This window comes from uncultured Chitinophaga sp. (assembly GCF_902168175.1).
Lineage (GTDB): Bacteria > Bacteroidota > Bacteroidia > Chitinophagales > Chitinophagaceae > Chitinophaga.
Genome location: NZ_CABHOU010000076.1, coordinates 1 through 115,343 on the forward strand (window position 1 = coordinate 1; position 115,343 = coordinate 115,343).

Genomic DNA, 115,343 nt, shown 5'->3' on the forward strand with positions numbered 1-115,343 from the left:
GGTGGTATTTACAAAACCGGTAGCGGTATGTTATTCCTTTCGGGGAACAATATTTACACTGGTAACACGGTGATTGGTGGCCAGGCGGGCAACTGGCCGGTAACCAATGCGATTGGTATTACAGGCAGCGGTACGGGAACGCCGGGTTTGCCAGTTACCGGTCCGTTAGGAAAAAGCAAAGTCGTAATGAAGGGAGGTGCGTTATATTCTTCCCATGGCGATGCTACCATCTATAACGAGATTGATGTGGCGGCGGGCGATATTGGTTACCTGTTTACCACATCATATGCACTGCACCTGCGGGGCAGATTAACAGGTAGCGGTACCTTACGGGCAGATGGTAATACCTATGCAGGTTTACACCTCTGGGCCGATAACAGCAGTTTTAAAGGTACCTTCATCAATGTTTTACGCAGCGGCAATAACCGCCTCCGTTTCGAAGTGCCGGAATCGGGCAGCGCCAACGCTACCTGGCTGCTGGATGCCAATGGGGTAGATTGCCAGGGATTGCAATTTGCGAACGGCACCATTCATTTCGGTGCGCTTACAGGTCGCGGTTATTTCCGTAACAACGCAGGTGGCGCGCCTTTAATGAGCATCGGTGCATTGAATACTCACTTTAAGTTTGATGGCACTATTAACGGTGGCATCGCTGTTGATAAAGTAGGTACTGGTACGATGACGTTCTCGGGGAACCATACTTACAGTAATGCCACTACGGTTAGAGAGGGTAAGTTTCATTTAACAAATAACAGCAGTACAGGCACATTCAATAGTGCGGTAACGGTGATAAAAGGTGCCTTTGGCGGTACCGGGCGAACTGCTAAGGCGGTAACCATCGGTTCTGGTATGCCAGGCGGTGTGGCGGTGTTAGAACCTGGCGCGAACGGTATAGGTACACTTACCACCACGGGACCGCTGGCCTTACTGGCCGATGCTACCTATAGCCTGGAATGTAACTTCAGTAATAATACCGCCGACAGAGTGGTGGCCGCCGCCGTAAATATTCAGCAGGCAGCACTTTCTGTTACTTTACTGGCAAACGGTACGTTGGCAGCCGGTTCTTCTTTTATGATCATCGATAATACCGGCACTGCCGCGGTGTCGGGTACCTTCAACGGGTTGCCGGAGCTGGGCGTTGTTACAATTGGCAGCTATCAGTTCCGCATCACCTACAGAGGCGGCAATGGCAATGATGTTGTGCTGCTGGACGATCGCATCGTTCCTGTAACTATTATCAGTGCTTTATCTGATACTGCGCTGGTGGGCAGGGCGCATCGTTACGAAATTAACGCCATCAAATCGCCTGCACATTTCACCGCCACGGACCTTCCTGCGGGTATGCAGCTCGACAGTGTTACCGGTATTATTACTGGTACGCCTGCCGAAGCTGGTGTGTTTAATATCATACTCACTGCCGCCAATGAAACGACCATTGATACGGCAACGCTCACATTAGTGGTGAAAAGTAATATTGTAAATGGCGTGCTGGCCGCGGCGGGCGACCGTAAGAATATAATAGAATGGGAGCCGGTGATGGATTACACTTACAGCGTTAAACGCGCCGAAACACCTGGTGGTCCCTACCAGCTACTGGCCCGGGTTAATGGTATTCGCTTTGTTGATACTACGGTGTTGAATGGTGCGGTTTATTACTACGTAGTATCAGGGACAGATGGAGATATAGAACAGGGTAACAGTGCAGAAGTGCGGGCAAGGCCCGGGGCAGGACAGTTTGGGTACTGGGATTTTAATGAACAGGAGGGTACACGGGGAATAGATAGTTGGGGTGCTAATCATGCATCGCTGGCCGGTGTTACAGGACGTGGAAATGGTTTTGAAGGGCAGGCACTGAAGCTCGACGGTACCGCTAATTCCTATGCAACTTTACCTGCGGGATTTATAAGTACGCTTAATGATTTTACAATAGGTGCATGGGTAAAAATGGATGCGCTGGGAAGTTGGATGCGTGTATTCGACTTTGGCAGGGGAACGAACAATTACCAGTTCTTAACAGTACAGGCAGGCGCCACCGCTGCTATCCGTTACGCGATCAAAAACGGCGGAGCAGAACAAGGCATCACTTATAACTATGCCATGCCGCTTAATACCTGGACGCATCTGGCGGTTACGCAAGCTGGTAAAACAACCAGTCTTTATATCAACGGTACGTTGGTAGCCACCAACACCAATACTACGATTGCACCCGCTGCTCTTGGCATTACGAATTTAAACTACCTGGGTAAATCGCAGTTCGCCGGCGATGCGATGTTCCGCGGTGCTATTGATGAATTCAGCATTTACAACCGCGCTTTAAATGCCACGGAAATCAATAACTTCATGAAGGTGAGGCAAATATTGACTATGCCCGCGCTGGCAAACAGGCGCGTAGGTGATAGTACCTTTAACCTGTTGGCCGCCACATCCTCAGGTTTGCCTCTTCAGTATATAAGCACCGACACCACAGTGGCTACCGTTAGCAACACCGGACAGGTAAGTATAAAGTCTGCAGGCATGACGGAATTTGTAGCCGTACAACCGGGCAATGCGGTATACCGCGCCGACACAATAAAACTTTCCCTGCTCGTAAATGGCTTTCAGTTACAGGTGCAGCATATGGATGGAGATAACGGGCAACAAACTAACAACAGCATCAGGCCTTACCTGCGACTCATAAATGCCGATTCTTTAAAACTGGCTTATAGGGAACTGACGATGCGGTATTGGTTAACAGCGGAGAACTATGCGGGTCTGCAGGCTTTCATCGACTATGCGGCCATGGGAAGTAAAGTGAAGGCGGCTTATGTACCGCTTGATCAGCCCGGGGCAGGCGCTTTCGGTTACGTGGAGTATCGCTTTGATTCCAGTGCCGGTTACCTGGATGCTGCGGCGAACAGCGGCGTCATACAATCACGCCTCGCCAATCTTAACTGGGCCAATTTCTCGGAAGCGGACGATTATTCTTATGCCGCCGCCAATGTGTATACATCCAATGAAAAAATTACGGTGTACCGAAACGGCCAGCTGGTATATGGGCGGGAGCCGGTAACGGTTGCCCGGTTTACTTCTGTTAAGGCTTATACGCTCGCGAATAACAGCGGTACTTCTACAATTAACAGCTGGCTGAAATTGCATAATGAGGGCAATACGCCACTGGCTTACGAGGACCTGACCGTCCGCTACTGGTTCAGCTCCGGCGATAGTGTTGCGCTTAATTACTGGATGGATTATGCTCAATTAGGAAGCGCACAGATTAACGGCACTTTCTACCGGTTAAATCCTGTCTTCAGTGGCGCTGATCATTATATTGAATTTGGCTTTAAACCCACGGCAGGTCACTTTTACCCGCTTAGTAATTCAGGTAATATGCAGTTCCGTATAGCGAAGGCAAACTGGAGCGAACTATTGCCCGGTAACGATTATTCTGCGCCGGCCACCAATGTATTTGCTGCGAACGAACACGTAACTGTTTATCACAAAGGCCAGTTAATATGGGGCGTAGAGCCTTACTCCGGTGCTGCTAATGCGAGAATGCAGGCGGCAGTTGGGGTAACACAGCCGGTAGGTGTAAATATCATTGTGTATCCGAACCCCACGCCTGGCAATGTTTTCATAAACATCCCCGATCTCGCGGCCGGGGCCACAGCAGAAGTGTCAGGCATCAGCGGCCAGTTATACCGTACGCAGTTCCTGTTGCAAACAACGCAGGAGTTATCGCTGAACGGCTTACCCAGGGGCACTTATTTTATCAGGATAAAAAATGGAAAACAAACTATTACAAAGATGATTCTTAAACAATAACCCTCAGGGCTGCTCCGCAACGGGCAGCCCTTTTTAAACCCAACGTTATGAAAAAGCAAATTACCCACTTCTGTAGCGGCGTACTGCTGCTGCTAACGATTTCGTATTCCGGGCAACTACAGGCACAGGCTTTTGTGCATCCGGGACTCTTACATACCGAAGCCGACTTCGCACGTATGCGCGCTAAGGTTAATGCCAATGCACAACCCTGGAAAGGCAGTTGGGATATACTGGTGGCCAATGGCCGCTCCCAGCTTACCTACAATCCCAATCCGGCCGACACGGTGCGACGTGGTGGTAGCGGTGAAAATTACACACGGCTGTATAACGATATTGCAGCCGCTTATCAAACTGCCATCCGCTGGAAAATTACCGGCGATGTAGCATATGCCAACAAGTCGATCGCTATTATGAATGGCTGGTCTTTGGCGCTCAAACACATTACGGGTAATGCCGACCGTTTTTTGGCGGCTGGTATTTACGGTTACCAGTTTGCCAATGCTGCAGAAATTATGCGCAGCTACAGCGGATGGGCACCGGCCGATTTTCAACGTTTTAAGGATATGATGCTAAACGAGTTTTATCCGCTCAACGACAACTTCCTGTTAAACCACAACGACGCCTGCATTACCAACTACTGGGCAAACTGGGATTTGTGTAACATGGCGTCTATACTGGCAATCGGGGTGCTGTGCGATCGCCGCGACCTCTATAACCGGGCCATCGACTATTTTAAGAATGGAGCAGGCAATGGTTCTATCACCCACGCCGTCTGGTACCTGCACTCGGCCACTTTGGGCCAGTGGCAGGAGAGTGGGCGCGATCAGGGACACGGTACATTAGGCATTGGGTTGATGGGCGCTTTCTGCGAAATGGCCTGGAACCAGGGCGATGATATGTACGGCTACGATAACAATCGCTTCATGAAAGGCGCAGAATATGTGGCGCAATACAATATTGGCAATACAGTGCCTTACACCACTTACACCTGGGGCACAGGACAAAACTGTGCGCAAATGTCGCAAACCGTTATTTCGTCGGCTGGCAGGGGAAATATACGGCCTGTATGGGAAATGGTGTACAATCACTACGCTAACCGGATGGGTTTAGCCGTTCCCGGTATGGCGTCTTTTGCTGCTACGCACCGTCCCGAAGGCGGCGGTGGCAATTACGGTGGTAACAGCGGCGGGTTTGATCAGTTGGGATTTGGTTCGCTCACCTTTACCCGCGATCCGCTGCCCGCCGGCGGTCCTGCCAACGGGGTATATAAAATATTTGCCCGGCACAGCGGCCAGGCAATGGAGGTAGTGAACAATGGCACTGCGAACGGTACCAATGTACGCCAATGGCCGGCGAACGATTGTGCCTGCCAGCAATGGACGCTCACTAACACCGGGAGCGGGCAGTACACCATGGTAGGGCAGGGCAGCAATAAGAACCTTGACGTAGCCAGCGGCAATACGGCCAACGGCGCCAACGTGCAAATGTGGCAATCTACCGGCGGCAATAATCAGAAATTTACTTTCAGCAGTGCCGGCGGTGGCTTTTACCGCATTACGCCGGTACACAGCGGCAAAGCTATAGATGTGGATGGTGCTGCGCTAACGAATGGCGTCAATATTCACCAATGGACTTACAACAATGCAAAGAATCAGCACTGGCAACTTGTACAGGTGGGTACTTCCTCGGCCCGTATGGCGGCAACGCCGGAGTTACAGGCTGCCCTGCCCGAAAGCCAGGTGCAGTTATATCCTAACCCGGCTAACGAGCAGGTAACTTTAACCCTGCCTGGCAACAAACAGGCAACCAGGATCACCTTAACCGATGGGCTGGGTAAGATAATACAAAACGTAACAGTGGTAACCGATAAACACGTGTTTAACCTGGGTGGTTTGCCTGCAGGTATTTACTGGGTACGTATTCAGAACGATAAGGGTGTGATGACGAAGAAGCTGGTAAAACAATAGCGGCCTGGCTGGGAGAGGGATAGGCCACTGGTCATTTTGTCCCCCTTTTTAGGCCGTTTCCTCTCCCTTGCTTTCTGTTTGCCCCGCTTAATTTGCAGGGGCAATTATTGCCGGACGGGCCGTATTTTTAATGGTAATCCACGTGTGAGCGGCAAACGTCAGGCACTTTAATAAATGAAATCGATCATGATAAATCTCAGAAGAAGCATCCTGTTAATGTCAGTAACGTTGCTAATGGCCTGCACCCGGGCAACAAAGTTTTCAGCGGACAAAGAACTTGACTATTGTATTACACAATTATCTAAATCTACCAGCAGCTTAACCGATGTTAACCGCATTCCAAGGAGTATTGACGCTGGCAAAAAGGATTGGCGGTTTGTGAGTTACCGCGACTGGACCAGTGGTTTCTGGCCTGGTATGTTATGGTACGCATACGAGTATACGCAGGATAAGAAATGGGAAGAGCAGGCAAAGCGTTATTCTGCAGTACTGTTTCCCCTCGCCGACACCGCAGCTATCGATCACGACCTGGGCTTCCAGGTATTTTGCAGCATTGGTAACGGGTATCGGTTAACGCAGGATACATTATATAAAAGAGTGCTGCTGCGCGCGGCAGACAGTCTGGCGGTACTTTTTAATCCGAAGGTGGGTACTATTCTCAGTTGGCCCCGTGCAGTGCCGGGGGTAGACTGGCCACTGCGGCACAACACGATCATGGACAATATGATCAATCTCGAATTATTGTTCTGGGCGGCTAAAAACGGCGGGAGTCAAAGCTTGTACGACATAGCGGAAAAGCACGCAACCACTACCATGCAAAATCATTTCAGACCTGATTATACCTCTTATCATGTAGTGGTATACGATACCGCCACCGGCAAAAAAATCAAAGGGATCACCCACCAGGGATATGCCGACAGCAGTATGTGGGCGAGGGGACAGGCATGGGCCATTTATGGGTATACGATGGTGTACCGCGAAACAAAGGATGCACGTTTCCTCGATTTTGCACAAAAAGTGACCGACGTTTTCCTGGAGCGCCTGCCCGAAGATCTGGTACCTTATTGGGATTTCAGCGCCCCGGGTATTCCCGGTGCGCCTAAAGATGCCTCGGCTGCGGCTATTACGGCCTCGGCGCTGGTAGAGCTGAGTACATTGGTAGCGGATAAACAAAAAGCGGCGTACTATCGCGATAAAGCGGAGGCTATGCTTACCTCTTTATCATCTCCCCAATACCAGAGCCGTAAAGTAAATGATGCACTGCTGCTGCATGCCACCGGTCACAAACCCAACGGTGGCGAAATTGATGCCTCTATTATTTACGGAGATTATTATTATATGGAAGCACTGCTGCGCCTGAAAAAATTGAAGGAAAGCAAATAAAATAATAACTGTTTTAAATCTTTTGATGAGAGGTGATGGTTATTTCGGATATTACTGTTAATTTGACACTTAACACTGAGTGATCCGATTTCAATTGACCAGGGATTTGATGAATGTGAAATGTACCGTTTAGAAGCAGTTATGAAGAAATTTATTTTAGCATGTTGCCTGGCAGCACCATCGCTCGCCATGGGCCAGAAGCCAACGACCGCTTACCTGTTCGCCTATTTTACAGGCAATGATAACGCCGGCGAAGCCATCCGTTTCGCGTTGAGTACGGACGGTTATAAATACAAGGCATTAAACCATAATAACCCGGTAATAAGTTCTGCCAAAATCAGTTCCACCGGTGGTGTTCGTGATCCGCACATCCTGCGCGGTGCCGATGGGAAAACTTTTTATATGGTGGTTACCGATATGGTATCTGCCAAAGGATGGAGTTCTAACCGGGCCATGATACTGATGAAATCTACCGATCTTATTAACTGGACCTCTAAGGTTGTGCATATTCCCACACGGTTCCCCGGTAACGAAAACCTGCTGAGGGTGTGGGCGCCGCAAACTATTTACGATGCCAAAGCAGGTAAATACATGATCTACTGGTCAATGAAACACGGCAGCGATCCGGATAAGATTTATTACGCTTACGCTGATATGGATTTTACCAACCTGGAAACGGAGCCGAAACAGCTGTTCTTCAATCCTGCCAACCAGGCCTGTATCGATGGTGATATCATTGAGAAAGAAGGTAAGTTCTACCTCTTCTTCAAAACTGAAAGCAGCACACCGGGTATCAAGATCGCAGTGTCTGATAACCTGACGGAAGGTTATGTTATGCAGGAGCCTTACATCCAGCAAACCACCCACCCGGTAGAGGGCTCGGGCGTTTTTAAACTGAATAAAAGCAATGACTATATCCTGATGTACGACCTATACACCAAGGGTCGTTACCAGTTCGTAAAAACCAACGATTTTCAACGCTTCACGGTGATGGATTCGCTGGTGAGTATGGACTTTCACCCCCGGCACGGCACGGTGATGCCGATCACAAAGGCAGAGCAGAAGCGGTTGCTGAAGCAATGGGGTAAATAACCAAGTAACACAGAAGGGCCGGATGTAATTCCGGCCCTCTTTTTTTGGCGCGAAATGATAAAGATCTGGCGCGTGATGATACCGGCCTGGCGCGACGTGGTGGTAACTTTGAGGTATTAAATCATTAAAACCTTCATCATATGTTACCACTTAAAACCACCTTGTTCGTAAACGGTATCAGTTCAGGCATCACGGGGCTTGGGCTCGTTATTTTCGCTCCACAGGCAGCTACGCTTCTCGGCGTCGCCGGTGCCACACCCATCGTCCGCGAAACGGGCATCTTCCTCGTACTTTTTTCAATACTGGTGATCTTCGCTGCACTTAATCGCAGGGCAGGCATTGTAAAACTCATTACCACACTCGATATCACCTGGGTGTTAGGCAGTGTGTTATTGATCGCCCTCGCCGGTTCATCGCTGTCGGCGATTGGTATTGCTGCTATTGCTATGGTAGCTTGTTGGGTAGGACTTATGGCCTTTCTGCAACGCCAAGGCCTTAAGGCGGTTTTAAACTAAAATGCTTATTTTTCTACAGGAAGTCCCGGTTAAACCCGGGCTTCCCTAAAATGGGATTATGGAAGACTTTCGAAAGAAATTTATACTGGCCCTGCTGGCTTATGCTGCGCAAAGAGATGTGCCGGTGGCGGAATTATGCGAGCGGTCGGGCATAAAGGACATCACCAAAGATATTGCGCCCCCGCTCACTAATGCGCAGGTAGAAAAGCTCTGGAACAACGCGGCTCATGCCGCTAAAGATCCATTGTTCGGCTTACACTTCGGTGAGGCCATGCAGTTGGCCGCGCTTGGCATGGTGGGGCAAATCATCCAAACCAGTAACACAATAGGAGAAGCGGTTACACATGCCGGCGGCTTAATTCATTTATTGACGGATATGTTCACCCTCCGGCTGGAACACGGCAAAGGCAATGTTACGCTGGTACTGATAGAGGATAGCGCTTCTGCCAAAACATATCCTGCTACCTTCAGGCACATGGCCGATTTCCTGATGGTGTTCACCGTGCATGAACTGGACGGCCTCCTGTTGCAAAAACTGCAACCGCTTCGAGCCCGCTTCGCCCGCGAGATCAACGTGGCCGAATACAACAGGACATTCCGTTGCCAGGTACACGGTAACTCCGACGAGTATAGTATTACGTTTGATAACAAGGCGCTGGACTTACCGATATTATCTGCCAATTATGACCTCCATCATCATCTGCTGCAAAAAGTAGAACAACTCAGAAGGGGGCAGGAGGGCAGTGTGTTCAGAACGCGCATCTACAATTACCTGCTTACTAACTCCTTCTTAAACTCTCCTTCGCTGGACGATGTAGCCGCCAACTTTAATATGAGCAGCCGTAGTTTACAGCGTAGGCTAAAAGATGAAGGCAGTACTTACCTCGAAGTACTGGATGATGTAAGAAAGGCGCTGGCCCTAAGCTATTTGCAGTCCGCAAGCTTCCAGGCAAAAGACGTAGCGTTCATTCTCGGATACAAGGAGCAACGGGCGTTTTTCCGGGCATTTAAACGCTGGACAGGTAAAACGCCTTCCGGATACAGGGAAAGCCTGTAGCGCAGTATTTTTGCCCTTCCCGCAAAAAGTGCTATATTTTGATGAGATGTAGTGCCAAAATCAGCGGGATGTTTGCCAAATCTATTATTACTGCCACGTTATTTCTATTTGCTTCGCTGCCTGCTATGGCAGACGGACTGCCTGTTCGTTACCTCGGCATAGGGCAGGGTTTATCGAACAATGCCGTTACAACCATCTACCAGGACCATCACGGTTTTATGTGGATAGGCACCTACGACGGCCTTAACCGCTATGATGGTTACAGCTTCCGGGTATTCCGGAATGTGATCGGCGACAGCACTTCTTTATCTACCAATAATGTATACAGCCTCGAAGGCGATAGCCTGCATAATATATGGGTAGGTACTCAAAACGGTTTAAACCTTTACGATCCGCGGGTGGCAGCATTTTCTCTTCCCCGCTACCGTTCTGTTAAGGGGGCTGTGTTGCCTGTCACCGGTGAGGTATCGGCCATCAAAACAATTGCGGGTAACAAGGTATTGATCGGATCTCAGCGTAATGGTCTGGTGGTGTTTGACAATGCCACCACACCGGGCAAACAGGTAGCCCTGCAAACGGCCGCCGGGGCAACAGGCAATTACCATGTACACGCCATCGAATATGATCCGGTACGTAACCGCACCTGGGTATGTGTCGAAAGCCAGGGGCTATACCTTTACGATGCCACCGCCAACAAACTGCACCTGGTAACGGCTGCCATTAAACATGCCAATACCATGAAGGGCGATGCAGAGGGCAACCTCTGGATTGGTACCGATACGGACCTTGTGTTTTATAATGCAGCAGATCGAAGTTTCAGGCATAACTATATGCCGGTAAAAAGTTCGGTCATCAGCCTTTGTTTTGATAAACAACAGGTACTGTGGATCGGTTGCGATGGCGCGGTGTTGTACCAGCTGTTTAAAGGAGCGCTGGTGGCAAGGCCCTTCTCAGAAAATCCACAGTCGCCGCAAATTAACAGTAACGCGGTGTACGCGGTATATGTCGATCGCGATGAGCGTAAATGGATTGGTACGTTGCGTGGTGGCCTCAATATTATTGAATCGCGGCCGTTGCCTTTCCGTAACGTGGTATATAGTGGTAAGGGTAAAAACACCATCGCGGATAATTTTATTCTTTCTTTTTGTGAAGATGAGCAGCATAAACTGTTTATTGGTACCGACGGCGCGGGCCTGCGTTACTGGGATATGCAACGGAACACGTACGAGGAATACCGCCACGATCCGCGTAATCCGGCTTCTATCAGCAGTAACTTTATTACGAATCTCGCCAGGGATTCGCAACAGGATATATGGATATCTACCTGGTTCGGTGGTATTAACCGGCTGAAACATAACAGCCGGCAGTTCGAACACTTTACACTGTTCAATCCTTCCACCAGCCGCGAAGAGGCAAATGCCTGGACGGTGTACGAAGACCGCCGCAAAGATGTATGGGCAAGTGCTACTAACGACGGCAGTATTTATCGCTTTAACCGCTCCTTAAATAAGTTTGAGATTTTCGATACGGCAATCCTGAACCTGCAATGTATTGCCGAAGACCGTGCAGGAGAGCTGTGGGCAGGGAACTATACTTCGCTGGTACGGATAGACCGGGAGCGGAAAAAACACCAGTTCTTCCCGATCGGTCACCCCGTACGCTGCATTCACGAAACGCGTAAAGGCCAGTTCTTTCTGGGTACGCAGGGCGCAGGGTTGTTATTGTTCGATAAGGTGACCGGGAAATACAGGCAATTTACTACTGCCGATGGCCTGCCCAGCAACACTATATTAAGAATGCTGGAAGATAGTAAGGGCAACATCTGGCTGAGTACCTATAACGGCATCGTCAAGTTTAACCCGGCTACGGCATCGGTCGACTTATTCACCGAGTCGGATGGGTTGCAGAGCAATCAGTTCAGCTTTAATGCGGCCCTGGCCCTCTCGTCCGGCCAGTTCGTTTTCGGCGGCATAAACGGCTTCAACCTCTTTAACCCCGATAGTGTTTTTACCGCTAAACGCAGCCCTTCGATATTCCTCAATGCCCTGCGCATCAATAACGAACCGATAGAAAAGAGGCCTGGCTACATAACCGGCCGCAACGTGGAAATGATCAGTCGCATTACGGTGCCGTTCAACCAGGCGGTATTATCGCTCGACTTCGTGGCGCTGGATTACTCGGGTACCGATAAAATCAGGTATGCCTACTTTATGGAAGGGTGGGATAAGAGCTGGAACTTCATCGATGATAGTCGCACGGCCAACTACTCCCGGTTGCAGGAGGGCGATTACCTGTTTAAAGTAAAAGCCTCGCAGCCAGGTTTTGGCTGGAGCCCGGAAACAACATTGGTCCGGGTAACGGTGCTGCCACCGTGGTACCGCACGGTATGGGCGTACATCGCTTACCTGTTGTTTATTTTCGGTAGCATTTTTTCCTACGTACGTTACACGCGTAAGCAGGAAAGACTGAAATTCGAAATCAAACTGGCGCACCTGGAGAATTTGAAAGACAAGGAGTTAGCGGAAAAGAAACTGTCGTTTTTTACGAATGTATCCCACGAGTTCCGCACCCCGCTTTCGCTGATCATTAACCCGCTTAAAGATCGCCTGCAGCAATCGGCCGACCTGGAACTGACGGTCGCCTACAGGAACGCACGCCGCCTGCTCAGCCTTGTTGATCAGTTGCTGCTGTTCCGCCAGGCCGACTCGGGTGCCGATGAACTTAAGCTTTCTGGTTTTAATATTATAGGTCTCTGTGAAGAGGTGTTCCAGTGTTTTAGCCAGCAGGCCGCCTCCCGGCATATTCATTACCAGTTCCGTCCGCCCGCCAGCGAAGTATGGGTGAGGGCCGATTATGAAAAGATAGAGATCGCCCTGTTCAACTTGTTGTCGAATGCTTTTAAGTTTACACCTGCCAGCGGCACTATCTTATTATTGCTGGAAGATGGGGAGGAAGATGTACACATCAGTGTAAGTGACAGTGGTTGTGGTATTGCGGAGGAAGACAGGGAGCATATATTCGGGAAGTTCCACCGTACCACCGCTGCAAGAGGACAGAAAGGTGGCTTTGGTATCGGATTGTACCTGGTAAAACACTTCGTGGATAGCCATAAGGGCACGGTGAGCGTAGATAGTAAACTAAACGAAGGCACGGTATTCTCCATCTCTCTGCCAAAAGGCCTGGAAGGCGCGCAGCCTGTTTTTATCAACCAGCCTTCGGATGGTGCCCGTCAGTTGCTGGAGGAACTGGTAGAGGAAACCCCGGTGCCGCTTACAAATACAGATGGCCCCGAGGAGGGAAGGTCGGTCCGGGAGTTTGTTACCGAACGTAAGTCCATATTAATAATAGACGACGACCAGGAGGTAAGGCAATACCTGCTCCACCTGTTCAAGGATAAATATTATGTGTTTGCCGCCGCCGACGGTGTAGAAGGTTTCGAACTGGCAAACAGCAACCTGCCCGACCTTATCCTTAGTGATGTAAATATGGAAGGGATGGATGGATTGCAGTTATGCCGCCAGGTGAAAGCCTCCGCAGTATTAGGCCATATCCCCGTTATACTATTAACAGCTGCCTCTTCGCCGGGCAGTCGGCTGGAGGGCGTGGAAGGCGGTGCCGACGACTATATTACCAAACCCTTCGACAGCCAACTGCTGATGGCCCGGGTAGAAACGGTGCTAAAAAACCGGAACCTGGTGCAGCAGTTCTTTTTCGATAGCATTACGCTTCAGCAAACCTCGGCCAAGGTACCCGCCGCCTATAAGGAGTTCATGGAGCAGTGCATCCAGGTGGTGGAAGCTAACCTCGATACGGAAGATTTTACTGTGCAGAAATTTTGTAAGTCGCTGGGAATGAGTCGCTCCACCGTGTATGCTAAAATTAAACACGTATCCGGTCAGTCGCCCAATGCCTTTATCCGGTCCATCAGGATACGGAGGGCGGCGGTACTCATGATCAGGGAGAATATGAACGTTAACCAGGCCGCTTTCCAGGTAGGTATTGGCGACAGCCGGTACTTCCGTGAACAGTTCGTAAAACTGTTCGGCATCACGCCATCTGTATACATTAAAAAGTACAGGCAGTCCTTCAACCTTGATCTCAATCTTATCCGTCCGGAAGGGGGTAAATAGATTAACTCGCTCATTTTCAATTAGATCATACGGATATTAAAATAGGGGGTAAAGCAATTTACCCCCCTTATTTTAATAGCTGGCCCACCATTCGTCCCCCCTGTATGGTGTTACCTTAGCTTTCGGACAAACACTGCTATTCGCCCAAAAAGGACCGGCAGGTTTGTACCACCACGTAACCAAAATTAAATTCCGCGTAACAATGAAGAAACGATTACAACCAGATCGTAGTCCTTCGGCTATACAGATATGCCGCCAGGGATTTCGCCAGTTCATTTTCCTCTCCTTACTATTATTGTCCGGCCTTACCACGTTTGCACAGTCGCCTGTGAGCGGTACGGTTAAATCTGCCGACGGACCATTGCCCGGGGTAACAGTGGCGGTAAAAGGTAGCAATACCGGCACCACTACCAACAGCCAGGGTAAGTACACATTAAATGCCCCGGCAAATGCTACGTTAGTATTTACCTTCATCGGTTTCCTGGGCCAGGAAGTTGCGGTGCCGGCCTCCGGGCAGGTAGACGTTACCCTGGAAGCAGAAGATGCCAAACTGGGTGAGGTGATAGTGGTGGGATACAACTCCCAGCGCAAAGCCACCCTCACCGGTTCCATTTCCCAGGTGAAAGGCGCCGATATCATAAAAAGCCCGCAACCGAACGTGTCTAACTCACTGGCCGGTCGTTTTTCGGGTATCGTGATCAATAACCGTGGCGGTGAGCCGGGTTATGACGGTTCTTCTTTCACCATTCGTGGTTTGGCCACTACCGGTAACAACGATGTACTGATCGTGGTAGATGGGGTGCCGGGTCAGGTAGGCGGCCTTGAAAGGCTGAACCCTAACGATATCGAAAGCATCTCCGTACTGAAAGACGCTTCGGCCGCTATTTACGGAAGCCGTGCGGCGAACGGTGTTATCCTTATTACTACTAAACGTGGTAAAACAGGTAAGCCAGTGATCAATGCCAGTTTTAACCAGGGCTTTTCTTCTCCCACCCGTTTGCCCAAAATGGCCGATGCCGCCACTTACGCTGCTATTGCGAACGAAATTGCCTACTACAACAATAAGGCAGGTGGTATGAACCAGCAGTACACTGCCGAAGAGATCACTAAGTTCGGCAACGGCAGCGATCCTTTAAATTATCCTAACACCGACTGGACAGATGCGACGCTGAAGAAAACAGCCTTGCAGAACCAGGCGAACGTTTCCATTGCAGGTGGTACCGATAACGTACGTTACTTCCTGTCGGCCGGTACGCTTTATCAGGATGGTTTGTATGAGGACGGGGCAACGAAGTATAAGCAATATAATTTCCGTTCTAACATAGATGCCAATGTGACCAAAGACTTCAAAGTAAGCCTTTACCTCTCTGGCCGCCAGGAAGACCGCCGTTTCCCTACAACAGGTGCGGGCGATATTTTCCGTTCTATTTACAGGGCCTACCCTACGCTGGCTGCCCGTTATCCAAACGGCCTGCCTTCTACCGGTATAGAGGGTAACAACCCCATTATGATGGCTACCGATGCAGGTGGTCTCAGCAAAAATCCAACACAGGTATTTAACGGTATCCTGAAAGGCAGTTACAACATTGCTGCCGTACCTGGTTTGTCGATCGACGGGTTTGCCGCATTCGATAAATCATGGTCATTCACCAAAGCCTTCGCTACGCCTTACCTGTTATACAGCTATAACAAGAATACGGGCATATACGAGTCGCGTATCGTAGGCGGCTCTAACAACAAAGCTACCTTAACCGAAAGCCAGCAGAATCTTACCCAGGCTACTTATAACATCAAACTGAATTATCAGCGTGCTTTCGGTGTGCATCACCTCAGCACTTTTGTTGGGTACGAACAGAGTAAGATTGCCCGCGAAAACTTTGGTGCCACACGCATCAACTATCTCAGTACACTCACGCCGGAGCTGTCCCAGGGCGGTACAGCCGCAACCGACAGGGATAACAGCGGCAGCAGCTACAGCTTTACCCGTAAAAGTTATTTCGGTAAAGTAGCGTACGATTATGATGAAAAATACCTGGCCGAAGTACAGATGCGTATCGATGGGTCTTCCACTTTCCCTAAAGGCAACCAGTATGGTTACTTCCCGTCCGTGTCTGCGGGCTGGAGAATTTCTAAGGAAACCTGGTTCAGCGGTGTAAGTTTTGTGAACGATCTGAAATTACGCGGTTCTTATGGTGCGCTGGGTAACGATAACGTAGGTTTGTTCCAGTACTTTACCAACTACTCTCTAAAGAACCAGTTCGTGGTAAATACAGGCGATGGCCCGGTAATCGTGCCTGGACTTGATTTAACAAAACTGGCCAATAATAATATCCATTGGGAAGATGCGCGTAAAACGGACGTAGGTATCGAAGGCCGGGTGTTTAACAACTTTAACTTCGAGTTCATCTACTTTAACCAGAAACGTTCTAACATCCTGGCAGTGCGCAATGCCTCTATTCCATTTGTATCCGGTATCGTAAATCCGTTTAACGCCGATCCGCTGGTTCCTTCCGAAAACATCGGTAAAGTAAGCAGCAAAGGTGTGGAAGCTACACTGGGTTACAGCAACCGTAACGGTAAATGGAACTACGGTGTGTCCGGTAACTTCACTTATGCAAAAAGCAATATCGAATTTATAGATGAAGCCCCTGGTGTACTGTCGTACCAGCGCCAGACAGGCCATCCTTTAAATACTTACCTGCTGTACAGGGCCATTGGCATCTACCGCACACAGGAAGAAATTGATAAAACAGTTCACCTTAGCGGCGCACAGCCCGGTGACCTCATTTATGAAGACTATAATAAAGACGGTAAAATCAGCGCGGATGACCAGGTTCGCAGCGAATATGGTAACATCCCGCTGATCACTTACGGTGCCGTACTATCACTCGGTTACGGCGATTTCGATCTCTCGATGGTGCTGGCAGGTCAGGCGAAAGTGAGCCAGTACGTACTGCCGGAATCTGGTACAGTAGGTAACTTCTACAGCTCCTGGGCCGATAACCGCTGGAGCCCTACCAATACCAATGGCAGTTATCCGAGGGTAGATACCCGTGCTTCTGCATCCGTGAACGGGGGCCAGTATAACAATACTTTCTGGCTGGATAATGCCGCTTTCCTGCGTATGAAAAACATAGAGCTGGGTTACAACCTGCCCGTGCAGAAACTGAGCAGGCTGCGTATGCAATCGGCCCGCCTGTACGTGAACGCGTTTAACCTGTTCACCATTACCAAAGTGGAAGATTACGATCCGGAAGGTAATAGCGGCAGCGGACAGTTTTATCCGCAGCAGAAGATTATTAACGTGGGTGTAAATGTGAGCTTCTAAATTTTAAAAAGACGAACAATGCAGATCAAATCCTTAGTATATACAGCATGCGCGGCTTCCATGTTCCTGTTCTCCTGTAAGAACGACTTTTTGGAGATACAGCCGACAGATAAGATTGCCGAAAACACCGTACTTACCGACACCGCCGTGTTCGAATCGTATGTAATGAACCGTTACATTGGCGCACGTTTGCAGGATAAGGAAGGCGACGGTACCGATCCTGGTTTCGGAAGGGGCTTCGAATACAGCATGTGGAGTTCCATCACCGACGAATCTATTTACAATAACGACGATAATACCTGGCTGATCCAGAAAGGCTTGCTTGCCCCCGAAAACGTAGGGATGGCGGGCACCATATGGCCACGCAGTTACCGCAGCATACGCGAATGCAACTTCGCCCTTAACGGCCTGCCCGATCTTAAAATGAGCGAAACGCATAAAGCCTGGCTCAAGGCTGAACTCCAGTTCATCCGCGCTTTCCGCTACCACGACCTGATCCGCAATTACGGTGGTGTGGTGTTGATGGGTGATAAAGTGTTACAGTTGTCTGACAACCTGCAGGACCCTGCGCTGTTCACAAGGGCTACGCTGAAAGAAAGCATAGATTACACAGTAGCGCAGCTTGACGAAGCAGCCGCTTTCCTGCCGGAAAATAACAGCGGTGTATGGGCGCAGGGGCGTGCAACCAAAGGCGCCGCGCTGGCCTTAAAGGCCCGTTTGCTCCTGTATGCGGCCAGTCCGTTGTACAATGCTGGTACCTGGGCCAACGCAGCTACTGCGGCTCAGGCAGTCATCTCTTTAAACAAATACAGCATTTACCAGGGCGGCTACGATAAATTGTTTTTATCGGCCGATAACAATAATGAGATCATCTTTGCCCGCCTGTACACCAGGAACGCAGGGCACTGCCATCTTGAAATTGCCAATGGCCCTAACAGCTACGGTGGCTGGGGTGGTAACCTGCCTTTACAGAACCTGGTAGATGATTATGAAATGGCGGCTACCGGTAAACCGATTACCGATGGTACTTCCGGTTACGTAGCGGCCACGCCTTATGTTGGCAGAGATCCGCGCTTTTACTATACCATTTCCTATAACGGCGGTACTTACCGCGGCGCTACGATCGAAACATTTACGCCCGGAGGGAAAGACAGTAAAGATGGTCCGGATAACTGGAACACTTCCAAAACTGGTTATTACCTGAAAAAGTTCATGAACGATGCTTATCCTTTGCAAAACCCATGGGGTAATGCAGGCTTCCAGCCATGGATATACATGCGTTATGCAGAAGTGCTGCTCAACTTTGCTGAAGCAGCCAATGAGGCTTATGGTCCGGATGTGGTGCCTGCCGGTAGTACACTATCTGCAAGAGCCGCGCTGAACCTCGTACGTACCCGCACCGGCGTTAACATGCCTGCCGTAGCAGCAGGCGCCACTCAGGCTTCGCTGCGTGATGAGATCCGTTACGAAAGAAGGGTGGAACTGGCCTTTGAAGAACATCGTTATTACGATGTAAGGCGCTGGCAGATCGCCATGGTAACAGAGAACAAACCAGCCCTGGGTATCACGATCACTAAAACCGGTAATACTTATACTTACGCTACCAAAGTAGCGCTGGACGGACGTAAGTTCGAAAAGCAACACTACTGGCTGCCTATACCACGCGCAGAGATATTGGCATCATCTAACAAACTGCCACAAAATGCAGATTACTGACCATTGTAAGCCTTTATCAAATTCCCATTGTTATGAAACATCTATTATGTTATGTGATTCCCATTTTTGCGCTTTTCGCATGCTCTAAAAATGTAACGGACAACGGCGACGCCGTTGTTCCTGAAACATCTGCCGCCGTACTGGCCTTACCGGCCAATACGCTCGGGTTTAAAGGACTGAACTGGGCCGATCCGGCCGATAATTTTAAAGACGGATGGGTGATTCCCAGCGGCCTGGCATCGGCCGATAACTATGCCACTACGAAATCGAAAGCAGGTAATATCATTTCTGCTTTCGCTACACGGGGTGCTAATACCGTCAGGCTCCCCATCAACCCGCCCACTGTTTTAGAAACCTGGTGGCCGGCTTATACCGCGGCTATTGACACCGCTTTAGGCAGAGGATTTAAGGTGATCCTTGCTTATTGGGAAGGCAGTAGCTCCCGGAATGGGCTCATCGACAACACCACGCAGTTCTGGAACATGTGGCAGGCAGTAGTAACAAAGTATGGCGGTAACAACAATGTGTACTTCGAGATCTTTAACGAGCCGCATGGGTACAGTCTTACAGACCTGAATAACCTGTATGCAAGCTGGCTTAACACGTATACCTCGGTGCCCGATGAGCGCGTATTGCTCGATGGGGCGGGGTATGCACAGGATGTGAACGGGGTAGGGGCCGACAGCCGTTTAACGGGCTGCCTGTTATCGTACCACAATTATACCTGGTTCGATAATAATAAAACAACGGTGGGCGACTGGGAAGCTGCAGTGCAGTCTATCAACTACCCAACCCGCACGATCATCACCGAGTTCGGTATTCCTATGACGAATGGGAAAAACTACCTCGGCGCTTCGGGCACCGACCGTGAAATTGCTTACTACCAGGGTATTACCAATCGCGCACTGGCGCGTTCTATTGGCACAGTGTACTGGCCTGGCCTGCGCGACGGCGATTCTTACAGCCTGTTAACGCTGAGCGGCACTACGCTTACCACGAACAACGCATCGGGTTTAACGAGGTTACAGTATGCCTGGGGTAACACTACGCTCACTCAACCGTACGGCAGCTTTAACAGTTCTTCCTGGTATCGCATTACCTGCAGGAACAGTGGTAAGTCGCTGGACGTAAACGGACAGTCTACCGCCAACGGTGGCACCATTGTTCAGTGGGATTACTGGGGTGGTAATAACCAGCAATGGAAAATTACCAGTTTGGGTAACGGTTACTTCAGCATTATTAACCGTAACAGTAACAAGGCCCTCGACGTGAACGGCAGTTCTACCACCGCAGGTACGGGCATTGTGCAATGGGATTATTCGGGCGGTAACAACCAGCAATGGCGCATTATCGACATGGGCTTTGGTTATTACCAGGTTGTTAACCGCAACAGCGGTCAGTCGCTGGATGTGAACGGCGCTTCTACCGCTAACGGGGGAACGGTTATTCAGTGGCCTTATGGCGGCGGACGTAACCAGCAATGGCAGATCACGGTATTGTGAGTTATTTAAAAACCTTGCCGTTTCTTAACGGCAAGGTTTTATCTTAATCAAAAAAGGAGCATGATGACAGGCAATACCCTTCTACGATTTTTATACACGGCAGTACTGTTACCCGGTGCCCTGTACGCACAACAGCCACTTAAACTGAACATCAACGGCAATAAAACTTACCAGACGATAGAGAACTTCGGCGCATCGGACGCCTGGGCCGGCCAGTTTGCCGGTAACTGGCCCGAGGCCAAAAGGGCGCAAATGGCCGACTGGTTATTTAGCATGGATACCCTCGCCAATGGCCAGCCTAAAGGGATCGGGCTTACGATGTGGCGTTTCAACCTGGGTGCAGGCAGCGCTCAACAGGGCAGTGAAAGTGGGATAAGGGATGAATGGCGGCGTGCAGAATCGTTCCTGGAAAAAGACGGAAGTTATAACTGGGACAGGCAGGCCGCACAGCAATGGTTCTTAAAAGCCGCCAAGCAAAGGGGCGTGCCGTATTTCCTGGCATTTTACAATAGTCCGCCGGTGGAGTTCACTAAGAATAAAAAAGCATTTTCTGATAAAGGACAATGCAATATCGATAGCACACAATTTAACGCCCTGGCTGTGTATACTGCCAACGTACTCAAAGGCATTCAGCGTAAAACGGGCGTCCTGTTCGATTATATCAGCCCGGTAAACGAACCCCAGTGGGACTGGATGGATGGCGGACAGGAAGGGAACCCTTACTGGAACAAGGATGTCAGTGGCTTGGTAAAAGCATTGTCCGCCACGCTGAAGAAAGAGCGTATCAGCACAAAAATTATTATCCCGGAATCCGGGCACATTAAATACCTGTTGGAAGATGGCGATAAACCGGGGCGTGGTAACCAGGTGAACGAGCTGTTAAAGCCAGGTGGCGCGCATTACGTAGGAAACCTGGTGGAGAAGGTGGCTGCCGCACATAGTTATTTCTCCACTTCTCCCCAGTCTGCATCTGAAAAATTACGTACACAGGTAGCCGAACGTATTGCTTCCGTTAAGGGCCTGCGTTTCTGGCAGTCGGAATACTGTATACTCGGCGATAACGAAGGCGAGATCAGCGGCAACCGTAAAGATACCGGCATGAAAGCCGCGTTGTACGTTGCCCGCGTAATACATACCGACCTGGCTGTGGCGAATGCAACCGCCTGGCAGTGGTGGCTGGCCATCTCCGCTTACAATTATAAAGATGGATTGATCTATATCGAAAAGAACAAAACCGATGGCCATTTGGAAGATAGTAAAATGATGTGGGCCCTCGGTAATTACAGCCGTTTCGTGCGCCCGGGCATGCAGCGTATCGAAGCCTCCATTGCCGGTGCCGGACAACATTTGTTCGTATCCGCTTATAAGAGCAAAAAGAACACGGTGGTAGTGATCGTAAACACCGGCGCTCATGCGGAAAGTATACAGCTCGGTGGTAAACACGCCGTTACTTATACCACTGCTACAGGCGAAGAATTAGTAAAAGGTTATGCGGACGGAAATGCCGTTATTAAAGCAGAAAGTATCGTCACCCTGGTGATGTAAACCCATAATTGAAGATGAAAGGACTATTGATAATTCTGGCCCTGTTACTGCAACAGGCAGCGAGCGCACAGCAACAGCATACGTTTGGCTATGGCGACGAGCATTTTTTGCTGGATGGTAAACCCTTCCAGATGATATCCGGCGAAATACACTACCCGCGCGTGCCGCAGGAAGCGTGGCGGCAACGGATGAAGATGGCAAAGGCGATGGGGCTGAATACAATCGGTACTTACGTTTTCTGGAATGTACACGAACCGCAGAAAGGCACCTACGATTTTAAAGCGAATCACGATATCGCGGCCTTTGTAAAAATTGCGCAGGAAGAAGGGTTGTGGGTGATATTAAGGCCCAGTCCCTATGTATGCGCCGAATGGGAGTTTGGCGGTTATCCTTACTGGCTGCAGAACGAAAAAGGTTTAAAGGTAAGAAGCACCGAAGCGAAGTACCTCGCCGCCTACCGCTCTTACATTAACCAGGTGGGCAAACAGTTAGCGCCTTATCTCGTTACGCGGGGCGGCAATATCCTGATGGTGCAGATTGAAAATGAATATGGCTCGTACGGTGCCGATAAAGAATACCTGCGCATCAACGAAGAAATGTTCCGCCAGGCAGGTTTCGACTGCCTGCTGTACACCTGCGACCCCGCAAAGGATGTTGCCAAAGGTTACCTGCCCGGCTTTTTGCCTGCCGTAAATGGCCTCGATAATCCGGAAAAGGTGAAGTCGATGGTGCGGCAATACCATGATGGTAAAGGCCCTTTTTATGTAGCAGAATGGTACCCTGCCTGGTTCGACTGGTGGGGTGAAAAACACCATACGGTATCCGCCTCTTACTACGCTAATAAGCTCGATACGTTACTGGGTGGCGGTATCTCGATCAATATGTACATGTTTCATGGCGGTAGTACCCGCGGATTTATGAACGGCGCCAACTGTTACGATACCAGCTTCTACGAACCGCAAACCAGCAGCTACGACTATGATGCCCCGCTGGACGAAGCCGGTAACGCTACGCCTAAGTTCAACCTGTTCCGCGAAGCCATCGCCAAACATCTGCCCGCAGGGCATACCCTGCCAGCAGTGCCGGCAGCTAAACCAACGATCGTGATACCGGATATACAGTTAACGCGGTCATCGTCGCTGTTTTCCATATTACCCGCCCCTAAATCGTCGCCTGACCCGCTTACGTTCGAGGCCTTACGCCAGCCTTATGGTTTTGTGCTGTACCGTACAAAAGTGCAGGGTGGTAAACAGGGCGTGTTAAGTATAAAGGAACTGCGCGATTATGGCATCGTGTTCATTAATGGCGAACGGGCAGGCGTATTAGACAGGAGGTTTAAACAAGATAGCCTGGAAGTAACACTGCCAAAAGGTTTGGTAACGATCGATATCCTCGTGGAGAACCTCGGTCGCATCAACTTTGGCCCTAATTTATTGAAGAACGAAAAAGGAATTACTTCGCAGGTAACCTTCGCTGGTACGAAGTTAAGTGGCTGGCAAATGTTCCCGCTTCCTTTTGATGATGTGAACAAACTGCCCAAAGGCACCACGGCAAAAGGAGAGGCCCCGGCCGTGAAACGTGCCGTGTTTAACATTACAACGCCTGGCGATACTTATTTGGATATGTCGGCCTGGGGTAAAGGCTGCGTATGGATCAACGGTCATCATTTGGGCCGCTATTGGTCGGTGGGGCCGCAGCAAAGCCTGTATGTGCCGGTAGAATGGCTGAAGAAAGGCGCTAATGAAGTCGTAGTACTTGAGCTGCTGAAGCCGGATCAGCAGGTGCTGAAAAGCCGCAGTACGCCCATATTGGATGTGCTGAACCCTCAATAACAAAGTCTTTTATACGTTTAGATAAAAATCTATTGCATTTGTAATGGGGGCGGGTATTTACCTGCCCCTTTTATTTTCCTGTTTTTCGCCCTATCTTTTCGGAATGCATTATTTCCGTTTCACGTTATTATTGCTGCTGGCCGTAAGCGCCAACGCACAGGAAAAACCCTTGACTGTTGGCTATAAATCCGCCGCAGGTACCTTTTCTTTAGTGGTGCCCGGTAAAACCACCAGCATCATTTACGACTCGTTGGACGCGGAAGTGACCGGTATTGCTGCTACCGCGCTTAAAGCCGACCTGGAGCTACTTACAGGTACGGAAGCTATTATCATGCATCACCCTCACCCTAACCATATTCCCATTATCATAGGCACACTGGGGCAGTCGGAATTGATAACCGGCCTGGCGAAGGCCGGCAAGATCAATACTGCGGAGGTAGCTGGTAAATGGGAAACCTTCAGTTTGAGCATCGTGAATCAACCCGTAAAAGGCGTCAGTAAAGCATTGGTGATATTCGGAAGCGATCCGAGGGGGACGGCATTCGGCGTGTTCGAATTATCGCGCTTAATAGGCGTATCACCTTTAAACTGGTGGGCCGATGTGATACCGGGAAAGCGGGACGCTATTTACCTTTCAGGTACTAAAAGCCTGGTTGGTCCGCCCAGTGTACAATATCGCGGTATATTCATTAACGACGAAGACTGGGGCCTGCAACCCTGGGCCGCCAAACATATGGATACGGATGTTAAAGATATTGGCCCGCGTACGTATGAAAAGGTGTTTGAGCTGATGTTACGCCTGAAAGCGAATTACATATGGCCAGCTATGCATCCCTGCACCAAGGCCTTTTGGTATTACCCGGAAAACCCGGTGCTGGCAAGGAAATACCAGATCGTATTAGGTGCTACGCATTGTGAACCGTTATTGCGTAACAATGTAGATGAGTGGGACCACAACTTCGAAAAGGAATACGGCAAAAAACCGGGAGAGTGGCGGTATGATAAAAACAAAGAGGAGATAGATCGTTACTGGAACGATCGCGTGTTGCAATCAGTTAACAATCCCGCGGTATACACCGTAGGCATGCGCGGTATACACGATGGCAGTATGCCCGGTCCGCCGGATAAAGAAGCAAAAAAGACGTTGCTGGAGCAGGTGATCGTAAACCAACGCAGCATGCTCAGTAAAGGATTGAACAAACCCGCACCTGAAGTGCCGCAGATCTTTTGCCCTTACAAAGAAGTACTCGACCTCTACCGCTTAGGTATGCAGTTACCGGAAGATATTACGATTGCCTGGGCTGACGATAACTACGGTTATGTACGCCAGTTATCCAATCCGCAGGAACAAACACGAAGCGGCGGCAGCGGTGTATACTACCACTTTTCTTACTGGGGCAAACCAGAAGATTATCTCTGGCTATCTACCATATCGCCCATGCTTACCAGTTACGAGCTAACGAAAGCCTACGAACAAAACGCCCGCAGGTTATGGGTATTCAATGTGGGTGATATCAAGCCACTTGAAGCGGAGCTGCAATTCGCCATGGACTTTGCCTGGGACGTAAAGGCCTGGTCGCCCGAAAAGGCGCACAAGTACTCAGAACACTGGGCCGCAGAAACCTTCGGTACCGCATTCGCTAAAAGTATTGGCGATATTAAACGCGAATACTATCGCCTGGCTGCTGCCGGCAAACCTGAACACATGGGCCGCCTTTATTTTAATTTACCCGATACCAACGAACGTATTGCTGCTTACGTGGCGTTAACAGCCAAAGCGAAAGCCGTAGGCAAAACCATCCCTGCCCGTTTGCAGGATGCCTATTTTCAGCTTATACAATACCCTGTGGAAGCGAGTATGGCCATGAATCAAAAAATATTATGGGCCAGGCAAAGCCTGCACATGGCTGAAGGAGGCGATAGCGCCGCCTTATCTTACGCAGCAAAGGCGCAGCAGGCATATGCGCATATCCGGCAACTCACGCATCAGTATAACAAAGAGACAGCCAATGGCAAATGGGATGGAATAATGGATGACGCCCCGCGCAAACTAAAAGTATTCGATATGCCACCCGTGGCGACAGCAATCAGGGCCAAAGGCGTGGCAGATAGCGCCATGGTTGTGGCAACGATCACTGCTGCCGCCAAGTTTACCGCTAAAGCCCAAAACGTAAAGGTTATCGAGGGCTTGGGTATTGGTAAATCGGCCTTAACAGTTTGGCCTATGCTAATTAAAACATTTACAGCGGCCGATATACACACAGCACCATACGTGGATTATAAGATCAATGTAAAAATAGGAGAGCGTAAGATCAGGGTGCGCTGTTTGCCCGATTTTCCATTGTATACGGGCATGAAGCTGCGTTATGCTATTTCCATCGATGGTGGTATGCCGGAATTCGTAAACATCGCCACGCAGGCCGAAACAGGGCCCTGGAGCGAGAATGTGATGAAGGGGTATGTGCAGGGCGAAACTGTGATCAATAACAAGGTGGCGGGAGAGAAGAAGGTGCGGGTGTACTTTGCTGATCCGGGAGTAGTGGTGAATGAGATCGTGGTGGAATAGGAGATTACAATACTTGAAAAAAGGGGCAGCCGTATCCGTGTCTGCCCCTTTTTATTGCCGTAAAGGCCGTTCCGGACGTATTCTGTTTAAGCTATAATGCAATCTTAGTCAATATAACCCCACCAACCAACCGGCAACCAGCCGGCAACCAAAGGGCAACGGAAGGGCGAACGGCCTCAGTAAGCCTGGGAAACCGGTTAATATGCTATCAGTACTGTTAATCGCATTTCAGAATGTTTAATGTGTCGTAAATCGCGCATATAAAAACACAGTTAATGCTAATTCCAACGGCGAAAGAATCCCGAATTTTGTACTTCACCAAAACAGAAAAACCATGCTCCTGAAACATTACAATGTTATCTCCTCCGGCGCTACAGGCAAGTTTGCCGGGCAGGTAGTGGTCCGTAAACGGTACGGGCAAATAGAGATTACGAAAGTGCCCTGCAAGCGCCCCGGCAAAGGCACCGAAGCCCAGGAAGCCGAAAGGCAGCGATGGAAAACGGCAAACGACTATTACCGTAAACAGGTAAAGTTCGATAAGCAACGATCGGCGCTGTACAAGAGCGGTATCCCGCTTGGATGGAACGTACAGAACCGCTCCGTAAGCGACTTCTATCATGCCCCTCAAATTACCCATGTCGATACCACGGCTTATAAAGGTTACCGTGGCGATGTAATACGCATTACCGCTACCGATGATTTTATGGTGGAACGGGTGCGTGTGAACGTTTACAACACAAATGACGAACTGGTGGAAGATGGTTATGCCTTAAAAGGGGAAGGAGATGAATGGCTGTACCGGGCCAGGTGTAATAGCAAAGGCGGTGGGCGTATCGAGATAGTGGCCAATGATATGCCGGGTAATGAAGATAAGGTGTTGCTGGAGGTAAAAGCAGAAATGGAACTGGTGATGACCGTGCCGCCGGTGACACGCCCTAAAAAGGCATTCCTGGCTAACTACAGGCCAGTGAACATGATGAATACAAATACGGTAGTCTCGCAGCAACAGTGCTGGCGGGAATGATATATACAGTTGCAGTTGGCCGTGCATAAATGGTGGTTGCACGGCGTCGTGAGGAGAGATTAGTTCTTTGACATATTGGATTAAAAAAAGCCCGGGTCCAAACCAGATGGGTGTCGCCTGCCCGCCGGTTAATGGCGGTAAGGGAAAGGTGTGCCTGTACTACTGCGCATCATCCCCCGCGCTCCGTTTATTACGGTAGTCCTGCGGCGATACGCCCATCGTTTTTTTAAATATGCGGGAAAAATAGTGCTGGTCGGCAAGGCCTACGGCCAGTGCTATTTCTTTTATCCGCCGGTCGGTAAACAACAAATACTGGCAGGCGCGCTGCATCTTTAAATGGTTGTAATACTCAATGGGAGAGAAGCCGGTTTTTTTACGGAACAGTAACGAAAAGTGGGAAGGCGAAAAGTTCACCTGCTGCGCTATGTTTTCCAGGCTCAGGTTCTGGTCTACGTGGCGCTGCATGTAGTCGATAGCAGCGTCCGTTGCATCGTTATTTCCTGCGGGTTTCGTTTTGTCTTCGTACAGAAACGACGCCAGGTAATGCCAGGCGCACATATTACAGTGCATCAGGTGGTCCATGCTGTAACCGCGCTCCAACTGGGCGTACATTTCGGAAAACAGCGAAGTGGTTTTACCACTGTCGGGCACAAATCCTTTGTAACCTTTCAGGTGTGTTACCAGTTGGTGTACCCATTCGGCCGACGATTCACCTTTGAAGTGCATCCAGTAGATCGTCCAGGGGTTATCGGCATTGGCGTGATATTGATGGCGGGTTTTAGCCGGGATAATGAAGAAATCGCCCGCCGATATGGAGAACGACTGTTTCTGTAAGGTCATTGTTCCTTCGCCTTCGTGGCAGTAGATCAGTATATGCTGATCGGCCCCTGCGGTACGCTCCCGGTAATGGTGGCGTGCTTTGGGGTAATAACCAATGTCGGTTACGTATAGTTTATTAATGAGCGGATGGGCGCTGCATTTGTTGTTTAATACGCTCCGCGGCATAATAATGGCCTTCTGGCCCTGAAACCCGTCTTTCTTTCTTTCGGCTTTAACCATAGTACGTATTTGATCGCGATAATAAGATAGTCCACAAGAATAATCATATAGTCGCAGCTTCTTAAAGGTAAAAAAAGTTTTTTTGTAGCAGCATATTTAATCAGCCAGTACATGAACATTCCCGTTAAAGTTTGGGTAGAAGAAGTAATAATTCCAACATACCCGGCAGGTAAGCCGGACAAGAACCCGATGTTCCTTGAAAAGCGGGTATACCAGGGCAGTAGCGGGGTTGTGTACCCGCATCCTGTGGTAGATAAGATTTCCGATGAAAAAACAGATCAAAGTTATACCGCAGTATATCTCGAGAACGAATATGTAAAGATCATGGTGCTGCCCCAGCTGGGCGGCCGTATACAGATGGCGTACGATAAAGTGAAGCAGCGGCATTTCGTATATTATAACCAGGTGATCAAGCCTGCGCTGGTAGGATTAACCGGCCCCTGGATATCCGGTGGTATTGAGTTTAACTGGCCACAACACCATCGCCCCAGTACTTTTGAAGCGGTGGATTTTACGATTAAAGAACATGCGGACGGCAGTGCTACCTGCTGGGTGAACGAAGTGGAACTGATGTTCCGTACCAAGGGGATGGCTGCATTTACGTTACATCCCGGTAAAGCTTTCCTGGAGATAAAAGGTATGTTGTACAACCGTACGCCGTTCCCGCAAACTTTCCTCTGGTGGGCTAACCCGGCCGTGAAGGTGAACGATGGTTACCAGTCTGTTTTTCCTCCCGATGTATACGCCGTATTCGACCATGGTCGCCGCGATGTATCATCGTTCCCGATTGCGAAAGGCACCTATTACAAGGTGGACTATTCGCCCGGTACCGACATTTCGCGTTACAAGAATATACCAGTGCCTACCTCCTACATGGCGGTGGCTTCCAAATATAATTTTATAGGGGGATACGAGCATGATACCGGCGGTGGATTGCTGCATGTGGCCAATCACCACATCTCGCCCGGTAAAAAACAATGGACCTGGGGCCACGGCGATTTCGGCCAGGCCTGGGACCGCAATCTTACCGATGAGGACGGGCCTTACATCGAACTGATGACGGGCGTGTTTACCGATAACCAGCCCGACTTCTCCTGGATTAAACCTTTTGGCGAAAAACAGTTCGTACAATACTTCATGCCATACCGCGAAGTAGGTATGGTAAAGAACGCCACCAAAGAGGCAGCAGTAGGATTAGAGAAAGAAGAGAACGGGATAACCGTGAAAGTTCATTTCACCGCCAGCTACCCTGCGGCCACTATCATTATCAGCAAAGAAGGCATCACGTTGTTCAGTGAAACAGTTGTAGGCTCACCCGCGTTGCCTTACGAAAGGCAGATCGGTGTAACCTTTGAAACGGGCATCCGCGTAGAAGTAAAACACAAAGGGCAATTGCTGGTGGCTTACGAAGAAGAGGCTTTACAGGAACGTGAACTGCCGCCCGCAGCGGTGGCCGCGCTGAAGCCAGCCGATATACAACATAACGAACAGTTGTTCCTTACCGGGCAGCATATCGAGCAATACCGTCATGCTACTTATAGCGCAACGGATTATTATGAAGAGGCCTTACGCCGCGATGCTGGCGATATCCGTTGTAATAACGCGATGGGATTATGGTACCTGCGCCGCGCCAAACCTTCCATCGCAGGACCTTACCTGCATAAAGCCATTGCCACAGCAACGTACCGCAATCCTAATCCCTACGATGGAGAAATGCACTACAATCTGGGCTGGTGCCTGTTATTACAGGGTAAAAAGGACGCGGCTACGGACGCCTTTTATAAAGCCGCCTGGGACGATGCCTGGCAACACACCGCTTACCTGCAACTGGCCCGCCTGGCCTGTGGCCGTGGCGACTGGGAAGAGGCTGCCGAACTGGCCGAACAGTCGTTGTACCGTAACTGGAACAGTCACACCGTACGCCACCTGAAAGCTGTTATCCTCAGAAAACAGGGAAAGGATGCCAACGCCTGGATCGGATCTTCGCTGGAAGTGGACCCTTTTAACTATGGTTGCCATTTTGAGTTGTACCTGTCGGGCGCGCAGGAGAGCCGGGAAACACTGCTCACTTTATCCCGCAACAACTTTCATAATATACTTGAATACGCACTGGATTATGCACATGCGGGATTGAATGCAGAGGCGGAACATTTGTTATTGCTGCATACAGAACATACCGCTACCGTATCGCCATTATGCTTTTACTACCTCGCCTGGCTGGCATCTGATAAAGAACAGGCAATGGCATACGCCGCAAAAGGACATGCCTGTTCACACGAGTACTGCTTCCCGCATCGTATAGAAGATGCGCTGGTGCTGGAATATGTACTGTCTATATCACCCAATGCGAAAGCCTGGTATTACCTGGGTAACCTGTGGTACGATAAAAAGCAGTTCGCCGATGCTATACATTGCTGGCGCAGTGCCATCGAAGCCGGGGCTGGTTTTGCTACCGTATACCGTAACCTCTCGCTGGCCATGTACAACAAGGAACATCAACCGCAAGAGGCCGTAAAACTGATGGAAAAGGCCTTTAGTCTTGATCCGCAGGATGCCCGCGTATTGATGGAAATAGACCTGTTGTATAAAAAACGTAACGATCCGCCGGCACAACGCCGCCAGCACATGGAAGCGCACCTTCCGCTGGTACAGTGGCGCGATGATCTGTACCTTGAATATGTAACGCTGCACAACCAGCAGGGTCAATACGAAGCTGCAGCCGCACTGCTGGCCGCTAAAAAGTTCCATCCCTGGGAAGGGGGAGAAGGTAAGGTAACCGGGCAATACCTGGTAAGTCATACCAGCCTGGCACGCCAGTACCTGCAAGCCAGGCAGCCGTTGAAAGCACTTCAGAGCCTGGATAAAGCGGCTTACTATCCCGAAAATCTCGGCGAGGGTAAATTGTATGGCGCGCAGGAGAACGATATCTTTTACCTTCGCGGCCTGGCGTACGAACAGTTGCAGGAAGAACAACACGCCATACAAAACTGGCAGCAGGCTACAAAAGGTATCAGCGAACCAGTGCAGGCTATCTTCTACAACGATCCGCAGCCGGACAAGATCTTTTACCAGGGATTAGCCTGGCTCAAACTGGGTCGTACCGATACCGCTTCGGCTATCTTCGAAAAGTTAATGACGTTCGGTGCCAAACATGCCGCCGACCATATAGAGATCGATTACTTCGCCGTATCGCTCCCAGAACTGCTGGTGTTCGACGCCGACCTCGACCAGAAGAACCGTGTACACTGTATGTACATGCAGGCGTTGGGTTTACTGGGACATGCCTTTGCAGGCAAACCAGGTTATGCAGCACAGGCCGAAAAGATGCTGGCAGCAGTCGTAAAAGAAGATGTAAATCACCTGGGCGCTTTAGTACATTGGGAGATGTGGAAGCAATTGGGCGCAGTCTAATAATAACATACCACGTTTATAAACATGATACAACAACAAAAGTATAACACCGCCTACATCATCGGCATATCGTTCATCTCCGCCCTGGGCGGTTACCTGTTCGGGTTCGATTTCGCGGTGATATCGGGTGCGCTGCCGTTCTTAAAAACGGAGTTCGCGCTCAATCCATGGTGGGAAGGTTTTTTAACCGGATCGCTGGCATTGGGTTGTGTGGCAGGCTGCTTAATTGCAGGCAAAATTGCCGATGCGAGAGGCCGCAGGCCCGGACTGATGTTAGCTGCATTGATATTCGCCGTGTCGTCGCTGGGCATGGCTTTTTCGCACAGCCTTGCCGTTTTTATTTCCATGCGCTTTATGGCAGGTATGGGAGTGGGCATGGCATCGATGTTAAGTCCGCTGTACATCGCAGAAGTATCGCCCGCCGCCGTGCGTGGCCGCAATGTGGCCATTAACCAGCTTACCATCGTTATCGGTATATTGGTAACCAACCTCGTGAACTATATGCTGGCCGATAAAGGCGCCGATGCCTGGCGCTGGATGTTCGGTTTGGGCGCTGTGCCCTCGCTGCTGTTCTTTGCAGGCGTGTGCTGGTTGCCCGAAAGTCCGCGCTGGCTCATTACAGTAGGTAAAACGAAAGAAGCTGGCATAACGCTTCAGAAGATAGGCGGCGTACAGTTTGCCGCGCAAACAACTTCCGATATCCAGCTTTCCCTGCAGGGCCGGGAAAAAGCTTCTTTTAAGGCGGTGTTCGACAAAGCGGTACGACCTGCGGTGATCGTCGGTATTACGCTGGCGGTGTTTCAGCAGTTATGTGGTATCAACGTAGTGTTTAACTACACGTCCACCATATTTGAATCGGTGGGGGCTAGTCTGGACAGGCAGTTGCTGGAAACGGTAGCTATTGGTGTTGTGAACCTGGTATTTACGATCGTAGCTATGTGGCAGGTGGATAAACTGGGCAGAAGGCCGCTGATGCTGGCCGGTTCGCTGGGGTTGACGATCATTTACCTGGTACTCTCGCTCTTATTGCAAAACCAGGCATCAGCAGGACTCCTGTCCATATTCGTACTGGCGGCTATTGCTTTGTATGCCACATCGCTGGCGCCGGTTACCTGGGTGCTGATCTCTGAAATATTCCCTAACCATATTCGTGGGCAGGCCTCGGCAGTAGCCATCGTGGCACTTTGGCTGGCTTACTTCGTACTGGTATTTACGTTCCCGATCTTATCGCAGGTACTGGGTACATATGGGCCATTTTATATGTACAGCGGCATCTGTTTGCTGGGCTTCCTGTTTGTACGGGCAAGGGTAAAGGAAACGAAAGGACAAACACTGGAAGAGGTAGTAATGCATTAACGTGATTTTTTAAAAATAAGTAAGATGACTAAATACATTAAACTGGTTGTGCTGTTATGCCTGAGCCTTAACGTGGTTGCGCAAAGCCGTATATCGCTGGCAGGCCAGTGGCAGTTCCGCATCGACCGGCAGGACGAAGGGCTGGATAAACAGTGGTACAAACAAAAGTTCAATCAAACGGTGAAGTTGCCCGGGGCTATGCAGGCGCAGGGTTATGGAGATGAACCCTCTGTAAAAACACCCTGGATAGGCGAAAAGGCCGAAAGGTTTTTGGAGCAGGAGAAATACGCGCCATATAGGGTGGCAGGCAACTACAAGTTCCCTTTCTGGCTCACCCCCGTAAAGTACTACACCGGTGCCGCCTGGTACCAGAAGGAAGTTAATATTCCAGCCGGCTGGAAAAACAAACGCATCACCCTTACACTGGAACGTTGCCACTGGGGCAGCACCTTATTTGCGGATGATCGTTACATCGGCGCAGATAGCAGCCTGGGCACCGCACATGTGTATGACCTCAGCCATTTAACGCCCGGCAAACATATCCTCAGTATTCGTATCGATAACCGCTATCTCTCTGAAGTTGGCGTAAATGCACATAGCGCCAGTGATCAAACCCAGGGCACCTGGAATGGTATTGTGGGCGACATAACGCTGGAAGCTGGCAATCCTGTTTACATTAAAAACATACAGGTTTACCCCGATATCGACGCAAAGCAGGTGAAAGTAACCGTGAAGCTCGGCAATACTACATCAGGCAAGCTGACCGTATCTGCCAAACAAGTGGGTAAAAGCGCTGCGCTGCCAGCCATCGAACAGGCGTATAATGACAGCGTAGTGGCGTTCACGCATAACATGGGTAATAACCCTGTGTTATGGGATGAGTTCAACCAGGGTTTATACGACCTTACCGTAAAACTGACCGGCAATAACAGCGATGTGAAAACAGCGCGTTTTGGGATGCGCAGCGTAGGTAAAGCAGGCAGTAAGATCACCATCAACGGAAAGCCCGTGTTCCTGCGTGGAACGCTGGAATGCGCCATCTTCCCGCTCACCGGTCATCCGCCTACCGATACTGCTTCTTGGGCGCGTATTTACAGGATTATGAGAGCGCATGGCCTTAATCACCTGCGTTTCCATTCTTATTGTCCGCCGGAAGCTGCGTTTGTAGCGGCCGACAATGCAGGTATTTATTTATCAGTAGAAGTAGATGCATGGGCCACTTTTGGTGAGGGCCTTTCTGTAGATCGCTATATTTATGAGCAGAGCAACCGTTTTATGGAATCGTACGGTAACCATCCGTCTTTCTGCATGCTGATACCGTCTAACGAACCGGCAGGCGACCAACGCCGCGATCCTTTCCTGGGTAAGTTTGTACAGTATTGGAAAGAAAAGGATAACCGCCGTATATATGCCGCCGGCTCTGGCTGGCCTGCTATTGCAGAAAACGATTTTCATTCCAGTCCCGACCCGCGCATACAGGTATGGGGTGCCGGTATCAACAGTATTATTAATGCGGAAGCGCCGAATTCGAAGTATGAATTTTCTTCTGTTGTAAACCGTATCAACACCAATGCAAAAACCAATATACCGGTGGTGGCGCATGAAATAGGGCAGTGGTGTGTATACCCCGACTTTAACGAAATAAAGAAATACAAAGGTTTACTGCAGGCACGCAACTTCGAGATTTTCCGCGACTTTATGAAGCGTGAAAACCTGCAGGGGCAGTCGCACGACTTCCTGATGGCTTCGGGCAAACTGCAGGCGCTTTGTTATAAAGCCGATATAGAAGCAGGTATGCGCACCGGTTATGCTGGTTATCAACTGCTCGATCTGCACGATTTCCCGGGGCAGGGTACGGCATTGGTAGGTATTCTCGATCCTTTCTGGAATAGCAAACCTTATTATACACCGGCGGCGTTCCACCGTTTTGCGTCCGCTACCGTTCCGCTGGCACTGATGAACAAGTTCACCTTTACCAATGCCGAAACATTTAAGGCAGATGTGCAGGTGTCGCATTTTGGAAAAGAGCAGCTGAAACAGGCAGCTTTGAGCTGGCGCATTACCAATGCACAAAAACAGGTATTGGCCCAGGGCAATCTTAAAGCCGATCTGGATTTGCGTAATGATAATCCGGCCGGTGCTATTTCCTTCCCGCTTGCTGGTATTAAAAGGGCGGAGAAGCTGAACCTGGAAATTACCGTAAAGGGTTTAGGCATTAACGACTGGGATTTTTGGGTATACCCTGCAACCGTAAATACCACATCTCCTCAAAATATATTAACAGCTACCTCGCTTACCCCCGAAGCCCTGGCTAAACTGGATGCTGGCGGTACGGTGTTGTTGCTGTTAAATGGCAGGATCGCCCAGGATAAAGGGGCTAAGATCATCACCGGCATGTCCACCGTGTTCTGGAATACCGAATGGACCACCGGCCAGGCACCGCATACGCTTGGTATTCTTTGTAACCCGAAGTCGCCGTTGTTTGCCGGCTTTCCCACAGAATACCACAGCAACTGGCAGTGGTGGGATATTTTACACACCGCCCAAACGATGCACCTGAAAGACTTCCCGGCTGGCCTAACACCATCCGTACAGTTGATAGACACCTGGTTCGAAGCGCGTAAACTCGGCCTGCTGTTCGAAGGTAAAGTAGGGAAAGGGAAGATCGTGGTCACCTCCATCGACTTCAGTAAAGATCTGGATAAGCGGCTGGGGGCAAGGCAACTGTACCATAGCTTACTGGGATATATGAACGGCAAAACGTTTAATCCCCAGGTGGCGCTGGAGGCATCGGCCATAAAAGCATTATATCAATAACGATCTATAGTTCCAGGGAAGGGGGCTGCTTTCGTTAAGGAAGCGGCCCTTTTACATAGTCATATACCGGCCGGGACAATTTGCTTGCTTCCGGCCAGTTTGTTCGCTTTTAGGCAGTTATTTTAATTTCCTGCCGGATTTTTTTACATTCGTTGCTGCATACGTACACAGCAATGTCCAAATATAACGGCTACAGCGATCCTGAACTAGTGCTAATGGTGCAGCAGGGCAACCGGGCTGCCTTCGAGCAGCTTTACCACCGCCATGCGGAGGTATTGTACCGTTATGCCTTTAATATTCTGCAGGACGAAGCCGAATGTACCGATGCCATACAGGAGATATTTGTATGGTTTTGGGCCAACCGCGAGCAATTAAAGGTGACAGAACCCGGCGCTTACCTGAAAGCGGCCGTAAAGTACCGGCTTATCCGTTATATACAGGGCAGCCGCCGTCGTGCCGAAATACTGGCGAAGCGGCCGGAGGTACAGGAAGACTTTACCGACAACAGCCTGGAAATAAAAGAATTAAAGCAGGTGATCTCCCTGTTCCTTTCCACATTACCCGAACGTTCGGCCCGCATATTCCACCTGAGCCGCAACGAATACCTCACCAACCGCGAAATAGCCCGCGAGATGGGTATTAGTGAAAAGACGGTCGAAAACCAGATGACGATCGTACTCCGTAAACTCAGGATGGCCCTGGGTAAACTCCATTTCTGGTCCACCTTCCTCTAATTTTTATTTTTTTTTTTACCACGATTAGGGGGTAGGCATTTTTCGTGTCCCTTAATATGTACAAACCAGAATTATTCCCGTGGAAGAACAAGCATTACTGGCATTAATAGCGCGTGTGGAAAATGGAACAGCAACGGAATACGAGCTGGCCAGGTACAACGAATGGTGTAACGAGCAGCAGGCCAACAACCTGCCGGTAGAGGATTTTGGTAGAAAGCGTGTACAGATGCTGAGAGGCATCAATAAAAAGATAGGCCGTAAACCGCTTAGTGTTACCATATCCAGGGTGGCAGCGGCAGCGGTGCTGCTGGTACTGGTAAGTGCGGGTTTGTACAGGTTCCTGGCACCAACGCCCGCCCGGATGTCGAACAAAGAAGGTTTACCTGGTATTGAGAGGGCCATGCTTACCCTCGCCGATGGCAGCCGTATAGAACTGGACGACGCGGAGGAAGGTGAACTGGCCAACCAGCACGGTGTAAAAGTGGTGAAGCTGCCCGACAACCAGCTGGCTTACGAAGGAGAAGGAAATGCGATGGCCTATAATACACTCGAAACGCCACGCGGCGCCAAATACAGGATCACATTGCCCGATGGCTCCACCGTTTGGCTCAATGCTTCTTCCTCCCTGCGTTTCCCTACCAGTTTTAAAGGGGAAGACAGGCAGGTAGAATTACAGGGCGAGGCGTACTTCGATGTGGCAAAAAACGCGTCGAAGCCATTTAAAGTGAAGCTGCATCAGATGGATGTACAGGTGTTAGGTACGCAGTTCAATGTGATGGCCTACAACGACGAACCCAACGTGAGGTCGACCCTGCTGGACGGCTCGGTACGCCTGCATGATGAAACAGGGGAAGTATTATTAACACCGGGGCAGCAGGGTACACGCCAGAACGGAACTGACGGTTTCGTGGTAACGAAGGTAAACGCAGCAGATGCAGTGGCCTGGAAAAATGGCTTCCTGGTGTTCGAGAATGAAGAAATTGAAACCGTTATGCGCAAAATAGCCCGCTGGTACAATGTAGAAGTAGAGATATCAGAGAAAGTAGCGGGCAAACGATTTGGAGGAACTATTTCACAACAGAAAGACGTACAATCTGTACTCACCGCCCTTGAGATAACAGGCTCAGTACATTTTAAGATGCAGGGTAACAAGATTTATGTAATGCCTTAATACCAAATTCAATAATCGTACACGTTCATGTGAACGCCGGTGCAGTTGCTGTACCCGGTTGCTCAACTATTGCCACGTTGCTAAACCATCATTAATAACCTTTCACCCAATGACGAAGAAAAATTCCACATTTCTAAAATGCTTGCTAAGGCTAAAGCTTGTGCTGGCCCTGATGCTGGTGTCGCTATTGCAGGTTAGCGCTACCGCATTCTCCCAACCTATTACGCTCCATGTTAAAAATGCCACGCTGGAGGAGGTATTTCGTAAGCTGCACGACCAGTACGGACTGGAGTTTGTGTATGATGCCAAAATGATGGGTCGCGCCAAAAAAGTAAGTGTTACTGTTACTGGCGAACCCGTAAAAGCTGTGCTGGACAAATGCTTCGACAACCAGCCTTTCACTTACCAGATGTTTGAGAACACGGTAGTGGTAAAAGCCCTTGCGCCGCCGCCTGTGCCGCTGCAAAGCCAGCCTTTCACCATTAAGGGTAAAGTAGCCGATGCCAAAGGTCTTGAGCTGCCAGGTGTGAGTATCCAGTTAAAGGGTACCAGCACGGCGGCTATTACCGACGCCAACGGTGCATATACCCTTAAGTTGCCCGCCGATACCGGTACGCTGATATTCAGCTTCATGGGTTATGTTACCCAGGAAGTGCCGGTATTAAAAAGAACACAGATCAATGTTACCCTGCAGGACAAATCCACCGACCTTACGGATGTAGTGGTAGTAGGGTATGGTCAGCAGAAAAAGATAAGTACGATCGGTGCGCAAAGCAGCATCCGGGCCGAAGACCTGAAGCAGCCGGTGGCTAACCTCAGCAACGTAATTGCCGGCCGTATTGCAGGTATCATCGGTGTGCAGCGTAGCGGCGAACCTGGCTACGATAACGCAGAAATCTACATCCGCGGTATATCCACTTTCACGAACAGCTCTCCGCTGGTACTCGTGGACGGTATTGAAAGAAGTTTTGCTAACGTAGACCCGGAAGACATTGCCAGCTTCAGCATCCTGAAAGATGCTTCTGCTACGGCAGTTTATGGTGTACGTGGTGCAAATGGTGTTATCCTTATCACCACTAAAACCGGTAAAATAGGTAAGGTGTTGATCAATGTGCAGTACGACCAGGGTGTTACTGCCTTTACAAAGGTACCGGAGTTTGCAGATGGCGTTACTTATATGCAGATGGCTAATGAAGCCTACAAAAGCAGCAACCCTAATGAAACGCTGCCTAAGTACTCTGACGAACGTATTAAAGCAACCATGGAAGGTTCCGATCCGGACCTGTACCCTAACGTAGACTGGTTTTCTGAACTGTTCAATAAAACTGGTCAGAACCGCCGTGCCCGCGTTAATGCAAGCGGAGGTTCGGAAAAGGCCAGGTACTACCTGTCTGTTGGTTACTACGATGAAAATGGTATGTACAAAACAGATGAACTGGCTGATTACAGCTCGGACATTAAATTCACCCGTTATAACTTTACCGCTAACCTCGGCCTCGATGTGACCAAAACAACAAAAGTAGATTTTGGTGCTTCAGGCTGGATCAGTGATGCTAACTTTCCGGGTAACTCGGCCAGCAACATCTGGACCTCAGCGTACCTGCTGCCTCCCATCCTGATCCCGAAAATATATTCCAATGGCCTGCATTCGCAGATCCGTACGGGCGATATATCGAACCCTTACAACCAGTTAACACAAAGCGGTTATGCCACCGAGTTTAAAAGCCAGTTATGGAGCAACATCCGCCTCACACAGGACTTAAGCTTCTGGGTAAAAGGCCTCTCCGCCACTGGTATGTTCTCGTTCGATAACTATAACGAACATAATATCAGGCGTACCAAAACGGTAGATGGCTACCAGGCTACAGGCCGGGATGTGGACGGTAATCTGATATTGGACAAAACGGCTGTGGGTACCAGTTACCTCGGTTACAGCAGGTCTAACGGTGGCTCCCGCCAGTTTTATACCGAAGCGTCTATCAACTACGCTAACTCATTCGGCAAACATGATGTGTCGGGCATGGTATTGTTTAACCAGTCAGACAGGGAAGATGCTTTTGCTGGCGACTTCATCAATTCCATCCCTTTCCGTTATATGGGTTTAGCAGGCCGTGCCACGTACGGTTACGATAACCGTTACCTCGCAGAATTGAACTTCGGCTACAATGGTTCTGAAACTTTTGATGAGAACAAACGTTTTGGTTTCTTCCCTTCATACGGCCTCGGCTGGGTATTATCCGAAGAGAAATTTTTTGAGCCCGCTAAAAATGTGTTCCAGTTCCTGAAGTTCCGCTTCTCTTACGGAGAAGTGGGTAACAGTAACATTGGTGGCCGCAGGTTCGCTTACATTTCTACCGTTGGTGGCGGTAATGGTGGTTACTCTTATGGCCAGAATGGCGTGAATAACGACATCGGTGGCCTGGATATTGGTGACTATGCCGTACAGGTAACCTGGGAGAAGGCGAAGAAGTCGAACCTGGGTGTGGAAATGAAAATGTGGCAGAATAATATCTCTCTTACGGTTGACTGGTTCAACGAAAACCGTAGCGGCATCTTCCGCCAGCGTGGCGATGTACCTAACTATGCAGGTATACGCACACTGCCCTGGGCTAACCTTGGCGAAATCCATAACAAAGGTTTAGATGCAACGCTTGAAATAAACAAACGTATCACAAAAGACCTTTCGCTGGGCCTCCGTGGTAATTTTACCTGGAACAGGGCGAAGGTAATAAACGATGCCAATGCTCCGTGGCCTTATCCATGGCAGCAGCGCATAGGCCGCAAACTGGGCCAGCGCTTTGGGTATACCGCACTTGGATTATTTACCAGCGAAGAGGAAATTGCTAACAGTGCTTACCAGACAGGTACTAACCGTCCCGGTGATATCCGTTACAAGGACCTGAACGGCGATGGTAAAATTGACAGCTACGATATGGGCCCTATTGGTTACGGCAGCATTCCTGAGATCGTGTACGGTTTCGGCCCTACCATTAACTGGAAAGGCTGGTCGCTGGCAGGATGGTTCAAAGGTATCAGCAATGTAGATATCGGGCTGAATGGCGATGGCTTACAGCCATTTAGCCAGGGCGGCGAACGTGGTAACCTGATGAAACAGATCACCAACCGCTGGACACCTGAAAATCCTGTAGCAAATCCGCTGTACCCAAGGCTTACTTACGGTAATGATAATATGAACTACGAAAGCAGCAACTGGTGGACTAAAAACGGCTCCTTTATGCGCCTGCAAACTGCGCAGCTTACCTATACGCTTACCGAAGATTGGTTAAAGCACATAGGCGCATCCAACGTTAGCCTGTACTTTATTGGCTATAATCTCTGGACTGCCAGCCAATTCGATATGTGGGATGTGGAACTGGGCGATGGTCGTGGTGCGCAATACCCGCTTACCAAAACCTACAACTTCGGCATCAAATGTACATTCAAGTAAATCCACGAATTATGAAATTATCCATCATCATATCTGCACTTACTGCTACTGTGTTTTTTAGCGGGTGTAAAGACTACCTCGACCAGGTACCTAACGACCGTATCACTATCGAAGAGGTGTTCCGTAAAAAGGCCTCTTCTGAACAATACCTGGCTAACGTATACAGCTACGTACCCGATCTGTCTAACCAATGGTCCGACAATCCCTGGCTGGGTAACAGCGACGAGCTGGACGTAACCTGGACTAAGTACAGCAACTACGCCCTTAACCTGGGCAACATCAGTGCGGGTACGGTATTGTTCGATAAATGGGGCAACCTGTACGCGGGCATCCGTTCGGCTACTTACTTTATTAATCATATCGACGAGAATGTCGAAATACTTGCGCTTAACGGCCAGGCCCAGATCGATCGTTATAAGGCAGAAGCCCGTTTCCTGCGTGCTTACTTCTATTTCCTGGTGATGCAGCAGTTTGGCCCGGCAGTACTTGTTGGTGATAAAGAACTGCCCGCAGGCGCTACAGCAGCCGATATGCAAATTCCGCGCAGCCACTACGATACTTGTGTGAACTACATAGCCGCAGAACTGGATGCCGCAGCAGCGGTACTGCCCCTGCGCCCGATGAACAACGACCAGGTGAGTGATGCCGAATATGGCCGCGCCACGAAGGGTATTGCCCTGGCCGTGAAAAGCAGGCTGTTACTCTACGCAGCCAGCCCGCAATACAATGGTAACACCGATGTTGCCACCTTTAAAGATAAAGATGGCAAACCGCTGATCTCTCAAACCTACGATGCCACCAAATGGGCACGTGCGGCAGCAGCGGCAAAAGATGTGATCGACCTGGGTATTTACAGCCTCTACGAAGATGTTTCCGGCGATCCGGTTAAATCATTGCAGGGCGTTTTCTTACAGGCATGGAACAATGAACAGATATTTGTACGTAAAAGCAATGGTCTGTCTAACTGGGATGTACACTGTATGCCCCGCAGCGCCGGCGGCTGGTGCGGTATGGCCCCAACGCAGGAGCAGGTGGACGCCTACTTCATGAACGATGGTTTGAGCATCAATGAGTCTTCTAATTACTCAGAAACCGGGTTTACAGATGTTGCCGGCCTCTCCGTTTATAACATGTACATCAACCGCGAGCCCCGCTTCTATGCGCATATAACGTATAACAACAGCCGCTTCCAGGGTGGCAATATGCAGGCTATGGGTACTATCACTTTTTTTGTGTCCAGCCCTAATGGTAAAAATGGTCATCCTACCGACTTTTCTAAAACCGGCTACCTCGTACGTAAAAACGTAGGTACGCAAACGAATGATGGTTCAGGTGGTAATGGCGCTAAACAGAACCGCCCGTATGTATTATTTCGACTGGCAGAAATGTACCTGAACTACGCCGAAGCATTGAATGAATCGGATCCGGGCAATACCGATATTACTAAGTACCTGAACCTGGTGCGTAAAAGAGCGGGTATCCCGCAGTATGGAGAAGGTGCCAGCCCTTTACCTGTACCCGGCGGACAACCGGAAATGCGTGCTAAGATACGCGCAGAACGGCGTGTGGAACTGGCCTTTGAATGCCACCGCTGGTTCGATATGCGCCGCTGGAAAATAGTTGCGCAGCATATGGGCGATATGCACGGTATGAATGTGAACAGGGATGGTAACGACTTTTATCAAAGGTCTGTTGCAGCTACGCACCTGTTCCGCCCTGCCATGTACTGGTTCCCCATCAGCCAGTATGAAATGGACCGTGGTAAACAGATCATTCAAAACCCGGGCTGGTAATCTTTTCCTAACTCTAAGACATGTAAATCATGAACATCAGAAAAATATATCTGTTACTCTGCGCCAGTCTGGGCTTATTTAGCTGTAAAAGTGAGGTGGAACTGCCCGACCAGCCGCTGGAGAACTACATTAAAGTATACATGCCACTGGCGGTTAACAACCCTGTTGGCAAAACACTGGGTGTTGCGGATACACTACAGACTATTGTGTTTGGCGCCTGTTTCGGCGGGCAGGATTATCCTACCAAAGACATTGCACTGAAGTTTAAAGTGAATCCCGATGTGATAGACAGCTTCAACACCGCCAACGGTACCAGCTACGAACTGTTGCCCTCAAGCGGTTACACGCTTAGCGCCACAGAAGCTACTATCCCTAAAGGAAAACTGAATACGGCGCCTTTATACATCAGCGTGAAAACAAAGGGAGCCGGCGCTATCAATGCCCTGCAAAACTATATTTTACCGATCTCTATCGAATCGTCTACGATCAATGTAAACGAGAACCTGCGTACTACGTTCTACGTGGTGAAATCGCAGCCCGACCTGGCAGACTATACTGATTACGACCGCGCGCTGTGGTCTGTTGCAGGTTTTTCTTCCCAGGAAGCAAACGGTGAAGGCGCTAATAACGGCCGCGCTATCCATTCGATCGATGGCGATAAAACGACCTTCTGGCATTCGCAATGGCAGGGCGGATCGCCCGGGCCTCCGCATCATATTATTTATGATATGGGAGAGGAAAAAGAAGTGCATGGCCTTTCGTTTTTGTCGCGCCAGAGTGGTGACAATGGCAAACCAAACCTGGTGACCATTGAAACCAGCACAGATAATGTTACCTGGACAAGCGGCGGCAACGTTGAGTTACAGAACAACAATAACCTGCAACGCCGCTTCCTTTCCGGTTTCCGCCAGGCACGTTACGTGAAAATCATTATTACCAGCTCTTTCAGCGCCAGTCACAGCCACCTGGCAGAACTCTACGCTTTCTAATTTGGTTGCATATAAATAGGATAGGGGCCGCAAGTAATTTGCGGTCCTTTTATTTGTAAAAAGGTGGCCGGGCATTGTTTGCGGGATGAACTGTTGTCCAATAAAAAAAGAAGAGTTAGACCAACACAGGAACAAACATGCAGCCGCCGTTGCGACGCTCCGTTCAACATTAGTAACACTATTCATCAGGCACAAAAAAAGCGGGCGATTCGTCATCGCCCGCTTTCGTTATGAATCAAATAGCCTTCACGTTTACTTAGTCTTAATACGGATAACCGTGAACGAATATGGCGCTAAAGCAGTATCGAACTTACCCGATACCGTCATCGAGCTTTCTGCCGGGGTGGCGGTCTTATCGTCCGGCGCGCCCTGTAATACGATCTTTTTTGCTTCGCCTGCTGCAGGTTCTACACCTGCGAGGTCTACGTTGGTAGTTACGGTTACAGGCAGCATGTTTACCAGTTTCACGATCAGGTCTTTGCTTTTGCTGTCGCGCACTATGGAATATGCAATGCGCTTTTTCACTGCGTCCTGGTTGTTGTTGATGCTGATGGAGCCCGGCAGGTATTGGTCGCCTGCATGCTGACCATACAACATCTGTACATGGTAACCCACTGTTGGCTTTACCGTGCTGTTGTTAAAGTAGATCAGGTCGGGGTTCCATTGGGTGTGCCCTTCTTTGGCCAAAAGAGGCGCATAGGAGGCCATGCTTACCACGTCGCCGTTCCTTTCTACAGACGTGAGGTATAAGGCCTCAGAAAGGGCTGTTTCGATGTTGCTCGGCCTGCCTGGCAGGTGTGAGGCATACTCGCCAAGGTAAACTTTCGATTTGTTACGGTCGTAACGGTCGTAGAAGTCCTGGTTGTTGATGAACCATCCCGGAGGATTATAGTAGTGTTCATCTACCATCGGCAGCTTCAGTTTATCGGCAATATTCCAGCCTTCGGTATAATCAGTGCCTTTGTAAAAGGGGCCTACAGTGCCGATGATCACGATCTCGGGATGTGCTTTTCTTACGGCAGCAATGATCATCGCGTATCGCTCTTCAAATACGCCGGAAATAAGGTCTTCGTTACCAATGCCAATGTATTTTAAATTGAATGGCTGCGGGTGCCCGGCTTCGGCGCGCAGCTTACCCCATTTGGTTTGCACGCTGCCATTGGCATATTCCACCAGGTCGATAATGTCTTGTATGTAAGCGTCCATTTCATCCATGGGTATACCGCCCTGCTGGCCGCCCTGTATGCCATTGGAAGCTGAGTTCTGGCACGGTACGGCAGCGGCAACAACGGGTAAAGGCACGGCACCTATGTCTTCACAAAAGCGAAAATACTCGAAGTAACCCAGTCCCGCGGATTGATGATACCCCCAGAGATTACGCTGTGGTTTACGTGCCTCCAGCGGACCAATAGTGTTTTTCCATTGGTAGATGTTATCCAGTCCATCGCCATGCGCCACGCAACCACCGGGGAAACGTACGAAACGGGGATGTATGTCGGCAATGGTTTGTGCGAGGTCGGCACGTAACCCGTTTTTCCTGCCCTTAAAAGTTTGCTGGGGAAACAGGGACACCATATCCAGCTGTAAGCGACCGGCTGATTGTGGCTGTAGTTCGAGCCTGGCATCTGTGGCATCGGCAGTGGCGGTAAGCACGGCGGTTGCTGTTTTCCAGTTATTAGCAGCGGTGTTGATGGATGTTTGAGCCACCACATCGCCCTGCCCGTTCACCAGTTTTACCAGCAGTTTACCAGCCTTCGCTGCTTTTGTGAATACGGAGAAATTATACTTTTCACCTTTCTTCACCACAATGCCATCAAAGCCACTGTTCACCAGGGCGGCGCCGGGTTTGGTAACGTCCAGTACGGCGTAGTGCGGGTTGTTCGCATGAATGGGCGCGAAACTGTCGATGGTAAACGTGCCATCGCCGCTCAGCGACCATGAATGCCTGGCATTCCAGTTAGCATCTTGGAATTCTTTATCGCTCAGCGCGTACTCAAAACCGCGGTTCTGCACCAGTTCTGCATACAGGCCGCCATCTGCAGCATAGTTAAGGTCTTCGAAAAATACGCCCATCAGTAAATCGCTGATCGGTTTGGCGTTGGCGGGTTGCAATACGATGTTGGCCGTTACGGGTTTTAATCCCGCAAAACGTTCGGCATCCTGTTTAGTGGTTTCGCCGTTCTTTGCGCCTTCGTATTGTTCCAGTTGCCAGGCTTTGATCAGTTTGTCTACTACGGACCAGGCTACTTTATATGATTGTCCCGTGGCTTTACCGGCCGGCAGGTCGATCGTTATGTTTTTATCGGCATAGGCGCTGGAGGGTACTTCTGTAGCCGGGCCAAATGTTTTAAAGTCTTTTGTTTGCAGGCGATAATACTTGCCGTTTTTGCTCGCATAAGTAACCAGGTAAGCGCCGGAAGCTTTGTCGAACTCTATAACAGGGCGTTCTACGTTTTCGCCGGCCTGTACCTGCGGGTAAACCTGGCTTTCCCAGTAAATGAGGTCGGGGGAGTTAGCCGCGGCGAACAGTTTTTGCTTTTCGTTCAAACTCCATACACAATGCCAGGTACCGTTAGCACCAGGCACCAGGTAAGGGGTGAGCATGCGTTTTTCCGAGCCCCACCGCCCGTAATCTGACTTTACGTAAGCATATTCATTGCCGATAGCTGACCACTGTTTACCATCGCGGCTCCAGGCAAAATGAAGGCCGTTGTGGTGATTGTTCTTAGCGGTGGCATAAGAAAATATATATACCGAATCGGGTTCGTTATGCAGGGCTGCTGCCATCAGCGGTAGCGGAGCGGAAAGCCCAAGTAGCATAAAAAGTTTCTTCATAACCTGTACTTTAAAATTTCATTTGTAAGCCCCAGCGTGTAGCAAGCCGCTGTGCCTCTTTTTGAGTCAGATGAATTACGGCAGCATGTTTAGGCGATGAGAAGTTAGTGGCTTTCATCACGCCCTCGTTAAAATGTCCCAGGTCTTTGAAATGCACAAAGTCCGTAGTTTCACTAAAGCCGAAATTATGAGGCTGTACGCCATAAATATCATACATCAATACATACTTATCGGTGCCGGTCCGCTGCCATACATTTGGTGCTTCGCAGGCTTTTGGCTCGGGATCATACCAGGCCGGATCATATACATATCCGCTGTTAATGGAGTCGGATACAGCTTGTTTAATGCCGGGTCCCCCATCGTGCGCCACGTAAAACAAGTGGTACTTACCATTAGCATAGGTAATGTCACCGTCGATCGTGGTTTTACCTGCTACCGGGTATTTAAACAGTAATTGCGGTGCGGTTTCCAGTTTGGTAAACGCATCATCAACATAACTATAGTACATACTGTTTATGCCATTTTTAAAACGCATAGTGAAGTAGAGCATCAGCTTTTTCTTCACAGGGTCCCAGGTAGTTTCCGGTGCCCAGGCACAGCCTATGCTGTCGAGTTCCGGAAAGGCTTTATCTACCCTTAAATTGGTGCGCGACCAGTGAATCAGGTCGTCCGATTTCATGAGTACGATGGCATTATTGTTTCCCCAGCCATATGTTTTACCATCACGTTCCCATTCGGTACTGCGGTAGCCTGCTTTTTGCGCAAATATGTGCAGGTCGGTAAGGGCCAGGTAGAACATACCGTTGGGCGCGTGGAAGATGTGCGGGTCGCGGATGCCTTTTTGTAGGGCAATCGTATCGCCGGCTATCACTGGTTTTGCATGATTGACGTCGGTGAATGTGTAGCCATCGTTGCTCAGCGCCATGTATAAACCATGGGTGTCATCTTTAAAATACACCATCAGGTAAGCGCTTTTGTCTTGCCCTTTCTTTTTCTGCTGTGCGCAGGCCCCTGTTGTTACAGCCAGAACGGTGAGTAATAAAAAGAACGATCGTTTCATACGCTTAATTTATTTGCGTAAAGGCGATATACCTTTATGTGTGGGGACGGTGGTTTTAATGCGGCCATCGGCCTCAAATTCCAGCCTGTCAATACATACTTCGCGGTTATATCCTGCCGCACGGCCCATGTGAATGCCTTTAGGGTAATTAAAACGGTGGTAAACGATATACCATTCGTCTTTACCCGGCCGCTGTAATACGGAGTGATGACCGGTACCGTATATACTGTCGGTCTCGTTTTTCGTGATCATGAAATTGTTATCCGGCACCTTTATTTTGCTCAATGGCCCGTCGGCGGTACCGTAACGTACGCGGTAGTTTGGGTCGCGGGTATCGTTTTCTGACCAGGAGAAGTAATACTGGCCGTTACGGAAAAACACATAGGTGCCTTCGTTATAGGTTTTATCCGGGGTAAGGATTTTAGTAGTACCTGGCACCAGCGAAACCATATCCTCTGCCAGTTCTGCACCGGCCATATAACCGTTGCCCCAGTACAGGTAGGTTTTGCCTGATTTTGGATCTGTAAATACGTCCGGATCTATCTGCTGACCACGATTTACGCCTTCCGGGAATTTGTCGATCAGCGGTTTGCCCGAATCTATGAACGGTCCGGTCGGATTATCGGCTACGGCCACGCCTATTTTCTGCTTGGCGGTGAAGTAGTAGAAGTATTTATATTTACCGTTGATCTTTTTCTCTATAATGCAGGGCGCCCATGCATTTCCGTCCGCCCAGGTTACATCTTTTCCCAGTTGTATAATGATACCCTCATCTTTCCAGTCCACCAGGTTTTTAGAGGAGAATACTTTGAAATAGTTGCCCGCCCAGTTGGTAAATCCATCACTGGTAGGGTAGAGGTAGTATTTGCCGGTTTTTTCGGCGTACAGGATGTCCGGATCGGCATAAAGGCCCTTCAATACCGGGTTGTGGTTCGCGCTTTTTTTAGCTGCTTTTTGCGCCGTGGCGGCAACAGCAATACTCAGACAGAGCGGCAGGAATATCCAGCTTTTTATCATAACGGAAATATCTTTTAATTTGGTTAAAGGGAACGACAAAATAGCAATAAAAAGTGTGAAACTGACAATTAAAAATGAGGAGCGGCATTACCGCCCATAAAAATGCCTCCCGGTACGAGTTTTTAATTTAACTCATATTGATTAAATTTATCTTTTAAATTATGGTTAATCAATACCCACATTCCCTATTTAGTTATGAAGTTGTTCCTGTTCATTTTATGTTTGGTCCCGGTTGTGCTGCAGGCGCAGGAAGCTACCATTAAAATTAAATCGTACGCTCAACACAGGCCGATAGCGGTATTGAAGCCGGTAGAAGGGAATTATTTCGTGACCAGTACCAACTGGATCTCGCGTAACGAACAGGGCGAATACCTGATAGAAAACGACCTCACCACGGCGGGCGCAGTGGAAATTGTATTAGACAGACGTATTTACCTGCTGTATGTACAACCCGGGAAAAGCTACGAGATAATGGATAGCCGCTTCCAATTCCTCAAAATAGTAGCCGACGATGCGGAGGGACAACTGGAACTACAAATGTCCGTAAGGCCGGAAGCCTACCAGGATAAGGCCCGGCAGATGCTTTCCCGCGACCGGGGATTTAAATATTGCTATTGGAAATTGCAGTCGGAATGTGAAACGCAGTTGCTGGTGTTTAAACGATTGTTACGTAAAAACAAGATAACCCCCGGGTTTTATGATTATACCCAACGCCTCATCACACTTTATTACGCCTGTGTAATGGCGGATATCATGCGGGTAGAAACACGTGAGCTCGTATATGATCCTAAGGAGAAGGGTTATAGTGCGGAGAAGCTGGAAAAGGCCGCCAGGCGCTGGAAGGAAATTTTACAGTTCTGTAATGTGTCGTTCCCCAAAAACCGGGTGGCGCGTAATTACAATATTTACTTTAGTCTCATAAACGGGTTGTATTATGGCGGATTTCTTCCCTCTGTAGCGCAGCAACGGCTTATAATACCCACTACCCAGCATGCTTACATCAAAAATACATTCGCCACTATCGAAAAACACTATCCGGAGGAGCCGCTGAAGGAATACCTGCTGGCCTCTATGATAGCAGGGATGATTCAAAACGGAGAATCAGGTACGCTGATACTGGAAGCGGAACAATACTTCGAAAAACTGTACCCCGCCAGTATTTATCTTCCTTACATTTTACCTGGCGCCGAAAGGGTAAAAAAGTTCCAGGAGGGGGTAAAAGCGCGCGTATCCGACAAGCAGTTGCTAATACCGCAGTCCGACACGATTTCCTCACTGGAGTCGCTGGGCGAAAGGTTCCGCGGCAAAACGGTGTACCTGAGCCTGTGGTCGCCCAACAGTAACGGCAGCAAACAGGCTTTCGCCTACAACGATTCCCTTAAAAACTTTTTGCAGGACAGAGGGGTGGAGATGGTATACATTGCCATGGACGAAGCTTTGCAGGAAATCAGCTGGAAAGACATGATCGCCTACCTGCAGCTCGATGGCTGGCATATGCAGGCTAATCATGCGTTGATGGTATCGCTGGCGGAACACTTTGGCGATGGCAAGCAGCTTCATATACCCGCTCACGGCCTTATGAAAGACGGCAAACTGGTAGAAACGAAGGCGGCCTGGCACGACGAGCTCGACAAACTGGCCGAGCAGCTCGCGGAGAAGTGACCCCTCATCAATTTGTCATGAAAAAGTGCTGTCAATGGTTATTTTTGTCCATTGCAAAACTACGTCATGAAAAAACTTATCCTGGGCGCGCTATTTGTCGTGGCTACCATAACGGCCCGCGCGCAACAGCCCAATGTGATCTTTATATGTGCCGATGATCTTGGCTACGGCGACGTTAGCAGTTACGGCGCTACTCGGTTAAAAACACCCAATATCGATAAACTGGCGGCTAAGGGCGTGCGCTTTACCAATGGGCACTGCACCTCGGCTACCTGTACCCCTTCGCGTTATGCGATTATGACAGGGCAGTACCCCTGGCGTAAAAATGCACAAATACTTCCCGGCGATGCCGCGTTGATCATACCCACCAATAAACTTACGCTGCCCGCTGTATTCCGTAAGGCGGGTTACACCACCGGCGTAGTGGGCAAATGGCACCTGGGCCTGGGCAGTCAGACTGCCAAGAACTGGAATGCAGAGGTAAAGCCAGGCCCCAACGAGGTAGGTTTCGACTATTCCTTTATTTTCCCAGCCACGGCCGACCGTGTGCCTACAGTGTTCATGGAAAACCGCCATGTACTGGGGCTCGATGATAAAGATCCCATACAGGTGGATTATACGAAGAAAGTAGGCAACGACCCTACCGGGCTGGAACATCCGGAATTGCTGAAAATGCAGGCTTCTCCGAACCATGGGCACAACCAGACGATCGTGAACGGTATTGGCCGCATAGGGTACATGACCGGCGGTACAAAAGCGCGTTGGGTGGATGAGGAGGTGTCGTTCACCTTCCTGTCGAAAGCGCAGGCGTTTATTCGCAGCAATAGCAAAAAGCCTTTCTTCCTGTACCTGGCCGTTACGGAGCCGCATGTGCCCCGTATGCCGGCCACAATTTTCAGGGGCAAAAGTGGCCTTGGTTACCGCGGCGATGCTATTCTGCAGCTCGACTGGACAGTTGGCGAGATTATGGCTCAACTGGAAAGCAGCGGCATAACCAACAATACATTGATCGTTTTTTCCAGCGATAACGGCCCCGTAGTAGATGATGGGTATGCGGACGAAGCCGTAACGCTGCTTAACGGTCATACCCCCGCAGGCCCGCTGCGCGGAGGTAAATACAGTGCGTTTGAAGGCGGCACACGTGTGCCCTTTATTGTCAGTTGGCCAGGTGGTATTAAACCCGGTGTGTCCGACGCGTTGGTTTGTCAGCTCGACTTCATTGCCTCTTTTGCGAAACTTTTACAGGTAAATGTACCGGCCGGGGAGGCTACAGACAGCGAAGAGCAGTTAGACGCGCTGCTCGGCAAATCCAGGCAGGGCCGTAAGGTATTAGTGCAGCAGGGCGGCGCTATGTCGCTGGTAAAGGATAAATGGAAGTACATAGAACCTTCGCCGGGGCCTGCTGTGCTGAAACTGACAAATACAGAAAGCGGTAGCCTGGGCGGGGCGCAGTTGTATAACCTGCAAACAGACATCGGTGAGCAGCAGAACCTGGCGGCTAAATATCCTGAGAAGGTGATGGAGCTGAAAGAAGCGTTGGATAAGGTCAGAAAGTAGGCGTATAGGCCATGGCGTTATGGTAACTCATCGACATTATAAGGCTTATTGTTGGGGCGTAATTACATCTCCTCTGGTCATTTTTTGAAAAACCTTAAGGATATATTGCTTATTTTACTACAAGTACGTCAAACACATCACCCAAATTAATAACGTTATGAACACCCGTCGTGACTTCCTCCAGAAAGTAGCCGCATCCGCACTTATATTGCCATTACCGTCTTGGGCCTTAAGCGCGCCTAAGTATGATGGTCCTGTATTACGCGTGGCCCTTATGGGCCTTGGCGGTTACGCCACCCGCGTGGCCGATGCCATGAGAGATTGCAAGAAAGCCAAACTGGTAGGCGCTATCAGCGGTACGCCCGATAAACTAACGAACTGGCAAAGCAAGTACGGTATTCCGGAAAAGAACTGCTACAACTATCAAACATTCTCCAATATCAGGAACAATCCCGATATAGATGCAGTGTATATTACGACGCCCAATTCCCTACACCACAGCCAGGTGTTACAGGCTGCTGCGGCCGGTAAACATGTGCTCTGTGAAAAGCCGATGGCGCTGAATGCCAAAGAGGGGGCCGAAATGGTGGCTGCCTGTAAAAAGGCTGGTGTGAAGCTGCTGGTGGGCTACCGGATGCACTTTGAGCCTAAAACGCTGGAAGTAATACGCATGCGTAACAGCGGTGAGTTCGGTAAAATCCTGTTCTTCCAGGGACTCTGCGGCTTCCGTATTGGCGATCCTACACAATGGAGATTAAACAGAGAACTGGCCGGTGGCGGCTCGCTGATGGATATTGGTATTTACGCGATTAACGGTACGCGTTACATGGTGGGAGAGGAACCTGTTTGGGTTACCGCCCAGGAAACGAAAACCGATAAAGTGAAGTTCAAAGAAGGGGTAGATGAAACCATCCAGTTTCAGTTCGGTTTCCCGAGCGGGGCGGTAGCCTCCTGCCTATCTACCTACAGCATGAATAACCTCGATCGCTTTTTCCTGAACGGAGAAAAGGGTTTTGCCGAAATGCAGCCTTCCACTGGTTACGGCCCCATCAAAGGCCGCACGAACAAAGGCGAACTTACCCAACCGCATGCCACGCATCAAATGGTACAAATGGAAGAGATGGCCGATATCATCCTTAATGGTAAACAGCCTATTGTACCGGTAGATGGGGAAGAGGGGCTGAAAGACCTGAAGATCATTGATGCTATTTACCTCGCTGTTAAGACCGGTAAAAAGGTGCCTTTGAATCTGTAGCGGATGGGAATAGGAAGGAATATTGTAAGCGTTAACTAAAATAGTACGAAGGCTGGCCAGCGGAACTGGTCAGCCTTCATTGCTCCCGCCAGTCATCCGGGAAATTCAACCAGTTTTCATTTTGTCGTGTTTGTACAAAGGAAATGATAACCAGTTTGAGCTTTTTCAGCGACAATGTGACTTTTTCGGACATCAATACCGAGTGGGGTAAAACTGCTAATAAAACAGAAACAAAAGCAGCCTGGCAGAAGTTTTTGCAGGATTTTGAGATCAAAAGTATAGAGCAGGTAGGCTACCCCGATTTACTGGAGTATGAAGTGAATGGATCAAAAGATGTATTGTCGTGGTGGAAATACAACCTGGTACGCAAGTCTGACAAAAAAGCGATCATACTTCCTATCCATTTCTGCGACAGCTTTGATGAAGATGGAAAAATAGTGGAAGAGATCAGCTACTACAGTGAGTCTTTGTTAAGAAAGTAAAGTAATATAAATAGGTTGGCCCCAAATGTGGAAGAGCGCGCCCCTTTTGTGGGTGCGCTTCCATTTTATACATCCGTGGTGATGTGCTGGCGCCGCTCCATTTGCAATTGTAGTGTTGGTGTAAAAAACAGTTTAATGCAGGTGCCCTGCTCGCTATCGATCGTCACATCGCCATCTATTTCGCTCGCCAGCCCGTGAATCAGTTTCAATCCCAGCCCTTTTCCTGTTTTGCCTTTCATGCCAATACCGTTATCTGCGATCAGCAGCTCTACATCTTTACTGGCCATGGGTTGCAGCCATACCCGTATGCGGTTGCTGTTGCGTTGGGAAGGAAAGGCATATTTGATCGCGTTGGTAATGGCCTCGTTGAGAATAAGCCCCAGCGGTATGGCCTGCGATACATCCACTTCTACGGGCGATACCTGTACGTCGAACTGAAGGTTTTGAGCGGCAGTGAAGCTGGTGCGCAGGTGTTCTATCAGTTCAGGCAGATAAACGGCCATGTTGATGGAGGCCACGCTGGTTTCGCGGTATAATTTCTGGTGGATGAGCGACATGGCATACACGCGGTTACGGCTTTCGGTAATGGCCTGTAATGCTTCATTATCCAGGTATCCGGATTGCGATTCCAGCAGGCTTACCACCGTTTGCAGGTTGTTTTTTACGCGGTGATGTACTTCCTGTAACAGCCATTCCTTTTCTTTCACCAGGTGTTGCAGTTTTTCATTCTTCTGGCTGATCTCTTTATTTTTTCTTTGTTTAGAGAAGTAAGAATTAACGATAAGGGCAAGGATAAGCAACAGCAGTACGATGGCGGATATGGTCGCATTGGTGATGATATTGGCCTGTCGCAACCTGGCTTGCTGCAACTCCGCATCTTTCTTTAAAAGCGACATGTTTTTCTTCGTCAGTTCCAGGTTGATGGCTGCTTCGTTGGCCTGTGCCCTGGCTTGTTCCCGTCCGCTTTCTTCCACCATCAGCTTTAGGTTTACACGGTCCAGGTCTTTTTGCTGTAACATGGACTGCTGTTCCAGTAATAAGATGTTCTGTTTTTGGGCGAGCAGGTCGTGGTCTTTCTTTTCTGTTTCGTAAATTATTTTGTACTCCTGTATCTGCCGCTGTTTGGCGGCGGTCATAATAGAGTCGTCAAGTTTTTTATTGGTCATCAGGTGGCGAATAGCACTGATGTAGTTGCCCGCAGCGGAATCGACCTTAAACATCATGTAATGGAAATGTGCTTCCGAATCAACTGCTATTCTTACATGCTTAGGGTTGTATTGCAGGTAGGGGCGGGCTTTGTCGTATTTCTCCCATTCCACGTAAAGCTGGCCCAGGTTCAGTCGCGCTACTGTTAGATCGGTGGGGTGGTGTTGCGAGAGCGATACCAGTTCCAGCGCGAGCTTCTCCGCTTTTTCATAATCCTTCATGTCGCGGTAAATATTTACCAGGATGCGTTTCACTGTGATATGCTCTTCCAGCGTACCTGGTGGATAATTTTTGGTCAGGGTCTGCATCAGGCGCAGCGCTTCCTGGTAACGCTGCATTTTACGCAGCGCCACGCACATCCCTTCTTTCACCGAATACAGGTGGTTGTGATCGGGCGAGGGGCCAAGGTATGAAAGAGCTTCCTCATAACACTCCAGCGCTTTCTCATGTTCGCCCGTCATCCTGTATATTTCTCCGAGATTGCGATAGTATTCATCCGCATGCGAAAACTCTTTGGTCTTCTGCATACACTTAATTGCTTCCTGGATGTAATACAGCTGCTGGTTTTTATTGCCTTTTGCAGCATTGATCGTGGAGAGTGCCTTATAGATATGGTGCAGGTGCGGGTAGCCGCTCTTTTTATACGTTCCGGTAAGTGAAAGAAGCGTTTCTTCGTACACGCGCTGCTCCGGATTGTTAAAACCCAGGACGCCCATTACCTGTAGTGCGTTAAATTCTTCTGTAACATTTTTAATGCTGGCTGCGGTAGTTGCCGCCAGTTGCAGATAATGAGCGGCACTATCCGCATTGTGGTATTCCGTTTCTTTAAAGGCATATTTCTCTGCGATGGTGCGATAGAGGGTAATCTGGCTGTTCCCGTTCAATGATCTGGCCCGTTCTTTCGCTTGATGGAGGTCGTTTCTTTCGATCATAACGAGGCTCTGCAGGAGCAGGCCATCTTCTATGAAAGAGGTTTTCCGTTGTAACCTGCCCAGCGTTATTTGTTCTGCTGAGTAACGGTCCGATATATCGAGGTCGTGCTTTTCACTATCGGGTTTCAAGGCATATCCCCACGCGACAATGCTCAGTACTTCCAGTTTCGCCAGCGGGTAATTTTGCAGTTCAGGCAGGACCGTAGCCGCTTTATCCAGCTGATCGGCCTCCCTGAGCGCGAGTGTATACGATTTCGCTGCCTGCGCAAATAATTCCGGAAATGCGCTTTCTTTTGACAATTGCATTGCCTGTACGGCATGTTGCCTGGCCTTTTCCAGGTCAGAGGCGGCTTCGCCCGGTTTTAGCCGGTAAATATCGGAAGTATTAATGAGGGCGGTGATCCTGTCTTTATTGTTCTTCGTGGTATTCAGCGAATGCAACGGCGATTCCTGCCCGAAGCCCGGGAAGTATGTCATTAGCAAGGCCGTAATGATCTGCACAAGTCGTTTCATGATATTGCGGTTGTTGGGGCCACATATAATGGAGCAGGTATAACGGTGTTGCGTAATTTGGATGAATGTGGGCCTAAAGATAGGCGTTTCGCCGCTTTCTTTTCTTGTGCCGGTACGATTGTGCCTGGCTGTATGCTATTTTTTGTTGTATATCCGGTAATTATTTCAGCTTCTTCATCACCTTCACCAGTTCATCTGCAATAATTTTATAACCCTTATCGGAGGGGTGCAGCCCGTCGTAGGTAAGGTCTATCGCTTCCATGGGATAAGGATATTCGTCCGTATCGGGATTAAAAGCTTTGTCAATAAAGTCGGGGTAGGAGTAATTTACGTACTGGCCGGTTGTTACGTCCTTTAAGCGTTTGTATTTTACCAGTTTGTTTAGGGGCAGGCTGCGGTGGTGGTACAGGTCAATCACTTTAAAATGCTCGTACCTGCCAATGCTGTCTACTGCCGCCACTACCTGTTCCAGGCTTTGCCCGTTCTTTTCTTTGTACGATCCCCAGGCGTTGTTTTTCATGTTGCCGAAATATACAAAGTCTACCCGCTGCATGGGTGTAATTAGAATGATTTGTGCCTTGGGATTAAGGCTGCGCAGTTTACCGGTGATGGTGCGGAAGGCGCCATATACGGTGGTGTTGCCTGTGCTATCTTTATAATCCCTGAAACTGCCGATGGGCTGGCCGCTCCACCAGTCATTCGTGCCCAGGAATACGGTGTATACATCTGCTTTCTGCAGACCCAGTTTATCTATTTCTTTGGCGATGCGTACGGCCGTCCAGCCATTGTGGCCCTGGTTGATGTAGTGTAGCCATGGCAGGCGGGCAGTAACGAGCGTCATATAACCTTTGGTAACACGGTTGCCGGTTTCGGGCAAATGATCGTTAAGGTACGTGATGGAGTCGCCGATGGCTACCCAGGTTTTTTCTTTTTTAGTAAAGGAAACCAGGAGGATGAAGATGGCGGGCAGTAATAGCAGTTTTTTCATACTAGTTTGTTTGATGGAACAGAATATAGGCGAGCAGTATGGCGGCTGCTGTATTTAAGAAGTTAACGGCATTATTGCCGATGATGTTTTTACGTTCGAGCGTGGCACCCAGCAGCGAGTCTGCAAGATTGCCCGCTACACCGGCAACACCAATTATCCATATGTGATGTTGTAAACCAAGGGTTATGCCATATACGGCGGCCAGTAAAAAGGAGCCTGCGGTGCCGAGCAGTGTGCCTTCCAGGCTTACTACGCCGTCCAGGCCTTTCACATCTTTGCGAAAAGTGACGATATTATAGAAGTGTTTCCCGTATAGCACACCCAGCTCGGAAGATAAAGTGTCGGCCGTGGCAGAAGCGAGGCTGGCGGCAACAAGCAGCAACAGCAGTTCTTCGTAGTTTGGGAAAAAGAAAGCCAGTGCGCCCATAACAGCTGCTACACCTCCATTGGCAAATACCTGTCCGGCCGTACGTTTTTGGGGATGCTGCCCCCTGGATTTTTCGCTTTTGCGGTGTGCTGTGGCCCAGGTGCCCAGCAGGAAAAACAATCCAAGAAAGGTAATGCCTTTGTACCCGGTGCCAATGTATACGAGCGCGCCTGTAATACAAGCCGCCAAAGCGGCCGTTGGAGTGAGTTTCCCGGATTTGATAGTGATCAGGGCAAAAGCTGCCAGCAGCACAACGAATATCATAATGGAGGTAAGGTGGCTATTTGAGCTGTAAAGCTAGCATTTTACGGTTTTGTTTGTTATTCTCTTTAATAACGATTGTATCTTTTTTCCGTGCCTAAGTTTGGATGAATTGGGTAAGCAATCAACCGGACAGGCGTTTTTCAAACTTCGCTTAAAGACTATCTGAAGCCTTCTTAAATGATAAAAGGGGCCTGATTAGCAGGCTATACCTTTCGTTGGTGCAACCTTTATTCGTTAGCCACCCGGAACCAGGTCCGCCCGCTCATGAGACCTTTGGTGCTGAATCCCTCGGTAATCAATACAAATCTGCCTGCCAGGTCGTTTGTATAAAAGCTCAGGTTCAATTCCCCATTCTCATTTATCATTACGCCATGGTTCCAGTATACGGTGGTGAACAATTCCTGTTCGGGGGGACTGGAATTGGCATAGTCGGTTACATAAAATTCTTTGGCATACCAGGTGGCATGAAATCTTTTCATGAAACCATTGTTTTCCGCACTGTCGCGTGCGCAGGACTTATACGTAACGAAACCGCTGGCTCCGGCGCCGGTGCCGTTGTAACGGTAACGCATGCCACTTTCCGGTTTGGTGCCGTAAGGGTGGTTGCGGCAGTTAAGTACATTGTACATACAAACCCAGTCGTTGCAATCCTTACTGCGGAATTCGTCCAGGTAATTATCTGAATTACGCGATTTTACCACTACCTCCTTTAGCATCGATTTCATTTTCAGTTTTTCTTCCGAAGAAAGGATGTCTTCTCTCAGTGCCTGGAACGGAATGTAAACTTCGGCGAGGCGCGCGTTTAATGTGTCGAGCGGACTATCACTCAGGTCGATGCTATAGTCCTGTAAGATCGTTCGCTTTTGTCCGCCCAGCGCCGTTATAGCGACTTTACTGTCTGCTGGTCCGCGGAGGTATTCATGAGGTATAGTGAACCTGCCTGCTGAGTCGGTGACCATTAAGTTGCTGCTTTTCTCCGCGATGATCATAAAGCTGGAGGGCCGGGTGAGCGGTTTGTTCCGCAGTAAAACCTGGCCCTGGAGGTCGGTGCTATACTGTATAGAAGGAGGAAGAGGGGGCGTTTCGGGCCGATAACGTGTCCAGCATTTGGTGAGCAGCAGTTCTTCCATTTGCTGTTCATTATCAAAAAAACGGTACGCAGGAAGCACGGTAGGAACCGGGAGGTGTTGCTCAAAGTAATAGTACCGGTCAATGTCGCGGAAGCGGGTGGTGTCTACACGTTTATCCAGCGCCAGTCCTACAGATATAAATCCGCTTACAGGCGCGCCCGTGGCGTCGGTTACTTTTATTTTTACCTGTACTTTGGAACGGGTATGGTATTGAGAGGAATCGGTAGTAATGTTTACGAACAACCGCCGGCTGTTGTGGCACATCACGGCTCTTTCGGCTACGGGAATGCCTTCGGTATTGAAAATGGTAACCGTGGCAAGTCCGCGTGGTACCTCGTTCAGTGGGAGTTTAAGCCTCGCCGCGCCGTTGGGTAAAGCTATTTTGCCAGAAAAGAAAATGTCGTGGTAGTTGTGCAGCACCAGGTAACAAAGGCTGTCGCTTTCGGGTGCGCTGAGGGTGACGGGCAGCGTATCTTCCACCAGTCCTTTTTCTATGTACAAGCTAAAGCCATCTGCCAACACAGGCGGAAAGTTTGGGGTGATGGGGAGTTTACGGTCCCGCAGCATTACTGAATACTTTATGCCCTGTTGTGGTAGAAAGTAAAACCAGCCCCGCCCGGAGGTGTTTGAGGAAAACCTGGTTATTTCTTCACCATCGGCGAGTAATACGCCCTGGGTCGATACTGCGCTCCCGTTCTCCGCAATTTCAAAAGCCACCCTGGCCCGCTTTCCGTGTACAAGGTTACCGCCTTCGGGAAACAATTTTACTGTGAGTGGGCTACTGGTAGTTACCGGGATGCGTGTTTTCTTTGTTTCCGTGCCATACCTGGCGGTGATATCCATTACCAGTTCGCTTTTCGCATTCTTAAGCGGCAAAGTTAATGGCACTTCGCCCCATATATCTGTCTTGCGGCGACCGGAGTCGAGCAGGCGGTTGCCACTGTACAGGGCGTATATAAAGTCATCTTTGGCGGAAGGTTTCTGTTCAAAGTTGGTCACTTTGTATTTCAGCTTCAATGTATCGCTGTTACTGCCTGCCACGCTGAGATCCGTGATATTAACCCGGTTCTTTTCCTGCGGCCGCACACTTATTACCTGCTGGTATACTTCCTGGCGCTGTTCTTCAAGGTAGCTGTTGGTATAAGCCAGTAACCTGTATTCGCCGCTCTCCAGGCTGTCGGGCAACATAAGGCTGCCCTGGCTAATGAATTTTTCCAATACGTACTGCTCGCGTATCAACACCTTTTTCTTCATAGGATCGGTGAGGCACACGTACAGCGTATGGTCCTGTTGCGCATTGCCGTTAATCAGGTAAGCGGTGAACCAGATGTTCTCATTTTGCACGTAAATGGTTTTGTCCATATGCAGGAATACGGATGGGAGCAGGCGTACCCCGCTTTTTTCACCAAAGCGCACAACTATACTGTCGAGGGCGGGCGACTGTTGCTGAGCTTGTGCTGCCAGCGACAAAAATAGTATCGGGTAAATAAGCAGAACCAGGGAACGCATCCACCAAAATAATAAAATGATTTTACAAGTGCCAGCCGCATTTCGTGTGGCCCTAACAGAAAGGCCGCAGCAAATGCTACGGCCTGCACACTTAAAACGCTGGATGACTTACCACCCGGGGTTTTGGATCAATGTTGAACTTTTATTCACCTCATCTTCAGAAAAAGGGGAGAAGTACATTTTAGGTTTGGAGAACACTGCATTTATTACAGTTTGGCTGGTGTAAGTATAGGTACCATTGGTTTGCCTGGTTACCATCATGCCGCGAATAGGTACGTTTTCGGTTACCTCTGCGGTTTTCCACCGACGTGTATCGTAGTACCAGTGGCCTTCATAGGCAAATTCCACTTCACGCTCATTGCGTATTACGGCGCGCATTTCTTCTTTGGTCATACCGTTTTTAAGACCGTAAAGATTATCGGTGCCCGGTAAAATGCCTGCACGTTTGCGTATGGCGATCACCTGGTCGTACACGTCCTGGGTAGCGCCACTAAACTCGTTCAGCGCTTCTGCATAACCGAGTAGTATTTCTGCATAACGGATAATAGGATAAACCCTGCTTTGATTGGTGCCGGGAGCAATGGAATCATTGGCCATTTTACGGGCGTAGTAGCCAGTCCTGGTACGGTACGATTGCAATCCGTCGTAGGTTACAACACCCGTAGCAGCGTTCTTGTAAATGTCCACCGGGTCCATTTTTTTTGTGCTGTTGTAGAATACGGTGGCCCCGTTGTGAATAATGCTGTAGTAGAAGCGCGGATCGCGCCTATTGTAAGGGTTGTTAGCATCATATCCGGAAGATGGGTCGGTAATGGGTTTGCCATTTGCCATGCCGAATGCTTCCACCAGGTTTTGCGTAGGGGTACTGTAACCGCCGCCGGTGCTGCGGGTAACAGGGAAACGGGCCGATTCAAGCGCGGTCCCGGCAGCGATCATGTATGGATAAATATATTCGCTGTTCTTTCTCAGCAAAAATACTTTCCAGAAACCGTGGCCCGCACGGGTGGTATTGTCTTCGTATAATGAGTACTGGTTCAGGTCCATTACGGCTTTGCAGGCATCGGCAGCCTTTTTCCAAAGGTTGGCATCGTAGCTGGCAGAATAAGCAATAAGCGGGGTAAGGCCTGGCTCATCCACCGCAGGACTGCCGTTGTACAGCGGACTGGCGGCATGTACCAGCATACGGGCTTTGAGTGCCAGGCACATGCCTTTCGTAATGTGGCCGTAGTCCGATGGTTGCTGCTCACCGGCATTGGGAAGGTCGACAGCAGCCTTGTCGCACTCGGTGGCAATATAGTCGATGCAATCTTTAAACGTATTCCTGATCACCTTTACATCGTCGGTAATGCCGTACACGGTATCGCCCACCATCTTTACCCCGCCATAGTACCTTACCAGCTGGGCATAATAGAATGCGCGGAGAAAACGTGCTTCCGCTGTGGTTTTTACCTGCATGGCTGGCGACAATGGTGTGCCACCTACCTTTTTCATGTATTGATTCAATGCACGGATCTTAGCGTAATAGGTAGTATAATACCGGTTGCTATGATAGTTTTTGGGGGTAGATGCCGCCTGGATGAAAGTTGCCTGTGGATCACTATAAAATGAAACAGAGTGGGTAGTAAGATCTTCCAGCGACGCGTAATCGTTACCGGTAGGTGTTATAATAAATGTATAACGCATCGGGATGATATCCTGCCCGGTGAAAGCGTATGCATTGTTCAGGAAAGCCAGTGTTTGCGCACTGTCTGCAAACACAATATCCTCCGTAAGCGCCTCGGTTTGCCTGGCATCCAGGAAATCCTTCTTTGCACACGATGCCAATAGCATACTGCCGCCGAGCGCAAGGGCCGTAATATTAAAAATATGTTTCAGCATATAATGCAATGTTTAAGGTTGATGTATGGAGTTTTACAATCCGATTTGTAGTCCGAGGTTGAACACCTTTTGCTGCGGATACTCGCCTGCCGAGGCACTTACGGCCGATTCGGGGTCGATAAATACTGGCAGGGCGGTGTACACAAGTGCCATGTTGTAACCGTTGGCATAAATGCGCGCATCTCTCAAATGGAAACGTTTTAACCTGGAAGCGGGGAAGGTGTAACCCAATTCAAAGTTTTTCCAGCGGATATAGTCGCCGCTCCTGAACCAGTAGGTAGAAGTCTGGGTGTTGGTAGTGCCGCCGGCCAGTGAGGGGAATACTACATCTGTAGCGCCAGGCGTCCACCTGCCAAGGTTGTAAGGAACGGAAACGCGTTCGGCCCTGCTGTAAGAAATGGAACCACGCTGCATGGAAATAATGTAGTCAAACGCCCCCTGGAACAGCGTGCTGAAGTCAAAACCCTTGTACGATACGCCGAGCGTAAGGCCAACGTTATAAGTAGGCTGGTTGCTGCCCATCGCCCCCATATCATTCTGGTCTACGATGCCATCGTGGTTAAGGTCTTTCAGTTTCAGCGCGCCGGGGAACAGGTTTTTTAAAGGTACGGCCGTAGTAAGGGTCGGGCTGTTATACAGGTCTGCTATGTCTTCGTAAAATCCATCCCACGTATACCCGAATTGCTGGCCGATAGGTTTGCCTGTAAGCGATAGCCACGGATAGCGTTTTGAAGGCTCGTCGCGGTACAACACTTTGTTTTTGGCGTAACTAACCTGGCTGCGCACGAAGTAGTTTACATTTTTTACACTGCCATTGTACATGACTTCCAGTTCGTAGCCTTTGTTACTTACACGGCCGAGGTTTACCGGCGGCAGGCCTACACCGAACAGGTCGGAAATAGTGGCGCGGGTGGTAAGGATGTCGTAACGGTAGTGGTCGAAATAATCGGCCGTAATTCCCAGTTTGCCTTTAAACATTTTTACTTCCAGGCCGATGTTCGCCTTTCTTTCTTTTTCCCAGGTTACATCGTTATTGCCCAGTGCCCCTTCGGTAATGCCGGGAACAGCGGTGGGTGTTTCGCCGAAGTTATAGCCGCTTTGTCCGCTGTTGTACACCTGTTCGTACAGGTATTTATAGGCACTGCCAATGTTGTCACTACCCACCAGGCCGTACGAGCCACGTATTTTTAAAGCATCAACAAATAACACATTGTTTTTGAAGAACGTTTCTTCAGCAATGTTCCAGCCTGCGCTAACTGCCGGGAACAGGCCATACTTACTGCTACTCTGGAAACGGTCGGAGCCATTGTAGCCCAGGTTCATGTCCAGCAGGTATTTGAGTTTATAGTTATAGCTGATGCGGGAAGTGAAACCGCGGAAGTTGTTAGGTATACCTGCGCTTGTGCTGGTGGTCCATTCGTTGCTGGTGTTCGTATTCTGGTTAAGCATAAACATGCCTGAAACGTTGTGGTGACCGAAACTCCTGTCGTAGTTCAGCGCCACCTGTAAATTTAGTTTTCTTGCAGAGGTACGGTACATGCCGCTGCGGGTCAGTTTACCCATCCTGTAAAGGTTGGCCGTTACTGGTTTGTAGGCATTGGCAGTAGCATCGAAGTAGTACACCAGTATTTCGGAACTGCTGCGTGTAAGCTGCTGAAAGAAACCGAAATCGCTCGCCAGCGATACGAGTACGTTTGCCGACAAACCTTTGGTAATAGCGCCCAGGTTTTGCCGGGCGGAGGCTACCAGGTTAAAGTTATTGTCGTATGTACGCTGGTAGCCTGAGTAAGTAAGGTTGGCTACGGGGTTAGGTTTGGTATTGGAGAAGATAGTGCTGGCCAGCGTGCCATTAGCGTTGTAAACAGGATAGCCAAATGAACTGAGTTCTCCATTCCAGAGATACTGGAAAGTATTACCGCCACCGTTCCAGCCTTTATCGTTCGGCTCATTCGTAACGCCAAAGCGGCCCGACAGATCCAGACGAATATGCAAATCTTTAGTAGGATCGATATCGATGTTGGAGCGGAAGTTATAACGGTTGTAAAAGTAGTTGCCGTTGTACCCCTGGTCTTTAGTAAAATCTTTATAGATACCACCCTGCGTGATATATCCCAGCGATACAAAGTATTTGATCAGTTTAGATCCACCGGCAATATCGAAGTTCACGCGTTCCTGCAAACTGTAATCGCGCATCAGTTCATTCCACCAGTTTACGTTCGGATGGTTGTAGGGGTCGGAGTTATCTTTATAATATTCCAGGTTATTGCCATCAAAAAAAGTTGGATAACTCACTGCAGGGTCCAGGCCCCGGGTAGTTTCGTACTCCTTCAGCAAACGTAACGTCGTGTAGCCGTCATTCATATCCGGACGCCTGGTAGGCACCTGTATGCCCGTTTCGTTGCGTAGTGTAAGCTGTGGTTTACCGGGGCGGCCGCGACGGGTTTTGACCACCAATACACCATTGGCGCCACGTATGCCGTAAACCGCGGTGGTAGAAGCATCTTTAAGGATAGATATGCTTTCTATCTCGTTCGGGTCCAGTTGCGATACCTGGCTGTACGTAAACTCGATATCGTCTACGATGATCAGCGGATTGTTTTCGTTGGTGTAGGAGCTGATGCCGCGGATCTGGAATGCGGCGCCATCGCGACCAGGCTGACCACTGCGTTGTTGGGAGAACAAGCCGGGCAGGCGGCCCGCCAGTGAGTTCTGCAAACTGGCCGATGGGCTCTGACGCAGTTCCTTTCCCGAAATAGCACTTACCGCACCGGTAGTCGTTATCTTTTTCTGTTCTCCATAGCCGATTACTACCACTTCTTCCAGGCCAGCCATATCTTCCTTCAAAACAACATCGACTATTGCTTTGTTGGCTACGTTCAGGTCTTTTTTAAGATAACCGATGTAGGTGAATGAAATCACTTTGGATGATCCGCGCAGTTTAAGCGTGAACATACCTTTCTCGTCCGTAGTGGCACCGTTGGACGGAATATCTTTTTCCACCACGGTTACGCCGGGCAAGGGCTGCCTGCCATCGGTAACGGTACCTTTTATAAAGGTTTCTGTTTGTGCAACGGCGGGCAATGCGGCAAAAAGCGCCAGCAAACAGCATAAACCGTATAAAATATTCTTCATGGTACGAATGTTTTTGTTGGTTGATTATTCCCAGTTAGCATTTTGTACGATGCCTTTGTTGGTGATCACTTCGCTGTATGGAAAAGGGTACAGGTACATTTTACTTTTGTCGAACGTAACAGTTTGAACCGGCACAACCGTATAGGAGAGAGCCGCTCCGTTCAGTTTGATCTGTATACCATGTAAGCTGCCGTTCAATACGTTCTCCGCAATTTTCCAGCGGCGGATGTCCCAGTGGCGGTGTTCCTCAAAGGCCAGTTCCACGCGTCTTTCGTGGCGTATACGGGCGCGCATCTGTTCCTTGGTTAAACCGACTGGTAGTTTAAAGGGATTGAGTTTTGCGCGCTGGCGGACCAGTTCTACAGCGGCATAAACTTCTGCTACTGCTCCATCGGCTTCGTTCTTTGCTTCAGCATAATCAAGTAAAATTTCTGCATAACGGATGATGGGGAAACAATGTTCCGCATTCGCATAACTGCTGCTGCCACCACCGGTGCCGAGGAACTTACGCATGTAATACCCGGTACGTGTTTCTCCTGCGTTGGTATTACCGTAACCGGCAGGGCGGTCAATGCCTCCGTCGTAAGTTTGCACGGTGCGGCCTAACCAGCTCATGCCATTATAAAATACCGTAGCAGCCAGGCGGGGATCGCGGTTAGTGTAGGGATTATTCGGATCGTAACCAGAACCGGTTTCACTGATCATTTTACCGGTCAGTGTTTCAAACTCGTCTACCAGCTCCTGTGTTGGATTAGTTTTGCCTTTATCGCCGCGCGGTGTGCCTACCGGGCCATTATTAGCCTCTACGGTGCTGTTGGGGGCTGCCATGTATGCGAGTATCGTTTCTGTGTTCTTACGCACGATAAATACGTCGTTAAATGCGGCAGTAAGTGTGTAGGTCTTGGTGTTCATCACCGCAAGTGCTGCCTTTGCCGCGGTATCCCACTTAGCGCGGGTGTCCTGCGGATTGTTGAGCGGACTGGCAGCGTAGAGTAATATGCGTGCTTTAATCGCCATCGCGGCGCCCCTGGTAATACGGCCGAAGTAGGCAGTAGCGTATGCAGGCGGAAGGGCAGGTGCAGCGGCGTCCAGTTCTTTAGTGATGTAATCAACGCAGTCGTCATAAGACGCCTGGCTGAGGCTGATCTTCTCATCTTTATCAAATACCTTGTCGCCAATAAGCGGTACGCCGCCCCAGCGTTTGGTCAGTTCGAAATAGAACATGGCGCGCAATACGCGGGCTTCTGCTTTCCACTGGTCCATGAGGCCTGGTATTCTCAACGGCACACGGTCTATTTTAGACAGGAAGAGGTTGACTTTTCGAATACCTGCGTAGTAGTCGTTCCATACATTGTCGGGTAAATTAAATGTATTCCACTGGCTGGTAGAGAAGTACTGTACCTGGTCGTTGGCGCCATTAGGCACGGCATCGTCCGTACCAGCGTCTAGGATGTTGCCGCTTACACGATTATACCCTTTGGGGAGCTGGTTGTAGGTATTATAGAGGAACTGCTCAGCGTACACGCCCATCGAGTCAAGGCGGTCGAATACCAGTTCTTCATCCGCATTTTCCAGCGGCTCCTTTTCTATCATGTTTTTTTGGCAGCTTACCATCACACTTCCGCTGATGGCCACTACTAACAAGCTATATATCACTTTATGTCTTATCATAAATAAGGATATTTTTTCGGTTACAGTTTCAGGGAAATGCCCCCGTTAATAATGCGCTGGTTACGAAACACGTTAAGCGCCGATTCAGGATCAATATCTTCTTTCAGTTCCTTGTGGGTAAGCAGGTTGTAACCATTTATGAAGATGCGGAGCTGTTGAATTTTAGCGCGTTTCAGCAGTTCGGGCGAACAGGAGTAGCCCAGTTCTGCGTTTTTAAGGCGCAGGTAGTTGCCGTTCCTGAGCCAGAAAGAAGATACCACATCATTGTTCGCATTACCACCAATGGTCAGCCTCGGATATAAGGCAGTTGCTGCGGTGGCAGGCGTCCAGCGATCTTTATGGAATTCCTGCACATTACCGTAACTGTTATTAAAAGCAGCCATAGAAGTGGGAGAGAGGGAGATGTAACGATTGGCGGTTCCCTGCAGCAGGAAGTTCAGGTCGAAACCTTTGAATTTAAAGCCCGCGTTAAGGCCGTAGAATATCAAAGGTTTATTCGTACCAATAGCGCGGGAGTCCAGTGCGTTAATCACCCCGTCCTTATTCTGGTCCACGTATTTGATATCGCCGGGTACTGGTTTGTAACCCTGTGTGGTTGGTAAACCGGCAGTAACATCGGCATCAGTAAAGAAACCATCTGCCACGTAACCGAACAGTTGGTTAGATGATAAGCCAGTTTTGTACTGCCATGGGTAAGGATAGGCAGGTTCATCGGCCTCGAGCAGCTCATTCTTCGAAAACGCAATATTACCTTTCACGAAATACTCCAGGTTTGATACAGTGGTATGTTGATAGGCAGCTGTAAGTTCTACGCCGGAATAACGTGTTGCACGCAGGTTCTCCAGCGGGTAGGTTTGTCCGAAAATGCCGGATGCATTACCGGGCTGTTGAAGCTGGTCATAGAACCGGTTACGGTAAATGTCGGCGCTGACAGTCAGGTCATTGTTCAGCAGGGTTGCATCTATCCCAAGATTGTATTTCCATGCTTTTTCCCATGTTATATCCGGGTTAGCTACACCAGATTCGAAAGCGCCTGAAACACCGGCGGAGCTTTCGCCCACATTGTAACCTGTGCTACCCACCGTGTAGTTCTGCAAATACAGGAAATAGTTATTAGGATCAGCCCAGGCGGTTTGCCCGGCAGAGGCGCGTATCTTCAAAAAATTGACTACCGGCAGGTGAAAGAACGGTTCATTACTTACTACCCAGCCGATACCTGCAGACGGCAGGAAGCCCCAGCGTTTACCGGGCTGGTAGCGGTTCAGGCTACCATAAGTCATTCCTGTTTCGAACAGGTAGGTTTTATTCCAGTCGTAGCTGGCGGTAAGGCCAGCATGTTTGTACACCTGGTTCAGTTCATTAAAGGCAGCAATGGTATTGTCAATGTTAAAGGTGCCCAACATCGAAACGCTGTGCTGGTCCCATGATTTGTCATAACCCGCCATCACATTGTAAAACGCCTGCCTGATCTGCGTACTCACGTTAGCAACGCCAACAGGCACCAGGCCGTCTGTGCCGATCTTGGTATACTTCTCATTCAGCGTGTCGGTAAGCTGATGTACCGCGAATGTTTTGCTCCTGTTGTTGGTTTCGAGGAAATAGTTGTTCATCGAAAGCACTCCCTTCGCCCAAAGACCTTTCGCCACTGCATCCAGTTTAAAGTGCAGGCTTAAGTCGGCCGATACGGTACGCTGGTTTTGCAACAGGTAACCGGAGTTAATGGCTGCGGCATGCGGATTATTAGTGAATACGGAGGTGCCGCCATAGGAGCCGTTCTTATTAAACACCGGGTACGCCACCGGCGATGCACCGTATATGTCGTTCATGATCGTGGAAGATGTACGTCCGGGTTCGGTAGCGTTTTCCATCGATCCAAACACATTCAGCCCTAACCGAATACTTTCATTGAAGTCAATCTCAGCGTTGGTGCGGATGTTGTAACGCTTGTAATCGTTATTAGTGTTATAAGAGTTCCGGGAAGAAGTGATGAAATTACCATCTTGCGCAAAGTGCTCCAGGGATGCGTAATAGCGGTAGCTCTTTGAATTACCTCCTATGTCTATGTTGTAACGCTGCTGACTGCTTTGCTTTTTATACACCGTATTATACCAGTTTACATCCGGCGCCAGGAAAGGATCATTGGTGTGATTCTTCCATGCCTGTAGCTGTTCGGGCGTGTAGCGTGGTGTAGCAGTTGGGTTAGAGTTAAGTTGTGCTTCATTATAGAGGTTAGCATAATCAAACGCGTTAACGAATTTAGGTGTATTCAATTGCTCCGTAACGCCATACTGCGCCGAAGCGTTGATCTCAAATTCACGTGGCCCACGGTCGCGGGTGGTAACCAGTACTACGCCGTTTGAAGCGCGCATGCCGTACATCGCAGTAGCCAATGCGTCTTTAAGTACGGTGATGCTTTCTATATCCGCGGGATTAAAGCTGGTAAAGTTTCTAACCACCCCATCTATCACCATTAACGGTGTTCTGCCCCGCAGAGAAAAAGAAGAGCCATCGCTACCATTACGGCCGGAATTCTGTACGGTGTACAAACCAGCCAGCCTGCCTGCGGCGATGTTGGTAATGTCTGCCACAGGTGTGGTGCTGAAGTCGCTGGTGTAACCGGTAGATACACTGGCAATGTTTGCTGCGGGAGCAATGCTGCGGTTCCATAAACGTATGTTGTTTTGCGATGGTTTAATGAACCGCTGCGTAGTGTCGTTAACGGGAATGGTATCTGCCGGCGCTGTGTTGGCCGCAAGTGCAGGCAGTACCTGCAAACAGGCGGCCAGCCCTAACCATACACCGTGCTTTTTTATATGGATTGTCATACAAATGATTTTAAGCGATTTGTGGTTGATTGCTGTTAGCGTAAAATGCCATTGAGTAAACCGTTCACGAAGTTTTGCGAATGCACATCTACCTGCAATGCATCGGACTGCAGGCTGGTGAGGTACGCGGCTGTGATTTGCGTGGTCATTGGTTTATTGTATGCGGTATCCACAGTGGCCAGCACCAACGATAGATCTGTGCCTTTATGGATATGTGCTGCGGTTAGTTGGTCGTCGGCGGGCAAACCCGTTACCTGTAGGTAATAGTGCAGTACATTGTCTTCGGTTACGCGCAAAAAAACACTTCCGGAAGCAGGTGTAGTTACAGGTGGCGTAACACCGGCGCCGCTTAGGTTTACATCTGCTGCATAAATGATCTTTTTACCCAGTTGTCCGCGAACAAAGCCTGCGGGGGCCGATTTGGAGGCGATGGAAAGATAAACAGGCTGCCTGTTCAGCGCGTTGATCTGTGTGGTATCGAGCCTCACTTTTCCTTTCGTTTTGTTGGCACTGGAAACACCTGCGCCTAAGGTAACCAGCGGTGTGCCGTTAGCGGAAGGCGCACCGGTAAAAAGTGCGATCTCTCCGATAGTTTCAGCAGCATCCAGTGTATCGAAATACACATCGTAATAAAGGTCGCGGTTGTCGGTAAGATAAAGCAGGCAGGCTGCATGACCAGTTCTCCCCGGCAGGCCGGGTACTACGTTCCTGGTGTTTAGGTCTACGTTCCAGAATTTCTCGATGAACTCTTCTGAAGCAGGGTCTTTTTTGCACGAGGCCAGCAACAGTAATGCGGGCAGTACAAGACAATACTTCGCCAGCCGCGGCGGTAACGCCCGGAATAGTTGTTGTAATTTCATATGATGGATCTGTTTAGACTAAGCGATAAGCTGTAATCGATTGCACGTGAATAATGATTTGGTTGATGGAAAACATGAGGATTGGTTGGCTATGCCAGCCACAAAAGAAGAAGAGGTAAACTCACCCGGATTTCGTTATCACATAAACATTGTTCTTCTTTAGTGCAGGATACCCCGTCACCTACCTGATCACAAAATTGTAACTCGTATTCATTCCTTAGATTTTTGACAGTTGTAGCAACTGCCTGCAGATAATAATTGTGTTTCGTAAGAAAATAATGCTGGTGGCAACCGCCCCTGATTAATATTGTGTTTCGCTTGTTGTACGAGGCAATGGCCTCTTGTTATTGTGTTTCTTTTGCTCACCCCGCAGGGTCTTTGTTCTTCTACAGCCTGTTAGCAGCATAACTTAGATCTGGCACAAGTTAAGCACTGTCCTGATTAAATTTAATAGATTTTTAACAACTACTGCTATTATCTAAGCAAAGTTTTTTAGTGTAACGATGTACTTGCAACTTGACTATCGCAAAATAAAAAAGGACCCAATGCGAGTCCTTTTTCTATAGATAACAAATAATGTACTACAGTTCTCTGATCCAGATATTCCTGAAGCTCACCGGGTTGCCATGGTCTTGCAGCGCAATGCTTTTTTTGCCATGGGCCGAGTACTTTGGAATGCCAATGTACTCTGTAGGGCCGTCCAGTTCTACGTTGTTTTGCACCAGTACGCCATTAAGCAATACGGTTCCGCGTGCTTTGGATATCAGTATGCCGTCTGCATTAAATACAGGAGCGGTCCAGATTACATCGTATACCTGCCATTCGCCGGGGCCTTTAGTTGGATTTACCAGTGGGATGCGTTGCTTGTAGAAGCTGCCTGCCTGCCCATTAGAATACGTCTTGCTCTCATAGCTGTCTAATACCTGCAGCTCATACGTTTCCTGCATAAAGATGCCGCTATTGCCACGGCCCTGGCCTTCGCCTACTACTTTAGCAGGGGTACGGAACTCGATATGAAGCTGGAAGCTGCCAAACTGTTGTTTTGTTTTGATACCGCCGCCTTTGGTAACGGTCATTGCATTATCGGCTATTGTCCAGTGTGCCTTGTCGCCCTTATCATTAGTCCAGGCATCGAGGTTTTTTCCGTCGAATAATACGATCGCATCTGAAGGTGCGGAGGACGCGGTGCCTGGTGTTACCTTTTTAGGAACGGGCGACCATACTTCTGTGTCTTCTGGTTTCATTTTTTCTTTGTTTGCCTGAGCAAAGGATGTTGCGCAAAACATGGATAATGCGGCACCCAGGAAAAATGTTTTCTGCATGATGTGGTATATTGTTATGATTAAACTTTCGGTAATTTATAGCCGTTATGATATCCCGCCGCCATAAACTTGTTGGCATCGCTATCTGTGAACTGGCCTTTTTTATCGTCCCAATATACCTTTTTCCCTGTTTTATACGCGATGTTACCCATCTGCGCATTTACCGCAACTAACGCGCCGGTTTGTATCGGTGTTTTCAGGTCGCTGAGTTTATTGGATTTAATAACGTCTACAAAATTCTTCGTATGAAGGTCGAGGCCGTTATCGGACGATTTGATCAAAGGAATGGCTTCCATTTTACCCTTCTCTGGTATTACTTCCCATCCGCCACGGTCCAGTACCAGGGTACCGTTATTGCCAATAAAGGCAATGCCGTGTGTACGGCCGTAAGGACCGTTGTCAATACCTGTGGCATGTTCCCACAGCATATTGAAGCCATCGAACTCGTATACGGTTGTGAGCGTATCCGGCGTTTCTGCTGCATCGTCGGCGTAGGCGAACTTGCCACCGGAGGCCATTACAGATTTAGGGTACTTAGCCTTCATACCATACAATGCGTAATCGATGAGGTGTACGCCCCAGTCGGTCATCAACCCACCAGCATAATCCCAGAACCAGCGGAAGTTAAAATGGAAACGGTTGGGGTTGAAGGGCCGCTTTTGTGCCGGGCCTAACCATTGTGCATAGTCCACACCGGCGGGCGGTGTACCATCGGGCTGCACGGGCACTGGCTTCATCCAGCCCATATATGCCCACACTTTTACCAGTCGTACCTGCCCCAGCTTGCCGCTGTGTACGTATTCGATAGCGTCGTTAAAGTGTTTCTGGCTGCGTTGCCACTGACCCACCTGTACCACTTTACCGCTGCGCTGCTGCGCGGCCACCATGGTATTACATTCTACGATAGAATTGCCGATCGGTTTTTCTACGTAAACATGTTTGCCGGCAGACACGGCATCGGTCATTTGCAGGCAATGCCAGTGGTCGGGTGTGCCTATGATCACGGCGTCGATGTCTTTGTTTTCCAGGAGTTTGCGGTAGTCGCTATATACTTTAGGCGTAAATCCTTTTTTAGCAAGGTCGCCCAGGCGTTTGTCGATCACGCTTTTATCCACGTCACAAATACCCACACAGTTCACTTCGGGGTTTTTAAGGATGGAGCTCAGGTCGGACCAGCCCATGCCGTTAATACCGATAGCGGCTACGTTTATTTTATCTGCTGCGGATATACGATGGAAACCATGCAGCGCCGATGGAAGCGCAGCCCCCGCCATCAGCATGGAGGCCGTAGACAGGAATTCTCTTCTGGAATGTGTCATGTTTGATGTCAGTTATTGTGGAATAATGAAACAATATAGTGTTTTTCAGACACCAATTATACACTTCCTGTAACTGCGGTAAAAGATGATTTTAGAAGGTGTCTTCTTCTTCGTCTGCGTCGCGGTCGTTGCTGGTGTTAAAGTTCATCATGGTGCCCAGCAGATCGGAGAAACGGGTTTCTGTTTCCACGGTTTTTTTGCTGAGCAGGGAATGCGCGGCCAGGCCGTGCAATACCAGTTCCATCCACAACAAGGTCTCTTTGGCATTGGCTTTCGGGAAAACGGCAGTCACCATGCCATGCAGGCCGGTTACCTTTTTCAGCGACTCTTCATACTGCTTGTCCGTAGCATCCTGCATCAGGTGTACGGCATTACCGGCGTCGAACCAGGTAATAATAGAGCGGTACGGGTTATTATCGGCCCCGCCTTTACGTTTTTTAAAGGATTCGGGGTTCGGGAAGTAGTGAATAAATACACTGCGGATCGACTTGTCTACCAGGTTATACGCCACCTGCGAAGGACCTTCCTGCTCGCCTTCATACACCAGCTCTATTTTACCGGTGATGGCAGGCACAATGCCCAACAGGTCGGTAACGCGAACGTAGGTGTTCTTTTCTTTGTTGATGAGGGCCCTGCGTTCGGCAGCACTCACCGCATTTTCAAATGCGGCGATGGTCAGACGGGCAGACACGCCGCTCTTTTTATCCACCAGTTCACTGGTCCTGGCTTCAAACGCTACCTGCTCTACCAGGCGTTTAACGAGGGCAGGCATGGTTACTTTTTCCGACTGCTCATCGTGTACACGGGCTTCCTGCTCGGTTATCGCCAGGGAGTTCTCTATATTTTTCGGGTAGTGTGTAATGATCTGGCTTTCAATCCTGTCTTTCAACGGTGTTACGATCGCGCCACGGTTGGTGTAGTCTTCCGGGTTAGCGGTAAATACAAACAGGATATCCAAAGGCATACGTACTTTAAAACCACGGAACTGGATATCACCTTCCTGCAGAATATTGAACAATGACACCTGTATACGCGCCTGCAGATCGGGCAGTTCATTGATCACGAAAATGCCACGGTTAGAGCGGGGGATGATGCCAAAGTGGATCACGCGCTCGTCTGCATAACTTAGTTTCAGGTTAGCCGCTTTAATCGGATCGATGTCGCCGATAAGGTCGGCTACGGATACGTCTGGTGTAGCAAGCTTCTCGCCGTAGCGGGCATCCCTGCTTATCCATTCAATGGGTGTTTTATCGCCCATTTCCGCTATCAGGTCGCGTGCATAGCGGGAGAGAGGCTCAAAAGGATTGTCGTTTATTTCAGAACCGGCCACGATGGGAATAAATTCGTCCAGCAACTCCGTCATCTGGCGTGCCATACGGGTTTTTGCCTGGCCGCGAAGGCCGAGGAAAAGGATGTTGTGGCGGGAGAGAAGGGCTCTTTCTGTATCTGGTATTACGGTGTCTTCATACCCAACAATACCAGGAAAAGTTTGCTCCTTCTTTTTCAGCTTCTGCACCAGGTTTTGCCTGATCTCTTCTTTAACGCTCTTTGGCTTGTAGCCCGACTTCTTTAACTCTCCAAGTGTTTTTATATGCTCCATCTCGTCTTTCCTGTATTTAAATTAGAATAACTTTCTTTTGTTGTTTTCAAAATCGTAGAAGAGGAATTGTCCAAGCTTATCGGTGCCGGAAAAGAAGGCTTTGCCGTTGTTGGTTTCAGTAAATTCTTTTACGAACTGTTGCAGCCACGGGTCTGTCGCCACCATAAAAGTGGTGATCGGGATCTTCAGTTTCTTGCATTGCGCTGCCAGGTTCAGCGTACGGTTCAGGATCTTACGGTCCAGGCCGAAGCTGTTTTTGTAGTATTCGCGACCTACTTTCAGGCAGGTAGGCTTGCCATCCGTAATCATAAATATTTGTTTATTAGGATTACGGCGGCGGCGTAGTATGTCCATCGCCATTTCCAGTCCGGCCACGGTATTGGTGTGATAAGGCCCCACCTGCAGGTAAGGCAGGTCTTTGATCTCTATCTGCCAGGCATCGTTGCCGAAAACGATGATATCCAGCGTGTCCTTCGGGTAACGCGTGGTAATCAGTTCGCTCAGCGCCATGGCCACCATTTTGGCAGGCGTAATGCGATCTTCGCCATACAGGATCATCGAATGCGAAATATCGATCATCAGTGCGGTCGACGTTTGCGTTTTGAAGTCGGTTTCCCTGATCTCCAGGTCGTCCTGCTGTATACGGAAGCTCTCTACCCCGTGATTGATCTGCGCATTACGGATCGATGCGGTGATATCTATCTTCTCCAGTCCGTCGCCAAACTCAAATGGCCGTGTTTCCGCGTTTTGCTCGTCGCCAAGGCCCGATTTACGGGTGTTATGGTCGCCGGTGTTGCTGCGCTTCAGTTTACCGAATATCTCTTCCAGCGCCTTTTTGCGGATGGTTTGCTCCGCTTTGGGCGTGATCTTGATTTCCCCGGATTCCTCGTTTTCTTTCAGGTACCCTTTTTCTTTAAGGTCCTGAATGAAATCGCCGATGCCGTAATCTTTATCAGTAAGCTGGTATTCTTTGTCCAGGGCGGTAAGCCACTGTAGGGCTTCTGCAGCATCGCCGCTGGTGTAAGTCAAAAGCTGTGTGAAAGTTTCGAGTAACCGTTCAAAGGGCGGTTTAGCCCCGTCTTTCGGGTCGAATTTAAAAAAAGCAGTACCTCTCATAATCTCTCCTATATCTAAACTAAATTACAACTAATTTTCGGGAAGCATATGGGCTTTTATCAGGCTCTGCCAGGCAGGGGTGTTGCGAAACGGAACGTTTTTTATATTTTTGATCCAAATGCAGGTGGATTGAGCATGCAAGACGATAATATAGCGACTGCGCTTCTGGGGCGGATTGCGGATGGGGATATAAAAGCGTTTTCGAGTTTTTACACAGATTACAGCCCTGCCGTTTACCATACTGCGCTGGCCTTTACCAAGGGCGACCAATCGCTTTGTGAGGAAATAGTACAGGTAGTGTTCATCCGTATCTGGGAGAACCGCGCCAAACTGCCCGCCATGGAAAAACCGGCCGACTACCTCTTCACCCTCGCCCGCAACATCATTTTCGACATATTTAAAGACCGTGCCCGGCAACTGGAACGTCATTTGCAATTGCAGCAGCAGGAGCAAGGGCTGCCCAATACGCCTATTAATATACTGGCTGCCAAGGAATATGCTAATATCTTTAAAAGTGCTGTAGCCGCCCTGCCACCACAGCAACGCCGTATTTATGAACTGGCGCGTGAAGAGGGCGTTTCTCATGCCGAAATAGCGGAAATGCTCGGACTTTCGATCCAAACTGTACGAACGCACCTGAAACTTGCCACCCGCTCGGTGAGGCAATATGTAGGCGAACATATTGAACAAACGGACCTGTTGTTACTTATGTTCCTGATTTACAATGCCAATTAGCCCCTGAAATTTTTTTTCTGTCCATTACCCACTTTCGTTATTCCTGCAGTCTTTATGATAGAGCGCCGAAAAGCGCACGGTAACTATGGACAATTTCCACTTTCACACGTTGTTGCATAAATATCTGTCCAACCAAATTAGCCCCGAAGAGTTACTGCAATTTACCACTGCGGTGGGCACAGGCGAATACGATCACCTGTTGCAGGAAGCTATTACGGGAAATTTGGGTACGCCCGGGCAGCACTGGCCGACCGAAAGGCAGGAGGCAGTATTACAGGATATCCTGCAGGAGATCGCACCTCCTGTAGTGAAAAAACGACCTGTAATGCGTGGCATTTTCTGGCAGGCGGCAGCTGCTGTATTGCTGCTGGGCATCGGATGGGGTATTTACAAGTTTAATGTACCTGCCCGCGAAACACCGGCGGTACAGGTAGCGGTGGCCGATATATCGGCAGGCCAGCATGGCGCAGTACTCGTACTGGCCAATGGGCAAAAGGTAGTGCTGGATAGCGCTGCTAACGGTGCCCTGTCTGCCCAAACCGGGGTAAACGCGGTGTTGAGTAATGGAGAACTGACTTATGGAAAAGATAAGGATGCTTCCACGGCCATGAACACCATCATCACTCCACGAGGCCGGCAGTTCATTATTGTACTGCCCGATGGCAGCCGGGTTTGGATCAATGCAGGTTCGTCGCTGCGGTTCCCGGTGAGTTTTACGGATAAAGAGCGGCGGGTGGAGCTAAACGGAGAGGCTTACTTCGAGGTAGTGGCCAATGAGGCCTCGCCCTTTAAAGTAGCTGTGAACGGCAAGTCGGAAGTGCTGGTGTTAGGAACTTCCTTCAACATCAATGCCTATGAGGGCGAAGCGGCTATGCTCACTACACTGGTGTCGGGTAAGGTGAATGTGAAAACGGGAGGGCTGGCGGTAATGCTTACACCTGGTCAGCAGGCAAGGGTAAATAACAGCATCACTATTATGGAAGATGCGGACGTAGAAAAAGCGCTGGCCTGGAAAAACGGGGCGTTCAATTTTAATAACGCTACCATAGCAGAAGTAGCGGCCCAGCTGGAACGCTGGTACGATATAGAAGTGACGTATGATAAAAATATCAGCCAGATACCTTTCAGTGGTAAAATAAGCCGGAAGGCAAGTCTGAAAACATTACTGAAGTTCATGGACGATACCGCACTTTCGTTCCGGCTGGAAGCAGACAGGAAACTGGTGATCAGTTTACGTAAATAATAAATCAATAGTGAAGACAATGTAAAAACAGCTATCAACCATTAAAAAAGAAAACCGGAAGTGATTGGACCCACTTCCGGTACTAAGGTTCGGCCAACAAAAGAGCGTGGGGCTCATTATTTATCAACCAAACAATTGCAAATTATGCAAAAAACTCCTTATCGATCAGGGGTTTTCCGGGCGTGCCGTGTAGGTATGGCTCCGGGAAACCGGATTATCAACCAAATCTTTCTGGTAATGAGATTAATTACTCTCCTTTTAACAGGAGCTCTTCTCCAGGCTAGCGCATCCGGACTTGCGCAATCGATCACGTACTCGGCCAAAAAAACGCCGCTTATTAAGGCCCTTAGCGCCCTGGAACAACAGACTGGCTATTATACGTTCTTTAAGAGCCGGGATATTCAACGGCAGGTGGAAGCCCGCAGTATTTCTATTACAGCAAAGGATATGCCGCTGAAACAGTTCCTGGACGAGCTGCTGAAAGATTCTCCTTTCACTTACGATATTGATGATAATACGATAGCGTTGAAGCTGAAGCCGGCGGGTCCGGTAACGGAAACCGTATCGGCGCCTGCACCGGCAGCGTCTGTCACGGGCAGGGTGACGGACCTCGATGGCAACCCGATACCCGCCGCATCTATCGCTGTATTTGGTACCAGCACCGGCACAATGGCCGATGGAAAGGGCCGGTTTAAGCTGGATAATATTGCTGAAAACGCACGGCTGGTTATTTCTGCTGTAGGTTATGCACCACTTGGCCTGCGCCTTGGTGCTGATAACACGATCGCCAGCGAACCGATGGAAATCAGGAATGGCAACGGTCAGCCAGAAGCTACGGAAGGTAACGGGCAAAGTTCCTTCAGGTTGGAAGACGGTGGCGTACACATAAAACTTGCACGCCTGGTGAAAAGCATCGAAACGGTGGTGGTAACGGGGTTGTTCCAGCGTTCTGCGAATAACTTCACCGGCGCTTCTAAAACGATCTCCGGTGCGGAAGCTAAAAAGATCAGCGCTAATAATGTGTTTGCGGCTATCTCGGCTTTAGATCCCTCGTTCCGCATTGTTCCCAACAATATCGCGGGGGGGAATATCAACCAGTTGCCGGAAATCCAGATGCGCGGCCAGAACTCGTTCCCGAACCTCAGCGGTGAACTATCGGCTAACCCTAACGCCCCGCTGTTTATCCTCGACGGCTTCGAGGTAACACTGCAACGTATCGTGGACCTGGACATGAACCTGATCAATAGTATCACATTATTGAAAGATGCGTCTGCAACGGCAATTTACGGCTCGCGCGGTGCAAATGGCGTAATGGTGGTCACTACGGTAACGCCCAAAGCAGGTAGAATGCAGGTAACGGTGAATAACGATTTCCGGTTTACTACGCCCGACCTTTCTGTATATAACCTGTTGAACGCTTCTGAGAAACTGGACTTTGAAAAGCGGGTAGGGATCTACTCCTCCGCCGACCCGGCTACGCAGTTTCGTAATGAAGTGATGTACAACAGGCGTTTCGCTGCCATGAAAAGCGGTGTTAACACCGATTGGCTGCAGCTCCCCACACAAAACGGTTACAGCAACCGAACATCGGTGTACCTGCAGGGCGGCGATCAAAGTGTTCGTTATGGTCTGCAAATGTCGGCCGATCTGCAAAAAGGGGTGATGAAAGGGCAGGACCGTAACAACTATTCTGGTCAGTTCGACCTGAACTACCTGTTGCAGAAATTCCAGTTTAAGAACTCACTGCGCGTTTTTCAGAACAAGTCGAACGAGTCGCCATGGGGCAGTTTCAGCGAGTATGTATCTATGAACCCTTACTGGACGCCATACGACGAGAACGGCAGGATCAAACAACTGCTGGAAGACGTTTGGATCATCAACGAAAGTTCCAGGTACCATATTACGGAGCCTAACCCGATGTACGATGTATCGCTGCATTCGGTGAACCGCAGCCAGTACTTTGGTTTGTCCAATAACTTCCAGATGCGTTATACTGTGTTGCCGGCACTTTATTTCGAAACGAACTTTACACTCAATAAACAAAATGCTTCTGCAGACCAGTTCTATGCTGCGCAGGACAGCCGCTTTATTAACATTGCGGATGTGGCGCAACGTGGCAGCTACACCGTACGGAATGAGAATACGTTCGGCTACGAAAGCCTTACCACGGCTAACCTGAATATACTAAGCGGTAAGCACCAGTTCTTTTCTAACCTGGGTTTTAACTTCTCCAGTAACAGTAATAATTATTACCGTGTAGTTACACAGGGTTTTCCGTTCGATCGCCTCGATAACCTGTTGTTTGCTGCACAATATGAAGCTAATGGCCGCCCTTCGGGTGATGAAAGTACGGTGCGCCGTGTAGGACTGGTGTACAGCGGCAGTTATAGTTATGATAACCGTTTCCTGGCGGATGTGTCGGCCCGCCGCGATGGTTCTTCACAATATGGTACAGATAAACGCTGGGGTAATTTCTGGTCGGCTGGCATAGGCTGGAACATCCACAATGAATCGTTCTTTCATCGCAGCTCCCTGGTGAACAGGCTGAAATTGCGTGCCAGCTATGGTTCTACGGGCTCGCTTAACATCCCTGCTTACAGTGCGCAGTCGCGCTATAACTTCGGTGTAGGAACATCGTATTACAGCGAATTAGGTGCTGCGCTGATCAGTTTGGGTAATGAGTTCCTGAGCTGGCAAAATGTGTACAAAGGCAACGTGGGTATCGATGCGGTGTTGATGAAAGAACGCCTCGACCTTCGCTTTGATCTTTACCGTGAGAATACTAAAAACGCCCTTACGCAGCTTACGCTGGCACCGTCTACAGGCTTCAGCAGCTTCTCCGAAAACCTGGGCGAAATTCAGAACGGTGGTTTCGAGTTTTCCGCACGTTTCAAAGTGCTGGAAAACCGCCAGAAGGGCCTGTTATGGTCACTGAATGTAAACGGCTTCACGAATAAGAACATCCTGAAAAAACTGTCTAATAAACTGAAAGCGTCCAACGATAAACTGGACGGGGAAAATACCGACCAGGTAACACCTAACATCCTTTTGAAAGAAGGGGAGGCGATCAATACCATTTACGCGGTAAGGTCGCTCGGTGTTGACCCGGCTACGGGCAGTGAGGTGTTCTTAACGAAAGATGGTATCAAAACTTACGAATGGAATGCAGCGGACAAGGTAGCTACGGGAATCAGTCAGCCGAAATGGAACGGGAACTTCGGTACCAACTTTATGTTGAAGGGTTTTGAGATGAACCTCATATTCAACTACCAGTTTGGCGGCCAGTTGTATAACCAAACACTGATCAATCGGGTAGAATCGGTAGACCCGACTATGAACGTCGACAGGCGTGCGTATGAGCTTGGCTGGGCGGCTCCCGGCGATGTAAGTTCCTACACGCGTATCCGTCCCGGGGCGCCGGTAACTAAACTTACCTCCCGGTTTGTGCAGGATGATAATAATATGATCCTTACGTCAGCATCTTTCGGTTATAACTTCTACCGCAGCCAGTTCCTGAAGCGTATAGGGGTCCGGAGCCTGCAGTTAACGGCTATCACAAATGATCTGTTCCGCCTGAGTTCTATTGAAATAGAGCGTGGTACCGATAATCCTTTCGCCCGTACCTATTCCCTTTCTATCAGGGCTGGTTTTTAAAATTGATTATTATGAAGAAACTCATCATACCTATCGCTTTTTTCGCAGCTCTTGCCTTTGCAGGTTGCAAAAAATACCTGGACGTAACACCTAAATCAAGCCTCTCTGAAGAACAGTTGTTCGAGTCGGAAATAGGCTTCCAGCAGGCGCTTACGGGTGTTTATTCCCAACTCTCTCAACGGGGCCTTTATGGCGATAACCTCAGCATGGGGTTTGTGTCGGGCCTCGCGCAAAACTACGCTGTGTCTGCGGTAGGCGCTCCGCTGGTGCGTACCAGGGCGTTGGATTATGCCTCGGCGGAAGTAACAGGGCATCTTGGTAATACCTGGACTACCGCCTACGCTGCCATCGCAGGCGTTAATAAAGTAATTGAGAATACGACAGAAAAACGTGCGGTGTTATCGGACCAGGCGTATGCACAGATACGTGGTGAAGCCCTGGCCCTGAGAGCTTTGCTGCATTTCGACCTGTACCGCCTGTTCGGACCTGAGTATTCGGCTGGCCTGAACAGTAAGGCGATACCTTATAAAACTAAAGCCGATCAGTATTCAAGGGTGCCATCTACATCGAAAGAAGTGGCCGATTCTGCGCTGGCCGATTTGCAGGCCGCTGCTTTGTTGTTAAAAACAGTGGATCCCATTTTCGCTGGCGCAACGAACCGTAATATCAAGATGAATTATTACGCTGTAAAAGGCCTCGAAGCCCGCCTCCGCATCACTATTGGCGATAAAAGCGGTGCCGCCGCCGCGGCAAAAGAAGTGGTGGACGCTGGTAAGTTCCCCTTTGTAACGCCTACAGCGGCTGCTGCTACTGCGGCCTCCCGCGACCGTATCTACAAAAGTGAATTGTTATTCGGCGCTCGTGTACGCACCGTGAAAGACTGGTCAGAAGGGGAGTACTTCCGCTTCTACGGTAATACCAACATGCGGTTGACCAGAACAACGGCCAATTTTGCTACGCTGTTCGAAACAGCTGCCGGTGGTGGTTCGGACTTCCGTTTTGCGTATCGTATAGAGCAGGACGGTAACAATCCTTTTCCTTCTAAGTTCTGGCAAACTTACACCGCCATTTCCGGTGCGTCGGATTCTGTCCGCCTCGACCAGTTGGTGCCGGTTATACGGCTTTCGGAAATGTACTATATACTGGCCGAAAGCGCGGCTACGCCTGCTGAAGGTGCGGCTTTCCTGAACATGGTACGTAAAAACCGTGGTATTGCCGAACTGCCGGTGGCTACCATTACGCAAACAACGCTTAACAACGAACTGACGAAGGAATACCAGAAGGAGTTCTATGGAGAGGGACAGTTATTCTTTTATTACAAGCGGAAGAAGGTGGTACGCATGCAGTTCATGACCGCCGACATTGCGCTTTCCAAGTACGTATTGCCGATACCGGCTGCGGAACTGGAGTATAATCCTACTTATAACTAAAAACCTGCAGACCATGAAGTACCTGGTATTTTTAAGCATTATCACTCTCGCCATCGCCTGTAGGAAAGACAATGTAGAACCTTACTCCGGCGATAACGGCATTGCATTTTACCTGGATGAGTACGAGGTAGACTCGCTCACGTATTCATTCGCCTTTTCACTCACACAGCTACCTAAAGACACCGTGTTCTTAAAAATGAGGATCATGGGGCCTGCGGCGAAAAACGACCGTACGGTAAAAGTACACGCCGTGGCAGGCAGCACTGCCCGTGAAGGCAAAGACTATATCCTGCCTGAGTTTACCGTACCGGCAGGCGCTATCACTATAGACTACCCGGTAGTGCTGCTCAATTCTCCTGAAATGACTTCACAGTCGTTCCGTTTGGTGCTGGAAATGCAGCCTAATAAAGACTTTGTACAGGGCGCTACAGGACTGGAAGTGGGCAGTACCATGAGTATCAAACAATACAAACTGAACGTAAGTAACCAGTTCGTAGAACCGTCTTACTGGTCGGATGTATCGGGTGCTTTCGGCCTTTTTAGTGTAGCCAAACTTAAGTTCATGATGCAGGTGACCGGGCTTACTGACTTTTCTTACGAAGCGCTGGGTGTAGACGGGTATTACAACCTGCCTGTTACACTGGCCACAGCATTGGCTGAATATGAAGCTGCTAACGGGCCACTGATCGATGAAAATGGCAATCGTGTTACTTTCTAACTTTAAACAAGCTGACTATGCGCAATATATTTTATATCGCTATTGCTTCTGCCCTGGTTTTCGTGCTGGCGCCCGCGTGCCAGAAGGAGCAGGACTTTACTTTTAAGGAGATCAACAAAATATCGGTAGTAACAGAAGATTCGTCTTTTACGCTCACGCAGCTGGATACGCTGAAGATCGTTACCGATATCCGCCAAACCAAACCCGGCGCCACACTGAGTTACAAATGGACGGTGTACCCACGTGCTTACCTGGCGGGAACAGCTGTTGAACTCTCGAAGGAAAAGGACCTTAAAACGGTGATCAACCTTTCGCCAGGCACCTACTTTGTGCAGCTCGATGTTACTGATAGCGGCACTGGTGTTGTATCACAGATACAATACGGCCTTACCGTCAACGGCGCTTTTTACGAAGGCTGGATGGTAGCCAACAACAAAGATGGTAACGCCCGCCTTTCCTTTATCCGTGCAGATGATACACTGATACTGAACGCTCCCGGCACCACCAATAAAAAAGAGTATCCTGGTAAATCGCTGGGAATAGGCGCCGGTATTGCTTCTAACATCTCCCTGATCTACTTCTTCACCGACCAGGGCGCATTCCGTTTTACGGCTAATGATATGTTTGAAAACGGCACGAATACGGCCATCTTCCCCAATGGTAAACAGTTCTCCGCGCAGGTGGGATATGGGCTGAACAAACTGGTGGCCGATCAGTATATCGTAGATAAGGATGGTTTGTATGCAGGTTTTGGCCCGGTGTTTTACCCGCAGGAGGTAACGAAACCTTTCTCACCCCGGCTGGCAGGCGATTACACTTTATATCCTTACCCCATGTCCGGCACTTATTACACCACTTTCTTTTACGATAACAAGTATAAACGCTTTATGCAGCTTGGTTACCTGGAAAGGGACTTATTGACAGCGCCTGCAGCCACCGGTGCCGCGTTTGATATGTCGAATACCGGTAAAACGCTGATTGCTGCTGATATGGGGGCAAGTACTTTCAGTACCGCGGACTTCTACCTGGTAATGGCCGACGCTACTACCCGCTACCTGTATTCACTGGCTGCAGGCGTGCCCGCCATGAACCAGGTGATCGGCAATAGTCCGGATATAGCTACGGCTACCGCATTTGCAACTTCCAGTGCATTTAAACACCTGTATTACGCCTCCGGCAATAAGGTTTATCTCTACGATATGCTCGCCAATAATGCGCGGCTGTTATACACCTTCCCGGACGGTTACCAGGTGAAAGACCTTGAGATGTTACGCTCCACCAGCAAACGCCTGGTAGCAGGTGTTAACAACGGTGCGGCAGGAGAGGTGTACTACTTTGATATTGGTACGACGGGCGACTTTGTCAATAATACCTACGTGAAAAAGTTCACCGGCTTCGGCGACATCGTTCAACTTGTTTACCGCAATAAATAACTAATAGTAAATAGCTTAACATGACATTTAAACAAACATTACTGGCAGGCCTCCTCTTATACGCAGGAAGCCTGAATGCCCAAACCATGCAGGTTGCGGGCGATGTAAAAGGACTCAGCCGCGATGTACTCATCATGTCGGGCAAAGGCAAAATGGATACACTGAAGGTGACAGACGGCAAGTTCTCTGGAGTTATTGATGTAGCTGCAGAACCCGAAACGCGCCGCATCTTCATTGGCAAAATGGGTTTGCTGATATGGGTGGAGAAAGGTGCGATGAATATTACCGGTGATACCACTGATTTTAAGAACATCGTTATATCCGGTACTAAAACAGAAGATGAAAGGCGTGTTTATCAGGCGGCCCTTAACAAATCGACGGATGCTTTCAGAAGTAAATACGAAGTGTTGGCAAAAGATACATCAGCAAGCGCGAAAGGCGAACTGAAAAAGGCATTAAGCGAATATTCGTCCATGAGAAAGAAGCACAGTAAGGAGTTCATAGCTGCCCATCCCGACAGCTATTACAGCCTCAGTCTGTTATCTGATATTAAGGAGGATGACTACGCAATGGTAATAGGCTTGTTTAATAAGCTGAGCGAGGATATTCAACAATCAGAGAACGGAAAAAAGTTCCGTGAATCAATGAATATTTCCAGGCGATCAGCGGTAGGGCAAACCGTATTAAACTTTACGAGAGATGACCTTAATGGTAAACCGGTGTCTATCGCTGCTTACCGCAGTAAGTATGTGCTGGTCGACTTCTGGGCCAGTTGGTGTAAGCCATGCCGTGCGGAAAATCCTAATGTACTGGCGGCTTACAACAAGTATAAAGACAACAACTTCACCGTACTCGGCGTAACCATTGACGATGATGTGGAGAAGTGGAAGCTGGCCGTAGAGGAAGATGGTATGCCCTGGACACAGGTGCGCGACCGTAACGAGCGTAAAAGCGAAATACTGGATTACTATGGCATCAACGCCATTCCCAGCACGCTGCTGATAGGCCCCGACGGAAAGATCATTGCCCGCAACCTGCGCGGCGAAGAGCTGCATAAGAAGCTGGCGGAGCTGATTAAAATTTAATCATATCAACTTAGAAAAATGAAAAAGGTAATGAAAGGATTAACGATGATGCTCCTGGTTACAGGCAGCGCCATCGCACAATCCGATACCAGTGTATCTGGCTTGTTTAATGCCGTAAAATCGGAGTCCGACCCGGTGCTGATGGAAAAACTGGTAGCACAGATGTCGCGCGTGACAGAAAGGGAAAAGCCGGCCAACGGTGTATTTCTGCTGGAGTACAGTAAAATGCACAATGTGGAGGCTTATGCCGCCGCCGGGAACATGGCAAAGGCCCTGGCGTTGCGGGATGCGATGGCAAATGGTAGCCAGAAGGATGCCGCCACGCTGGTGGTGGCCCGCGAACTGAGCGAAAAGAATAGGCTCAGCGACGCTGAAGCGCTCCTAAAACCTTACCTCGATAAAACCGTACCTGCGGCCACTTACACGTCCATGATGGAAACGGATTACACACCGTATTTCAGTTTACTGAACGGGGTGCTGCAGTACAAAAAGGGGAATTACGGGCAGGCTGTTACCTTGCTGGCAGGCAGCCGGGATGGTGAAACACGCGAGTATTACGTCCTGGCGCTGCAGGCCGCCGGTAAAAAAGAGGAAGCCTTAGCGGAAGCCGATAAACTTTTACTGGCGCCCGGCGAACGCAGTGAACAATTCCTCGCGGGAGCCAAAAAGCTGTACGGCAGCGAAAAAAAGTTGCAACTGGCGCTTGATGCCGCCGCGACTATCAAAGAGAAAAAGGTGGTGGAGAAAATGGCTAAAATGAAAACGGAGCAGCCCGCACCTGATTTCACACTCACCAGCGCAAATGGCAAAACGGTATCGCTGGCGAGCCTGAAAGGTAAAACGGTGATCCTCGACTTCTGGGCTACCTGGTGTATACCCTGCGTAGGCTCATTCCCGGGTATGCAACGGGCGGTCGACTACTACGCTAAAGATACCAACGTAGTGTTTATGTTCATTCATACCTCCGAGAGGTCGCCTTCGGCTACCGACGATGCCAAACGCCTGCTGGCCAACAGGAAGTACCGGTTCGACCTTTATATGGACCTTAAAGACGCCACCACAGGTAAGAACACGGTAGCCAGTACTTTCGCGGTACGCGCCCTGCCCACCAAGTTTGTCATCGATAAAAACGGCATTATCCGTTTTATTAATACCGGGTTTGTAGCCGAAGATGAGGCTATCCCGGAAATTAAAGCCATGGTAGACATGGCCAACGGCAAGTCCATCTGATCAAAATAGTCGCTTAGCCCCAGGCCCGCTTCCGGTAAATCCGGGGCGGGCCTTGTTTTTACGTACGCTCATCCTTTTTATGTTGCATTCCTCCCATAAACCTGCTATTTTTCAGCAACCGATTGTAAACGATCATTTAAAAATAGATTCGCTCTCATGAAAAAACTGATATTGGGCCTGGCATTGTTTGGTGCCATTGCTACTACAGCCACGTTAAAAGCACAGGATAAGGCATCCACTAAACTCGGCTGGAAACTCGGCGCACAGTCTTACACTTTTAACCGTTTTACCCTCACGGAAGCCCTGAAAAAGCTGGACTCCTGCGGACTTAGCTACGTAGAATGTTATCCCGGCCAAACAATTGGCGGAGATATCGAGGGCAAAATGAACATTAATATGGACGAGGCCACTCAGCAAAAAGTACTGGCGCTGCTTAAAAGCCATAAGATCCAGCTGGTAGCCTTCGGCGTAGTAAGCGCGAAAGACGAAGCGGAATGGGAACAAACCTTCAAATTCGCCAAGGCAATGGGCATCGGCATTATTACCGCCGAACCCCGCAAACAGCACCTCGATGCTGTTTCTGCCCTCTGCGACAAATACCAGATCAAATTAGCGATCCACGATCACCCGAAACCAAGCCAATACTGGCATCCCGATACCGTGTTGGCTGCTATTAAAGGCCGTAGCCCGCTGATGGGCGCCTGCGCCGATGTTGGTCACTGGGTACGCTCGGGCCTCGATCCGGTGGAGTGCGTTCAGAAACTCAAAGGCCACATCCACAGCCTTCACTTCAAAGATCTGAACGAAAAAGCACCTAAAGCGCACGACGTAGTTTGGGGTACTGGTGTAAGCAACCTGAAGGGAGTAATGCAAGAACTGAAGAAACAGGGCTTTAAAGGCGTGTTTTCTGCGGAATACGAGTACCACTGGGAAAACAGCGTGCCTGAAGTAAAAGAAAGCGTTGCGAACTGGAGAAAGATGGTAAAGGAACTTTAGTCATTATCTTTTAAGTTGATAGATGAGCCCTGGCGTAATGCCGGGGCTTTTTCGTTTAATAGCCGTCCGGTAATTTAATACCAGTTGTAATGCATTCAGCATACTGTCGGCACGCACTCGGTGCGCTGTCAACATGCATTCAACATGAACTCAGACTAGGGTCAGATTAGAGTCAGATTAGGGAAAGATTAGGGAAACATTAGAATAATATTAGAATAGAATTAGAATAAGCAAACATGAACATAACTTAAGTACAGCACTAGCAACGCACTAATCAAACAGTGTTATAGGGAAATGCAGGCAGTTGAGAAGGAGTAATGGCGATGATCATGGGAATGTATGAGAAAGGGACTGATACTAAATTAGCAGGATTCGGCGGCCACCCTTTATTAAAGGGAGCTTCGGGCTAAATCGGGGGATACATGGACCAGGGAACTGAACGTTGCCCCAATATTGTTACTGCGGCTGAAGGGAGTGATCTTTAGATTTTTTGCGCGGTACAACAGGTTATTGCGTAGTGAGAGATCCTGCGGATGCTAAACTATTTAGTGACGCCCGCTAACGCGGGCACACCATATAGATTAAGCGTACGTCGGTTAATATAATCCGCCGGGCAGTGGTGCTTGGTTTCTGCCCGATAATGTTCAAACAGTTGAAGGGAGTGACACAACGGCGGCTGATAGTAATTCCTGAGCTGGTGCCCCAAAAAGCAAAAGCGAAGACCAGGAGGCCTTCGCTTTTGCTGTAGACTATTTTGACGTATTACTTGTTTGAATCGGGTGGTGCCGGAGCGCCTGCGCCGGTGTTGAACTGGGCTGCACCTTCCTGGGTGCGGGTAGTGTCACCGGAGAATTGCTTCTTCATGTCTTCCAGCATGGCCAGGAATTGTTGGGCACGGCGGGCATCGTCCTGCAGGTCGTTGGTGAGACGGCTGGCGGGGAGGCCGCTGTAGTAAGCCATTTGTTGCTTCAGGTCTTTTTCTACCTGGGCAGAAACGGCCTGACCCTTTTTGATATCGCCAGCCAGGTAATAAGCATATACCACTTCCATGGTGTAGAGGTTATGCAGGTTACCCGGAGAGGTGAGTGCGTAAGGGAAGTTCGGGTTAGCCAGCAGAGAATCGGCACGGTTCAGGACGCTGAGGGCCCTTTTCTGATCGTTTTCCTTCGCCAGCGCCACACCTACTTTCGTATAAGCGTTACGGATGCTCTGCAGCATACGGCGGTTAGGTTCATCGAAATAAACGCCTGGTTTGTCAGCATTACCGAAGGCAAATTTGTTCATCAGTACGTCGTATGCTACCGGGATGTTCACATTATCGCTAAGGCCGGGCAGGATTTCTTCTGACTGTGGCTTGCGGATAGGGACCAGGCGGTAGGTAAGACCATCTACGCGCATGTACTCGCCCAGGCCCAGATCGGTAGGGCTGGTGAAGTAGATGGGACGTTTCCAGTCGTTAGCCGCGATGATGTCATATACTGCGAGGTCGTTTTTATACAGAACGGTTTTGTTCAGTACGAAAGCCATCTGCTCCTGGATATTGGCACTGTCGGCGGCGGATACGGTACCGTTTGCAAGAACGGTTTTCTTATCAACCGGGATGTACAGGTTTTTGGTCGGGAGGAAGTTGATTCTTTCACCTGTCTGCGTTTGCGCCCTGAAGCGGTCGTCGTCGGAAGCCATGAAGTTCATTACTTCTTTCAGGTTATAGAATTTATCCTGCGGGAACAGGCCAGCATCGTAGAAGCTGATGTAGTTGCGTGTTTCGCCACGGTATTTGTCAGGGCTCCAGGTCATCGGGATGGCCGGGCTCTGGTTAACCGCTTTACGTTGCTGGTCGATGTACCAGTCAACACCCAACAGGCTCAGGTTAATTACGCGGATGTCCGGACGAATGCCTTCTACTTCCTGAGCGTACCAGAGCGGGTAAGTATCGTTATCACCTACGGTGAACAGGATAGCGTTAGGAGCGCAGGACTCGAGGTAGTCTTTAGCTACGTCGCGGGCCAGCACTTTCTGCGAACGATCGTGATCGTCCCAACCCTGGGCGGCCATTATTACAGGCGCAGCCAGTAAACAGATCGCTACAGAACCAACTGCGGCTACTTTGGCGGCTTTCTTAGACAAGATATCGTACAATGCCAGTACGCCTAAACCGATCCACACGCAGAACGCGTAGAAGGAACCTACGTAGGCGTAGTCACGCTCACGTGGCTGGTTGCCCGCCTGGTTCAGGTACAGCACGATAGCGAAACCGGTAAAGAAGAACAGCAGCGATACGATGAGGGTATCTTTGCGGTGACGGCTATAATGGTATACGAAGCCTATCAGGCCCAAAATCAGCGGGAGGCCGAAGAATACATTATGCGCCTTATTATCTTTCAGGCTGTCAGGCATGGTGCTCTGATCGCCGTAAATGAAATTGTCGAGCGGGGCAACACCACTGATCCAGTTACCATCACGTACGTTACCAAAGCCCTGGGTATCGTTTTGTTTACCAACGAAGTTCCAGAAGAAGTAACGCATGTACATGAAGTTCACCTGGTACTTCATGAAGAACACGATATTGTCGCCAAAAGTAGGTTTCTCACCTTCTTTAAGGCCGAGGAAGGCACGGTAGTAGTCGGCATGACCCTGGTCGTTGCTGGCATCCCAAACACGGGGGAACAGCATTTTGTCGCCAGGAGCGTAAACCGGCTCCATTTTTTTACCGGCCACCATGTACTTACCCTCGTTACGGGCGTACACATTGCCTTTTTCTTCCCAGGTCTGAGGACGGGCAGTAAACACCTGACCGTATAACAGCGGGAAGTCGCCATACTGCTCACGGCCCAGGTAACCTACCAGGGAAACAGGGTTATCTACATTATACATATCCACCGAAGGGTTCGCGCTCGAGCGGATCATGGTGGTGATATAAGTGGAGTAACCCAGTAACAGGAAGATGATAGAAGCAGCGGTGAGTCTTACCGCATGTTTAATTTTTTCTGCATTCAGTTGCACGTCAAATGCCTTCAGCACATAAGGAACAGCCAGCACGATACCAACTGCCACGAACCTGAAGATGCGGATACCAGTTTTGTCGCCATCTGCGAAAGCCGGGATCAGTACTACAGAACCAATAAGTATTAAAGGGGCATACAGACCGAACTTCGGGTTTTTGTAACCATAAATCATTACCGCCAGGATAGCGACAAAGTAGAAGGTAAAACCAGAGAAGAAAGGCAGGCCCAGTTTGTTTACGAAGAATACGTCCATCATGCCCGATACCTTAATGGTATCCTGGATCACGAATTTCTGCACCGCACCGGTAATAAGGCAACCGATCACAAATGCCCAGAAAGTACCCCAGGCCGTAACCTTACCACGTTTGAAGTAGTACACCATTACGATAGCCGGGATGGTGAGGAGGTTGAGCAAGTGGACACCGATAGAAAGGCCCATCAGGTAAGCGATGAATACGATCCAGCGATCGGCATATTTTTGGTCCGCTTCATGCTCCCATTTCAGGATAGCCCAGAAAACGAGCGCAGTGAACAGGGAAGACATGGCATACACCTCGCCTTCCACAGCGGAGAACCAGAATGAGTCGGAGAAAGTGTAAGCCAGCGCGCCTACAACACCAGCACCCATTACCACCGTCATTTTTTCGACAGTGATCACATCACCAGCCTTAATAATAATGCGGCGGGCGAAGTGGGTAATGGTCCAGAACAGGAACAATATGGTAAAACCACTGGCCAGGGCCGACATAATATTTACGCCCAGCGAAGCTTCAGATGGTTTAAATGGCATGGTGAACAAACGGCCGATAAGCACAAACAGGGGCGCTCCGGGAGGGTGGGGCACCTGAACTTTGTAGGCTGCAGATATAAACTCACCGCAGTCCCACAGGCTTCCGGTGGCTTCCATAGTCATAAGATAGACCGAGCAGGCGATAATACAAACAATCCAACCTACTATGTTATTGGTCTTGTTAAAATTCATAAGGTCAATTTAAGATTCGGACAAAAATAGAAAAACTAAGCAATTAAGAAAGCCTTAACTACAGTTTTAACTTTTTCTAAATATATTTTTTTGATAAAAAGCCGTATAACATCACTCCACTGTCAGGGATCTGCGCACCGACCAGGCTTCCGGTTTACCAGCAAAAAGAATTTTGGTGGCCGCCCAGGTTTCCCGGAAAAGGTCAGAATTGCGGTAATTATCAAGGTGTTGCTCGCTTTCCCAATGACTATAAGTGAAGAAAACGTGGTTTTCGGACGAGTGGTTCCATAATTCCAGGTGGGTACAACCTGGGAAATGACGGATCTGCGCCTTCTGTTTATCGAATAGCCTGGTAAATTCCCCCACCCTTAGCGGGTCGAAGGTCATTTTAACAATACGTAGGATCATGTTGTAACAATGCCGTAAAACCGGCAATATACGTTCATTCGGGAAAATACCGGAGGAAATACGGCCGCTACTTAGCCACGGCCATCTTTGCCCTTAAGGCAGCCTCCTTTTCCGCGCTCCAGTAAGCACAATCCAGTTGCAGCAATACCGAGGAGTAGGGGATGCGTTCGTTCGTTTTCAATACCAGTACTCTGAATTGAGTGGCTGCGGCGTCCAGCCGGGTAAATACCGAATCGTGCAACATGCTTTGTACCGGCGCGCCTTCCATCAGCTTTAATACTTTGGCCGACAGGGCAGCTACGCCAGGCGCCGCATCTTCTGTAATAAAAGCCAGTTCCTTATCCTGGTAAAAGACAGGTTTCACGTAACCAGAAGCTTTCACCGCACTTATTACTTCTTCCAGCACGGGGGCGAGGTTTTCGTTTGTGTTGATGTAGGTAATGCCGGGTGTGTTTTGCGCCGGGAATGCCTGGTCGGCCACCACTATCCAGTTGCGGTGCCCCATCAGCGGCATGGCGGCTTTCAATTCTTCTTTCCAGCCGGGGGCTGCGGGAGCAGGGGGCTGTTTACAGGCGGAGAAGCTGGTAAGCAGCAGTAGTGGAATGCTACATTTCAAAAAACTACGCATAGCTAGGCGATTGAGATTTTTAACGACTTGTTTTCTTTGATGGTAACAGGAGCGGCAAAGGAAAGTTTCAAGCCACCTTCTTCGCGTGTAACGCTCGCTTTTATAAGCTGGTCGCCCAGTTTCACGGTAGCCTTCGTTCCCTTTGCTGCGACCAGGCTAATGCTGTTCAGCTGCAACGACCCGTAACGGAGTTTCAGTTTGTGAGCGCCATTGCCGTCGCTGGCGTAAGTGCCCCAGCCTTCGGCGGCGGTAAAAGGTGCTTTGAAACCTTCGGCGTTTTTCCATTTCGGCGCAAAAGCGATGTGGCCTTTAGGTCCGTGGTACTCAAAACCGCAGGCGGTAATAAAAGTGCCGTAGCTGGCCATGGCGCGGGCGTAGTGGTCGCTGCACTCTATTTCGTTAAAAGGATTTCTTTTGGCTGCATGGTGCCTGTCATGGATACAACGCGTGAGGGCCAGTGCTTCGTCCGTCATGCCTTCTGCCATCATATGGCTGGCTACCTGGTGTTCAAAGCCCGACATGCATTCGTGGAAGTAGCCCAGTTGCCAGGTTACATCTTGGCCGAAGGGGCGTGGCTCGTTATGTGGGTTCGTGTTCAGGATCATGCCACCTTCGCCGGCCACTGCATAAGGCCGGCCGCCGATGTGCGTTTTTATATAAGGGCCTACGTCTTCCGTGAAATTGTATTTCCATAATGCACGTAACGCCGATAATGTTTTTTCCTTGTCCCATAATCTGCCGAGACCTACCTGCCAGGCCCAGCTCTGGCCATATACCTGGTCGATGTGACAGGTATTGTAGGATCCCAGTTTTTTCCTGCCCTGTACAGCGTCGGGGCGATGGATAAAGTATTCGCCGTTAAACAGCTGGTCCATATTACGGCTGCCTTTTTCCACATAATCCTTACAGATAGCGGCAAAGGAGGTGTCGTTCATTTCCTCCGCCATCAGTTGCGCTGCTTTGGCCGCCGCTATGCAAAGGCCGGCGATCCAGGCGATCTCACCTTCCCAAACAGCATCCAGTGTATTTTCCATCGGCGTATCGGTAAGGCCGTCGCCGTTTTTATCCTGTGCCAGCATAAAGCGGACTGCCTTCTTCGTATTTTCCCAGTTGTGTTGCAGGAAATCGTTGTTAGCGCTCATCTGGTGTTCGCGGTACATGCGGAGGATGCTGCCTGCCTGCCCGTCGATGGCCGGGCGTGTTTCAAATTCAGCGCGGAAAATAATGCCGCCATTTTCCTCCATGCCAATACCGAGGTCGGTGCGTTGGCGGCAATCCCGTTCCAGCGAAGGGAAGATGCGTGCCATAGTTTGTGCATACTGCCAAACGTGTGTGCAGGTGCCTTCGCAGGCGTTTACGCCTTCCCACGACCAAAAGCGGCCGCTCGCAAAGCGATAGGTGTTAGCAGTGGCGAGGGTGCCGATATTCAGGAAAGTTCTTTCCAGGAACCAGTGCGGCAGGGTAGAGTCGTAAAAAGTATCTTTCCAGCGTAAGGTTTGTTCCCAAAGCTGCGGATGGATGGCGATATGTTTACCGGCTTCGGCGGCGTTGGCAAACTTTGCCCCGTAGAAGTGCCCGTTGCCGGTATCTTTCAGTTTAGTTTTGAGTTGAGGCAACAGGTGGTTGAAATGCCAGCTCAACGCAAACCGGGCGTTGGTAGTGGCGCCAGGCTTTAATGTATACGGTTTGGTGGTGATGGCACCCACCAGTTTTTCCGATGCGGCCACAGTGGACGGTGTTGTTTTTGCCTTCAGCAGGTCCTTGTGGTCGAGCGACCATGGCGTAGCTTCGGTATTAACCGTGCCGCCGCCTGCCAGTAAAGTGATGCAGGTAGAGCCATCGTCGGCCTTCAGTTCGGCGGGCTGCGTTTTATATTGGAAATCGCCGTACACGCTGCTATAGGTGCCGGCTTCGATAGCTATGTTTTGCTTTAAGCCTTCACCATCCTGCCCGGATATTTTCCTGGCACCGTTTTCGAGCCAGCCGGTGATGGTGGCGGTCATGTTTCGGGGCGAAAGGTTTTTGACGCTGATGTCGAATATAGTAGCCGGGGTAGCGGAGTTGTCGGCATCGAGTGGAATGAAGAGTCCACCGGCTTTCACCGTTACCTCTGCCAGTGTTGATTTGTATCGGATGGTAGCTACCGGGTAAGTGGCTTCGAAAGTCACCTCATCCCAGTCTTCTTCTTTCAGTTCTTTAAAAACGGTGGTCTTATCTGTTTCCATCAGCAAACCAAACCCCTGCTCCAGCACACGTTTATTAGCGGCGATGGCAGGTTCTACATAAGATGCGCCATCACGGTTGCGGATCTTTTTTTCACTCACACCATCATTCCAAAGCACCGTTTTAGGATCGATACCTTCGCGCGTGTCGTTGTAAACGCCCCACAACCAAAGCCTGCCATCGCCGCCCAGGTACACGGTGCCTGCATGCAAACCGCCCGCTGGCATACCGATGTACTTCAGTTCATTGCGGCTTTTGAGGTAGGTGGTCGGTAAACCGCGGCTGTACAACGATTTAATCCATGAAGGGGCTAGTTTTTTATCAACAGGAATGTTATGTAATGGGCCTTGTGCAAAAGCCTTTGCCCATGAAGGCAGGGAAAGGCTTAGCAGGCCTGCAGCTGAAACAGCGGATTGCGTAAGGAATCTTCTACGGTGCATAACTTGGATTTACAGATCACATTGTAGAGAGTAAGGTATGGATAAGCTTTGCTAAATTACATATAAGAGGTAAAATTCCTATAAGGAAAGAGAAATTACCATCAGAAGTGTGCTTTCGAGTATATTGCTGACCGCTATGAAGCTACATCGTTTATTATCTGCGTTGATCATATGGGCTGGTAATGCCGGCTTCATTGTACTATGGGGGATTTTTGCCCAACTGAACGCTTTCCTTGCATGCGGATCATCTTATGGCAGCGGGCCTTGCTGGAATAAAGTGTTCGTCGGCTTTGCGATAGCTTATCCGGTAATACTGGGGTTGTTGTATTGGAGGCAGATAATCGTGAAAGTGTGGTGGGTGGCACTTGGTTGCCTGTTGTCCTGTGTTGTTATCTTATGGTGGTTTTTTCTGTTGATCTACTCGAACACCACCCTTCCCGTCTGGTAGTAAGCCAGCTTCAAAGGCAGGCGAACGATCTCCTGTACTGCATTACCTGCAATCATGGTAATAAAACCATTGTCGGCGCAGCAGATGTACTGATCTTTGAACTTCGCGATCAGCATATATCCGACTTCTTATCGAACAGGTTGATGAGTACGATGTGAAAAGTGCCGGCGGGGTAGTTTTCAGTTTAGCTTGGAGGCAGCAGGTGGTTGAAACGCCAGCTCAATGCAAACCGGGCGTTGGTGATGTCGCCCTATCATCGTACATTCAATCTCCCCAAACACGCGAAATATGAATGCTATATTGCTCTTGCTGCTCTCCTGTATAACCTCGTTGCCCGCAGGTAACACTATCAATAAACCCGTTATTTGCCTTACTTACGACGATGGACTTGATTCTCATCTGCAAACCGTACTGCCTCAACTGAATACGGCAGGATTTAAGGCTACATTTTTTCTGAATGCTATCAGGGGTGCCGCTACAGTGATCGGAGCGCCTTCCCCGGCGGTGAAAGGTTGGCGCATGGCTGCTTTGCAAGGGCATGAGTTGGGTAACCATACCCTGTTTCACCCTTGTCCGCAGGCGCTGGGCTGGCCTGGCGAGCTTTCTATTGAATCTTATACGGTTGACCGGCTGATGGCAGAAATAACTGCGCAACAATCATTACTGGCGGCACTGGATACTACCCGCAAACAGCGCTCGTTTGCCTATCCCTGCAATAACACCGTGGTGGCTGGCGTCGATTACGCTGCTATGCTTCGTGAAAAGGGCCTGGCTTTGTATGCACGCGCGGGTGGTGATAGCAGCAGTATTATTGCAGATTTTAAGAAGCTGGATGCTGGTAAAGTTCCCAGTTGGCTGGTGCCGGAGGGGACAAGCGGGGAAGCCTTAATAGCTTTTGCTCAAAAGGTGAAGCAGCAGGGTGGTATGGGCATTTACCAGTTTCATGGTGTAGGTGGCGAGTTTTTTCGGGTAACACCGGCAGCACATCAACAGTTGGTACGTTACTTACAGGAACATCGGGAAGAATATGAGGTGCTTACATTTTCGGCGGCTATGGAGCTGGTTACCCGCCGGTAACTATTCGAACACCACCCTCACCGTCTGGTAATAAGCCAGCTGCTGGTAAGTAGCGTTCTGCACCAGCTGTTCACGGCTGAAGCCCTGCAAACCGAAGAGGCCTGCGGCATTACCCTTGTTTACAGCTATTTCGAGGTAACCGGCAGAATTAAACATGGCTACCTTCTGGCCTTCGGCAACATCGCTGTAGGTTTCGCTGATGGTGGTGATCATTTCATTACGGCGGAACATGATGGCGAACTTGCGGTCGGCGCGTTGTTCTTCGAACTGCTCCCTGGTGATATTCACGATTACGTTCTCGAAGTTATCGATATGAATGATCTGCCCTTCGATATAATCGTGGCCCGTAAGCGGCTGGAGGTTATTTTTTACGATGATGTTTTCCGCCCTGGGGCCGAGTTCGGCTAAAGCAGTACCGTCGCACATGCTTTTGATGGCAGTGGCGAAGGTAGCGGTAACGTTCAGTGTATGTTTGGGTTCGGCCGGGTTCAAAGGCAGGCGAATGATCTCCTGTAACGTATTGCCGGCAATCATGGTAATAAAACCATTGTCGGCGCAGCAGATGTACTGGTCCTTAAACTTCGCGATCAGCATATAATCCGACTTCTTATCGAACAGGTTGATCAGTACGATGTGAAAGGTGCCGGCCGGATAGTATGCGAAGGCGCTTTTGAAGATATAAACGGCTTGTGGCAGGTTAAAAGGAGAGATGCGGTGCGAAATGTCCATCACACGGGTACCCGGACAGGTTTGTAGTAACTGGCCTTTCATGGCAGCTACCAAATAATCCTGTAAACCGATATCAGATGTGAGTGTTACTATAGACATTTCGAGTGTTACTTTTCCTTTTTTTCTGCTAAAAAAAACTGTTTCGGGATTAGAGTGCAAAGAACGTGCAAATCTTTACATGGCGTGCTTTTGCGCGTTCTTTTATTTATTCAGATATAACGATGTGGATTAAACGTTCCGCAGATTTCCTAAAAAATATTTGGAGCGAATAAATTATTTGTTACTTTTGCACTCCGCAATTGAGAAACTGCGGTGCGAAAGTGTAGGATTCCGTAGCTCAGTTGGTAGAGCAATACACTTTTAATGTATGGGCCCTGGGTTCGAGTCCCAGCGGGATCACAGAATACTCTCAAACTTGTTTAAGCCGTATGGATCGTAAGATTTATGCGGCTTTTCGCATTTGGTGCCTGAGTTGTATCCGGTCTGTCTGCACGATGTCGATTTCTCTAATAGTTCCCATTCTGGTGTATTTTCGCTCCTTTGCCAAAGTTTATTGTTATCCTTCATCGAAAAATCTGAGTTGATGTTATCAGCTTATATTTTTACCAATGCTCTCATTTCTTCAATTTTAGCTACCGATACTTTACTCTTGTCGTACGACAGGTAAAATGTATTGGAGGCTTCTTCCACACCTTCCCATATTACAGCAATGTTGCCCTGCCTGGCGAAGTCGTGTGCCAGGAAATCTGATACCACACTTACGCCTTTTCCCTCACCGATCGATTTAAGTATCGCACTGAGATTGGGTATGATGTATTTAGGTGCGATGGCCGGCCGTTTGCCGAAATTCGTTGTCCAGAATTTCCTGATAAGCGCCAGGTCGTCGCTGTATGCGTACCAATCCTGCTTCAATAGCCATTTTTCAATCTCCCCGTAGTCCTGGTTTCTTACCTGTGTTCGGAAAACGCGTACGTCCATCTTTTTATTGGCCACTACTACCAGCTTCTCCGTAAGCACGGGTTCATGTACCAGGTGTTTCTTTTCCATTGCCTTCTGGCTGCCAATCACAAAGTCAAGATCACCTTCCGTCAGCTGTTGTATAAGCTCTTTTCCGATACCGAACGATACGTTCAGTTGCGATGGGATCTTTTTCATGCGCGCCGTAAGCTTCGAGTTGAAAAAATCCAGCGGGGCGCCTAGTCGAATGGTCGGCAGTTTGTTTAACGCCGGTTTTTGAAAAGAGCGTTCCACAGATCCCAGGTTTTCCATCGATGCCACCACCTGCGTGTAGAGTCGTTTACCCGTTTCGGTAGGAACGAGTTGCCTCGGCAGCCGGTCGAACAATTTGGTGCCAATATACTGTTCAAGGGCGGCCAGGTGAACACTTGCATTCGGTTGTGAAATAAGTAGCTCCTGGGCGGCCTTCGTAAGGTTGCCTTGCTGATAGATAGCAATAAAAGTTCTATACCATTCCAGATTTACCACGCTGCAAATGTATTCAAAAATTAATAGCAAACAATAAATTCTATTAATATTTTAATAATTAATTTCGGACGATATACGGATTTATGGATTGTGTCTGAGCCATGGTATTACGTTTTGAGCTTGTTTGCCTCAATGTGTCGTTTGTCAGGATTAGCCGGTTGCTATTCAAATTTTAATAGGAGAGAATGGGGAGGGTGTTGTGTTTTTTATCTTTCTAAAAGAAAAATTTGGATGGAAGTAAATTATTGTTACTTTTGCAGTCCTTAAAAAATGGGTTGATTTCGTAGCTCAGTTGGTAGAGCAATACACTTTTAATGTATGGGCCCTGGGTTCGAGTCCCAGCGGAATCACTGGAAATTTGCAAGACCTGCGCGTAGCGCGGGTCTTGTGTTTTTAGTCGAGTAGTTGGTCGAGTTCCTTTTGAATTACCACTTTTGCTTTCCCGTACTTTATACAGGTTAACCAGCTTTTACGAAGGTACGAACAATGCACCTTACTATATTTGCAAAATAATCATAGCATGGAAACAGCCTAAAATTTAATGATCAATGAACCAATATATAGTAGATACAGAACATGCGGCAAAAGGTCTAATAAATGCCATTTTTGAGGAGGAAAAGAAATTATTGGAAATAGAAGAAAAGTATGCTAAACTCTCAGCAATTTATAACATTTTAAAAATGCAATATTTGGGTTCTGATGATCCCACAGACATCGATGACCCAGAAGTGATAGAAAAATTAGCATTAATGAGTACATTTTCTAGCGTACATAATCTACCCTCATTAGGACAAGAAGTTACAGCGTTGAAGAGGTCCTTGGCCAATAAGGCATTATCGATTGATGCACTATCAGGAGCACTTTTACAGATTGCTAAACAAGGTATATCTACAGTTTATGGAGGGCTTTCTAGTTGTAATGAAGGGCGTGCAATTGGTTTACAGAGCTTGAAAACTGTGGTATGGGAAGCACGAAATCAAGCAAATCATTGTGAAGAAGGTAATCCCAAGCGTAATGTCAAGGAGTGTTTCGAAAAACTAAAGACAGATTTTGGAACAAAATTCGACATCACCATCGAACCAACAAAGAGCAAAGCCAAATCTATCCTTGATCTATTAGAGTGGAAGAACTACGAGAATTATCTCAGAGACCTAGAATCCCTTCTTGGATAAACGAAGATATATATTAACGATAGGCTAAACACTACCGTTCCATCTGCCGTCATAGCATGGAATTGCATATTGGATTTAGTTTTATTTAGAGTCACCTGAGGAAATTATTTTCGTATCCTTGTTGTAAACGTTATAAACAACTGCTGCCTTGTTTCTCGTTCTTCTATCATCAGAGATAAAAAAGTCGCAGTAGCTCGCAAAGAAGCAATGCTCAGCATCCCATAGTCTTGCATAATTTGATGTTGGTGTTTCCTTATCTTTCCAATAGCCAAACATGTCAAGCAATTCAAATACTCCTGCAATTCGGTTATGCAGCCCAAATTTTTTACCATCAGGATGAAGCTGAATGCCATATTCAATCATTTCTAAGAAAGATTGATTTGTTCCCCAACTTGTTAGCTTAGTGTTCAGGTGGTCAATTACTTCTATCGCACTGTAGTTGTTTAATTTTAAAATGTCTATTCCTAACTGTCGCCTTATATCTTCTTTTTGTTCTTTGGATATTAGGTTCATGAAACCTTTTATTGCGGTAATGCCGGAGGGAACAAGGGTAATTGTGTCATAAACTTCCCGTGGATCTTCCATTATATGTGTCAGCCTGTTTCCATTTAGGTCTAAATACAGATAGTTGTTCTTAAAAATGTTTCTTACTGTGTCAAGCCTTTTTGTTAGTAGGTCATCCTTGGAGATAGATGAATTGCCGGGAAAACTTTCCACTTCAAAAATATGGGCTGATGAATAGAAAAATCGGAGTTTCCCGTTAGGGAGAACTGATTTTACACTATCAAGTGTATAGTCGCCGTTTTCAATTGAAACGATTATATTATTGTCAAGATAAACTGTCATAGATAGTTACTTAATAAACGGGCTCATCAACAAAAAATACCATTGAAAAGTTTTAAACTTAATATTAACCCAATGTTACAGCTTATTAAACTGTATATTCTTATTATGGATAAATAACATAATGCCAGTATATTCCAGCTTTTACCATTGCTTTATGATACAGTAAAGATGTAGCAAAATATATTTGGAAACTGGCCCCTTAATTTTGTATATCTATTGAGCATTGTTGTTTTTTACTTAAAAAATTAGGATATGAGAAGTTCGAATTTGAAGCGGTTGAAATCCTTTTTCACCTTTGATCTCCCCTTTAATGCTGGTTATAACAGGCTATCATTACACGCTATTCACAAACAACAAACCCTATCTTTCCCCAGCTGGGATATTGAAAGTACCCGAAGAAAGATCATTGCTGATTACTGGTATCGGCATGTACTTTATCATTTTTCATCATTATTTACTTTGGCTTTGCTAATTGTTCTGCCGTTTAATCTACACCTTAGTTTACTTATCTATACTGGTTATGTTTGGGGGCATTGCATTTTCAGGAGTTCTTCTTTGTGTTTATTTACCCCGGTTTGTTTCAAAATTCCTGCCACAACTGGAAGTGGTATTAGCTCATTATAAAAGCAGCCGGCCTTTAATAAGACAAGAAAAATGTGCAAAAACACAACCTAAAATTCCCACCTTAACTGTCATCCACTATGTACTATTACAAACTGCCGGTGTCAAAACAATCGCCTGTGATCAACGATCAGCCCAGTTAATAAACATGTTAACGGGCGTAGATACCGATAGTATCAAGGAAAACCTACGGAGGATTTACAAACCTGCCATGCTATCACCTAAAGAGAAGGCAGAAGTGTTAAAAGGTGTTGCTGCTGCAAGGTCATTTTTCGGGAGGTTGGATCATCCTCCAGCATTTAAGGTACTAGATCAACTGGAAATGAAGTTAATATAAAAATTAATATTTATTGATGCATACTTCATTGACTATCAAATGAGATATGACGGTTTTCCCAATCCATAAAAATTATTTTTATGTTTTATTTTCTTGTTCAATAAGCCTTAAGCATAAATGTATTGTAGATAGGTAACAATAAAATATCCACGAATGCCACAATGGCTTGTCATAATCAGTTTTTTGCCGAACGTTATGATGGCGGATTCCAAAGGTATTTGCAATTTCAAAAAGTTCATTTGTGTCCTTACTCATTAAAACGTTTTTAATCTTTGGCTTTAGATACTCAAGGACATCTGCAAGATCTCTCAACGCGTCCCTCCTTTCATCTAGGCTAGAGGTAGCTCTTCTAAATTTCACCATAGCCGCAGATACCTTCAACTTGATATTGCTTTCATCTGATGTAGGTATTGGGGCTGCAAATAAATTCTCAAATCCCTCTTCAATACTTTCCAGAATCTCACCCTTATCAGAGATCTCTAAGTTCCTATATCGCTTTAAAAGGGGATTAAATGCTTCTCTAAATTCCTGTCTGCCTAAATTATCATCGGAGGCAGAGACGTGTATCCCACAATCGTTCCAGCTATGATACGATGATACTGTTGGCTTGGAACAACAGTCATGCAGAAGTTCAATCATCGTGAAAAGGTCTACATCAGAATAATGATTCAGCTTCGTAGAAATAGGCCAAAGATCGCTTTTACCTACTTTCATAAATATCGCAGTATCAATATCATCTCCTAATATTCCATTAATATCACCATCAGTACAATATAGGCCAAAATATTTTTGAAAATACCCCTCATTTTCTAACTGGCGATATTTTAGAAGAAATGCTTTTTTAAACATTTCATTGCTTACGGCTTCAAACTTTGTATAACCTTTTCTTATATTATAATATTCTCTTTCTTCCATGAAATAATTTTGTAATACAGTTCATCTAATATAATGTTTTTATTCTATAAAATGATTGGCAGACTATTTCTCTTAAACATGTTTTCTAAGTATACTTAGATTTTTCTTGCTTGGCTGTTACCGTATTTTTGCCGCCTAAACAGTTAAGTGTATGAAAGAAAATGTGCAAATTGAAAAGGCTGAGGCACCCATGTTATTCCCTTTTGACCCAGACCAATTTTGGCTGCGTGTCCGGTTGATTATCCGGGAAGAAATTATAAATGCGGAAAGGGCCAACCCTGCTCTCCCAGTTTATGAAACACCCGGCCTCACCTATAAGCCCCTTTACAAGATCGGTGAGGTCTGCCAGCTATTCCAGGTCACCAAGCCCACTATTTATGACTGGATTAAACACGGTAAGCTAAGCCCCTACAAAATCCGGTCAAGGGTCTATTTTCTTTGGAACGATATACAGCAATTGTTACAGCCGAAAAAAGATGGACAGGTTGCCCGGTAGATTGACTGGCAGCTTTGCTACCTGTCTGCGGAGATCGTACAGGCGGCCTTGCCACCTGTACGCGGATATTAGGTAGGGCAGTGTGGCTGCCTGCCCGCGAAGATTGACGGGCAGCTTCGCTACCCGTCGCGGAAATTGTACAGGCGTGTTTGCCCCCTTGTACGCGGGACAAAGAACGGACTTCGCTCCGTTAGCGAGCGGTGTTTTTGCTTCGCAAAAACTCGCTCGCTTTTGCTCCCGCTGGTCGCAAAAGGTTGCCCGCAAGCGGGCAAGCATTAAAATTTTCGGTTATGAGTGAGAAAAGGAAAGGCCGCCCACCCAGCCCGGTAAAACGTCAGCTCCAGGTTGGGGTAAGGCTCAACGAGGAAGAAATGAAACGGGTGAAGCAACAGGCGCAAAGCGCCGGAATGAAACTCATGCCCTACATGCGGCAGGTGATCCTGCGGGGAAAGGTCGTTGCCCGGCTGGATGAGGAAGGCCGTCAATACCGGCTGGCCCTGATCGGGGTTGCTAACAACATCAACCAGATGGCTAAAACCTGCCACCAGAAAGGATATTTGTCCGCCTTGACTGCCTATTACAAGGATTACGCCCAATTATGTGAAATCCTGAAAAAGTTAAGTGATGATAAGTAAAGTAATAACGGGTAAGTCTTTTTCGGGTTGCTGCCGGTATGTCTGTAAACCGGTAGAACGGGCGGAGATCCTGTATGTTCATGGCGTTAGGGAATCCGACCCTAAACAGATGGCTGAGGATTTTGAACAGAACCGCCGCCTTTTGCCCAATAAGCATAGGGCCGTATTTCACGGTATTTTAAGTTTCCATCCAGATGATAAGGTAACAAACGAGCTGATGGCAACTCTTGCCCAAAAGTATCTCCAGGAAATCGGCCTGATAAACACACAGGTGGCGGTTGTAAAGCACACGGACAAGGCCCATCCGCATTTGCATATTATCGCCAACCTGGTAAATCTGAACGGCAAAGCCATTTCCGATAGCTGGTTAGGTCTACGCGGCAGCGGAATCACAGAAGTCAAAGCACAAAACCCGCATAAAACATACGTTTTATGCGGGTTTTGTGTTTTGCAATCATGGTGGACTATTTTGGAATTCGAAAACGAAATTAGGGGAGCTATAGAAAAAAAACAGGGCTCAGTATTAAATTGAAGGAAGATGTTGCATTTCTTAAACTACCCGGATCAGTAAGCGGGCGGCCGCTTGGGGTAATATTTCGTTTTACCCTATTTTTGAATAAATTCTCATACTACATGCCGCATACAGTTATTGGTCAATATCTCGACGACCACTTCCCGTTCCTCGACCCCGCACTTAGGAGTACTATTGCCAGTATTGGCTTTATCAGGGAGATACCTGCAGGTGGGGTACTGATGCGCAGCGGTGAATTTCTTAAGTACACGATGCTGGTGGCCGAGGGGAGTATTAAAGTGTATCGCGAATCGCCGGAGGAAGGAGAGATTTTTATGTACGAGCTGGAGCCTGGCAATGCCTGTGCCCTTTCTATGATATGTGCCACTACTGCCAGGGCCAGCGAGGTAATGGGCCGGGCGGAAAAGGATGCTGTGCTGGTCATGTTGCCGATCGAAGAGATGGAAACGCTAATGAAGGAGCATAAAAGTTGGTATCGCTTCGTGGTCGAATCTTACCGCAGCCGCTTTGAAGAGATCTTAGAGGTGTTGGATAGCGTGGCTTTTCGTAGTATGGACGAACGTTTGCAGCATTATTTAGGTAAGCAGAGTATCCGGCTCCATACCCGGGAGCTGAAACTTACCCACCATGATATTGCTTCCGATCTCAATTCCTCCCGCGAGGTGATTTCGCGTTTGCTGAAAAAGATGGAACAACGCGGACTGGTGTCCCTGGGAAGGAATATTATAGAAATAAAATTTGTTGTGTAACCCAGGTCACCGTATTTCCCTGGCAGATGTCTGAATTTTGTTTTAACAAAACAGACATATGATGGTTGTTGGTTACATAGCTGCCGCTTTTATCGGTCTTGCGCTGGGCATGACCGGTGGCGGTGGCGCTATTCTTACGGTGCCGGTACTGGTATATCTTTTTGGCCTTTCTCCTACATTGGCTACTTCTTATTCTCTATTTGTAGTTGGTAGTACCAGCCTGGTAGGTGCTGTTAGCAATTACCGCAGGCGCCTGCTGGACTGGCGTACGGCTTTCTTATTTGGTCTGCCCTCTGTAATCACGGTTTTTGCTGTCCGCAGGTTCCTGTTGCCATTAATTCCCGGCACGCTGGGCCATATACAAGGATATACACTTACCAGGGATACTGTTACGATGATGCTTTTTGCGCTCCTGATGGTATTGGCAGCATTCTCTATGTTTAAAAAGACGTCGGATAATGGCAATAATGCCGGGCAGCCGTTTTGTGGCCGCTGCCGGCTTATACTTTATGGTATTGGGCTTGGTATGGTTACAGGTTTATTAGGGGCCGGTGGCGGTTTCCTGCTGATCCCGGTGCTTGTTGTGCTGGTGAAGCTGCCAATGAAAACTGCGGTAGGTACGTCATTGCTGATTATTGCCGTTAACTCGCTTACTGGTTTTGCCGGTGACTTCGGAATGTATGATACGAACTGGCTCTTTTTAACAGGGCTTACAGTAATTGCGGTGGCAGGCATCCTGGCTGGTGGCCGCCTGGCCCATAACATTCCTGCCGTTCTACTGAAAAAGGGGTTTGGTTTACTGGTATTAATTACCGGTGTTCTTATGTTAATCCATGAAATTTTATAATGATGATAGCAGATTTTTTACAGCGGCCCTGGCCCTGGTATGTGGCCGGACCATTAATCGGTCTTACAGTGCCCACACTCTTGTTGCTGGGCAACAAGTCGTTCGGCATCAGTTCGTCCCTGCGCCACGTATGTGCAGCCTGTTTCCCTTCTGACATACCATTCTTTAAGTATAACTGGAAAAGTGAGGCCTGGAACCTGTTTTTTGTTGGGGGGATTTTGTTGGGTGGACTCATTATGGCACTGTGGCTTTCCACACCATATGATGTGATGGTGCATCCTCAACTGGCTAAGGAACTGGCTGGCTATAACATCGGCACCGGCGGGTTATTGCCGGCGGAATTATTCAGCTGGCAGTCGCTTCTAAGTGTACGTGGGTTATTGGTGATGGTGGGCGGCGGCTTGCTGGTCGGTTTCGGGGCCAGGTATGCGGGCGGCTGTACCAGCGGCCATGCCATCATGGGACTGTCTACACTACAATGGCCATCTCTTGTTGCTACCTGCTGTTTCATGTTAGGGGGGCTGGTTATGGCAAATCTCATATTGCCTTTTATTTTATCGCTTTGAAACTACCGGAAATGAATATAAATGAATTAGTACTCCGTTCACAGGACAGTATCTGTGTAAATGAAAGCCGGTTGCGGCATAAATGGTATCACCAGCTAAAATATATACTGGTCGGCATTGCGTTCGGCATTGTCTTTATAAAGGCCGAAATTATCAGTTGGTATCGCATCCAGGAGATGTTCCGGTTCCAGTCTTTCCATATGTATGGCGTCATTGGCAGTGCCGTTATCACAGGTATGCTGTCTGTATGGATCATCAAAAAGTGGCGGTTGCGTACTATTTATGGGGAACCGGTTATGTTGCATACTAAAAAATTTAACAAAGGACAGGTGTATGGCGGTTTGCTCTTTGGTTCGGGCTGGGCGCTCACGGGTGCCTGTCCCGGCCCGTTGTTTGCACAGATAGGTACCGGTGCTACTGTAGTAATTGTAACGTTGTTGAGCGCGGTTGCCGGCACCTGGATCTATGGGCGTTTCCGCGAGAAACTGCCTCATTGATCGAACTAACAAACATTAGTAACCAGTGTGACAGCAGTCACCGTATCTTCTCTAACGTAATGGTAATTTGCATTTAAAACCAACAGTATGAAAATTCAGCAATTTGAAGATCGTCCGCTTGCGCATTATTCCTACGCGATTTTGAGTGAATGTGCAGCCGAAATTGTCTTAATAGATCCTTCCCGCGATATAGCACCCTATCTTGAGTATGCTCGCGTGAATAACGCCAGGATAACCGGTGTTATAGAAACCCATCCACACGCTGATTTTGTAAGTGGGCACCTGGAACTGCACAAGACTGCCGGCGTCACTATTTACTGCTCGAAACTTGTCGGCGCCTTTTATCCGCATACGACGTTTGATAGTGGTAACGAAATATCGTTTGGTAAAATAAAATTAAAGGCCCTTAATACCCCCGGTCACTCTCCCGATAGCATTAGTATCGTACTAGAACATGAGGGGAAAGATAAAGCTGTTTTTACGGGTGATACATTATTTATCGGCGACTGCGGCCGCCCCGATCTGCGCGAGCAGGCCGGGAACATTACTGCGGCCCGCGATTTGCTGGCCAGGCAAATGTATCATTCACTGCGAAACGAACTCCTTGTGCTGGATGAGTCTGTAGAGGTATATCCGGCCCATGGTGCCGGTTCTCTTTGCGGCAAATCGCTTAGCCAGGACAGTAGCAGCACTATCGGCCGGGAAAAACGGACGAACTGGTCGTTGCAGGATATGTCTGAAGAAGCATTTGTACAGGCACTCAATACCGATCAGCCATTCATACCGGCATATTTTACATACGATGTGTCGGTGAACCGCAAGGGGGCTGAAGTGCTGGCGAATGCGCTCGGCAATGTCCGGCTGTACGGCCAGCCAGTTATTACGGACAATCATGTAGCCGTTATAGATGCCCGTCCTGCGGTTTCTTTTAAAAAAGGCGCACTGCCCGGCGCTATAAACCTTCAGGATGGTAATAGCTTCGAAACCTGGCTGGGCACACTGGTTAAGCCCGGGGAGGCATTTTACCTGGTGGCCGAAACGACAGAGCAGCTACGGAAGCTTGTGGCCCGCACCGCGAAGATCGGTTATGAACCGTTTATCAGGGAAGCCTTCGTATTACAGGAAGGCCCTCAACGGATGGAAGTGCTGGATGTTGAAGATTTTAAGCTCCACGAACACGCATACACCATTGTTGATGTACGCAGTGCCGGGGAAGCCGCAGCTAAACCTATCTTCAGGGAGGCGCTTAATATACCGCTGAACGAATTGCGGGAAAGAGGAAGTGAGATTCCTTTAAACAAGCCGGTAGTGGTCCATTGTGCCGGCGGTTACCGCAGTGCGGCCGGCAGTAGCATAGTCGCCGGGTTGTTGAAAGGAAAAGCCAGCGTATATGACCTGGGCGAAACGGTAAAGGAATTTACGTTACCGGCACTACAGGGGTAGTTGATGTACCTTTAATATGGGTGTAAAAGCACAGCACAGGTTGCAAATGTGATTAGCGGGAGCAGTTGCCCCTGCTAATCACATACTTATTGGCGGTGAGCTGTAATAAAAAGTTTATTTTACGAAAGGATAGCTTTTCGGATTATATACAGTTTAAAAAATTATGGAAGAGAAAAATTTGAAGCAAACAAGCGATCACCTGGCCAATGAACGAACTTTTCTTGCATGGGTTAGAACAAGTATAGGTATCATGGCTTTTGGTTTTGTAGTGATGAAGTTTTCTTTGTTCGTGAAACAACTTTCTTTAATAACCGGAACATCTGCCATTTTGCCCTCCAGGGGATATTCCGCTATTATTGGCGTGCTCCTTGTTGCCGTAGGCGCAATTACGACGCTGTTGGCTTTTGTGCGATATAAAAAAACAGAAAGAGAGATCACGCTTGGCCAGTATCAAAACTCGGCGCTGTTGCTTAGTTTATTAACTGTTTTTATATTTTTTATTAGTGTCTGCCTTATCTTTTATCTCATAACTACTTCATGATTTAAAAGGCTTAGGAACGAATACGCCCTTCCCGGGCCACAGTTAACTTTCTTTATCACGAATAACTACCGTTTATACATTAAAGCTGCCCTGATGACGATCAGGCTTCAATTTTTTATTACTTTGGTGGTCTGACATTTTTCACTAAATCCCTTCGATCACTAACTTATGCAGAGAACTACATTCCAAAATACAGTGCCTGGCAAGTGCCTCGCCTTTGGCGTGTATGTACTTTTTTTCTTCGTGCAGTTGCACCTTCGCTATGTATGTATTCCGTCGTATGACGGGATGGCACAGCCGGATAGTTATCGGTCGGCACACAAACAAACCGGGGCCGGTATATACACCGATGGCTCCCAGGGCGTATCGAAACTACAGGTAAAACTAAACAAGCGATATTTTCCGACTCAAATCTACGGGCCCTTACCCTTACAACTACAGTTCAATCTGGCGGAGGTCGTGTTACTGTTGAAAACAGAAGCGACTACTGTAACGCCTGCCCTGCAATTTTCCCAGTTAACCTGCTCGTTACTTCGCGGCCCCCCATCTATCTGTTAAATATATTTCGCACTACATTCTCTGTTATAATGGCATAGGTGACTATCTACTGGTTGCCTGAAATGTTATATTCTTAATACTTGATCATGTTTCATTTTAGAAAGATGCGCTGGCTGTGCAGCTGGCTGCTTATTTCCTTTTGCGTGCCATCTGCGGCGCAACAACCTGTACTTACGCTGAAAGAACTGCTTATTCATGTAGACCGCAATGCGCCCTCCCTGGTGGCTGATTCTGCTGCCATCCGGATCAGGCAGGCGCAGGAAGTGGCAACACGTGGCAATAGTCTTCCTTCTCTGAAGGTAAACTACCAGGTAAACGCGGGCACCAACAATAATATGCCAGGCGGTTATTTTTCCTATGGCATTGTACCTGGCAATTCCCGGGTGCGTATAGAGGATAACGCCAGTACTGCACTTGGCGATCTTGGAATTGCGGCTTTCGACTGGGAGGTGTATAATTTTGGCGCCTACGAGGCTCAGCGAATGGTAGCCTCTTCTGATCTTCATGTGGAGCAGGCGCGTTTTGGACAAAGCCGCTATGAATGGCATGCTTACACAATAGAAAACTATCTTCAGTTACTCCGGCTGAATGAACTTGTTAAAATACAATTGCAGACCATCCAGCGTAATACCGAAATACGCCGGTCTATTCAGGCGCAGGCGAAAAGTGGAATTATAGCCGGGGTAGATACGAGTATTGCCGTGGCAGAGCTTTCCAGGGCAAGGCTGAATTACCTGGAACTATCCAATCAATACCGGCAGATCCAGCTGGGTTTGTCAGCCATCAGCGGATTAACGCCCGATCTGCTTGTTCCCGACACGGCTTTAGCTGCGAAACTTATTTTGTTCAACAAAACGGTATCGATTCAGGAAACCGATACGGCACATCATCCCAATATTGAGTTGTATAAGTCGATGTACCGGAACAGCCTTGATAAAGAGCGGCTGGTACGAAAAAGTTACAGTCCGAAAATTTCGCTGCAAGGTGCGGTATGGGGCAGGGGTTCCAGTATTAGTGCTTCCGACGAATTCCGTTCGCTTAACAAAGGGTTGGGCTTCGAAAGGGGTAATTACCTGGTGGGAGTTGGTATTACCTATAACGTGTTCGATTTTAAGCGCAGGCACATGCAGCTATCGGTTCAGGAGGCCTCTACTGAATATGCAAAACGAAAACTGGACGAACAACGGTCTCTGCTCGTTTTGGGCATCAATAAAACCGACGCCGATCTGCAAACCGCATTGCAACGCCTTGAGGAAATTCCCCACCTGCTAAATGCAGCTCAGGCAGCCTACCGGCAAAAGTTTTCGCTTTATAGAAATGGCCTCACCAACATTGTGGAGCTGAATGCGGCGCAAAACACACTGTACCGGGCTGAAATAGACTATACTAATGCTCACTATCTCTATTGCAAAGTGCTGTTTCAAAAAGCCCTGAATGAGCATGTGGTGGATGAGGTTCTAAATAATATACTTAACTGATTGATATGTCGCTAGTTTCTTCTGCACTAAAACGCCCGATAACCACTGTCGTAGTCGTCGTTAGTTTGCTTCTTTTTTCGGTAGTTACAGCTATTAAAATACCGATTGATATATTTCCGAAACTTAACCAGCCTACTATTTATGTGATCGAGTCGTACGGAGGTATGTCTGCACAGCAAATGGAGGGCTTTTTCTCTACCCGTTTGCAGGATCAGTTCCTGTATGTGAATGGCATCCGCAATATTACAGCAAAAAATATCCAGGGGCTTACAATGCTTAAATTGAGCTTCTACGAAGGCACGGATATGGCCGAAGCTTCGGCACAGGTGGCGCTACAGGTGAACAGGGCCATGAAGTTTTTTCCTCCGGGTGCATTGCCGCCACAGGTGGTGCGGTTCGATGCTTCGTCGCTACCGGTGGGGCAATTGGTCGTGTCCAGTAAGTCGCGCAATCTTAAAGAGATTTATGACCTCGCGGCCACCCGGGTAAGGCCTGCATTTGCCAGTATCGCCGGGCTATCTGCGCCACCGCCTTTCGGGGCCAACTCGAGGGCTATCACTGTAAGTGTAAACCCAAGTAAACTGCGTAGCTATAATATCACGCCCGATGAGGTGGTAAGCGCGCTGGCCAAGTTCAATGTAATGTCGCCGTCAGGTAACCTTCGGCTGGATAATACGATGTATCTCACTACTATGAATACCTTGTTAAAGGAGGTAGAGGAATTTGGAGATATACCTATTGTAACGAAAAATGGTGTTCCTGTTCTGGTAAAGGATGTAGCCAGGGTAGCTGATGCGGCGGATGTGACGGTAGACTACGCGCTGATCAACGGGAAACGATCTGTATATATACCGGTGGTAAAAACGGCAGATGCTTCTACCTGGGAGGTGGTTAAAAACCTGAAAGGGAAAATGCCGGACATGCAAAGCCTTTTGCCGGATGATGTGCAGCTGTCTTACGAATTTGACCAGTCGGTGTTTGTGGTAAATGCAGTAGAAAGCCTCATCACGGAAGGTGGCCTGGGTGCCCTGCTTACCGGCCTGATGGTGTTGCTCTTCCTGCGCGACCTTCGCAGCAGTCTTATCGTGGTGATCACTATCCCGGTGTCAATTCTTATTGGTGTACTCCTGCTGAGCGCCTTTGGTCAAACGATCAATATTATGACGCTGAGCGGACTCGCGCTGGCAATCGGTATTCTGGTAGACCAGGCCACGGTTACTATTGAGAACATACACCAACACCTGGAGATGGGTAAGCCCAAGCGGCTGGCTATTTACGATGCCTGCCAGGAAGTCGCTTTCCCATTGTTGCTGATCCTCATGTGCATCCTGGCCGTTTTTGCGCCCTCATTCCTGATGAATGGCATTCCGAAGGCGATGTTCCTGCCGCTATCATTATCGATTGGACTAACGATGATCATATCCTATATTCTCGCGCTGACGCTGGTACCGATACTTTCCAACTGGATGATCAAGGAGGAAAAATACAGCTATCATCATGGACAGTTGCACGCCCATGCAGGTCAGGCTTTTGATAAAGAGGAGATACAGCAGATCGACAGGCACCTTGAAGAAGAGGTAAAGCATCCGGAAAAGAACGACTTTTTCGAACGCGTTAAGCTGAAGTATGTAAATATTTTGCAGCGCAATATGCCACGGAAAAAATGGCTGATACCATTGTACCTGGTCATCTCCCTTGGGTTGGCTGGTCTGGGTTTTGTCGTCATCGGAAAGGATATGATGCCTAAGCTGAACAACGGACAGTTCCAGCTGCGTATTAAGGAACCAGATGGTACCAGGCTGGAGAGGACCGAAGAAAAAATGCGACAGGTGTTGAAGATTATCGATTCCACCGTGGATCACCACGTAGCGATCAGTTCTGCCTATGTAGGATTGATTCCCAGCAGCTACGGTACCAGTAACCTGTATATTTTCAATACTGGGACGCATGAAGCGGTGTTGCAGGTGAATCTTGATCACGAATACAAAGTGAATATGGACGACCTGAAAGAGGCACTTCGGAAGAACATAAAACACTACCTGCCAGAGCTTCGCATCAGCTTCGAGCCGATAGATATGACCGAAAAGATTATGAGCCAGGGCGCGGCCACACCCATTGAAGTTCGCGTGGCCGGAAAGGATTTGAATGAAATTGTGGGCCATGCAAATAAACTGGTCAGCAAATTCAGGCAGATACCTTATTTACGGGATGTGCAAATTGCCCAGCCACTGAAATTCCCGGTGGTGGCTATCCGCATCGACCGCCTCAAGGCTGCGCAGTTAGGTTTGAACGTAGCCGATATTGCGCGCTCAGTAACGGCCAGTACTTCATCCAGCCGGTTTACTGAAAAAAATCAGTGGTTGGA

Annotated in this window: 76 protein-coding genes and 2 tRNA genes (1 of these 78 running past the window's edge); 52 read left to right on the top strand and 26 right to left on the bottom strand. The window is 48.8% G+C overall.

Translation table 11 applies throughout. The annotated features are described in order from the left end of the window. The 14 genes from QZT80_RS17390 to QZT80_RS17455 all read left to right on the top strand — a co-directional run. A partial coding sequence (locus QZT80_RS17390) for a cellulose binding domain-containing protein (RefSeq protein ID WP_295124821.1) occupies nucleotides 1–3,801 on the top strand: 3,801 nt, incomplete at its 5' end. Between the two features lie 47 nt (nucleotides 3,802–3,848). Continuing rightward, a complete protein-coding gene (locus QZT80_RS17395; protein WP_295124824.1) occupies nucleotides 3,849–5,768 on the top strand; it encodes an RICIN domain-containing protein in 1,920 nt (639 codons plus the stop codon). A gap of 186 nt (nucleotides 5,769–5,954) precedes the next feature. Next, a complete protein-coding gene (locus tag QZT80_RS17400; RefSeq protein ID WP_295124827.1) occupies nucleotides 5,955–7,151 on the top strand; it encodes a glycoside hydrolase family 88 protein in 1,197 nt (398 codons plus the stop codon). 141 nt (nucleotides 7,152–7,292) lie between these two features. Beyond that, nucleotides 7,293–8,243: a glycoside hydrolase family 43 protein gene (locus QZT80_RS17405; RefSeq protein ID WP_295124829.1), complete on the top strand. Its 951-nt coding sequence runs from the start codon at nucleotides 7,293–7,295 to the stop codon at nucleotides 8,241–8,243. 140 nt (nucleotides 8,244–8,383) lie between these two features. After that, the gene (locus tag QZT80_RS17410; protein ID WP_295124832.1) at nucleotides 8,384–8,758 is read left to right on the top strand and encodes a hypothetical protein; all 375 of its coding nucleotides are present in this window, start codon (nucleotides 8,384–8,386) and stop codon (nucleotides 8,756–8,758) included. Between the two features lie 58 nt (nucleotides 8,759–8,816). Further along, entirely contained in the window at nucleotides 8,817–9,815 is a 999-nt protein-coding gene (locus tag QZT80_RS17415) for an AraC family transcriptional regulator (RefSeq protein ID WP_295124835.1), read from the top strand. 68 nt (nucleotides 9,816–9,883) lie between these two features. Further along, nucleotides 9,884–13,945 (top strand): hybrid sensor histidine kinase/response regulator transcription factor, encoded by a 4,062-nt coding sequence (locus QZT80_RS17420; RefSeq protein WP_295124838.1) that lies wholly within the window; start codon nucleotides 9,884–9,886, stop codon nucleotides 13,943–13,945. A gap of 202 nt (nucleotides 13,946–14,147) precedes the next feature. After that, nucleotides 14,148–17,273, top strand: a complete 3,126-nt coding sequence (locus QZT80_RS17425; RefSeq protein WP_295124841.1) for a TonB-dependent receptor — start codon at nucleotides 14,148–14,150, stop codon at nucleotides 17,271–17,273. Between the two features lie 18 nt (nucleotides 17,274–17,291). Further along, nucleotides 17,292–18,989 (top strand): RagB/SusD family nutrient uptake outer membrane protein, encoded by a 1,698-nt coding sequence (locus QZT80_RS17430; RefSeq protein ID WP_295124844.1) that lies wholly within the window; start codon nucleotides 17,292–17,294, stop codon nucleotides 18,987–18,989. A 32-nt stretch (nucleotides 18,990–19,021) separates the two neighbouring features. Continuing rightward, nucleotides 19,022–20,491 carry an RICIN domain-containing protein gene (locus tag QZT80_RS17435; protein ID WP_295124847.1) on the top strand — a complete coding sequence of 490 codons (1,470 nt, stop codon included), beginning with the start codon at nucleotides 19,022–19,024 and terminating at the stop codon, nucleotides 20,489–20,491. Nucleotides 20,492–20,551: 60 nt separating this feature from the next. Next, the gene (locus tag QZT80_RS17440) at nucleotides 20,552–22,036 is read left to right on the top strand and encodes a glycoside hydrolase (protein ID WP_295124850.1); all 1,485 of its coding nucleotides are present in this window, start codon (nucleotides 20,552–20,554) and stop codon (nucleotides 22,034–22,036) included. A gap of 14 nt (nucleotides 22,037–22,050) precedes the next feature. After that, nucleotides 22,051–23,868 carry a beta-galactosidase family protein gene (locus QZT80_RS17445; RefSeq protein WP_295124853.1) on the top strand — a complete coding sequence of 606 codons (1,818 nt, stop codon included), beginning with the start codon at nucleotides 22,051–22,053 and terminating at the stop codon, nucleotides 23,866–23,868. 103 nt (nucleotides 23,869–23,971) lie between these two features. Then, nucleotides 23,972–26,434, top strand: coding sequence for a glycosyl hydrolase 115 family protein (locus QZT80_RS17450; protein ID WP_295124856.1), 2,463 nt, complete (start codon nucleotides 23,972–23,974; stop codon nucleotides 26,432–26,434). 334 nt (nucleotides 26,435–26,768) lie between these two features. Continuing rightward, nucleotides 26,769–27,458: a hypothetical protein gene (locus QZT80_RS17455; RefSeq protein ID WP_295124859.1), complete on the top strand. Its 690-nt coding sequence runs from the start codon at nucleotides 26,769–26,771 to the stop codon at nucleotides 27,456–27,458. Between the two features lie 159 nt (nucleotides 27,459–27,617). On the opposite strand, the gene QZT80_RS17460 is transcribed toward QZT80_RS17455, so the two are convergent. Next, nucleotides 27,618–28,517 carry an AraC family transcriptional regulator gene (locus QZT80_RS17460; RefSeq protein ID WP_295124862.1) on the bottom strand — a complete coding sequence of 300 codons (900 nt, stop codon included), beginning with the start codon at nucleotides 28,515–28,517 and terminating at the stop codon, nucleotides 27,618–27,620. Nucleotides 28,518–28,628: 111 nt separating this feature from the next. On the opposite strand from QZT80_RS17460, the gene QZT80_RS17465 reads away from it, so the two are divergent. From QZT80_RS17465 to QZT80_RS17500, 8 genes are all read left to right on the top strand, one after another. Next, complete coding sequence (locus QZT80_RS17465; protein ID WP_295124865.1) at nucleotides 28,629–31,928, top strand: DUF5107 domain-containing protein; 3,300 nt, start codon at nucleotides 28,629–28,631, stop codon at nucleotides 31,926–31,928. A 24-nt stretch (nucleotides 31,929–31,952) separates the two neighbouring features. Continuing rightward, the gene (locus tag QZT80_RS17470) at nucleotides 31,953–33,284 is read left to right on the top strand and encodes a sugar porter family MFS transporter (protein ID WP_295124868.1); all 1,332 of its coding nucleotides are present in this window, start codon (nucleotides 31,953–31,955) and stop codon (nucleotides 33,282–33,284) included. Nucleotides 33,285–33,308: 24 nt separating this feature from the next. Then, nucleotides 33,309–36,101, top strand: coding sequence for a sugar-binding domain-containing protein (locus QZT80_RS17475; protein ID WP_295124871.1), 2,793 nt, complete (start codon nucleotides 33,309–33,311; stop codon nucleotides 36,099–36,101). A 173-nt stretch (nucleotides 36,102–36,274) separates the two neighbouring features. Continuing rightward, nucleotides 36,275–36,835, top strand: a complete 561-nt coding sequence (locus tag QZT80_RS17480; protein WP_295124874.1) for a sigma-70 family RNA polymerase sigma factor — start codon at nucleotides 36,275–36,277, stop codon at nucleotides 36,833–36,835. 79 nt (nucleotides 36,836–36,914) lie between these two features. Further along, entirely contained in the window at nucleotides 36,915–38,006 is a 1,092-nt protein-coding gene (locus tag QZT80_RS17485) for a FecR family protein (RefSeq protein ID WP_295124877.1), read from the top strand. 142 nt (nucleotides 38,007–38,148) lie between these two features. Beyond that, on the top strand, nucleotides 38,149–41,454 hold the full coding sequence (locus QZT80_RS17490; RefSeq protein ID WP_295124879.1) for a TonB-dependent receptor: 3,306 nt from the start codon (nucleotides 38,149–38,151) through the stop codon (nucleotides 41,452–41,454). Nucleotides 41,455–41,465: 11 nt separating this feature from the next. After that, a complete protein-coding gene (locus tag QZT80_RS17495; RefSeq protein WP_295124882.1) occupies nucleotides 41,466–43,247 on the top strand; it encodes a RagB/SusD family nutrient uptake outer membrane protein in 1,782 nt (593 codons plus the stop codon). Nucleotides 43,248–43,276: 29 nt separating this feature from the next. Further along, a complete protein-coding gene (locus QZT80_RS17500; protein WP_295124887.1) occupies nucleotides 43,277–44,236 on the top strand; it encodes a DUF1735 domain-containing protein in 960 nt (319 codons plus the stop codon). 252 nt (nucleotides 44,237–44,488) lie between these two features. Here QZT80_RS17500 and QZT80_RS17505 read toward each other — a convergent pair whose 3' ends face one another. The 3 genes from QZT80_RS17505 to QZT80_RS17515 are packed head-to-tail and all read right to left on the bottom strand — an operon-like array spanning nucleotide 44,489 to nucleotide 49,148. Further along, entirely contained in the window at nucleotides 44,489–47,071 is a 2,583-nt protein-coding gene (locus QZT80_RS17505; protein WP_295124890.1) for an alpha-L-arabinofuranosidase C-terminal domain-containing protein, read from the bottom strand. Nucleotides 47,072–47,081: 10 nt separating this feature from the next. Continuing rightward, nucleotides 47,082–48,131, bottom strand: a complete 1,050-nt coding sequence (locus QZT80_RS17510; protein WP_295124892.1) for a glycoside hydrolase family 43 protein — start codon at nucleotides 48,129–48,131, stop codon at nucleotides 47,082–47,084. 9 nt (nucleotides 48,132–48,140) lie between these two features. After that, complete coding sequence (locus tag QZT80_RS17515) at nucleotides 48,141–49,148, bottom strand: family 43 glycosylhydrolase (RefSeq protein WP_295124895.1); 1,008 nt, start codon at nucleotides 49,146–49,148, stop codon at nucleotides 48,141–48,143. 195 nt (nucleotides 49,149–49,343) lie between these two features. On the opposite strand from QZT80_RS17515, the gene QZT80_RS17520 reads away from it, so the two are divergent. The 4 genes from QZT80_RS17520 (at nucleotide 49,344) to QZT80_RS17535 (ending at nucleotide 54,104) form a co-directional block, all read left to right on the top strand. Further along, entirely contained in the window at nucleotides 49,344–50,810 is a 1,467-nt protein-coding gene (locus QZT80_RS17520; protein ID WP_295124898.1) for a hypothetical protein, read from the top strand. Between the two features lie 66 nt (nucleotides 50,811–50,876). Continuing rightward, nucleotides 50,877–52,367, top strand: coding sequence for an arylsulfatase (locus QZT80_RS17525; protein WP_295124901.1), 1,491 nt, complete (start codon nucleotides 50,877–50,879; stop codon nucleotides 52,365–52,367). A 157-nt stretch (nucleotides 52,368–52,524) separates the two neighbouring features. Next, the gene (locus QZT80_RS17530; protein WP_295124904.1) at nucleotides 52,525–53,622 is read left to right on the top strand and encodes a Gfo/Idh/MocA family oxidoreductase; all 1,098 of its coding nucleotides are present in this window, start codon (nucleotides 52,525–52,527) and stop codon (nucleotides 53,620–53,622) included. Between the two features lie 143 nt (nucleotides 53,623–53,765). Then, nucleotides 53,766–54,104 carry a hypothetical protein gene (locus tag QZT80_RS17535; RefSeq protein ID WP_295124907.1) on the top strand — a complete coding sequence of 113 codons (339 nt, stop codon included), beginning with the start codon at nucleotides 53,766–53,768 and terminating at the stop codon, nucleotides 54,102–54,104. A 65-nt stretch (nucleotides 54,105–54,169) separates the two neighbouring features. Here the strand turns inward: QZT80_RS17535 and QZT80_RS17540 are convergent, their stop codons facing one another. The 13 genes from QZT80_RS17540 to QZT80_RS17600 all read right to left on the bottom strand — a co-directional run bounded on the left by QZT80_RS17540 (nucleotide 54,170) and on the right by QZT80_RS17600 (nucleotide 76,796). Next, nucleotides 54,170–56,755 (bottom strand): histidine kinase dimerization/phosphoacceptor domain -containing protein, encoded by a 2,586-nt coding sequence (locus QZT80_RS17540; protein ID WP_295124910.1) that lies wholly within the window; start codon nucleotides 56,753–56,755, stop codon nucleotides 54,170–54,172. Nucleotides 56,756–56,915: 160 nt separating this feature from the next. Beyond that, nucleotides 56,916–57,743 carry an SGNH/GDSL hydrolase family protein gene (locus tag QZT80_RS17545; RefSeq protein ID WP_295124913.1) on the bottom strand — a complete coding sequence of 276 codons (828 nt, stop codon included), beginning with the start codon at nucleotides 57,741–57,743 and terminating at the stop codon, nucleotides 56,916–56,918. Nucleotide 57,744: 1 nt separating this feature from the next. Continuing rightward, on the bottom strand, nucleotides 57,745–58,434 hold the full coding sequence (locus QZT80_RS17550; protein WP_295124915.1) for a DUF92 domain-containing protein: 690 nt from the start codon (nucleotides 58,432–58,434) through the stop codon (nucleotides 57,745–57,747). 227 nt (nucleotides 58,435–58,661) lie between these two features. Next, a complete protein-coding gene (locus QZT80_RS17555) occupies nucleotides 58,662–61,073 on the bottom strand; it encodes a hypothetical protein (RefSeq protein WP_295124917.1) in 2,412 nt (803 codons plus the stop codon). 108 nt (nucleotides 61,074–61,181) lie between these two features. Further along, on the bottom strand, nucleotides 61,182–62,951 hold the full coding sequence (locus QZT80_RS17560) for a RagB/SusD family nutrient uptake outer membrane protein (protein WP_295124918.1): 1,770 nt from the start codon (nucleotides 62,949–62,951) through the stop codon (nucleotides 61,182–61,184). Between the two features lie 33 nt (nucleotides 62,952–62,984). Next, nucleotides 62,985–66,083, bottom strand: a complete 3,099-nt coding sequence (locus tag QZT80_RS17565; RefSeq protein ID WP_295124920.1) for a TonB-dependent receptor — start codon at nucleotides 66,081–66,083, stop codon at nucleotides 62,985–62,987. Nucleotides 66,084–66,107: 24 nt separating this feature from the next. Continuing rightward, a complete protein-coding gene (locus QZT80_RS17570; RefSeq protein WP_295124922.1) occupies nucleotides 66,108–67,754 on the bottom strand; it encodes a RagB/SusD family nutrient uptake outer membrane protein in 1,647 nt (548 codons plus the stop codon). Between the two features lie 20 nt (nucleotides 67,755–67,774). Continuing rightward, nucleotides 67,775–70,579 carry a SusC/RagA family TonB-linked outer membrane protein gene (locus QZT80_RS17575; protein WP_295124924.1) on the bottom strand — a complete coding sequence of 935 codons (2,805 nt, stop codon included), beginning with the start codon at nucleotides 70,577–70,579 and terminating at the stop codon, nucleotides 67,775–67,777. Nucleotides 70,580–70,614: 35 nt separating this feature from the next. Continuing rightward, the gene (locus tag QZT80_RS17580; RefSeq protein WP_295124926.1) at nucleotides 70,615–71,439 is read right to left on the bottom strand and encodes a CHRD domain-containing protein; all 825 of its coding nucleotides are present in this window, start codon (nucleotides 71,437–71,439) and stop codon (nucleotides 70,615–70,617) included. 581 nt (nucleotides 71,440–72,020) lie between these two features. Continuing rightward, on the bottom strand, nucleotides 72,021–72,683 hold the full coding sequence (locus tag QZT80_RS17585) for a DUF1080 domain-containing protein (RefSeq protein WP_295124928.1): 663 nt from the start codon (nucleotides 72,681–72,683) through the stop codon (nucleotides 72,021–72,023). Between the two features lie 98 nt (nucleotides 72,684–72,781). After that, nucleotides 72,782–74,080, bottom strand: coding sequence for a Gfo/Idh/MocA family oxidoreductase (locus QZT80_RS17590; protein ID WP_295124930.1), 1,299 nt, complete (start codon nucleotides 74,078–74,080; stop codon nucleotides 72,782–72,784). Nucleotides 74,081–74,171: 91 nt separating this feature from the next. Then, nucleotides 74,172–75,680: a sigma 54-interacting transcriptional regulator gene (locus QZT80_RS17595; RefSeq protein ID WP_295124931.1), complete on the bottom strand. Its 1,509-nt coding sequence runs from the start codon at nucleotides 75,678–75,680 to the stop codon at nucleotides 74,172–74,174. Between the two features lie 21 nt (nucleotides 75,681–75,701). Beyond that, nucleotides 75,702–76,796 carry a VWA domain-containing protein gene (locus QZT80_RS17600; RefSeq protein WP_295124933.1) on the bottom strand — a complete coding sequence of 365 codons (1,095 nt, stop codon included), beginning with the start codon at nucleotides 76,794–76,796 and terminating at the stop codon, nucleotides 75,702–75,704. A 135-nt stretch (nucleotides 76,797–76,931) separates the two neighbouring features. On the opposite strand from QZT80_RS17600, the gene QZT80_RS17605 reads away from it, so the two are divergent. The 9 genes from QZT80_RS17605 (at nucleotide 76,932) to QZT80_RS17645 (ending at nucleotide 89,320) form a co-directional block, all read left to right on the top strand. After that, entirely contained in the window at nucleotides 76,932–77,531 is a 600-nt protein-coding gene (locus QZT80_RS17605; RefSeq protein WP_295124935.1) for a sigma-70 family RNA polymerase sigma factor, read from the top strand. An 85-nt stretch (nucleotides 77,532–77,616) separates the two neighbouring features. Further along, nucleotides 77,617–78,774 (top strand): FecR family protein, encoded by a 1,158-nt coding sequence (locus tag QZT80_RS17610; protein ID WP_295124938.1) that lies wholly within the window; start codon nucleotides 77,617–77,619, stop codon nucleotides 78,772–78,774. A 237-nt stretch (nucleotides 78,775–79,011) separates the two neighbouring features. Beyond that, nucleotides 79,012–82,428: a SusC/RagA family TonB-linked outer membrane protein gene (locus tag QZT80_RS17615; protein ID WP_295124941.1), complete on the top strand. Its 3,417-nt coding sequence runs from the start codon at nucleotides 79,012–79,014 to the stop codon at nucleotides 82,426–82,428. Nucleotides 82,429–82,439: 11 nt separating this feature from the next. After that, entirely contained in the window at nucleotides 82,440–83,858 is a 1,419-nt protein-coding gene (locus QZT80_RS17620) for a RagB/SusD family nutrient uptake outer membrane protein (RefSeq protein WP_295124944.1), read from the top strand. Between the two features lie 13 nt (nucleotides 83,859–83,871). Continuing rightward, nucleotides 83,872–84,576: a DUF4843 domain-containing protein gene (locus QZT80_RS17625; protein WP_295124947.1), complete on the top strand. Its 705-nt coding sequence runs from the start codon at nucleotides 83,872–83,874 to the stop codon at nucleotides 84,574–84,576. A gap of 17 nt (nucleotides 84,577–84,593) precedes the next feature. Next, entirely contained in the window at nucleotides 84,594–86,009 is a 1,416-nt protein-coding gene (locus QZT80_RS17630; RefSeq protein ID WP_295124950.1) for a PKD-like family lipoprotein, read from the top strand. 20 nt (nucleotides 86,010–86,029) lie between these two features. Next, complete coding sequence (locus QZT80_RS17635; protein ID WP_295124953.1) at nucleotides 86,030–87,094, top strand: TlpA disulfide reductase family protein; 1,065 nt, start codon at nucleotides 86,030–86,032, stop codon at nucleotides 87,092–87,094. Between the two features lie 18 nt (nucleotides 87,095–87,112). After that, a complete protein-coding gene (locus QZT80_RS17640) occupies nucleotides 87,113–88,324 on the top strand; it encodes a TlpA disulfide reductase family protein (RefSeq protein WP_295124956.1) in 1,212 nt (403 codons plus the stop codon). A 156-nt stretch (nucleotides 88,325–88,480) separates the two neighbouring features. Then, entirely contained in the window at nucleotides 88,481–89,320 is an 840-nt protein-coding gene (locus QZT80_RS17645) for a sugar phosphate isomerase/epimerase (RefSeq protein ID WP_295124959.1), read from the top strand. A gap of 762 nt (nucleotides 89,321–90,082) precedes the next feature. On the opposite strand, the gene QZT80_RS17650 is transcribed toward QZT80_RS17645, so the two are convergent. The 5 genes from QZT80_RS17650 to QZT80_RS17670 form a co-directional block, all read right to left on the bottom strand. After that, nucleotides 90,083–93,307 carry a DUF2723 domain-containing protein gene (locus tag QZT80_RS17650; RefSeq protein WP_295124962.1) on the bottom strand — a complete coding sequence of 1,075 codons (3,225 nt, stop codon included), beginning with the start codon at nucleotides 93,305–93,307 and terminating at the stop codon, nucleotides 90,083–90,085. Nucleotides 93,308–93,418: 111 nt separating this feature from the next. Beyond that, nucleotides 93,419–93,715, bottom strand: coding sequence for a putative quinol monooxygenase (locus tag QZT80_RS17655; RefSeq protein WP_295124965.1), 297 nt, complete (start codon nucleotides 93,713–93,715; stop codon nucleotides 93,419–93,421). Nucleotides 93,716–93,782: 67 nt separating this feature from the next. After that, a complete protein-coding gene (locus tag QZT80_RS17660; protein ID WP_295124968.1) occupies nucleotides 93,783–94,343 on the bottom strand; it encodes an RbsD/FucU domain-containing protein in 561 nt (186 codons plus the stop codon). A gap of 2 nt (nucleotides 94,344–94,345) precedes the next feature. Continuing rightward, nucleotides 94,346–97,006 carry a GH116 family glycosyl hydrolase gene (locus QZT80_RS17665; protein ID WP_295124971.1) on the bottom strand — a complete coding sequence of 887 codons (2,661 nt, stop codon included), beginning with the start codon at nucleotides 97,004–97,006 and terminating at the stop codon, nucleotides 94,346–94,348. A 417-nt stretch (nucleotides 97,007–97,423) separates the two neighbouring features. After that, nucleotides 97,424–97,570 carry a hypothetical protein gene (locus QZT80_RS17670; RefSeq protein ID WP_295124973.1) on the bottom strand — a complete coding sequence of 49 codons (147 nt, stop codon included), beginning with the start codon at nucleotides 97,568–97,570 and terminating at the stop codon, nucleotides 97,424–97,426. Between the two features lie 172 nt (nucleotides 97,571–97,742). Here QZT80_RS17670 and QZT80_RS17675 point away from each other — a divergent pair, with 172 nt between their 5' ends. Beyond that, nucleotides 97,743–98,531, top strand: a complete 789-nt coding sequence (locus tag QZT80_RS17675) for a polysaccharide deacetylase family protein (RefSeq protein WP_295124976.1) — start codon at nucleotides 97,743–97,745, stop codon at nucleotides 98,529–98,531. Here QZT80_RS17675 and QZT80_RS17680 read toward each other — a convergent pair whose 3' ends face one another. Then, nucleotides 98,532–99,359, bottom strand: a complete 828-nt coding sequence (locus QZT80_RS17680) for an SAM-dependent chlorinase/fluorinase (RefSeq protein WP_295124979.1) — start codon at nucleotides 99,357–99,359, stop codon at nucleotides 98,532–98,534. 227 nt (nucleotides 99,360–99,586) lie between these two features. Here QZT80_RS17680 and QZT80_RS17685 point away from each other — a divergent pair. Beyond that, nucleotides 99,587–99,659, top strand: a tRNA-Lys gene (locus QZT80_RS17685). 195 nt (nucleotides 99,660–99,854) lie between these two features. Here the strand turns inward: QZT80_RS17685 and QZT80_RS17690 are convergent. Further along, entirely contained in the window at nucleotides 99,855–100,775 is a 921-nt protein-coding gene (locus QZT80_RS17690) for a LysR family transcriptional regulator (protein ID WP_295124982.1), read from the bottom strand. A gap of 247 nt (nucleotides 100,776–101,022) precedes the next feature. Here QZT80_RS17690 and QZT80_RS17695 point away from each other — a divergent pair. Together QZT80_RS17695 and QZT80_RS17700 are read left to right on the top strand one after the other, a co-directional pair. Further along, nucleotides 101,023–101,095 (top strand) — tRNA-Lys (locus tag QZT80_RS17695). A 198-nt stretch (nucleotides 101,096–101,293) separates the two neighbouring features. Continuing rightward, nucleotides 101,294–101,917, top strand: coding sequence for a hypothetical protein (locus tag QZT80_RS17700; RefSeq protein WP_295124985.1), 624 nt, complete (start codon nucleotides 101,294–101,296; stop codon nucleotides 101,915–101,917). Between the two features lie 81 nt (nucleotides 101,918–101,998). Here the strand turns inward: QZT80_RS17700 and QZT80_RS17705 are convergent, their stop codons facing one another. After that, nucleotides 101,999–102,763 carry a hypothetical protein gene (locus QZT80_RS17705; protein WP_295124988.1) on the bottom strand — a complete coding sequence of 255 codons (765 nt, stop codon included), beginning with the start codon at nucleotides 102,761–102,763 and terminating at the stop codon, nucleotides 101,999–102,001. Nucleotides 102,764–103,283: 520 nt separating this feature from the next. Here QZT80_RS17705 and QZT80_RS17710 point away from each other — a divergent pair. After that, nucleotides 103,284–103,721, top strand: coding sequence for a hypothetical protein (locus QZT80_RS17710; protein WP_295124991.1), 438 nt, complete (start codon nucleotides 103,284–103,286; stop codon nucleotides 103,719–103,721). A 78-nt stretch (nucleotides 103,722–103,799) separates the two neighbouring features. On the opposite strand, the gene QZT80_RS17715 is transcribed toward QZT80_RS17710, so the two are convergent. Further along, nucleotides 103,800–104,636 carry a hypothetical protein gene (locus QZT80_RS17715; protein WP_295124994.1) on the bottom strand — a complete coding sequence of 279 codons (837 nt, stop codon included), beginning with the start codon at nucleotides 104,634–104,636 and terminating at the stop codon, nucleotides 103,800–103,802. 151 nt (nucleotides 104,637–104,787) lie between these two features. Here QZT80_RS17715 and QZT80_RS17720 point away from each other — a divergent pair, with 151 nt between their 5' ends. The 12 genes from QZT80_RS17720 to QZT80_RS17775 form a co-directional block, all read left to right on the top strand. Then, the gene (locus QZT80_RS17720; RefSeq protein WP_295124997.1) at nucleotides 104,788–105,132 is read left to right on the top strand and encodes a helix-turn-helix domain-containing protein; all 345 of its coding nucleotides are present in this window, start codon (nucleotides 104,788–104,790) and stop codon (nucleotides 105,130–105,132) included. Nucleotides 105,133–105,422: 290 nt separating this feature from the next. Beyond that, nucleotides 105,423–105,767, top strand: a complete 345-nt coding sequence (gene mobC / locus QZT80_RS17725; RefSeq protein ID WP_295124999.1) for a plasmid mobilization relaxosome protein MobC — start codon at nucleotides 105,423–105,425, stop codon at nucleotides 105,765–105,767. Continuing rightward, nucleotides 105,757–106,299, top strand: coding sequence for a relaxase/mobilization nuclease domain-containing protein (locus QZT80_RS17730; protein WP_295125003.1), 543 nt, complete (start codon nucleotides 105,757–105,759; stop codon nucleotides 106,297–106,299). The genes mobC and QZT80_RS17730 overlap by 11 nt, the downstream gene beginning before the upstream one ends. Nucleotides 106,300–106,400: 101 nt before the next feature. Next, nucleotides 106,401–107,048 carry a Crp/Fnr family transcriptional regulator gene (locus QZT80_RS17735; RefSeq protein ID WP_295125006.1) on the top strand — a complete coding sequence of 216 codons (648 nt, stop codon included), beginning with the start codon at nucleotides 106,401–106,403 and terminating at the stop codon, nucleotides 107,046–107,048. Between the two features lie 58 nt (nucleotides 107,049–107,106). After that, the gene (locus QZT80_RS17740) at nucleotides 107,107–107,895 is read left to right on the top strand and encodes a sulfite exporter TauE/SafE family protein (RefSeq protein WP_295125009.1); all 789 of its coding nucleotides are present in this window, start codon (nucleotides 107,107–107,109) and stop codon (nucleotides 107,893–107,895) included. After that, nucleotides 107,895–108,461: a YeeE/YedE thiosulfate transporter family protein gene (locus QZT80_RS17745; RefSeq protein WP_295125012.1), complete on the top strand. Its 567-nt coding sequence runs from the start codon at nucleotides 107,895–107,897 to the stop codon at nucleotides 108,459–108,461. Before QZT80_RS17740 ends, QZT80_RS17745 begins: the two co-directional genes overlap by 1 nt. A gap of 11 nt (nucleotides 108,462–108,472) precedes the next feature. Next, entirely contained in the window at nucleotides 108,473–108,958 is a 486-nt protein-coding gene (locus QZT80_RS17750; RefSeq protein WP_295125015.1) for a DUF6691 family protein, read from the top strand. Between the two features lie 87 nt (nucleotides 108,959–109,045). After that, a complete protein-coding gene (locus QZT80_RS17755; RefSeq protein WP_295125018.1) occupies nucleotides 109,046–110,401 on the top strand; it encodes an MBL fold metallo-hydrolase in 1,356 nt (451 codons plus the stop codon). A gap of 163 nt (nucleotides 110,402–110,564) precedes the next feature. Next, complete coding sequence (locus QZT80_RS17760; protein ID WP_295125019.1) at nucleotides 110,565–110,942, top strand: DUF202 domain-containing protein; 378 nt, start codon at nucleotides 110,565–110,567, stop codon at nucleotides 110,940–110,942. Nucleotides 110,943–111,110: 168 nt separating this feature from the next. Continuing rightward, the gene (locus QZT80_RS17765) at nucleotides 111,111–111,500 is read left to right on the top strand and encodes a hypothetical protein (RefSeq protein ID WP_295125022.1); all 390 of its coding nucleotides are present in this window, start codon (nucleotides 111,111–111,113) and stop codon (nucleotides 111,498–111,500) included. A gap of 86 nt (nucleotides 111,501–111,586) precedes the next feature. Then, nucleotides 111,587–112,978, top strand: coding sequence for a TolC family protein (locus tag QZT80_RS17770; protein WP_295125024.1), 1,392 nt, complete (start codon nucleotides 111,587–111,589; stop codon nucleotides 112,976–112,978). A 5-nt stretch (nucleotides 112,979–112,983) separates the two neighbouring features. Further along, nucleotides 112,984–115,343, top strand: the 5' portion of a protein-coding gene (locus QZT80_RS17775) for an efflux RND transporter permease subunit (protein ID WP_295125027.1). It continues 865 nt past the right edge of the window; 2,360 of the gene's 3,225 nt are visible here — the first part of the coding sequence; the start codon lies at nucleotides 112,984–112,986; the stop codon falls past the right edge of the window.

Bases quoted from the DNA above. Each gene is read 5' to 3' on its own strand.
- QZT80_RS17395 (WP_295124824.1), top strand. From the start codon at position 3,849: ATGAAAAAGCAAATTACCCACTTCTGTAGCGGCGTACTGCTGCTGCTA.
- QZT80_RS17400 (WP_295124827.1), top strand. From the start codon at position 5,955: ATGATAAATCTCAGAAGAAGCATCCTGTTAATGTCAGTAACGTTGCTA.
- QZT80_RS17405 (WP_295124829.1), top strand. From the start codon at position 7,293: ATGAAGAAATTTATTTTAGCATGTTGCCTGGCAGCACCATCGCTCGCC.
- QZT80_RS17410 (WP_295124832.1), top strand. From the start codon at position 8,384: ATGTTACCACTTAAAACCACCTTGTTCGTAAACGGTATCAGTTCAGGC.
- QZT80_RS17415 (WP_295124835.1), top strand. From the start codon at position 8,817: ATGGAAGACTTTCGAAAGAAATTTATACTGGCCCTGCTGGCTTATGCT.
- QZT80_RS17420 (WP_295124838.1), top strand. From the start codon at position 9,884: ATGTTTGCCAAATCTATTATTACTGCCACGTTATTTCTATTTGCTTCG.
- QZT80_RS17425 (WP_295124841.1), top strand. From the start codon at position 14,148: ATGAAGAAACGATTACAACCAGATCGTAGTCCTTCGGCTATACAGATA.
- QZT80_RS17430 (WP_295124844.1), top strand. From the start codon at position 17,292: ATGCAGATCAAATCCTTAGTATATACAGCATGCGCGGCTTCCATGTTC.
- QZT80_RS17435 (WP_295124847.1), top strand. From the start codon at position 19,022: ATGAAACATCTATTATGTTATGTGATTCCCATTTTTGCGCTTTTCGCA.
- QZT80_RS17440 (WP_295124850.1), top strand. From the start codon at position 20,552: ATGATGACAGGCAATACCCTTCTACGATTTTTATACACGGCAGTACTG.
- QZT80_RS17445 (WP_295124853.1), top strand. From the start codon at position 22,051: ATGAAAGGACTATTGATAATTCTGGCCCTGTTACTGCAACAGGCAGCG.
- QZT80_RS17450 (WP_295124856.1), top strand. From the start codon at position 23,972: ATGCATTATTTCCGTTTCACGTTATTATTGCTGCTGGCCGTAAGCGCC.
- QZT80_RS17455 (WP_295124859.1), top strand. From the start codon at position 26,769: ATGCTCCTGAAACATTACAATGTTATCTCCTCCGGCGCTACAGGCAAG.
- QZT80_RS17460 (WP_295124862.1), bottom strand. From the start codon at position 28,517: ATGGTTAAAGCCGAAAGAAAGAAAGACGGGTTTCAGGGCCAGAAGGCC.
- QZT80_RS17465 (WP_295124865.1), top strand. From the start codon at position 28,629: ATGAACATTCCCGTTAAAGTTTGGGTAGAAGAAGTAATAATTCCAACA.
- QZT80_RS17470 (WP_295124868.1), top strand. From the start codon at position 31,953: ATGATACAACAACAAAAGTATAACACCGCCTACATCATCGGCATATCG.
- QZT80_RS17475 (WP_295124871.1), top strand. From the start codon at position 33,309: ATGACTAAATACATTAAACTGGTTGTGCTGTTATGCCTGAGCCTTAAC.
- QZT80_RS17480 (WP_295124874.1), top strand. From the start codon at position 36,275: ATGTCCAAATATAACGGCTACAGCGATCCTGAACTAGTGCTAATGGTG.
- QZT80_RS17495 (WP_295124882.1), top strand. From the start codon at position 41,466: ATGAAATTATCCATCATCATATCTGCACTTACTGCTACTGTGTTTTTT.
- QZT80_RS17500 (WP_295124887.1), top strand. From the start codon at position 43,277: ATGAACATCAGAAAAATATATCTGTTACTCTGCGCCAGTCTGGGCTTA.
- QZT80_RS17505 (WP_295124890.1), bottom strand. From the start codon at position 47,071: ATGAAGAAACTTTTTATGCTACTTGGGCTTTCCGCTCCGCTACCGCTG.
- QZT80_RS17510 (WP_295124892.1), bottom strand. From the start codon at position 48,131: ATGAAACGATCGTTCTTTTTATTACTCACCGTTCTGGCTGTAACAACA.
- QZT80_RS17515 (WP_295124895.1), bottom strand. From the start codon at position 49,148: ATGATAAAAAGCTGGATATTCCTGCCGCTCTGTCTGAGTATTGCTGTT.
- QZT80_RS17520 (WP_295124898.1), top strand. From the start codon at position 49,344: ATGAAGTTGTTCCTGTTCATTTTATGTTTGGTCCCGGTTGTGCTGCAG.
- QZT80_RS17525 (WP_295124901.1), top strand. From the start codon at position 50,877: ATGAAAAAACTTATCCTGGGCGCGCTATTTGTCGTGGCTACCATAACG.
- QZT80_RS17530 (WP_295124904.1), top strand. From the start codon at position 52,525: ATGAACACCCGTCGTGACTTCCTCCAGAAAGTAGCCGCATCCGCACTT.
- QZT80_RS17535 (WP_295124907.1), top strand. From the start codon at position 53,766: ATGATAACCAGTTTGAGCTTTTTCAGCGACAATGTGACTTTTTCGGAC.
- QZT80_RS17540 (WP_295124910.1), bottom strand. From the start codon at position 56,755: ATGAAACGACTTGTGCAGATCATTACGGCCTTGCTAATGACATACTTC.
- QZT80_RS17545 (WP_295124913.1), bottom strand. From the start codon at position 57,743: ATGAAAAAACTGCTATTACTGCCCGCCATCTTCATCCTCCTGGTTTCC.
- QZT80_RS17550 (WP_295124915.1), bottom strand. From the start codon at position 58,434: ATGATATTCGTTGTGCTGCTGGCAGCTTTTGCCCTGATCACTATCAAA.
- QZT80_RS17555 (WP_295124917.1), bottom strand. From the start codon at position 61,073: ATGCGTTCCCTGGTTCTGCTTATTTACCCGATACTATTTTTGTCGCTG.
- QZT80_RS17560 (WP_295124918.1), bottom strand. From the start codon at position 62,951: ATGCTGAAACATATTTTTAATATTACGGCCCTTGCGCTCGGCGGCAGT.
- QZT80_RS17565 (WP_295124920.1), bottom strand. From the start codon at position 66,083: ATGAAGAATATTTTATACGGTTTATGCTGTTTGCTGGCGCTTTTTGCC.
- QZT80_RS17570 (WP_295124922.1), bottom strand. From the start codon at position 67,754: ATGATAAGACATAAAGTGATATATAGCTTGTTAGTAGTGGCCATCAGC.
- QZT80_RS17575 (WP_295124924.1), bottom strand. From the start codon at position 70,579: ATGACAATCCATATAAAAAAGCACGGTGTATGGTTAGGGCTGGCCGCC.
- QZT80_RS17580 (WP_295124926.1), bottom strand. From the start codon at position 71,439: ATGAAATTACAACAACTATTCCGGGCGTTACCGCCGCGGCTGGCGAAG.
- QZT80_RS17585 (WP_295124928.1), bottom strand. From the start codon at position 72,683: ATGAAACCAGAAGACACAGAAGTATGGTCGCCCGTTCCTAAAAAGGTA.
- QZT80_RS17590 (WP_295124930.1), bottom strand. From the start codon at position 74,080: ATGACACATTCCAGAAGAGAATTCCTGTCTACGGCCTCCATGCTGATG.
- QZT80_RS17595 (WP_295124931.1), bottom strand. From the start codon at position 75,680: ATGGAGCATATAAAAACACTTGGAGAGTTAAAGAAGTCGGGCTACAAG.
- QZT80_RS17600 (WP_295124933.1), bottom strand. From the start codon at position 76,796: ATGAGAGGTACTGCTTTTTTTAAATTCGACCCGAAAGACGGGGCTAAA.
- QZT80_RS17605 (WP_295124935.1), top strand. From the start codon at position 76,932: ATGCAAGACGATAATATAGCGACTGCGCTTCTGGGGCGGATTGCGGAT.
- QZT80_RS17610 (WP_295124938.1), top strand. From the start codon at position 77,617: ATGGACAATTTCCACTTTCACACGTTGTTGCATAAATATCTGTCCAAC.
- QZT80_RS17615 (WP_295124941.1), top strand. From the start codon at position 79,012: ATGAGATTAATTACTCTCCTTTTAACAGGAGCTCTTCTCCAGGCTAGC.
- QZT80_RS17620 (WP_295124944.1), top strand. From the start codon at position 82,440: ATGAAGAAACTCATCATACCTATCGCTTTTTTCGCAGCTCTTGCCTTT.
- QZT80_RS17625 (WP_295124947.1), top strand. From the start codon at position 83,872: ATGAAGTACCTGGTATTTTTAAGCATTATCACTCTCGCCATCGCCTGT.
- QZT80_RS17630 (WP_295124950.1), top strand. From the start codon at position 84,594: ATGCGCAATATATTTTATATCGCTATTGCTTCTGCCCTGGTTTTCGTG.
- QZT80_RS17635 (WP_295124953.1), top strand. From the start codon at position 86,030: ATGACATTTAAACAAACATTACTGGCAGGCCTCCTCTTATACGCAGGA.
- QZT80_RS17640 (WP_295124956.1), top strand. From the start codon at position 87,113: ATGAAAAAGGTAATGAAAGGATTAACGATGATGCTCCTGGTTACAGGC.
- QZT80_RS17645 (WP_295124959.1), top strand. From the start codon at position 88,481: ATGAAAAAACTGATATTGGGCCTGGCATTGTTTGGTGCCATTGCTACT.
- QZT80_RS17650 (WP_295124962.1), bottom strand. From the start codon at position 93,307: ATGAATTTTAACAAGACCAATAACATAGTAGGTTGGATTGTTTGTATT.
- QZT80_RS17655 (WP_295124965.1), bottom strand. From the start codon at position 93,715: ATGATCCTACGTATTGTTAAAATGACCTTCGACCCGCTAAGGGTGGGG.
- QZT80_RS17660 (WP_295124968.1), bottom strand. From the start codon at position 94,343: ATGCGTAGTTTTTTGAAATGTAGCATTCCACTACTGCTGCTTACCAGC.
- QZT80_RS17665 (WP_295124971.1), bottom strand. From the start codon at position 97,006: ATGCACCGTAGAAGATTCCTTACGCAATCCGCTGTTTCAGCTGCAGGC.
- QZT80_RS17670 (WP_295124973.1), bottom strand. From the start codon at position 97,570: ATGCTGATCGCGAAGTTCAAAGATCAGTACATCTGCTGCGCCGACAAT.
- QZT80_RS17675 (WP_295124976.1), top strand. From the start codon at position 97,743: ATGAATGCTATATTGCTCTTGCTGCTCTCCTGTATAACCTCGTTGCCC.
- QZT80_RS17680 (WP_295124979.1), bottom strand. From the start codon at position 99,359: ATGTCTATAGTAACACTCACATCTGATATCGGTTTACAGGATTATTTG.
- QZT80_RS17700 (WP_295124985.1), top strand. From the start codon at position 101,294: ATGAACCAATATATAGTAGATACAGAACATGCGGCAAAAGGTCTAATA.
- QZT80_RS17705 (WP_295124988.1), bottom strand. From the start codon at position 102,763: ATGACAGTTTATCTTGACAATAATATAATCGTTTCAATTGAAAACGGC.
- QZT80_RS17710 (WP_295124991.1), top strand. From the start codon at position 103,284: ATGTTTGGGGGCATTGCATTTTCAGGAGTTCTTCTTTGTGTTTATTTA.
- QZT80_RS17715 (WP_295124994.1), bottom strand. From the start codon at position 104,636: ATGGAAGAAAGAGAATATTATAATATAAGAAAAGGTTATACAAAGTTT.
- QZT80_RS17720 (WP_295124997.1), top strand. From the start codon at position 104,788: ATGAAAGAAAATGTGCAAATTGAAAAGGCTGAGGCACCCATGTTATTC.
- mobC (WP_295124999.1), top strand. From the start codon at position 105,423: ATGAGTGAGAAAAGGAAAGGCCGCCCACCCAGCCCGGTAAAACGTCAG.
- QZT80_RS17730 (WP_295125003.1), top strand. From the start codon at position 105,757: ATGATAAGTAAAGTAATAACGGGTAAGTCTTTTTCGGGTTGCTGCCGG.
- QZT80_RS17735 (WP_295125006.1), top strand. From the start codon at position 106,401: ATGCCGCATACAGTTATTGGTCAATATCTCGACGACCACTTCCCGTTC.
- QZT80_RS17740 (WP_295125009.1), top strand. From the start codon at position 107,107: ATGATGGTTGTTGGTTACATAGCTGCCGCTTTTATCGGTCTTGCGCTG.
- QZT80_RS17745 (WP_295125012.1), top strand. From the start codon at position 107,895: ATGATGATAGCAGATTTTTTACAGCGGCCCTGGCCCTGGTATGTGGCC.
- QZT80_RS17750 (WP_295125015.1), top strand. From the start codon at position 108,473: ATGAATATAAATGAATTAGTACTCCGTTCACAGGACAGTATCTGTGTA.
- QZT80_RS17755 (WP_295125018.1), top strand. From the start codon at position 109,046: ATGAAAATTCAGCAATTTGAAGATCGTCCGCTTGCGCATTATTCCTAC.
- QZT80_RS17760 (WP_295125019.1), top strand. From the start codon at position 110,565: ATGGAAGAGAAAAATTTGAAGCAAACAAGCGATCACCTGGCCAATGAA.
- QZT80_RS17765 (WP_295125022.1), top strand. From the start codon at position 111,111: ATGCAGAGAACTACATTCCAAAATACAGTGCCTGGCAAGTGCCTCGCC.
- QZT80_RS17770 (WP_295125024.1), top strand. From the start codon at position 111,587: ATGTTTCATTTTAGAAAGATGCGCTGGCTGTGCAGCTGGCTGCTTATT.